Here is a 111,932-nt window from a genome sequence, read left to right as displayed (position 1 = left end):
CACGCATCAGTTCGTACGACGGCCGGGTGCCGAGCAGCCCGATCGCGCCGGTGACGTACGGCAGGTCGTCGTCGAGGGCGTCCTTGCCCAGCAGTGCCTTGGCGACCCCGGCGCCGAGCCGGTCGGCGACCTCCTGCACCTCCGCCCGGGCGCCGCGCGCTCCCTGACCGATCAGGATGGCCGTCTTGCCGCCGGAGTTGAGCACCTCGGCGGCCCGCCGCAGGTCATCGTCGTCCGGCACCGGGGCGTAGTGCGGCATGCCGAGGCTGGAGGGCACCATCTTGAAGGCGTGCCCGGGCGGCGAGTAGTCCAGGTCCTGGACGTCCGCCGGGACGATCACGGCGGTCACCGAGCGGCGTGCCATGGCGGTGCGCATCGCCCGGTCGAGGACGTTCGGAAGCTGCTCCGGGACGGTGACCATCTCGCAGAAGTCCGAGGCGACGTCCTTGTACAGGCTCAGCAGATCGACCTCCTGCTGATACGAGCCGCCCATGGCACTGCGGTTGGTCTGACCGACGATCGCCACCACCGGCACATGGTCCAGTTTGGCGTCGTACAGACCGTTGAGGAGGTGGATGGCACCCGGCCCTGAGGTGGCCGCGCAGACCCCGACCCGGCCGGAGAACTTGGCGTAGCCGACGGCCTCGAACGCGGACATCTCCTCATGGCGGGACTGGATGAACCTGGGCTTGTTGTCCGCTCGTCCCCAGGCCGCGAGCAGGCCGTTGATGCCGTCACCCGGGTAGGCGAAGACATGCTCCACGTCCCACTCGCGCAGCCGCTGGAGGATGAAGTCGGAGACCTTCGTCGACATGTTCAGAACCTTTCCCGATGGTGACGTGCGAGGTATGGGTGGTGCAGCCGCCGTACGGCCCCCAGCGCGGCCGTGGCCGCCAGCGTCCCGGCGACGGCGGTGGCCGCCCACCGGGCCGTGCCGGAGGGTTCGGCGGGCCGCCGGGCCGGCCGTTCGGGGCGGTCGCTCGGCAGGGGGCCGTCGAGTGCGAGGGCCAGCGCCTCCGCCACGTGCAGGGCCCGGCGCCCGGTGCCGCCCTGTTCGATCTGGGTGCGGCAGCTGAAGCCGTCGGCCAGCACCAGGCTGCCGGGGGCGGCCGCGCGGACCGCGGGCAGCACTCCCAGCTCGCCGACGGCCATGGAGACTTCGTGGTGGCCGCGTTCGAAGCCGAAGTTGCCGGCCAGACCGCAGCAGCCCTCGTCCAGGACGCCCGCGTCGAGCCGGGCCCGGCGCATGAGTTCACGGTCGGCGTCGAACTTCATGATCGCGTGCTGATGGCAGTGGGTCTGCACGATCGCCTGCCGGGCGAGGAAGGGCGGCCGCCAGCCGGCCGGCGCGTGGTGGACGAGCTGTTCGGCGAAGGTGCGCGTCTGCCGCGCCAGCCGCTGCACGTCCTCGTCGCCAGGGAGCAGTTCGGGCGCGTCGGACCGGAAGACGGCGGTGCAGGAGGGCTCCAACCCGATGATGGGGGTGCCCGCCTCCAGGTAGGGGCGCATCACCCGGAGGGTGCGCCGCAACACCCTCTTCGCCGTGGCCAGTTGGCCTGTGGAGATCCAGGTCAGGCCGCAGCACACGGGCGTGCCGGGCACGGCGACCCGGAAGCCGGCGTCCTCCAGGACCCGCACGGCCGACATCGCGACCGAGGGGTGGAAGTGGTTGCTGAAGGTGTCCGGCCACAGGACCACCGTCGCCGGATCCGCCGGGTCCGGCTGCCCGGTGCCGAGGGCCCGCCACCACCGCAGGAAGGACCGCTCCGCGAACACCGGGGGCCGCCGGGCCCCGTCAACCCCGGCGAGGCGCTTTCCGACCCGGCCGAGACCTGGCGCGTGCAGTGCGCTGTTGGCCAAACCCGGTGCGTGCTCGGCCAGTTGGGCCCAAACCGGCAGCCAGCCCATCGAGTAGTGGGCGGCCGGGCGCGGCCGGCCCGCATAGTGGTGGGCGAGGAACTCGGCTTTGTACGTGGCCATGTCCACACCCGTCGGGCAGTCCGACTTGCAGCCCTTGCAGGCCAGGCACAGGTCCAGAGCGTCCCGCACCTCGGTCGAGCGCCAGCCGTCCGTGACCGCCGAGTCGGGATGACCGTCGAGCATCTCGAACAGCAGCCGCGCCCGCCCCCGGGTCGAGTGCTCCTCCTCCTTGGTGGCGCGGTACGAGGGGCACATCACGTCACCGTGCAGGCCCCGGCAGTTGCCGATGCCGACGCAGCGCAGCACCGCCCGGGTGAACGAGTGGCCGTCCTCCGGATAACCGAAGTGGGTGTCACGAGTGGCCGGTTGCCAGGCGGCCCCGAGCCGCAACTGCCCGTCCACGGGCTGCGGGTCGACGACCTTGCCCGGGTTCATCCGGTGGCCCGGGTCGAACAGGGCCTTCAACTCGCCGAAGGCGCCGACCAGTCGCTCCCCGAACATCCGCGTCAGCAGCTCGCCCCGGGCCTGCCCGTCGCCGTGCTCGCCGGAGAGCGAACCGCCGTAGGAGGCGACGAGGTCGGCGGCCCGCTCCAGGAACCGCCGGAAGTCCGCCACCCCGTCCGCGGTCTTCATCCCGAACGGGATCCGGGTGTGCACACACCCCTGCCCGAAGTGCCCGTACAGCGAGGGGTGGTCGTAGCCGAACTCCTCGAACAGCCCTTTCAGACCACGCAGATACTCGCCCAGCCGCTCGGGCGGCACGGCCGAGTCCTCCCAGCCCTCCCAGGTCTCCCGGTCGTCCGGCGGCCGTGCGGTCACCCCGAGTCCGGCCTCCCGCGCCCTCAGCATCTTGTGCTCGCGCCGCGGATCGTCGGAGAAGGCGACGGAGGAGTCCCTCTCGGACCGGCCGATCGCCTGCAGCAGAGCGTGCGCCTGGCCGTCGACGTCGTCCTGGCTGTCCCCGGTGAACTGCACCAGCAGCCAGCTGTCCGCCTCCGGCAGCGCGCGCAGCGAGTCGAGATAGGCGTGTTCCTCACGCATCAGCTGCGCCATCCGCCCGTCCAGGGCCTCCAGTTGACCGGGGGAGCAGTGCTCCAGGAGGTGGGGCACGTCGTCGGCGGCCCGGCAGATGTCGTCGTACCCGAGCACCAGCAGTGACTCGTACAGCGGCACCGGGACCAGGTCGAGTTCGGCGTGCAGGACGGTCACCAGGGTGCCCTCGCTGCCGACCAGGGCCTTCGCCACGTCGAGGCCGTTCTCCGGGAGCAGCGAGTCGAGGTTGTAACCGGAGACCCGGCGCGGGATCTTCGGATAGCCGCGCCGGATGTCCGCCAGATACTCGGCGACGATGCGGTCGAGACCGTCGTACAGCTCGGCCCGGCGGCCGCCCTCGGCGGCGATCCGCGCCCGCTCGGCCCGCGAGGTGGGCCCCACCCACATCCGATGCCCGTCGTACGTCAGCACTTCGAGCCGGCGCACGTTGTCGACCGTCTTCCCGTACGCCTGCGCGGACGCCCCGCACGAGTTGTTGCCGATCATGCCGCCCAGCGCACAGTGACTGTGCGTCGACGGCTTCGGGCCGAACTGGAGGCGGTGGCCGGCGAGCAGCCGGTTGAGTTCGTCCAGGACGATGCCCGGCTCCACCACACAGGTGCGGGCGGCTGGGTCGACCGACACCAGCGCGTCGCAGTGCTTGCTCCAGTCGATCACCACGGCCGCGTTCGTCGTCTGCCCGGCGAGGCTCGTGCCGCCGCCGCGCGACAGTACCGGGACGTCGAAGCGGGCACACAGCTCCACCGCGCGGGCACCGGCCTCGACCGTGCGGGGGACGACCACGCCGAGCGGGACCTGCCGGTAGTTGGAACCGTCCGTGGAATAGGCGCCCCGGCTGCCGGCATCGAACCGGACCTCGGCGTCGGTCCCGGCGCGCAGGGCCGTGACCAGGCCGGCGAGGGGGTCTGCGGGGTCTGCGGGGACGCGTGTGTTCATGGCCGACCTCTGGACTGGTGCGCGGTCTCCTCCGGTACGGGCTGCCGGGTACCCCGGAAGTCGACTTCCTCCGCCAGGACAATTCGGGCACCCATGTTGCGCTCCATCATTTCCAGCGCGGCGGCCTCCAGATGCGGGTGGATGGAGGCGACGGCGTCCCTCGGCACGGTGACGTCCAGGTGGCGGATGTGGGCGTCCAAGGCGGAGTACAGCACGCACTGCTCGGTGACCTGCCCGGTCAACACCACTGTTCCGACGCCCAGTTGCCACAGCAGGTACGACATGGGGGTGTCGTAGAAGACCGAGTGCCGGGCCTTCACCACGAAGAGGGACTCGGCGTCGGGCCGGATCGGCTCGACCAGGTCGGCGTGCGGGCGGGACAGCGCCGAGTCGACCAGTTCACCGTGGTGGGAGCGCCAGAGGCCGAAGTTGTCGTTCGCGTAGATCACCGGCCCACCCGTGTCCCGCGCCCGGCCGATCAGCTCCGCCAGGACCGGCACGACCCGCTGGGCCGCGGGCAGCAGCAGCTCGGCGTCCTCGTGCTCGTAGGTGTTGATCATGTCGATGACGACGAGTGCGCTGCCGTCGGTCTCTCCGGGTCCGGACACGGTGTTCACCACCTCGTGCGATCAGTCCCGCAACTTCGGCAGGACCTTGGTGCGGTAGAAGTCGAAGAAGCCCTGCTGTTCCTTGCCGATCTGGTTGACGTACACGGTGTCGAACCCCGCGTCGACGAACGCCGACAGCGCCTCGACATGGGCCTCCGGATCGTCGCCGCAGGTCACGGCCTCGGCCACCTGCTCCTCGGTGACCAGCTGGGACGCCTGTGCGAAGTGGGCCGGGGTGGGCAGGACCTGCGGGAGTTCGCCGGGCAGCTGCTCGTTGGCCCACAGCCGGTGCGCGGTGCGGACCGCCTCCCGCTCGTCGGTGCCCCAGCACACCTTGAGCCCGCCGTACACCGGCTTGGTGCCGCCGCCACCGCGCCGGAAACGCTCGACCACGGACGCGTCGGGCATCATCGTGATCAGCCCGTCGCCGATGCGTGCGGCGACCTCGGTGGCCTGCGGGCCGAAGGCCGAGACGTCGATCGGCACCGGCTCGTCGGGCAGCGTGTACAGGCGGGCGTTCTCCACGGTGTAGTGCCTGCCCCGGTGGCTGACCTGCTCGCCGGTGAACAGCCGCCGGATGATCTGGAGCGCCTCCTCCAGCATCTCCAGGCGTACCGGCGCCTCGGGCCAGACGGTGCCGAGGATGTGCTCGTTGAGCGCCTCGCCCGTGCCCACGCCCAGGCGGAAACGCCCGCCCAACTGCACCGCGGCGGTCGCCGCCGCCTGGGCGATCACGGCGGGGTGGGTGCGCACCAGCGGGCAGGTCACCGCCGTCTCCACGGGCAGCGAGACCGCCTGGGACAGTGCGCCGATCACCGACCACACGAACGGGCTCTGGCCCTGGCCGTCGTGCCAGGGATGGTAGTGGTCCGATATCCACAGTGACTCGAAACCGGCCTGCTCGGCCATCCGCGCCTGGTCGACGAGTTCCGCCGGGGTGTGCTCCTCGCACGACAGGAAGTATCCGAAGGCCGCCATCGTCTCTCCTGAACCACTCGTGTGACTGGGGACCGCTGCCGAGTACCCCAATGGCCACCGGGTTGTGCATGGCGTGTCGTCCGGACGAGGAGGGGTACCGGGGAGGCGGGTCCTCGACAGACCGATCTCACGGAGGTTTCCCATGGCACTGCGTGTGCTGCCCCGGAAGGCCTGGCGGAACTGGCGGCGCTCCGACGACCTGCGGATCCCCCTCCACTCGACCGAGGTGGAGAACGCGAGTCGCCGGTTCCTGCTGTACGGCGTGCTGCCCCTGTGGGTGGTGCCCGGCCTGGCGGACTGGTGGATGCACCGGCGGACCCGGATCGAGCACACCAGTGGCACCAAGGAGTCCGTGGTCCACGCGTTGATGATGACCGAGGCCGGGATTCCGGTGCTCGTGGGGCTGCTCGCCCGGGTCAACCCGCTGGTGCTCAGCGTGATGGGCGGCGCCGCGCTCGCCCACGGCGCGACGGCCGTCTACGACGTGTCGCTGGCCGTCGGCGAACGGGAGGTCCGCCCGATCGAGCAGCACATCCACAGCTTCCTGGAGGTGCTGCCGCTCACCGCGCTGGCCTTCACCGCCTGCCTGCACGCCGACCAGGTCCGCCGCACCCTGCGAGGCGGCCGGGGGCCGCAGGACTGGCGCCTGCTCCCCAAGCAGCATCCGCTGCCGGCCAGGTACCTGGCCGGGCTCGCCGGGGCGGTCGCGGCCGGGGTCGTCGTGCCGTACGCCGAAGAGCTGCGGCGCTGCCTGCGGGCCGCGTCGCGCGAAGGGAGCCGTCGATGACAACATCGGTGGGAAACGGACAGGACGCGGCACCGGCAACCGACCTCCGTACGGCCGGCCGGGCTCCGGAGTCGCCCTCCCAGGAACAGCTCCCGCCCGATCGCAGCCAGGCCATCCTGGAGGCCGCCAAGCAGGTGGGCGCCATCCTCAAACGCGGCGGCCACAGGTTCGCACTGGCCGGGAGCGTGGCGGTGTACGCCCACGGCGGCAGCGGCACGCTGCAGCACGACGCCGACTTCTGCGTGCTGCCCGAGGACGCCGAGGCGGTGGCCGGATCACTTCGGTCGGCCGGTCTGACCGTGCGGGTGCCGCCGGAGGACTGGCTGGTGAAGACCGTCTGCTTCGACCAGGACGTCGACATCATCTTCGAACTCTCCGACCGGCCGGTCACCCCCGACCTGCTGGCCCGCGCCGAGGAACTCCCCGTGGACTCCGTGCGCATGCCGGTGCTGGCGGCGACCGATCTGCTGGTGAGCCTGAGCACCGCCTTCTCGGAGCACCACTGCGACTTCGGGGCCGTACTGCCGGTGGCCCGCTCCCTGCGCGAGAAGGTCGACTGGCGCGAGGTACGACGGCGCTGCGGTGACGAGCCGATGCCGGGCGCGTTTCTCTACCTTCTGGAACAACTGAAGGTGATCGACCCCGGACAGGAGCAGACATGAACCTCGAATACCGGGTGGCTCATGTCGCCGAGCGGCTGGCGGAGGGGCCGTGCGGCGAACTCGGGGTACGGGTCGAGATCCGGGGCGACACGGTTTTGCTGACGGGGACGGTCCCGTCCGCCGGGTGCCGCGAGGACATCCGCCGCATCGCCCACGAGGGACTGGCCGGTGTGCCGGTGCACTGCGACATCGTCATCGCGGAGACCACCCCTCCCGGCCACCCGGAGGAGCTGACATGACCCGCGTCGCGGCCGTCGGCGACATCCACATGGGCCCCGGCAGCCAGGGCACACTCCGCCCCGCCTTCGAGACACTGCCCGACTGCGCCGACGTACTCCTGCTGGCCGGGGACCTCACGCGGCACGGCACACCCGAGGAGGCGCGGGTGGTCGCCCGGGAGATCGCGGACCTCGGTGTTCCGGTCGTCGCCGTCCTCGGCAACCACGACCATCACGACAACCGTCCCGACGAGGTGGCGGCCGTCCTGCGGGAGGCCGGGGCGTACGTCCTGGAGGGCGACGCGACGGTCGTGACCAGCGGCGGGCTGCGCATCGGGGTGGCGGGCACCAAGGGGTTCGGCGGCGGGTTCGTCGGCCGGTGTGCCGGCGAGTTCGGTGAACCCGTCATGAAGGAGTTCGTGCGGTACTCACGCCGCCGCGCCGACGGACTGCGCACGGCCCTGGAAGAGCTGCATGAGCGGGAGTGCGACGTACGGATCGCCCTGACCCACTTCGCCCCCGTACCGGACACCCTGGCGGGCGAACCCCCGGAGATCTACCCGTTCCTCGGCAGCTACCTGCTCGCCGAAGCGATCGACACGGCCGGCGCCGACCTCGCCGTCCACGGACACGCGCACGCCGGCACCGAACACGGCATGACCGGCGGCGGAGTGAAGGTGCGCAACGTCGCCCAGCCCGTGATCGGAGCGGCCTTCCACGTCTATCGCCTGAATCCGCGACAGTCCGGGGAAGGACCGCGCGCCGGGGTACCCGGCTGCCGACAGCAACCTTCGAACAGTGAGAAATGAGAAAAGAGGCCAGTCATGGCCCAGCATGTGCGCGACATCATGACCAGTGACGTGGTGACCGTCGAACCGCAGGCGTCGGTGAGCGCCGTGGCCCGGGTGATGCGGGACGAGGACGTCGGCGCGGTCCTGGTGACCGAGGACGGCCATCTGCGGTGCCTGGTGAGCGACCGCGACCTGGTGGTACGGGCCTTCGCGGAAGGCGCCGACCCCGACCGGACCACCGTGATGCAGGCGGCCAGCGAGGACCTGGTCACCGTCACCCCGGACGACAGCCTGGACCGGGCGGTCCGGCTGATGCGGGAGCATGCCGTTCGCCGGCTCCCGGTCGTCGAGGGCGACCGGCCGGTGGGCATCCTCGCCCTGGGCGACCTGGCGATCGAACGCGACGAGACGTCCGCCCTGGGCGACATCAGCGCGGCCCGGCCCAACATCTGAGAGGGCCTGGCGAGGGCGAGGAGGGCAGGGCCCGGTCGGCGACCGCGCGGCGGGTGAAGAAGGGCACCCCACGGATCGCCCGGTCCGCATCACCTCCGTGTCCGGGGACAGATCGCGGGCCGCGGCCTCGGCGCGCGCCGGGCGGTCCGGCTGCTCATTCCGGGTTCTCGGCCGTCTCGCGCGCGGCGGCGACCTGAGTGACCGCCGCGGACAACTGCTCCTGCGTGGCCGCGGGCAGCGGGCCGCCCCTGATGGAGTCCACCAGTTGCCTGGCGGTCAGGTGGAGCTTGGTGTTGGTGTTCTGGGAAGTGGCCACCAGAACGCTCCACGCCTCCTCGGGGGTGAGGACGAACGCCGCCATCAGGATGCCGCGGGCCAGATCGATGGTGTCCCGCGTCTGTAGTGCTCGCCGCAGTTGTACGACCTCGGTGCGTATGTCGATTCCGTCACCGTCGACAGGAGGCGGGGTGTTCGCGGCGTCGTCGGGGTGCTCCTGCCCGTCCGGCACGGTGTCGGGGGCGAACAGCGGCAGGGCGCCCATGATCTCCAGTATCCGTTCCACGGCTGGGCTGACGTGGCTGATCGTGACTTCCTTGGAGTCCTTGAGGGCCTGCCGCCGTATGTTCAGCAGGGTGTTGAGCCCGGAGCAGTCGCAGAACCCGACACCGCCGAGGTCCAGCGCGATTCCGCGCGGCGAACGGAGGAGCGCCGAACGCAAGGCGCGCTGGAGCTGCTGGTCCGTCGTGAGGTCGAGGTCACCGCACACCGTGACGACGGTCCGGTCGCCCGCGTCGCGGCTGCGGATCGTGAGACCCGGCAGCTCGCGCGCACCGGCTCGGTCGGTCGCCCGTCCGGCACCGGACGGTTCTGGTTCCCGCATGGTCCCGCTCCCCGCGGCATTCCTGCGCTCTCCAGGTCCAGATTCACCCAGGACGCCGACATACGTCAAGAAAAACAGGAAATAAAATTCGCGTATTTTGGAGCGCGAAACTTCGGTCGTATGATCTACCCATGGGTGAAGCTCAGGAACCTCACACCGGGTGGACGTTCATCACCAATCACGCCCGCGTACTGGCCGCCATCGCGGGGGATCAGAACGTCCGCGTCCGTGACATCGCCGCACACTGCAGACTCACGGAGCGAGCCGTCCAGAAGATCATCTCTGATCTGGAGCAGAGCGGCTTCCTCTCCCATACCCGTGAGGGGCGCGGCAACATTTACCGGATCGAACCGGGCACGGCACTTCGGCACCCGGCTGAAGCCGGACTCACCGTAGCCTCCTTGCTGGCCCTGCTCGCTCAGGAAGAAGCCCACGCCACCGCTCCACCGTCCGCCACCGGCCACCAGCCGGACGACGAAGGCCCGGCGCCTTCCTGAGGCGCCGGGCCCGACAGGCCGACCACGCTTCCGCCGCAAGACCTCGGCGCGCCGAACCTCCGCTCCCGCACCATCGCGGTCAGTGCGACCTCCAGCGGCATCGCCGGTCCGGTACCCGTCCTCGCGTCGTGCGAGGTCCTTCCGGACTGTCTGGACGCCGCGGCGCAGGACGCGTGCGCAGGTGTGCGCGGCCGGCGGCGACGCGGGAGCGGGTTGGCCCCACTCGGCGGCGACAGCGGCCCCGTCGAGTTCTGCCCGTGCTGCGGCCCGGGCTGTGAGCGGGAGTGACCTCCCGGGTCGTTCGGCGGTCTGTCACGTCCCGGTGACCGAAGGTTCGCCGGGGTACGAGGTCAGCTGATGGTGAGGACGGAGTCGTCCTGGGGGCGGGCGCCGGGCAGTTGGTGCCGGGCGGCGACGAGGGCGACATCGACATCCCGCGTGCCGGTCGAGACGCACAGCGTGTAGGCGACGTCGTCCATCCGCCGCCGTGCGGCGGGGCTGCCGTTCTCGGCGTGCAGTGCGCGCAGGGTCTGGTACTGCTCGACCAGGTCCTTCAATACCGCGGGGTGAGCCATCAGCACCGGGAGCCTCCATTCACGTGAACCCGTCATCCGCGAGGCGGTTACCCCCGCCCCACGCCCTTATGCGGTCGGTTGGGGGGACAGCGGATCACGAGGCGGGCGTCCGCGCCGGAACGTGGCCAGTTCGGCACACGCCCCGCGACCTGGCACCGGGATGGCACCCCCGACGGACAACCGGGTGCTCCGACCGTCCTCCCACCTGCCACGGTGACCGTGCCCGGATCCTGCGGCGCTGCGCCTGTCCAGAACGCCGCTGAAGACCACGTTCGTCGTCGTCAACCAGTCGCTGGCCGTACTGAGCCGTGCCGGCACCTCGGACGCCGAGCTGCGCGCCGCGGCCCGGCTCGCATGCACAACGGTGGGGGACACCCTCGCCCCGACAGCTTCCGCGAACGGTGACGGCGATTCCTGAAAACGGCTGTGACCCGAGTTTTGTGAACAGCCGGATCAGCAGCGCCGGGATACCTGGGAGCCAGCCCCACTGCGGGGTTCGCTACCCAGCAGCCACGACCCGGCCGGCCGTGACCTGAGGAGGGTTGGGAAGCAGCGACGCGAGGCTGTCCCTTACGAAGTCCGCCGCCCTCTTGACCGACTCGTCGGCTCCGGCCTGGTTTTCATAGATGCTGGTAGAGACCATCACTCCATCCCCGGCGTCAATCCAGTAGTAGGCCACGAAGCCGGGTACTTGGCGGAGGATGGGGACGAATGCCTCGTCCACTCGGCGTCCTGCCTCGGCAGGATCAGTCACCCCTTCGTACCGCCGAACCACTGCGTACATGACTGATCTCCTCGCGTATCCCAAGGTCATCTTGCTCGAAACGGCATACCCCTCAGCGCGTATCTCCCGTTCGCGGCACGCCCGGAAGACGCTCGGATAGGCGCATGGGTCATCCGAACCGGGCATCTGCGGCCCTTTTGTCTGCTGTTTCGCGAGTCGGAAGAAGCCAGCACCGCGGCGACCGTCTTGGAGCCGGCCGAGCCGTGGATCGACGCGATGCGGCGGGAGGACGGGAGCGCGCCGCGCAAGCGGCAGCACATGGCCCGCCGGATCCATCTTCCGTGCACTGGAGCCGAAACAGGTGCTTACCGGCAGGGCGGAGACGTCGACGCGGAGGCGATCAGCGCCGGGGGCCGGACCCGCTGGGTCGGGTCACTGCGGACGGCCCTGTCGCCGATGCTGATCAGGCCGGTGAGCCGCGGCCCGTGCAGGGAAGTCGCCGGCCGGCGTAGAGCCCGCGGGTCAGGGCCGCCGCGCAACCGTCCCGCCCAACTCGCGGGCCCGGTGCACGAACGTCTCCAGCAGATCCCGCGCCGCCTGCGGCACCGCCTCGGCCCGGCGGCGCTGGAGCGTCAGCACCACCTCGGTGGCGTCCCCGGCCAGGGGTCGGCACACGATCGTCCCGGCGCGTTCCAACGGGTCCCCGACCACACTGAAGTCCGGCAGCACCGTCGCCCCGAGCCCCTCCGCGACCATCAGCTTCCCCATCTCGGCACCGTCGGTCGAGTACGAGAAGACGGGGGTGCGGTCCGCCAGCAGCCGGTGCACATAGCGGTGCATCACATAGCCCGTGCGCATGGCGATCAGCGGCACGCTGAGCAGGTCGTCGACCGACACCTCGGCCCGGCCCGCGAGCGGGCTGTCCGGCCGTACGCACACGACCGGACGTCCGCGCAGCAGTTCGGTGGCCTCGAAGCCGACGGGCACGTCGTCGCCGTCGAGGTGGTTCACCAGCCCCAGGTCGAAACCGCCCTCGGCGAGGCCCCGGTGGATCTCCGTCTGCTGCGCGCCCACCACCTCGACCTGGGTGACCGGATGCGTGGCCCGGAAGTCCCGCAGCACCGGGATGAGCAGCGGCACGGTCGCCGCGTTGACCGTGCCGACGCGCACCATACGGCTGATGCGGTGCTGCTCGCCCGCCGCCACCCGCAGCCGGTCCACCGCCTCCAGCACCTCGACGATGCGCGGCATCAGCTCCTGTCCGGCCGCGCTCATGGTCGCCCCGGTGCGCTTGCGCTCCAGCAGGTCGACGCCCAGTTCCCGCTCCAGGTTCCGGACGGTCTCGCTCAACGCGGGCTGCGACAGGCGCAGTTCGTCGGCCGCCCGGCGCAGTGAGCCGAGCCGGGTCACGGCGGCTATGTATTCCAGCTGTTCGGTCCGCACCCCGGCAGAATGCGTCGCCATTCGGCAGGTGTTCAAGGGTTTCCCTGTCACACGTTCGTGAAATTCAATGGTCCGCGATGCGAGACCGGTCGGGTTTTCCTTGACTGCTCTCGGCGGCGGCTGCCACCATCGACGGCATGAAGATGCGACTGGACCTCACGCGGCGACGCCACGTCGACCTCGCGCGCGTCTCCAGCGCCTCCTGTTGCGCCGCGGCCTGATCACCGGCCCACGATCCGCCGCGCCCGCCTTCTCTCTCTCCCCGCCTGAATTCACCGTTCCCGCGCATCGATCGAATTGATCGCATTGCGCGCCTCTTGAATTCCGGCGCGCCCGAAAAACTCGCAACAGGAGTTCCGCATGCCCGCCGCGCCCTTGAAATTCGCCTACTGGGTCCCCAATGTCAGCGGAGGACTCGTCACCAGCAAGATCGAGCAGCGCACCGACTGGGGGTACGACTACAACCGAGAACTCGCCGTGCTCGCCGAGAACAACGGTTTCGAGTACGCGCTCAGCCAGGTCCGCTACATGGCCAGTTACGGCGCCGAGTACCAGCACGAGTCGACCGGCTTCAGCCTCGCGCTGCTGCTCGCCACCGAACGCCTGAAGGTGATCGCCGCGGTCCACCCCGGCCTGTGGCATCCGGGCGTGCTCGCCAAGTTCGGTGCCACCGCCGATCACCTCTCGAACGGCCGGTTCGCCGTGAACGTCGTGTCGGGCTGGTTCAAGGGGGAATTCACCGCGCTCGGCGAGCCCTGGCTGGAGCACGACGAACGCTACCGCCGTGCCGAGGAGTTCATCCGCGCCCTGCGCCAGATCTGGACCGAGGACCACACCGAACTCGCCGGCGACTTCTACCGGCTGCGGGACTTCTCCCTCAAGCCCAAGCCGCTCAACACCGCCGAGCGCCCGCACCCCGAGATCTTCCAGGGCGGCAACTCCACCGCCGCACGCGCCATGGCCGGCCGGGTCTCCGACTGGTACTTCTCCAACGGCAAGGACTTCGACGGAGTGATCGAGCAGATCAATGACGTCCGCAAGTCCGCCGCCGAAGCCGGCCGTACGGCGCCGAAGTTCGGTCTCAACGGCTTCCTCATCGCCCGCGACACCGAGGCCGAGGCCCGCGACACCCTCCGCGAGATCATCGCCAAAGCCGACAGCGAGGCCGTCGAGGGCTTCGGCGCGGCCGTGAAACAGGCCGGCCAGTCCAGCGCCGACGGCAAGGGCATGTGGCAGGACTCCACCTTCGAGGACCTCGTCCAGTACAACGACGGTTTCCGCACCGGGCTGATCGGCACCCCCGAGCAGATCGCCGAGCGCATCGTCGCCTACAAGCAGCTCGGCGTCGACCTCCTTCTGCTCGGCTTCCTGCACTACCACGAGGAGGTCGAGTACTTCGGCAAGCGGGTGCTGCCCCTGGTCCGCGAACTGGAGGCGGGACTCCCGGACCGCGCGCCCGAGTCCGCCCCGGCCCACGCCTGACCGTCCCCCCGGCCCACGCCTGATCGTCCCCCCGGCCCACGCCTGATCGTCCCCCCGGCCCACGCCTGATCGTCCCCCCGGCCGGGCGCCCGTCCCGCACGGGTACCCGGGCTCCCAGAAAGAGGCACCCATGGCCACCGTCCTCTCTGTCTCCGGCAGCCCCTCCGCCTCCTCGCGCACTGCCCGGCTGCTGCGCCATCTGGACCAGCGGCTGATCGCCCACGGACACGAGGTGATCCCCCTCGACGTCCGTACCGTCCCCGCCGAGGCGCTGCTCGGGGCGGACTTCCGGCACCCGGCGATCGTCGAGGCGACCGAGCTGTTCGCACGCGCCGACGGGGTCGTCGTCGGCACCCCCGTCTACAAGGCGTCGTACTCCGGTGTGCTCAAGGCCCTCCTCGACCTGCTCCCGCAGTACGCGCTCACCGGCAAGACCGTGCTGCCCCTGGCCACCGGCGGGTCCACCGCGCACGTCCTCGCCATCGACTACGCGCTCCGCCCGGTGCTGAGCTCCATGGGCGCCGCCCACATAGTCCAGGGCTGGTTCACCCTCGACAAGGACATCACCGTACGCGAGGACGGCACGCTCGCCCTCGCACCGGCCACCGCCCAGGCGCTGACCCCGATCGTCGACCAGTTCTCCGCCGCACTCGGCAGCCGGCCCGTCCTCGCCGCGGCGGGCTGAACAGATGACCGCGCATGTCATCACCGACGAGGCGGAGGCCCTCGCCGTGGCGGCGGCCCTGGCCGAGGAGTTCCGGGCCGGGGCGGCCGAGCGGGACGCCGAACGCCGGCTGCCCCGCGCCGAGCTGGACCGGCTGTCCGCCTCCGGCCTGCTGGCCGTGACCGTCCCCGCCGAGTACGGGGGAGCGGACGTCAGTGCGCTGACCCTCGCCGAGATCTTCCGGCTGCTCGGCTCGGCCGACGCCAGCCTCGCCCAGATTCCGCAGAGCCACTTCGTGTACGTCAATGTGATACGCCGTCAGGGAACCGAGGAACAGCGGAAGTTCTTCTTCGCCGAGCTGCTCACGGGTGGCCGGCTCGGGAACGCGCAGTCCGAGGCGGGTACCAAGCACGTCCAGGACATCCGGACCCGGCTGGAACGCACGACGGACGGCTCTTATGTGCTGCGGGGCATCAAGCACTACTCGACCGGCGCCCTGTTCGCCGACTGGATCCCCGTCCTCGCCCGTGCCGAGGACGGCAACCTGCACGTCGCCTACGTCCCCCGGGACGCGCCGGGCCTGACCGTCGTCGACGACTGGGACGGCATGGGGCAGCGTACGACGGCCAGCGGGACGGTCCGGCTGGACGGCGTGCCCGTGCCCGCCGACCGGGTGCTGCCCCACCATCTGACCTTCCAGGGGCCGCAACTCCACGGAGCGGTGGCCCAGTTGCTGCATGCCGCCATCGACGTGGGGATCGCCGGGGCGGCGCTGGCGGAGGCGGCGGAGTTCGTGCGCACCAAGAGCCGGCCGTGGTTCGAGAGCGGGGCGGAGACCGCCACCGAGGACCCGTTGCTGATCCAGCGGTTCGGTGAACTCGCCCTCCAGGTAAGGACGTCCGAGGCGCTGCTGCGCGAGGGCGCCCGCGCGGTCGACGCGGCGGGCGCCCGGCTCACCGACGAGTCGGCCGCCGAGGCGTCCATCGCCGTGGCCGCCGCGAAGGTGCGGGCGGCCGAGGCGGCCGTGGCCGTCGCCGGAGCGCTCTTCGAGGTGTCCGGGACCCGCTCCGCGCTCAACTCCCTGAATCTCCACCGGTACTGGCGGGACGCCCGCACCCACACCCTGCACGATCCGCCGCGCTGGAAGATCCAGCACATCGGCCGGTACGTGCTCAGCGGCACCCTGCCGCCCCGCCACGGCCTGCTGTGATGCCCTCAGGTCCTTCTCGATCGGAGAACCCCTCGTGTCCCTGACCTTTCACTGGTTCCTGCCCACCAACGGGGACAGCCGCCATGTCGTCGGCGGCGGCCACGGCACCCCGGCGACCGCCTCCGGCCGGGACCGGCCGCCGACGGTCGCCTACCTGAGCCAGATCGCCAAGGCGGCGGAGGACCTCGGCTTCGTGGGGGCGCTCACCCCCACCGGCGCCTGGTGCGAGGACGCCTGGCTGACCACGGCCATGGTCAGCCAGCACACCGAACGGCTGAAGTTCCTGGTCGCCTTCCGGCCGGGCTTCGTCTCGCCCACGCTCGCCGCGCAGATGGCGTCCACGTTCCAGCGGCAGACCGGGGGACGGCTGCTGCTCAATGTGGTGACCGGGGGCGAGAGCCACGAGCAGCGGGCCTACGGCGACTTCCTCGACAAGGACGCGCGGTACCGCCGTACCGGCGAATTCCTCGACGTGGTACGGCAGTTGTGGGAGGGCAAGACCGTCGATCTGGCAGGCGAGCACCTTCGGGTCGAGGAGGCGAAGCTGGCCCGGGTGCCGGATCCGGTGCCCGAGGTGTACTTCGGAGGGTCCTCGCCGGTCGCCGGGGAGGTCGCGGCCCGGTATGTGGATGTGTATCTGACCTGGGGGGAGCCGCCGGCCCAGGTCGCCGAGAAGATCGCCTGGATCCGCGGGCTGGCGGCGGAGCAGGGGCGCACCCTGCGGTTCGGGATCCGGCTGCACGTCATCGCCCGGGACACCTCGGAGCAGGCCTGGGCCGAGGCGAACCGGCTGCTCGACGGGTTCGACCCGGAGACCGTGCGGTCGGTGCAGACCGGGCTCGCCCGCAGTGAGTCCGCGGGGCAGCAGCGGATGCTGGCGCTGCACGGCGGCCGACGGGACGCGCTGGAGATCCATCCCAACCTCTGGGCGGGCATCGGGCTGGTGCGCGGCGGCGCGGGCACCGCCCTGGTCGGCTCGCACGAGGAGGTCGCCGCGCGCATCAAGGAGTACGCGGCCCTCGGGATCGAGGAGTTCGTGCTGTCCGGATATCCGCATCTGGAGGAGGCGTACTGGTTCGGGGAAGGTGTGCTGCCCCGCCTGGCCGCGGAGGGGCTGTGGCGGCATCCCTTCGGCAGGAGCGACGCTCCGTCGGCGCAGGTGCCGTTCGCGTCCTGAGAGGCCCTAGGTGTGCAGCACGGCGCGGGCGATGCCCGTGAGGTTGCCCTGCGCGGCGAGGATCTCCTTGCGGTCCGAGCCGTCGAGACCGGCCGCGTAGACGCTCCCCGCCAGGTCGGTCACATACATGTGGTAGCCGTCCGGGTCGAGGGCGATGCCGATGCCTTCCATCAGGTGGGTGAGCAGGATCTCGGACGTCCAGAGACCGTCCGGCGGATCCAGCGGGGAGCGGTTGACGGTGTTGCCCTTCGGCGGGTCTCCCCGGTCCGTCCAGTACAACGTCCGCTCTCCGAGGTCGATTTCGAGGTCTATCGGTTCGGGCAGGCCGTTGAACAGCTCCTCGATGTCGGTGCGCCGGGTCGCCGTCTCCCCGGCGGGCACGGCGAGTCCGGCCCGCAGGATCCTGCCGAGTCCCGCGTCGCTGGGGCCCTTCTGGGACCAGTAGAGGTTTCCGCCGACGGGATCGACGGCGACGCCCACGCACCAGTTGGTCTCGTCGCGGCTGTCCTCGTCGCCCTGCCCGGTCTGCACGAGGGTCTCGATGCCCGAGCCGTCGAGGTCGCAGCGCATCACCCGCATGCCCTCGCGGTCACCCCAGTACAGCTTCCCCTCCGCGGCCTCCAGATGGAGCTGTTTCGGCGTGTGCGTGGCCCCCTCGGGGACGATCGTCGTCCGGTTGCCGCCGTCCAGGTCCACGCGCTCGATCGAGCCGTCGTTCTCCGAGGGCACACCCATGTTCGTCCAGTAGATGTGTCCGGCCGACATGTCTACGGCGACGCCGTCGGGGATCCGGCACCCGGTGACGAGAATCTTCTTGTCGGAGCCGTCGGGGTTCACGGAGAACAGCCGGCCGCCGCCGCTCGCCTCCAGCACGAACAGCTTTTCCGTGTCGCCCGTCACGTTCCCGCCCATCACGATCCCTCCTTCGCGTCCGGTGTGGCCGCCGTGCCGGTCGGGCCGGACGGGTCGTGCTGCGCGCGCACGGCCAGCAGGGCCGAGAGCATGGCGTCACGCCTGGTGGCCAGGTCGTCGACCGAGTGGCCGTCCGCCTCCTTGAGGACACCGCTCACGATGGTCTCCTGGAGTTCGGGAGTGAACTCGGGGGTGCCCAGCTTGTTCCAGGACTCGACCATGACCGGCATGAGGGTGTCCATGAAGTGCTGAATGCCCCCCTCTCCACCGCCGAGGTGCCACAGCAGATGGGGACCCATGACGCCCCAGCGCAGCCCCGGCCCCCAGGACACCGCGTCGTCGGAGTCCGCCACATCGAGCACGCCCTCCTGGACCAGGTACACGACCTCGCGGTACAGGGCGGCCTGGATGCGGTTGGCGACGTGCCCGGGCAGCTCCTTCTTCAGGTGGATCGGTTTCTTGCCGATCGAGGCGTAGAACTCCATGGCGCCCCGGACCGTCTCCGGAGCGGTCCTCGTGCCGCCGACGACCTCGACCAGCGGGACGACGTGCGGGGGGTTGAAGGGGTGGCCGATGACGGTCCGTTCCGGGTGCCGGCACTCGGCCTGCATGACGCTCATCGTGATGGTCGACGAACTCGACGCGATGACGGCGTCCAGGGGGGCGGCGGCGTCGATGTCGGCGAACAGCTTGACCTTGAGCTCCGGGCGCTCGGGGGCGTTCTCCTGCACGAAGTCGGCGTCCGCGACGGCCTGACGCATGTCGGTGGTGAAACCGAGGCGTTCGGGCGAGGCGCCGGGCGCGAGTCCGATCGAGGCGGCCGTGTCCCACGCGCCCGCCACGTACGACCGCAGGGCCGCCTCCGCGGTCGGGGCCGGGTCGGTCGCGATGACGTCGAAACCGCGGACGAGATAGTGCGTCGCCCAGCTCGCGCCGATCGTCCCGGTCCCGACGATCGCCACACGGTGGACGGGCCTGTGCGTTGCCATGAGTGATCACTGCTCCTGACGGTCCGAGAAGGGCGCGGTGTGCATGGGGCAACCCTCGGCCCCCGGAAGGGCCGGCGCATCGGGCCGCGCGCCCAGGATTCGGAGGCTTCCTTGGTACCCCGGCACAGGGCGTGTTCCGCGTTGGTACCCGGACACCAAATCGGCGGGCAACGTGGTGTCCCGCGCCCAGTGGCTGTGCCTGCGCTCCCTCCTAGCGTCGTTCGTACTGACTCCATCGGACCCCCGATCGGAAGGAACGGCAGATGAAGGCGACACACGGCGCCCCGGTCGGCCAGGGCCTGGCTCTCCCGAGTCCCAACGGAAACTCGTCCGGGGTCGAGCCGCCTGTGCTGGGCGGACCGGAGTACTCCGACTACTTCCTTCTCGACAACCTGCTCACGGACGAACAACGGGCTCTGAAGAAGAAGGTCCGCGAGTTCATGGACCAGGAGGTCATCCCGATCATCAACCCCTACTGGGAACGTGCCGAGTTCCCCTTCGAACTGGTCCCCAAGCTGGGGCGGCTGGACATCGCGGGCTTCCAGATCTCCGGCTACGACTGCCCGGGGATGAGCAATGTGACGGCCGGCCTGGTCATCCTCGAACTGGCCCGGGGCGATCTGAGCATCTCGACCATGATGGGCGTCCACTCGGCCCTGGCCATGATGTCGATCGCGCTGCTCGGCTCCGAGGAGCAGAAGCAGCGCTTCCTGCCGTCGATGGCCCGCATGGAGAAGCTCGGCGCCTTCGGCCTGACCGAACCCACGCACGGCTCGGACGTGGTCAAGCTGGAGACGACCGCACACCAGGACGGCGACTCCTATGTCATCAACGGCCACAAGAGGTGGATCGGCAACGCGACCTTCGCCGACTACTCGATCATCTGGGCCCGCGGCGACGACGGGCACGTGGGCGGCTATGTGGTCGAGAAGGGCACACCCGGGTTCGACGCCCAGGCCATCAAGGGCAAGACGGCGCTGCGCTGTGTGCAGAACGCGCAGATCTCCCTCACCGACGTCCGGGTGCCGGCCGCGAACCGGCTGGCGAACGTCCACACCTTCCGTGACACCGAGAAGGTCCTGCTGGCCTCGCGCTTCTGCGTCGCCTGGGAGTCGATCGGCGCCGCCGTCGCGGGCTACGAGACGGCCCTGGCCTACGCCAAGCAGCGCAAGCAGTTCGGGATGCCGCTGGCCGCGTTCCAGCTCGTCCAGTACCGGCTCTCCCGGATGCTCGCGGACATCACCGACATGCTGTGCATGCAGTTCCGGCTGAGCCAGCTCCTGGACGAGGGCGAGTACTCGATGCCCCGGGTCGCGCTGGCCAAGATGCACTACACCGAACGGGCCCGGGCCATCCTCGCCGACGCCCGCGACATGCTCGGCGGCAACGGCATCCTGCTCGACTACCACGTGGCCCGGCACCTCTGCGACATCGAGGCGATCGACACCTACGAGGGAACCGACACCGTGCAGGCACTGATCGTCGGCCGTGACATCACCGGCTACAGCGCCTTCGCGCCCGTGGCGCCCGGCCACCACTGACCCGGCGCGTGCCGCGGCGCCCCGCAGGGGCGGTCACCCCCTCGGGCGCCGCACACGACCCGTCGAGGACACATCGAGGACAAGGAGTCGTCATGAGCAACACGCCCCTGCTGCAGGGACTGCACGTCGTCGACCTCGCGAGCTTCATAGCCGGGCCCGCCGCGGCCACCATCCTCGGCGACTTCGGCGCCGACGTCGTCAAGGTGGAACCACCGGGCTCCGGCGACGCCTACCGGTCGCTCAGCCGTGTTCCACCGAACCCCCGTGTCGAGGGTGTCAACTACCCCTGGCAGCTGGACAACCGCAACAAGCGCAGCATCGCCCTCAACCTGAAGTCGCCCGACGCCCGGGCCGTCGTCGAACGGCTGGTGACCTGGGCGGACGTCCTGGTGACCAACTTCCCGCCGCGCACCCGCGCCAAGCTGGGGCTGGAGTACGACGACCTGGCCCCGCTCAACGCCCGGCTGATCTACGCCGATGTCACCGGCTTCGGCGAGGAGGGCCCGGAAGCCCACCTGCCCGGGTTCGACGTGACCGCGTTCTGGGCGCGCAGCGGCCTCATGGACGTGACACGCCAGCACGGCGCGCCGCCGGCCATCAACGCGTTCGGATCGGGCGACCATCCGACGGCGATCAGCCTCTTCGCCGGGATCATGACCGCGCTGTACCGGCGGGAGCGGACCGGCGAGGGCGCACGTGTCACCGCGTCACTGGTCGCCGAGGGCGCCTGGGCGGCGGGCATGTGGCTGCAGGCCGTACTGGTCGGTGGCAAGGCACCCCGGCCGGTCGACCGGACCGACCCGCCGAACGCGCTCGCCAACGCCTACCGCACCGCGGACGACCGCTGGCTGCTGCTGGCCTTCGCCAACGAGGACAAGCAGGTCCCTCTGTTCCTCCAGGCCATCGGTCACCCCGAGGCCATCCAGAACCCGCACTACGCCGACTCGCAGAGCCGCCGCGCCCACGCAGCCGAGATCGTCGGCGTGCTGGACAAGACGTTCGCGGCCCGTCCGCTGGCCGAGTGGCGTGAAGTGCTCGACACCGCGGGACTCACCTACGGAGTCGCCCAGACGATCGACGAGTTCGCCCACGACCCCCAGCTCCTCGCCAACCGGATCCTGGTGCCGATCGACGACGGCAACGCGGAACCGCACCTGACGATCGACAGCCCCGTACGGCTCGAACAGGAGCAGAAGGTCCCCGCGCGCCCGGCACCAGACCTGGGCGAACACACCGATTCCGTGCTCCACGACCTCGGCTTCGACGCCGCCGGGATCGAGATGCTGCACAAGGCCGAGGCCGTCGGCTGAGGCCGACGGCGCCACGGCGCGAGGGAACATCACGGCCAGCAGCGCGAGGGAGAGAAGGGAAACACCATGACCACGGACTCGAACACACCGACCGTACGGACCGAGGAGATCGACGGCATCTTCGTGATCACGATCGACCGGCCCAAGGCCCGTAACGCCATCGACGGGGCCACCGCACGGGCCCTCGCCGCAGCCGTCGACTACCTGGAGGCCCACGAGGACCTCAGGGTCGGCATACTCACCGGCGCCGGCGGTGTCTTCAGCGCGGGCATGGACCTCAAGGCCTTCGCGGCCGGAGACCTGCCCATCATTGAGGGCCGGGGCTTCGCGGGCATCACCCGCGCCAAGATCTCGACCCCGCTCATCGCCGCCGTCGAGGGCTACGCGCTGGGCGGTGGCACCGAGATGGCGCTCGCCTGCGACATGATCGTGGCCGCGCGGAACGCCACCTTCGGCCAGACCGAGGTCCGCTACGGCATCGTGCCGCCCGAAGGGGGCATGGTCCGGCTGCCCGAACGCATCCCGCACAACATCGCGCTCGAACTCCTGCTCACGGGCGAGTCGTTGCCCGCCGAGCGCGCCGAGCGGCTCGGCCTGGTCAACGAGCTCACCGAACCGGGCCAGGCCCTGCCGCGGGCCTTGGATCTGGCCAGCAGCATCGCGCTCAACGCGCCGTTGGCCATCGAGGCCGTCAAACGCGTCGTCAACGAACGGCGGGCGTTCAGCGACCAGGACGCCTTCGTCGACCAGGACCTGATCACCGCACCCGTGCTGGCCTCCCAGGATGCCCAGGAGGGCGCCCACGCCTTCGCGGAGCGACGCCAACCGCATTGGCAGCGCCGCTGACCCTCCACCCCGGAGGCCCCGGCCGCGTCACTCGGCGCTCGTGCGCAGGAGCGCCGAGCCGAGGTACTGGACGGCGCGCAGGGCGATCTCCAGATCGGTGTGCTCGCTCTGGACCGGATGGCCGATCATTTCCTCGGCCTTTCGGATGCGGTATTGCACCGTGTTCTTGTGCAGGATCTGCGCGGCGGCGGTGGCGGTGTAACTGCACCCGCTGTCAAGGAAGATCTGAGCGGTCTCCCGAAGCCGTGCGCTGTTCTCGTCGTCGACGGCCAGCGGACCGAGAACGCTCCACACCCACGCGCGGATGTCGTCGATGTTCGTGGCCATCAGGGCGATGGGGGCGACGGTGGAGAATTCGGTGAACCGGGGGACCGGGTCGGCCACCGCCGCGAGTTCCTGTGCGCGCAGTGCCTGCCGGTGCGTGGCGCGGAATCCCTCGATTCCGTATCCCACGCTCCCGGCACATATGTGCAGGGAGGGATCACCGCGCTCCAGCACGTCCGACACCTCGTGCCACGGGACGTCGCTGTTCGCGCCCAGCGGCAGCCAGATCCACGAGACCATCGCGTCCCGTGGGACGAACAGCGGCCTGGAGGTGCAGCCGAGCCGCTGGGCGATCTCGTCGGTGATCCGGTGCAGCCGGGCGAGTCCGGCACCCTCGTCGGTCAGGGCGGGCAGCCACGCCACCAGCCCGAGGTGATTCTGCCGAAGCCGGTAACCAAGCGACGGTTCCACTGAGTTGAGGTCGAAGTCACGCGTGGCGAGGATGTCGCGCACGCGGGCGGCGCGCGCCGCGGTCTGGCTGAGCAGCCAGTTGTCGCGTTCATGTTGGTAGATCGCGATGACCTGCTCGGTGACCCGGTCGATGTAACCGAAGCTCACGTGCAGCATGCGCCGGTTGGTCGTGACGGCCAACTCCTCGTCGGCGTTCTGCCGGTTGAGCTCGTCCAGACACCATTGCAGAAAACGCCAGTGCCCGATCCGGTAGGCCCTGATCAACGCACTGAGGGGAATTCCCCGCTGAGCCAGTCTCCTCGCGTACTCAAGCGCGGCCGCGGGCGCCTCGACCTTTTCCAGGGAAATCTCGTTCTCGAAAACATGCAACAGCGTGCCGACGTTTTCCGTGACGCTCGCCTGCATCATCTTGACAATGGTCGCGTCGCCCCTGAGTTCCGTTATCTCGGCAAGAACATACTGCCCGATGTCGTTGCCGACCTCCGGGAGATGTGACCCTACGTTCGCCGCGACCACGGACAGTTGTCTCGCGGCTTCTGGATGCTCCCGAGTCATTCCTCAAAGCTACTCGCGGAATGGTCCAGCGGCACCAATTCGGGCCCCGGGGTCGTATCGCGGGCCCAGTGATTTCCGCGCGCCGCACGCCTAGCGTCGGCTGACATGAACCTCGCACACCATGTGGTCGACAGTGCCCGGACGCATCCGGACCGCCCCGCCCTCCGTCTCGGCGACGCCACTGTCTCCTACCGCACGCTGGACCGGCGCAGTGCGCGGATGGCGGGGCTGCTGCGCGATCGTGGCGTGCGGCCCGGCGACCGAGTCGCGGTCATGCTGCCCGACGTGCCGGAGTTCGCCTTCGTGTACTACGGCGTACTCCGGGCCGGTGGCGTCGTCGTCCCGATGAATCCCCTGCTCAAGTCCCGGGAGGTCGCCTATCACCTCGGCGACTCGGGCGCCCGGCTGCTGTTCGCCTGGCACGACTTCGCCGACGAGGCACGGGCCGGTGCGCGACAGGCCGACGCGGAGTCGGTCGTCGTCGATCCCGGTTCCTTCGACGAACTGCCGGAGGCCACACCGCTGCCGTCGGATATGACGGATCGTCATGACGATGACACCGCGGTCGTTCTCTACACCTCGGGGACGACCGGTCAGCCGAAGGGCGCCGAACTGACCCATGCGAACCTCGACCGCAACTGCGACGTCGTGGCCACCGAACTGCTCCGTCTCACGCCCGACGACGTGATCTTCGGCGGGCTGCCGTTGTTCCATGCCTTCGGGCAGACCTGCACGCTCAACGCCGCCGTGGCCTCCGGCGCGTGCCTCACGCTGCTGCCGCGCTTCGACGCGGCGCGCGCCCTGGAGATGGTCGAGAAGCACGGGGTGACCGTCTTCGCCGGGGTGCCGACGGTGTACAGCAGGCTCGTGCGGGAGCCCGGCAAGGCGGAATACGACGTCTCCCGGCTGCGGGTGTGTCTCGCCGGAGGCGCCGAGATGCCCGTCCAGGTGCAGCTCGACTTCCGGGCCGCGTTCGGCTGCGCCGTACTCGAAGGCTACGGGCTGTCGGAGACCTCGCCGGTCGTCGCGGCCAACACTCTGCGGGCCGGGCCCAGGCCCGGTTCGGTCGGCGTCCCGATCTCGGGGGTCCAGGTACGGGTGGTCGACGTCGACAACGGCCGGGAGGTACCGCGGGGAGAGGCCGGCGAGATCGCGGTCCGCGGGCACAACGTGATGAAGGGGTACTGGCGGCGCCCCGCGGAGACGGCCGCCGCGATCAGGGACGGCTGGTTCCACACCGGCGACCTCGGCCGACTGGACCAGGACGGGTATCTCTGGATCGTCGGACGGAAGAAGGACGTGATCATCCGGGGTGGGTACAACGTGTACCCCCGTGAGATCGAAGGCGTGCTCTACGAGCACCCGGCGGTCGCCGACGCCGCGGTCGTCGGCGTCCCCAACCCCGATCTGGGCGAGGAGGTGGGCGCGGCTGTCGTGCTCCGGCCGGGGGCCCGGACGACCGCCGAGGAACTGCGTGCCTACGTCAAGGGCCGGGTCGCCGCCTACAAGTACCCGCGGAAGGTGTGGCTCGTGGACACCCTGCCCAAGGGGCCCACCGGCAAGATCCTCAAGAAGGAGATCGTGCCGCCGGCCGACGTGCCCGGCGTGCCGGACCGGCCCGGCCGGCCCCGATCCCGTCGGATCACATGAAGGAGCAAGTGATCCGACCGGACCGGGCGGTCCGGGCCCGAGTGATCCGACCGGATCGGGCGGCCCGTGCCCGACCCCGCGCGGCGCCGTGCCCGAGCCGGTGCCGCGGGCCCCCGAGCGGCGCGCGGAGGCTGGTACGCTCCCGAAATGACCCCCTCCTCCGACGCGTCGCCCGGGACCGGCGAGCCCGCTGATCCGTGGCTCACGCCGGCCGAACTGGCCGCATGGATGTCGGTGGTACGGCTCATCACCCGGCTGCCCTGGGCCCTGGACACCCAGTTGCAGCGGGACGCGGATCTGAGCATGGTCGAGTACATGGCCCTGGCCATGCTCTCCGAGGCCCCCGACCGGACCCTGCGCATGAGCACCCTGGCCGAGGTGGTCAACTCGTCCCTGTCCCGGCTGTCGCACCTGGTGAAACGGCTGGAGAAGCGCGGTTACGTCCGGCGTGAACCGGACCCCGACGACGGGCGTTTCACCAACGCGGTCCTGCTGCCCGACGGCATACGGAAACTGGAGTCGGCCGCACCCGGCCACGCGGCCCACGTCCGGCATCTCGTCGTGGACAACCTGTCTCCCGAGCGTCTTCGCCGGTTGGGCCAGGACGCCGAGCGCATCCTCCAGCGCGTCGATTCGCCCGTGCGCTGAGCACGGCACGATGACTTGAGGATTAACGCGAGGGGTGCTATCGCGTGCGGCCCGCGTCCCCGAGTTCCTTGAGCAGGAGGGTCAGGGTCGCGAGGCGGTCGGGGCCGAGGAGGTCCTCGATCCAGCGGCTCGTCTCCCGCACCTGCTCGCGGCCCAGTGCCGCCCGCTCGCGCCCGCCGCCGGTCAGCGCGATCAGCCGAGTTTCCTGTGTTATTCCCGCGTCGGGGCCGTAGCCGAGCAGGCTCAGCGCCACCGCGCGCATCGGCGCCTGATGGCGGGCCAACAACAGCCCGAGGGCCGCGGTCTCTCCGGACTGGGCCCTGCGGGTGAGTTCCTCATCCGTGGGGAGATCGGGAAACACCATGAAGCGAATGCCTCCGTGCGGACGTGTCACTGACGGTGGGGGGACTCTCGCACAGGCGGGTACGCCGGGCACAACTCCCGGCGTACCCCGCGTGACGGAGTTCCGGTCAGGCCTCCTCGGTGAGCTCCGGCAGCCAGCTCCCGTGGAAACCGGCCGGGACGGCGTACGGCAGCTCTACCACCGCCTGGACGGAGAGCCCCCGCGCGTCGAGGACGAGCAGTTCGCCGGCCTCGCCGTCGTCGTTCGAGACGAGCGACAGCAGCCAGCCCTCGTCCTCGCTCCCGCCGTCCGCCGCGGGGACGAACACCGCCTCGCCCGCGTAGCGGGCACCGGGCGTCGCGTGCAGCTCACTGCCCCCGCCCGTCAGGTCGTGCTTGGCGATGCCGTCGCCCGAGACGGTGTACAGATAGCGGTTCGCGCGGCCGGTGAGGGTCTCGTTGTGGGTGGGGAACTCGGCGTCCCGGTCGTCCAGCTGGGACTCGGTGACCCGTCCGGTCGCCGGGTCCAGCGCCCAGCGGTACAGCACGGCGGTCGCGCCGGTGTGACCCGGATCCGGTACGACCGCCGGACCGGTGGGACCGCCGATGTCGCCCCAGGCGTGGTCGAAGCCGAGGCGGTCGTAGCGCACCGCGTCGAGGACGATCCGACCCCGCTCATCCTCGTGGGCGTTGCCGACGTGGAAGACGTAGCAGGGGTCGATGTCGAACCAGCGAACCTCGGTGCTTCCGGGCGTGCGGGACATGATGCCGAGCCGCGCGCCGTAGCCGTCGTCCCACCGGTAGGGCATGCCGCCGCGTCCGGCGAGGGCAGGTTCGAAGACGACGGGCAGGTCCATCCAGACGATGTGGTGCTCGGTGATGGCGAAGTCGTGCATCATCGTCGGGCCCGGCACCGCTATCGGCCGGCTGTCGAGCAGCTCCCCTTCCGCGGTGACCCGATGGTAGGTGAGATAAGGCGGGGCAAACCCTGTACCGAACAGGTGCAGTTCACCGGTGATCGGATCCTCTTTCGGATGGGCGGTCATCGAGGTGGTCAGCCGGCCGCCGAAGTCGTAGGGACCGACGGTCTCCAGTGACGGGGAGACCCAGTAGGGCAGGCCGACCTCGCACAGGGCCAGCACCGTGTCCGCGTGCCGGATGACATGGGTGTTGCCGGGCGTCGCGGCCAGGTCGACGCTGCCGTCCTCGCGGACGAACGGATGTCCCGCCAGCTCCCGGGTGCGGACCCACCGGTTGCGGTACCACTCGGCGTGGCCGTCGCGCAGCCTGATGCCGTGCAGCATGCCGGGGCCCGTGAACCAGTGCCCCTTGTCCTCGCCGGGCAGCGGGTTGGGGCCGTTGCGCAGGTAGCGGCCGTCCAGTTCGGGCGGGAGGGTGCCGCGCACGGTGAGGTCGTGGGCGCTGTGCTCCTCGGGAACCGGGGCGAAGCGGCCCCGCAGGTACAGGGGGAGGGTGGTCTTTTCGGTCATGCTGCTTTCCTTGTCGGGCCCGGCAGGGCGCTGCCGAGCGCGTTCCGGATCAGGCCGGGCGGCCGCGGCGAGGGGTTCCGCGGCCGCCCGCGGCGGACGGTCAGACAGCGGTCGCGGCGGCGGCCCGCTTGACGAGCGCGGCGACCTCGGCGGGCTTGGAGACGTAGACGGCGTGGCTGCCGGAGGTCTCGGTCACCGTCGCGCCGGCCCGTTCGGCCATGGTGCGCTGGACCGGCGGCGGGATCATGCGGTCGTCGGCGGCGACCAGGTAGAAGCTCGGCCTGCTCCGCCAGGCGGGCCGGGTGACCGCCCCGCCGAGCGCGTCCAGTCCCCACGGCAACTGCGAGGCGGCCAGGAACCGCGCCTCCTCCTCCGGCAGGTCGCCGGCGAAGGACGCGGCGAACTTCTCCCGGTCCAGGAAGAGGAACCCGTCCTGCGGCGGCAGGATCGGCGGCACCGGAGCGCCCGGCGCCGGGTCGGCGAGGAGGGTGTTCACGGACTCGTCCTTGTCGGGCACGAACGCCGCGACGTACACGAGCGCGCTCACGTTCTGGTGGTTGCCGGCCTCGGAGATCACCGCGCCGCCGTAGGAGTGGCCGACCAGCACGGTCGGGCCGTCCTGGGCGTCGAGGGCCAACCGGGTGGTGGCGACGTCGCCCGCCAGCGAGAGCGTGCGGTTCTGTACGACGGTGACGCGGTAGCCGTCGGCGCTGAGCTCGTCGTACACCCGCTTCCAGCCGGATCCGTCGACGAACCCGCCGTGGACGAGGACGACGTTCTTTGCTTCGGGGGCGTTGGTCATGACGCGGTTGCTCCTTCGTGAGACGGGTCTACGGTCGGTCGTGGCCGGGTCCGCCGGGTGACGCGGACGCGACCGGTCACCGGGGTACGGACGACAGGCCCTGGGACTCCAGCAGGCGCCGTTGGGCCCGCTCGGGGTACACCTTCGTGAAGACGATCGGGCCGACCAGGCCGACGACATGGGCGGTGATGTTCACCCACGCCGGGGCGTCCACCGCGTTGCCGATGGCCAGGCTCACCGCGATGAAGGTGAAGCCGGCTCCCCAGGCACTGGTGATGTGGTTGTTGACCTGGAGGAACTCCGGCATGTCCCAGTACTCGCGGGGCGTCTGGCGCTTGGCGATGCCCAGCGTGAAGGGACGCCGGATCGCCAGGGAGCCCCAGGCGGTGGCGCCCAGCCAGACGAACGAGACGACGTCGGAGTGGTCCTGGAGCGACGAGTCCGGGTCCGCGACGGAGACGGCGCCGATGACGACGAAGTACACGATGGTGCTGGCCTCGAGGATCAGCGCGTCGAGGTCGACCCCCCGACGGAGGTCCTGGAGCAGGAGCAGCAGCCCTGAGAGGAGACCACCGAGCGCACCCCAGCGCCAGTCGACGACGCCCGAGACGACACCGGCGACGATCCAGGGGACGAAGCCGCGCAGATAAGCCACAAAACCCATTGAGTTGTTCCTTGCTGAATGGACGGGACGGCCCCGGGGGGGGGGTGCTCCGCAGCCGCTCTGTGAACCGACGCGGACTAGATGCAGGGCGAGAGCCAAAGTTCGATGCCGCGAGTGTGACCCTCGTCACGGCCCGGTTCCGGTGGTCGGGGAGCGGCCCGCAAGGTGCCGTCGGCGACCCGCCGGACGCGTTCGCCGCCATGCTGGTCGGCGTGATGCGTGCGGGGGCATGGCGGGCCAACCGGCGTCGGACGCAGCTCCGGCTCACACAACGGCCGTACGCCTGGGCCGTGTTGCTCGGGATCCACGCGGTCGCCGAGGCTCTCGCGGAGTTCGTCGCAGGGCACGGCACCGTCCCCCGGATGTTCGCGGACCGCGCATGGAGGAGCCGGTGGAGTGTCATTCGCCCCGGTCGTAGGGCTGTTCAGCCTGTAGACGGCTCTACGCCGGGCGTTTTTGCGCCCGTTGACGGCCGCTGTGCAGCCGGACCTCGGCCACCGCGTCGAACTTCTCGGCGAGGCCCTGCGGCCTCCGGCGGGCCGTACGCCTGGTCCTCGGCGGCTACCCCCGCGCCCTCGGCCCCGGCGTCGAACTCGCCGTCCACCGCGTCGTCCAGGAGTCCCTCACCCGCGCCCGGCCCTGGCGCTTCCCAGCCTGGCGGGCAGGGAGACCACGATCGGGGTCAGGGACGTGCGCAAGCGCTTCGGGAGCGGCCGGCTCGGTCCTCCGCCTGGCTCTGATCGGCCTGCTGAGCCTGGGCCTGGCGCTCGCCGTGCGGAACCCGGCCACCGCCAGGTGCCCGGCAGATCGCACCGATGACAAGGGGCCGGCTGTCCAGGCCACCGTCGGCGTCGGGACCCTGCCCATCGGCCCCTGCCCATCGGCCCCTGGCAGGGACTGGGCGTACTGGCTCACTGGGCGGTCGCCGCCCGCACGGCGGGCGGACGGCTGCTGCGCTCCCGTGACGCCTGGGCCGGCCGCCCTGCCCGCCGTGGGCGGGTCAGCCCTCGATCCAGCCGTGGTTCTTCGCGAACTGGGCCAGCGCGCCGCGAACCCGCACGATCTCCTCGGCGGTGAGCGTGGGCGCCGAGGCCAGCAGTGTCTCGGTGACCTCGCGGGTGAACTCGTCCGCGCTCAGCAGGTCGCAGAGCGAATCGTCGTCCGGACCGAGCGTCCGGACGTCGGCTCCCCGGGCGAGCCGGACACCGGACGCCTTCGGCCCGCGCTCGCCGCTCTCGATCTCGAACTCCACGGCCACGCCCGGGCGGACGTAGGACTCCGGCATCTGCATGTCGTTCACATGCAGGAAGACGTCCTCTCCGCCACCGTCCGGAGCGATGAAACCGTACCCGCGCGTGCTGTCGAACCGCACCACACGACCACTGACCATGAGAAACCCCCAACCAATCCGGGCCACCTGCCCGGGCACCTGGGCCAGATGGTAGCCAGATCGGTCCCGGTCGGGCGACTCCGCCACCGGCGGCCTGGGGTGGGCGGCGCCGTCAGGGCAGACCGTCACGTGGCGAGAGGGGCGATCGGGGATCGGCCGGCTAGCGGAACTCGGTGCACGGGCACCGAAGTTGATATGGAAAGCTGTCGCCAGCCGTCGGTGTGCCAAGGGGGGCCGGGCGGTCATCGAGAGGAGCACACGTGACGCAGGACGGTACCCGCCTCGTGGAGATCGACACCAGCAAGCCGCATCCCGCGCGCATCTACGACTACCTGCTGGGCGGCAAGGACAACTACGACGTGGACCGCAAGGCCGGTGACCAGCTCGCCGCCGTCGCGCCCGAGGTGTGGATCTCAGTACGGGCCAACCGCGGCTTCCTGCAGCGCGCCGTCCGGCACGTCGTCGACAGCGGGGTCCGCCAGATCCTGGACGTCGGCACCGGGCTGCCCACCTCGCCGAACGTGCACGAGATCGCCCAGGAGGCCGCCCCGGACGTCCGTGTCGCCTACGTCGACAACGACCCGATCGTGAAGGCGCACGCCGACGCGCTGCTCAACCGGGCCGGCACCACCAGCATCGTCCTCGCCGACCTGCGCGACCCGCAGTCCGTCCTGGAACACCCCGAGGTCCGCCGGATCATCGACTTCGACCAGCCCGTCGCCCTGTTGCTCGTCGCCATCCTGCACTTCATCCGCGACGCGGAGGAGCCCGAGCGGATCGTGGCCACCCTGCGCGACGCGCTCCCGGCCGGCAGCTTCCTGGTGCTCTCGCACGCCACGGACGACTTCGCCGACGACCGCAGCGAGGCCCAGGCCGTCTACAACAACGCGACCGCCACCATGAACCTGCGCCCCCGCGCCCGGATCGAGCGGTTCTTCGACGGCTTCGACCTGGTCGAACCAGGCCTGATCCAGGTCCCGTTCTGGCGCCCGGACGGCACTCCGCCGCAGGGCTCCCAGGACATCGGCTTCTACGGCGGGGTGGCCGTCAAGAAGGGCTGAGCCGTCGGCAGGGGGTGTCCGGCGGCGCCTGGCACCCTTTAGGGCACGCCCAGTTCGAATAGCGCGTACCCGGCGTACGAGCCGGAGGCCAGTGCCGCGATGCCCAGCAGCAGGAACTGGCAGGGCAGGCCGACCCGGCGCAGTGCGACCGCGAGCGGGACGAACAGCGGGAAGGCGGGCAGCAGATAGCGCGAGACGTTCGCGAAGTACTGCTGGCTGCCGAGCACCAGGGCCAGGGTGAGCACCGTGTGGACGACCAGCACCGCCGGCGGCCGCAGCCGGAACAGCAGCGGCAGCAGCGCGAGGTCCAGCAGCACGACACCGACCCCTATGACGTCGGCGAACGGAAGCGCGTACAGGTAGCCGAAGTGGCCCACGGCGACGGACGTCAGGACGTCCAGGGTCTGCCTGCCGTAGTCGAACTCGTGCCCCCACGCGCCCGACTGGAGCCTGAAGTAGCCGCCGTAGTCGCCCATCCGGTGGCCCACCCAGCCGAGGTAACCGAGCAGGCCCAGCGGGGCCACGAGCATCGCGGTCAGCGGACGGGCGACGCCGTCCTCGCGGCGGCGCAGCGCGAGCAGACCGGCCAGGGTGAGCGCGGCGACCAGGGCGGCGGCGGTGGGCCGGTTGAGGCCGGCCGCGAACGTCAGCACCCCCGCCGTCAGCCAGCGGCGGGTCAGTACCGCGTACAGGGCCCAGGCCGCGAGCGCCACATACAGCGAGTCCGAGTAGACCGCCCACTCCACGCCGGACCCCGGCCACACGGCCCAGAGCCCGGCCGCCGCCAGCCCCGCCCGACGGCCGCCGAACCACGCGGCGACGGCGTGGATGCCCAGCGCCGCCGTGAACGACGCCACCACCGACACCAGCAGCCCGGCACCGAACGGGCCGAGACCGGTGACCTCCATGGCCAGCCGCATGAGCGCCGGGTAGAGCGGGAAGAACGCGGCCGAGTTGCCCTGGAGGGTGATCAGGCCGGTGGCGCCGGGGACCGGGACCAGCTCGGGGTGGTAGCCGTGCAGGGCGATCTGCTGGTACCACCAGCCGTCCCAGGTGCCCAGCACGTCCCAGGGGTGCGCGCCGCCCCCGAACCGCGGATGCTTCCTGCGGAAGTCCCCGGCCGAGTCCAGCAGATACATGAACGAGCCGAACCCGATGAGCTTCAGGATCCCGTACATCGCGAGGACCGGGCCGTAGTGGCGCAGCCACCGCCGGAGAACCGGGGTCTCCGGAGCACCGGGAGCGGAGGCCTCGGGCAGGGCCGGGGGCGTGATCGTCGCAGGTGTCGTCACGAGGCCTCGTACTCCGTCCGGTTCCGCCCGAGCGGCCACAGCGCGGGCACGAGGGCCAGATGGGCGGCGGCCAGTACGGCGAGTTCGGCGCGGTGCCCGGCGGCGGGCACGGTGTGCCGCAGAGCGGCGAGCGAACCGGCGCCGAGGGCTAGCCGGACGGCCAGCGCGGGCAGCGGAAGCGCGCCCAGGGCCGCCTGGGCGGCGGTCCAACAGACCAGCAGGGAGAGGGAGTTGGCCACCTGCGCCCCGGTGGCCGGGCGCACGGCCGCGTACAGCAGGAGATGCGTGAGAGCCATGACGGCCATCGGTGTCAGGGACCGCCGTTCACGCCGGCCCGTCGGCAGCCCGCCCCGGGCCAGCGCCCAGCCGACCCTGGCGATGCCGCGCAGATCGGCGAGCGCGGTGGACAGCAGCGCGACCCGGCTGTCCGGGTCGTCCACCCAGTCGACCGGCACCTCGTGGATCCGCAGCCCGGCCCGCTCGGCGGCGACCAGCAACTCGGTGTCGAAGAACCACCCGGAGTCCCGCACCAGCGGCAGCAGCCGTTCGGCGGCGTCCCGTCGCACCGCCTTGAAACCGCACTGGGCGTCCGAGAACCGGACCGAAAGGGTGCAGCGCAGCAGGATGTTGTAGCAGCGGGAGACGACCTCCCGCCTGGGGCCGCGCACCACCCGGGCGCCGGGCGCCAGCCGGGTGCCGATGGCCAGGTCGGAATGGCCCGAGAGCAGCGGGGCGACGAGCGGCAGGAGCGCGGCGAGTCCGGTCGAGAGGTCCACGTCGAGATAGGCGAGGACGGTCGCCCGCGATCTCGTCCAGGCGGCCCGCAGGGCGCGGCCGCGCCCCTTCTCGGCCAGCTGTATCCACTCCACCTCGGGGAACTCGCCGGCGAGCCGGGCGGCGATCAGCGGGGTGGCGTCCGTGCTGGCGTTGTCGGCGACGGTGATCCTGAAGGGGTACGGGAACGTCTCGCGCAGATGGGCGTGGAGCCGCCGCACACTCGGTTCCAGGTCCGTCTCCTCGTTGAACACCGGCACGGCCAGGTCCAGGACCGGCTCGTCGTGGTGGGTCGGGGGCGGGGGAGCCGGGGCCGGCAAGCTGGCTTGGGGAGGCATCAACTGAGACCGTTTCATGGTGTTTTTTCGCATTCGTAATGATTTTCGGGGCGTGCGAAGGCACACCCGGTGGGGTGAGGGACGGAGGGCCGCTCGCTATCCGGCCGATCCGGCCGAGGTCGACGGGTCGGCTCCCTCGGTCGTGGGAGCCGACGGAGGGGCCGAGGTGGCCGTGGAGTCCCCGGAGGTGTGCGTGGGCGTTCCCTTTGACGAGGTCGCGCCCGAGTCCGGGGTGGCCGTGCCGGACAGGGTCGACGGGGTCGAGTGTCCGTTCGTGGCCGAGACGGTGGCCGAGGGCGAGGAGGTGCCCACGGGCGGCGGCGCCGAGGTCGTGGCGCCGGTGGGCGATGCGGTGGGGGAGGGGCTCGGCCCCGGTGTCGTACTCGTGGTCGGGCCGGGGCTGGTCGCGGGCCACGGGTGGGGAGCGCCGGGCTCGTCGTGGACGCCGGAGTGGGGCCACAGGAAGAGACCGAGGCAGAGCCCCGCGGCCGCGAGGACACCGCCGGCCGCCCGCCGGGCCGCGCGCATGCGCCGCCGCGCCCGCACACCGGCCCGCAGCCGGTCCCGGTGCCGGGGCTCGAACGCCGTCGGTTCCCGCTCGCCGTGCATCAACTGCGTCAACTGCCGCTCGAAGTGATCCATGGCTTCTCCCTCACCCCACCGGCTCGATGACGTCGGCCAGCAGCTGACGCAGCCGGGCCACACCGCGTGCCGCGTGCGACCGGACCGTGCCCACCGGGCACGCCAGCACCTCGGCTACCTGCCGGTCGGGCAGGTCCTGGTAGTAGCGCAGGACGACCGCGGCCCGCTGGCGAGGGGGCAGCAGAGCGAGCGCGGCCTCCAGACGGGAACGCTCGGCGACGGCCGCCGACAGATCGCCGGCCGCCGCGACCTCGGGCAGCTCCTCGACGGGGCGCTCGCCCCACCAGCGCCGCCGGGCCGACCGCGCGGCCGAGCGGGCCAGTACCTTGCGGACGTACGCCTCCGGTGCCTCGTCGGCGATCTTCGGCCAGACGAACCACAGCCTGACCAAGGACTCCTGCAACAGATCCTCGGCCCGATGCCGATCGCCACCGGTGAGCAGACGGGCCAGATGGAACAACCCCGACCAGCGGGCCGCCACGAACTCGTCGTACTCACCGGCCCGAGCCTGCCCCGTTCCCTCGGTTCCCACGGTCCCCGCTCTCCCCGGCTGCCTACACCTGGGAAAAGGCCCTGGGAGCGACGGAACGCTGCACTCGGCCGAGGTGATCCGCGTCACGTGCGGGGTGCCGCGTAATTGCCTGGCCGACCGGGGCGGACCCGCCGTATGCTCCCCGCGATGACGACTCACTCTGTTCACAGAATGGGGGTCCCGTCCGCGCAAGGTGAGTGCTGATGGCCACTCACCCCGCGTACGGGGACACCCGGCTCGCCCTCTGGCGGCGGGTACGCGAGTTCGCCGTACCGCCCGCCATGATCGACACCGCGACCGCCCGGCGTGACGCCGGGGACTGGGCGGGGGCGTGTGCCGCCGCCGGTTTCGATGTCGACCTCGACCTGCGTGCCCTGGCCCGTACCCGGGGCCGGGACGTCCGGGAAAGGGTCCGTGCCGATCTGCGCCGGCTCGCTCCCGACCTGCTGCGCTGGCATCTGCCGAGAATCGCGCCCGTCGGGCTGCTGCGGCCCGGGCTGACCATGCCGCTCGCCCGATATGCCGTCGGGTCGGGATCCGTGCAGCTCGTGGCCCGGACCCCGCCGGCCTGGGCGGACGCCGGGCAGCGGGTCAGCCTCGCGCTCTGGGACGGAGACCTGGGCGAGCCCGCCGCGCGGGGACATCCGCATCCGCGCCCCAGCCGCCGGTTCCGCTTTGACCTGCACCGCCACCTGTGGGACGCGAGCGCCGCCGGCGACCTGCGGACCCGGTCCGGCGCCGGCCGGCACACCGGCGGCGAAGGGTCGGGCACGGGCCTTGCCGCCGAACCGCACACCCACTCCGGCCCCGGCCCCGCACCGTCGTCGTGTGCCACGGACCGATGGGCGGACGAGGCCCGGATCGTGCTGCGCGCCGAGGCGCGGGACAGTGGAACCGTCGCCGTGCACCTGCGCGGCCGGCGGCGGCTCGCCCTGCACCTCGCGGCCGACGGGACGGCGACCACGAGCCCCGGCGGTGACACCGGGGCGCTGCCCGTCCTGCCCGACGCGGCGACCTGGACCCTCCCCGACCTGGAGTTGCTGCGCGCCGGGCTGATCGACGCCGACCGGCTGCATCCACTGGTCGCCGGCGCACTCGTGCCCGGATACTCGGCGGACGCCCGGACCCGGAGCCCGGACCCGGCCGGCCCGTCACGCCTCGTGGAGTGCCGGGGCGCCCTCCACCGGATCGGCCTGGTCGACGGGGTGCTGTCCCCACTGGACCACGCCCCGGACGAACTCCGGCGCGAGGAACTGCTGGTGGCCCTCGGCGGCCCGCCGCTGCCATGCCTGCGGATCATCGACGAGGCACACCGCCGCCCGGACTGCCTCACCGGCGTCCGCGAGCGCCTCGACCACGGCGACATCGCCGGCGCGCTCGCCGTCGTCGAGGCACTGCTGGGACCCGAAGCCGTGCTGCGCGACGGCCCGTTGAAGGACGAACTGGAGTCGGCCGCGCGCCGGCGGATCGCGTACGGCCTCTACCGGGCGGGCCTCGCCGGACCCGGCACCGGCCCCGTCCGCACCCGGCAACGGCGGCGACCGCGGTCCCGCGACCCGCGCCTGGGCCCACGCCCCGCCACCTGGCGCTGATCCGCACCCACTTGCTCACTCACATCCAAGGTGATCAGACATGCCCACTCGCAATGCCGCCCAACTCGACGTCGCCGAAGACCTGTTGAAGCTGCTCGACGACTCCGTCACCGAACCCCGGCCCGACACCCAGCTGGAGGCGCTCACCCTGGCCGTCGCCGCCGACCTGCCCGTCCTGCTGTGGGGCGAGCCCGGCATCGGCAAGACCGCCGCCCTGACCCGGCTGGCCGAGTCCCTCGACCTGCCGCTCACCACGGTGATCGCCAGCGTGCACGAGCCGTCCGACTTCTCCGGGCTGCCCGTCGTAGGCGACGACCCCGCCGTCCAGGGCGTCCCGATGGCTCCGCCGGACTGGGCGGTACGGCTGGTGAAGGCCGGCCGGGGCCTGCTCTTCCTCGACGAGTTGTCCACCGCGCCGCCGGCCGTGCAGGCCGCCCTGCTCCGGCTCGTCCTGGAACGACGGGTCGGCGCCCTTCGACTCCCGCCCGGGGTACGGATCGTCGCGGCGGCCAACCCGCGGTCCTCGGCGGCCGACGGCTGGGAGCTGAGCCCGCCGCTGGCCAACCGGTTCGTGCATCTGCAGTGGGCCCATGACCACGAGGTCGTGGTACGCGGCCTCGGCGGCACCTGGCCGCGGGCGACGCTGCCCCGGCTCGACCCGGACAAGCTGTCCGCCGCCGTGGACTTCGCGCGCCGCGCGGTGTGCGGCCTGCTCGCCACCCGGCCCACGCTCGTCCACCGGCTGCCCAGCGGCGAGACGCGCAGGGGCGGCGCCTGGCCGTCACCGCGCAGCTGGGACATGACCCTGCGCCTGGTCGCCTTCGCACACGCCGCGGGATCCTCCCGGGACGTGCTTTCCCTGCTGGTGCGGGGCACGGTCGGGGACGGCCCGGGCCTCGAACTGCTCGCGAGCGTGGACCGGATGGAACTCCCGGACCCCGAGACCCTGCTCGCGGAGCCGGGCGCGGCCGAGCTGCCCGAGCGCGGTGACCTGCGCCAGGCCGTGCTCGACGGCGTGGTCGCCGCCGTGCGCGAGCGGCCCGACCGGGCTCGCTGGGACGCGGCCTGGGCGCTGCTGGTCCGGGCGCTGGACACCGGCGCCCCCGATCTGGTGGTCGTGCCCGCCACCACCCTCGCCTCGCTCCGTCAGGAGGACTGGGACGTGCCCGAGGCCGTGGAACGCCTCGCCGGAGCCGTGTCCGTCTCCCGCCGGGCCGACCGGGCCGCCCAGCGCGTCGCCGCGAAGGCCGGACGATGAACGCCCGACCGGCCGGCCCACTGGACCTGGAGAAGCTGTATGCCGCCCGGTTGCAGGCCGCCCGGGCCCGGCCCTACCTCGCCACCGCGCTGTTCGCCCTGCACGTGGTGGAGTCCCGGCAGGTGCCCACCATGGCCGTCGACACCCACTGGCGGTGCTATGTCTCGCCCGCCTTCGTGGACCGGATGCCGGTGCAGGACCTGGCGGGCGTCTGGGTGCACGAGGTGTCGCATCTGCTGCGCGACCACCACGGGCGCAGCGACCGGGTCGCCAGGGAGCGCGGGCTGACCGGGGCCGGCGAGCGGCTGCGGATGAACATCGCGGCGGACCTGGAGATCAACGACGACGCCTACGGCGAGGGACTCGCCCGGCCCCAAGGCGCTGTGCGGCCGGACCACTTGCGGCTGCACGAGGGCCTGCTGATGGAGGACTATCTGCGCCAGTTCCGGCTCGGACCGCTGACGCAGGACCTCACCTGGCTGGACTGCGGCAGCGGCGCCGACGGCCGTGAGCGGGAGTGGGACCTGGGGCCGGACGGCGCGCACGGCCTCAGCGAGCAGGAACGGGACGGTGTGCGGTTCCGGGTGGCCCAGGCCATCACCGGGCGCCCGGGCAGCACCCCCGACGGCTGGCGGCGCTGGGCGGAGGAGGCCTTTCATCCGCCGCAACCGTGGCGGGAGCTGCTGGGCGCGGCCGTCCGCTCGGCGACCTCCGCCGCGGGCGCCGGTGACGACTACGACTACGGCCGCCCCTCGCGCCGTTCGGCGAGCCTGCCCGGGGTGGTGCTCCCCAGCCTGCGGCGCAGACCGCCCCGGGTCTCCGTCGTCATCGACACCTCCGGCTCGGTCAGCGACGCCGAACTGGGCAGCGCCCTGCTGGAGGTGGCCGCCATCGCCCGCGCCGTCGGCGGCCGCCGGGACCTGGTCAGCGTGGTCTCCTGCGACGCGGCCGCCAGGACCGTGCACCCGCTGTGCCGCGCGGAGGGCATCGCGCTGGTGGGCGGCGGCGGTACGGATCTGCGCGCGGGCTTCGCCAGCGCGCTGCGGGCCCGCCCCGCCCCGGACGTCGTGGTGGCCCTGACCGACGGACAGACACCCTGGCCGGGGACCCGGCCGCCCTGCCGGACGGTGGTCGGGCTGTTCCCCCGCCGGTACACCGGCACGTCGTACAACGAGAGCAACCCCGACTACGTACCGGACGAACCGCCCCCCTGGGCCCGGGTCGTGCACATCGGATGACGCCGCCGTCCGGCTAGTCCGCGCGGGTCGCCGCCAGGTAGTTGTACGCGGAGGCGCGGGAGATGCCGAGCCGGGCGGCGATCTGCCGGACCGCGCCGCGCACCGCGAAGACGCCCTGGCGGTCGAGGTCGCGGAACAACTCCAGGCGTTCCTCGCGGGTGAGTTGGGGCCACGGCCCGGTCCCGCGCAGCTGGCGGGCGTCGACGATCGAGTCCAGTACGGCGGTGATGTCGTCGCCGAACGTCGTGGTCGGCGGTGCCTCGGGCCCGGCCGCGACCCCGGCCAGGTCGCCCACGAGGGCGTGTACCTGGGTCACGGCCGTGACGTCGAGGTTCACGCACAGCGCGCCGAACGCCGTGCCGGCCGCGTCGCGCAGCACCATCGTGGACGACTTGACCAGCTTCCCGTCCCGGGTGCGGGTGAGGTAGTTCAGCTCGTCGGCCGCCGCGTCGCCGGCCGCCAGCAGCTTCATGCCGATCTCGCTCATCGACCCGCCGACCCGGCGGCCGGTGACGGACCCGGCGATGGCCACCACGGAGTGCTCGGGGCGCCGGAAGTCATGGATGACGACCTCGCAGAAGGCGCCGAAGGTCGCCGCGAGCCCGTCGACGACCGGGGCGAGAGCGGCGATGATCGCGTCCTGTTCGGCACGGGCCGCCTCGCCCGCCGCACCCGTCGGTTCCTGTGCCATCGGCTCGCCTCCGTGTCCCCGCCCGGACTGGGTCTGGACTTCCCGTCCAGATGATAGACAATAATTCCATGCGGTCGGCGTCGAACGGCTCTGTCCGACGCCCATCCGGCGCCCGGCGGCGCCCAGAACGGAGGACGAATGCCCGACACCCCGCCCGTGACCCTCCAGGACGTGCAGGACGCGGCCGCGCGGATCAAGGGAGTGGCCCACCGCACCCCCGTGCTGCGCTCGCGCACCCTGGACGAACTGGTCGGCGCGGAGGTCTTCCTGAAGTGCGAGAACCTCCAGCGCATCGGCGCCTTCAAGTTCCGGGGCGCCTACAACGCCGCGTCCCGGCTCTCCGCCGAGCAGCTGGCCAAGGGCATCGCCGCCTACTCCTCCGGCAACCACGCCCAGGCCGTCGCCCTCGCCGCCCGCGAACTCGGCACCACCGCCGTGATCGTGATGCCCGAGGACACCCCGCGCGCCAAACTGGAGGCGACCGCCGGATACGGCGCGGAGATCGTGACGTACGACCGCTACACCGGCGACCGCGTCGCCATCGGCGAGGCCCTCGCCGCCGAACGCGGACTCGCGCTGGTCCCGCCGTACGAGCACCCGCACGTGATCGCCGGACAGGGCACCGCCGCCCTCGAACTCATCGAGGAGGTGGGTGAGTTGGACGCCCTGGTGGTACCGGTCGGGGGCGGTGGACTGATCGCCGGCAGCGCGACCGCCGCGAAGGGGCTGCTGCCCGGGATCCGCGTGGTCGGGGTCGAGCCCGAAGCCGGGGACGACACCAAGCGGTCCCTGGCGGCCGGGCACCGGGTGTCCATTCCCGTGCCGAGGACCATCGCCGACGGCCAGGCGGCCGACATCCCCGGCGAGCTGACCTTCTCCGTCAACCGGCGCCTGGTGGACGACATCTCACTGGTGAGCGACGACCAGATCCGGGACGCGATGCGGTTCGCCTTCGAGCGGATGAAGACCGTCGTCGAACCGAGCGGCGCCAGCGGCCTGGCCGCGCTGCTCGCCCACCGGGTGGCGCCGCGGCCGCGCCGGATCGGGGTCATCCTCTCCGGCGGCAATGTGGGCGCCGAGCGGTTCGCCGAGATCGTCGCCGGCTGAGCGGCCATGCCGGCCCGGGCGGCCGGGGCAAGGCAGCGGGCTCCTGGGGGACGGTGCGGGGCCAGGAGTCTGCGAGCTACCGCGGCGGTTGAGGGCGCCCCGCCGCTGACCGTCCTCCCGGAGCGCGCGCTGACGGCGGTGCGGCGCGTGGTCCAGGAGGACGAGTCGGGCCATCGGCCCACTCCCTGACGGCGGAGTTCGCGCGGCGGTCGAGGCGTCGCTTCCTGACCGCCCAGTTTCAGCAGTCGCGGAACTCCGGTGACTGGTTGAGGATCTGCGAACGCGCCGAGGTGAAGCGGGTGTGGGTCTCGCCGCCCCGCGCCTCGGGCGGGAACACCGCCACCCGGTGGCAGTTCTGGAAGGCGAGGGCGACCCCGAAGTGCCGCTCCAGGCCGGCCCGGATCGCGTCGGAGGACAGCGCCCGCAGCAGCTGCCCGCGCTCCTTCTCCGACGGCGGCGGGTTCTGGTTGTCGGCGAACTCGCGGGTTCCGTCGTGCAGTTCGGCGGTCAGCCGGGCGATGAGCTGGTACGCGTACGGCAGCGACGTACGGACGGTTTCCACGAAGTCCTCCTCCCGCACCACACCGTTCTCGGCTTCGGCGAGCAACCGCGGGGAGACGTCGAGCGACATAGGGCTGTGTCCTGTTCTGTTGGAGGTGGGTGGATCGAGAGGGGAGCGGGCTTCAGGCGAAGGCGGGCAGGGCCGCCGGTCCGTGCCGGAAGTCCGGGTCGACCTGGGCGGCCAGATCCTGGCCGGTGGCCGCGTTCGCCCAGGCGGTGGCGTTGCGCAGATGGAACTCCACGGCGTGCCGCTGGAAGGCGTCCCAGTCCTTGGCCCGTGCGTCCACGGCGGTGCGCAGCCGGTCCATGGCCCGGGAGTTGTGCGGCTCCAGCGCACCGCCGCCCCGGCCCTGCTCCTGGGCGCGGACATACGACGACAGCTCGCAGTGGGCCAGCAGGTCCTCGCCCACCCGCTCCCGCAGGAAGGCGAGGTCGTCCGCGCCGGTCACCTTGTTGCCGACCACGGCGACCGGGATGCCGAACTCGGCCGCGTGGTCCCGGTACTGGCGGTACACGGAGAGGCTCTTGCGCGTCGGCTCGACCACCAGGAAGGTCATGTCGAAGCGGGTGAACAGACCGGAGGCGAAGGCGTCGGCGCCCGCCGTCATGTCGACGACGACGTACTCGCCGGGTCCGTCCACCAGGTGGTTGAGATAGAGCTCCACCGCGCCGAGCTTGGAGTGGTAGCAGGCCACCCCGAGGTCGCTCTCGGCGAACGCCCCGGTGACCATCAGCGGCACCCCGCCGACCTCCTGGACGTGGTGGGAGTGCACCTCGTCGTCGCCGAGCAGGCGCAGCAGCCGTGAGCCGCGCCCGGGCGGGGTCGTCTTGACCATGGCCTCCCGGGACGGGATCCGGGGGTTCGTGCCGCGCAGATAGTCCTTGATCGCACCGGTCCGCGCGCTCAGCGGCGGCGCCGTGAACAGCTCGTCCTCGTCGAGGCCGAGGGCGTGGGCCAGGTGCTGGTTGATGTCGCCGTCGATCGCGACGACCGGCGCGCCGGACCGCGCCAGCCGACGGGTGAAGAGGGCCGACAGGGTGGTCTTGCCGCTGCCGCCCTTGCCGACGAAAGCCACACGCATCGCTAGCCGCCCGTCCTGTTGAAAATGGATGTCATGATCATAGATTGGAGAGGGTGCCGGGCGGTGTCAAATCGGGGTGACCCAATCGGGTTGCGGTCCGGGGGAGTTGGGGGAGCCCGAGATCCGGTGGGCGGTGGCCGCCGCTGCCGTTCCGGGCCCGCTGAGCGCCGCCCGCCCTGAGCGCCCTGCCATGCCCCCCCGTCGGCGGCAGACCTAGCCTCCAGCCAACACACCTGGACGGATGGGCCGACGATGGCGGACGCACGGGAACCCGGCCGGCAGCTCCAGCTGGAGACCCACGGCCTCGACGTGATCGGCGACGCCGACCGCAAGGACACCCCGCGCACGCTGATCTGGCCCTGGTTCGGTGCGCACTAGGCTTCGCCGCGGGACCCTGGCGCTGAGCCGCGGCCGGATCCGCGCGCAGGAGACCCGGGCCGCGACCACTGCGCCGCCGGCATGACCACCCGGCCCGGCCTGCGGTCCGCACGACCACCCCGCCCGCCCTGCGCGCGGCCCGCACCACCACCCCGCCCGGACCGTCAGCCGCGATCGCCACACGGCGCGTCCTACAAGAAGCCGCCCCCGCACCCCCCGTGTCCCCAGCCCCGCACGGCCCGGGCCCCCCACATCGCCCGCACCTCGCACCGCGCCCACCTCGCCCCCGTCCCGCCGTCATCCGGGCGCGGAGCTGCCGTTCGGTCGCCCGGGGGAAAGAGTCCGGACGCATGCCCCGGCCCCGTTCGGGTACGCGTGCCGTGGCCGCCCGGTACCCGCCGGTCCCTGCGGCCCGTACCACCACTACCTGGGGATCTGTCATGGAGACACCCGCACACGACGACTTTCCGACGCCGGCCCAGCGGGCACTCGACACGCTGGCCGTGAACGCCGAGGACCGTGACGCACTGGACACGCTCGCGCACAGCGACGTGCTGGTCCCGGTGCCGGACGACGCGGCGGAGGCCGCCGACCCCGCCATGATCGCGCTGCCCGTCCTGGAACGCCCTGACGGCGACCCCGTCGTCCCCGTGTTCACCTCGGAGGGAGAGCTGACCGGCCTGCTGCCGACGGTCTCCCGCTACCGCCTGGTGCCACTGGGCGCACTCGCCCAGCAGTGGCCCGAGGACAACCTGTCGCTCGCCATCGACGGCAGCTCGACACACGCGCTGACGCTCACCTCCGAGGGCGTACGCACCCTGCTGGCCCGGCCGATGGGCTGACGGCCTGACGGGCCGATAGAGGGTCCCGGTCACCGGGAGATCGCCGTGCGGGCCAGAATGGCCCCATGGAATGGATCTCCGGGGTGGCCGGGGGACTGGTACTGATCCTGGTCCTGCGCAGCATCCTGCGTACCCTCGTGGTCCCCCGGGGCCTGTACTCCGTGCTGGTGTACCGGCTGTGGTGGACCCTGCGCAAGCTGCTCTGCCTCACCGCGCGCGGCCGCGATTACCGGGCCATCGACCGGGCGGAGACCTGGCTCGCCCCGCTGATGCTGATCGGCATGCTCGCCGCCTGGCTCGGCGGGGCGTTCCTCGGCTTCGGCCTGCTGCTGTACGCGTTCTCCCCGCTGTCCTGGAGCATCGCGTTCCGGGAGGCCGGCTCCAGCCTGTTCACCCTCGGGTTCGCCAGCGGCGCCCGGCTGCGGCTGTCCGCGCTCGACTTCGTCGCCGCCGCCACCGGCCCCGTCGTCATCGCCTTGCAGATCGCCTACCTCCCCACCCTGTACGCGGCCTACAACCGCCGCGAACTGGAGGTCACCCTCCTGCAGTCCCGGGCCGGCGAGCCCGCGTGGGGCCCGGAGATCCTGGCCCGGCAGTGGCTGGTCGACACCGAGGTCGCGCTGCCCCAGCTGTACCGGGCCTGGGAGCGGCTGGCGGCTGACATGGGGGAGAGCCACGCCACCTACCCGGTGCTGCTGGCGTTCCGCTCGCCCCGCCCCTACCGCAGCTGGCTGGTCGGCCTGATCGCCGTCATGGACGCGGCCGCCCTGCAGCTCGCGCTCACCCCGCGCGCCGCCCCGCCGGAGGCCCGCCTGGTGCTGCGCGCCGGGTTCACCGCCCTGCGCGACATCGCCGCCTCGGTACGCGCGACCTTCGACGCCGACCCGCCCCCGGACGCCCCGATCGACCTGTCGTACGGCGAGTTCGAGGCGGCCGTGACCATGCTGGAGAAGAGCGGCTTCCGCGCGGAACGCGGCACGCGGGAGGCCTGGCCGCACTTCCACGGCTGGCGGGTCAACTACGAGGCCGTGGCCTACGAACTGTGCCGCCGGTGCGATGCCGTACCGGCGCTGTGGACCGGCGGGCGCGACTTCCCGTCGGAGCCGATCCCGCCCATGCGCCCGGTGGACCGGCAGCCCCCCGAAGGACGGCCGGAAGGTCCTCCCAGCCACGGGTAGGGCGGCCCATCCTGAGGGAAGATCCCAGCAGGGGCCGGGGAGACGGAGAGGGGCGGATCGTCGTGAGGGTCGTCCTGCTGGGCACCGCCGCGGGTGGCGGATTCCCGCAGTGGAACTGCGCCTGCGTGCTGTGCGCCGCCGCCCGGGACGGCAAGCTGCCGTCCCGTACCCAGGAGTGCGTGGCCCTGACCGGCAACGGCCGGGACTGGTGGCTGCTCAACGCCTCCCCGGACATCCGCGCCCAGCTCACCGCCACCGCGGTGCTCTGGCCGGGTCCGGGCCCCCGGGAGACGCCGGTGCGGGGAGTGCTGCTCACCGATGCCGAGGCCGACCACGTCACCGGTCTGACCGTGCTGCGCGGGGCACCGGACCTGAAGGTGTACGCGGCCCTTCCCGTGCGGACGCTGCTGGAGCCGGCCCGCGGCGCCCTCGACCGCTATGCCCCCTGGGAGTGGGCCGACAGCCTGGCCGACGGCGGTTTCGTGCTGTCCGGCGGCCTGGTCGTGACCGCCCACCCGGTGAGTGCCAAGGCCCCGAAGTACGTGCCGGCCGCGCTCGCGGCGGCCGACGGCCGCTGGGTCACGGCGTACCGCATCGAGGATCTGGCCACCGGAGGAGTCCTGCTCTACGCGCCCTGTGTCGGCGCCTGGAGCGACACGCTCGACGAGCTGTGCGCGGAGGCCGACTGCGTGCTGCTGGACGGCACCTTCTTCACCGCCGACGAGATGGGTACCACGGTCCGCTCCGGACCCGGGCAGGCCGCCATGGGCCATCTCCCGGTCTCCGGTCCGCACGGCAGCCTCGCCGCCCTCGCCCGGCATCCCCGTACCCGCCGGATCTACACCCACCTCAACAACACGAACCCCCTGGTCGACCCGGCCTCGCGGGCCCGCGCCCAGCTGGCCGAGGAGGGCATCGAAGTCCTCCCGGACGGCATCGAGTTCGCGCTCTAGCCGACGGCCGGACCTGCGAGCATCCGCTCCAGGGCGGCCCGCTGCAGCGGTCGTACCTCTGCGTGCCGGGCACGGCCCTCGGCGGTGAGCGCGACCCACACGCCCCGCCGGTCCTCGACGCAGACCGACCGCTCCACCAGACCGTCCTTCTCGAGCCGCCCGATCAGCCGGGACAGTGCGCTCTGGCTCAGATGCACCCGTCCCACCAGGTTCTGCACCCGGCAGTGGTCACCTTCGGCGGGCGACTCGGTGGCCAGCAGGTCGAGTACCTCGAAGTCGCTCGCGCCCAGCCCGTGCGGGTGCAGCACCCGGTCGATCTCGCACATCGTGCGCGCGTGCACCGACAGGATGTCCCGCCAGCGTTCCTCCAGCCGGGCCTCGGCCGTCTTGACTGCCATACCCGCACCGTAGCACCGATCCGGCCAATCGTTGAGTGTGCAACTAGTGCGGGTGCAAGCAGGATTTCACAGGCCGTACGAGAGGGGGCGGTACGGCGGTCAGGCCACCGGGTCCTGAAGGAGCCCCACCATGTTCCCGTCGGCGTCCTTCACGGAGGCGACCAGCCGGCCGTTGCCGACGTCCCGGGCGTCCTGGACCAGCTCCGCACCCGCCGCCAGCAGCGCCGCGAGCCGCTCCCGCAGATCGGTGACGTGCCAGAACGGCGTCGGCCCGGTCAGCCCCTGGGCATGCCCGTTCGGGTCCAGGCCGACGTCCTGTCCGGCCGCCTTGTACCCGATGTAGTACGGCTCGTCGGCGAACGGCTCGACGCCCAGCAGGGCGGTGAACAGGGCCTTGGCCCGCGCCGCGTCCTTCACGGGGTAGATGATCGTCTGCACGCCTGCGGTCATGGCGTTCTCACTCCTCGGGGTCAGGGAACCGGCGCGTTTCGGCCGGTGAGCCCACGCTAGGACGGGGGAGGCCGCCGCGGCTTCTTCGATCCTGACCGGTTGCGGACTTCGGCGAAGGCGCCCACAGGGGCGCGGGGCTCTGCCTGATACGCGGCTGCCGCCGCGTGGGCGCGCCAAGCCCACGCGGCGGCAGCGCAGACGCCCGACGGCGGGCCCCGGCACCTCCGGACCGCGCCCGGCTCACGTCGACTCGCGCCGCACCAGTTCCGTCGGCAGGATCACCGCCGCCGGGTCCTCGCCGCCTATCTGGGCGAGCAGCAGCCGCACCATCTCGGCGCTGATGCGGTCATAGGGCTGGTGGATCGTGGTGAGAGCGGGGGTGGCCTCCATCGCGGCGACCGAGTCGTCGAAGCCACCGACCGAGACGTCCTCGGGCACCCGGCGGCCCGCACGGTGCAGCGCCGCCAGGGCTCCCTGTGCCATCAGGTCGGAGGCCACGAAAAGCGCGTCGAGGTCCGGGGCCTGCGCCAGCAACCGCTCGGCGCCCACCTCGCCGCTGGCCCGGCTGTAGTCGCCGGAGACGATGAGCCGTTCGTCGACCTCGATACCCGCTTCCGTGAGCACCTCCTGGTAGCCGGCGAGGCGATCGACGCCACCCGGGGTGTCCAGAGGGCCGCTCACCATGCCGATCCGGCGGCGGCCCCGCGACAGCAGGTGCTGCACCATGTCGCGGGCGCCGTCCCGGTCGTCCGCCGCCACGTAACTCACCTTGGAGCCGGGCCCCATGGGCTTGCCGCACTGGACGAGGGGCACACCCGCGTCGCGCAGTTCCTCGGCGACCCGGTCACCGGAGTGACTGGACACCAGCAGCACCCCGTCGACGTGCCCGGCGGTGATGTACCGCGTGATGCGCCGCCGTTCGTCCTTCGTGCCCGCCAGCATCAGCAGCAGCGGGATGTCGTGCCCGGCCAGCGCCTGGGTGCAACCGCTCAGCAGCACGTTGAAGTTGGGGTCCTCGAAGAACCTCTCCTGAGGCTCCGTCAGCAGGAAGCCGACCGAGTCCGAACGTCCGGTGATCAGCGAACGGGCGTGCCGGTTCACGACGTACCCGGTGCGGCGGATGGCGTCGTTCACCGCCTGCTCGGCGGCGGGGCTGACGTAGTGCCCCCCGTTGAGCACACGCGAGACGGTCCCCCGTGAGACGCCCGCCTCGCGTGCCACGTCGTGAATCGTCGGCGGTCTGCGCCGGCCCCCCGCATTACTGCCCATGGTCATGACTTTACGGCCCCGGACAGCAGGTCAAGGCTCCAGAACCGCTGAATGACCAGGAACAGCGCGATCAGCGGCAGCACGGCCAGGAACGCCCCGGTGATCACCAGGGTGTACAGCGCCGGAGTGTTGGCGCCCTGCTCCAGGAGTGTGTAAAGGCCGAGGGTGAGCGGGAACTTCTCGTCGTCGCTGAGCATGATGTACGGCAGCAGGAAGTTGTTCCAGACGGCCACGAACTGGAACAGGAACACCGTGACCATGCCGGGGATCATCATCGGCATCGCGATCCGCGTGAAGATCCGCCACTCGCTGGCCCCGTCCATCCGCCCGGCCTCGACCACGTCCGTGGGCACGGCCGCGGCCGCGTAGATACGGGAGAGGTAGACGCCGTACGGGGAGAGGATCTGCGGCAGCAGCACGGACAGGTAGGAGTCCGTGAGGTTCGCCTTGGCGAGCAGCAGGTACTGCGGGATGGCGAGGATGACCGGGGGCATCAGCACGCCGGCCAGCAGCACGTTGAAGATCGACTCGCGGCCCGGGAAGCGGTAGGTGGCGAGGGCGTAGCCGCTGAAGGCGGACACGCAGGTCGACAGCAGGGCGCCCGCACCGGCGTACAGGGCGGAGTTGCCCATCCAGCTCCAGTAGATGCCCTCGCGGTAGGCGTCGAGGTCCTTGAGGTTGTCCAGGAACCCGGTGCCCGGCAGGAAGGTGAAGGTGGAGAACAACTCGCTGCCTGACTTGGTGGAGGCGATCACCACCCAGGCCACCGGGAGGAGCGTGTAGATCGCGCCGAGGAGCAGCGTGAGCGTCGGGATCAGGGCGATCCGGCGGCGCAGCGGCGGCCCCTGGGCGGTACCGGGCGTCGTACCCGCGGCCGGGGCGGTCTTGCGGACGGCAAGAGAACTCATCCTGCTGCCTCCTGCTTGTTGCGGCGGTTCGCGGCCCGCAGGAACCCGAAGGACAGCACCAGTGTGGCGAGGGCGATGAGGGTCGCCTCGGCCGCCGCCGAGTAGATGTCCCCCTTGCGGAAGGCGTCCTCGTACACCTTCATCAGCGGACTCCAGGTCGTGTTCACCGAGTTGGTGAGGGGCTTGAGGGTGGTCGGCTCGTTGAAGACCTGGAGCGTCGCGATGATCGAGAAGAAGAAGGTCAGCACCAGCGAGGGCGCCACCATCGGAATCTTGATCCGCAGGGCGGTCTGCAACGGGTTGGCGCCGTCCAGCTTGGCCGCCTCGTACACCTCGGCCGGGATGGACCGGAGCGAGGTGTAGATGACGATCATGTTGAAGCCGGTGCCGCCCCAGACCGCGATGTTGGACAGCGCCAGGTACAGCGGCCCCCCGTCCAGCAGGTTCGGCTGTGGCAGGTGCAGCTTGGCGAGCACGTAGTAGAAGGGGCTGACGTCCGGCAGGTACAGGAAGCCCCACAGCAGCGCGGCCACCACGCCCGGGATGGCGTACGGCAGGAAGATCGCGAGCCGGGTGAAGGGGGCGAGGCGGACCCGCTCGGAGTCGAGCATCAGGGCGAACAGCAGGGCGAGGCCCAGCATCACCGGGACGACGATGCAGCCGTAGCCGAGGACGCGCAGCGCACCGTCGAAGAACTCGTTGTCGGTGAGGGCGTCCTTGTAGTTCTCCAGGCCGGCCCAGACCTCGCTGCGGGCGCCGGCGCCCAGGCCGAGCCCGGAGACGTGCACCTTGCGGAAGCTGAGCCAGACCGCGTACCCGATGGGCAGCGCGAAGAACAGGGCGAAGAGGATCGCGGCGGGGATGAGGAAGGCGTACGGGGCCCCCTTGACCCCGTACGACCTCCGGCTGGTGGGGCTGGTCACTGAGAGACCTCGAAGCCCTGCTTCTTCATGTCGGCGACCGTGGCGTCCTGCATCTTCTGCAGGGCGGCGGCGAAGTCCGACTTGTTCTTCGCGGCGGCACCGAACGCGTCGTTGAACGACGTGTAGGCGACGTTCACGTTCGGGCCCCACGCGGAGGGCGCGGTCGTCTTCGCGATCTCGGCGGCCTTGGTGTAGAAGTCCGCCTGGTTCGAGAAGTACTCCGGCGGGCTGGAGAAGGCGCCGCTGAGCTGGGCCGAGGTGGACGCCGGGTAGATGCCGCCCTCCTTGGCCAGCGCGTTGAGCGCGTCGCCGTCGGTGTTCAGCCAGGCGGCGAACTTGGCGGCGGCCTCCTGGTGCTTGGAGTCGGTGGTGACGGCGGTGGAGGAGCCGCCCCAGCTGCCGGTGACGTCCTCGGACGCGGACCACTGGGGGAGCGGAGCCATCGCCCACTTGCCCTTGGTGTCCGGCGCGGCCGTGGTCAGCGTGCCCGGCGCCCACACCGCGGAGACCCAGGCGATCTGCTTGCCGGTGTTCAGCGCCTTGTTCCAGGCCGGGGTGTACATCGGCTGGTTGTCGATGGCGCCCTCCTTGACCAGCCCGCCCCAGAACTTGGCCACCTTCTGGGTGGCCGCGTCGTCGATGGCGACCTTCCACTTGTCGCCGGAGGTGGTCCACCACTTGGCGCCGGCCTGCTGGGCGAGGCCCGCGAACAGGCCGGAGTCGTTGGCGGAGAACGTGGTCAGGTCGGTGTCGGGCGCCTTCTTCTTCAGCGCGCGGGCGGTCTTCGCGAACTGGTCCCAGGTGGTGGGGACGGTCAGGCCGTACTTCTTGAAGAGGTCCGCGCGGTAGTAGAACATCATCGGGCCGATGTCCTGCGGCACCGCGTACACCGCGTCCGTACCCAGCGTGACCTGCTGCCAGACACCGTCCGCGAACTTGCCCTTGGCGTCACCGACGTTCTTCGATATGTCGGCGACGGCGTCGTTGCTGACCAGCGTCGGCAGCGCCTGGTACTCGGCCTGCACCAGGTCGGGGCCGTTCTTCGCCTTGTGCGCGGTGAGGATCTTGGTGACCAGCGTGTCGCCGGACGCCTGCTTCTTCACCGTGACGGTGATCTGCTCCTTCTTGCCCTCGCCCTTGTTCCACAGGTCGACGACCTTGTCCATACCGGGCGCCCAGGCCCAGTACGTCAGCGAGACCGGACCGGAGTCGGCCTTGCTGTCGTCGTCGGACGAGCCGCAGGCGGCGAGGGCGGTGGCGCCGAGCGAGACGGCGACGGCGGTTGTCACGAGGCGGCGGCGCTTCGTGTGCGGCATGGATCTCTCCCCTGACCTGGGTCCCCGCCCGTCGCGGGAACCTGCCGTGCAGATGTTGTGTGAGCGTTCTCAGACCCGGATCATCGCCCGTCGCGAGTCCGTGTCATGCTCTGTGAGCGTTCACAGTAGAGAAACATCCCGGACACTTGTCAATGGTTGTTGCTGTGCGGTTATGTTGGGCTCACGCCACGATCGTTGTGTGTGAACGTTCCCAAATGATCGATTAAACGGGAGAGATCCATGCCGGACACCACCCCCAGGGGCCTGACCAGGCTCGCCTTCGGTGGGGACTACAACCCCGAGCAGTGGCCGGAAACCGTCTGGGACGAGGACGTCCGGCTGATGCGCGAGGCCGGGGTCACGATGGTGAGCGTCGGGATCTTCTCCTGGGCCCTGCTGGAACCCGCGCCGGGGGAGTACGACTTCGGCTGGCTCGACCGGGTCGTCAACCTGCTGCACGAGAACGGCATCCGCGTCGACCTGGGCACGCCCACGGTGGCGCCGCCCGCCTGGTTCTACCGGGCCCATCCCGAGGCCCTGCCGGTGACCGCGCAGGGCGTGCGCTACGAGTTCGGCTCACGCGGCGCCATCTGCCACAGCAACGCCGACTACCGCGCGGCGGCGGCCGACATCACCACCCGCCTCGCCGAGCGCTACGGCGACCACCCGGCGCTGGCGATGTGGCACGTCCACAACGAGTACGGCGTCCCCGTCTCGGCCTGCTACTGCGACTCCTGCGCCGCCCACTTCCGCCGCTGGCTCGCCGACACCCACGGCTCGGTCGGCGCGGTCAACGAGGCCTGGGGCACCGCCTTCTGGGGCCAGCACTACACGGACCTGGCGCAGATCAACCCGCCGCGCGTCACCCCGACCGTGGGCAACCCGGGCCAGGCCCTCGACTACAAGCGGTTCACCGACGCCACCATCCGCGAGAACTTCCGTGCGGAGCGGGACATCCTGCACCGCCTCTCGCCCGGCGTCCCGGTGACCACCAACTTCATGACCGCCCTCAGCCAGTGCGACTCGATCGACTACTGGGCCTGGGGCCGCGAGGTCGACCTGGTCACCAACGACCACTACCTGATCACCGACGGCCGCCGCACCCACGTCAACCTCGCGATGGCCGCCGACCTCACCCGCTCCGTGGCCGGCGGCGCGCCCTGGCTGCTGCTGGAGCACTCCACCTCGGGTGTGAACTGGCAGCCCCGCAACCCGGCCAAGGCCCCCGGCCAGATGGCCCGCAACTCCCTGGCCCATGTGGCCCGCGGATCCGACGGCGCGATGTTCTTCCAGTGGCGGCAGTCCCGGCGCGGCGCCGAGAAGTTCCACTCCGCGATGCTTCCGCACGGCGGCACCGGGACCCGGGTGTGGCGCGAGGTCGTCGAACTGGGCGCATCCCTCGACTCGCTGGCCCAGGTCAAGGGCGCCCGCACCCAGGCCGACGCGGCCGTCCTGTGGGACTGGCAGTCCTGGTGGGCGCAGAACCTCCAGTGGCGCCCCAGCGAGGACCATGACCCGCGCGAGCGCGCCGACGCCTTCTACGAGGCCCTCTACGACCGCCACCTCACGGTCGACTTCGCCCACCCGGAAAGCGACTTGTCGGCCTATCCCCTTGTCGTCGTACCGGCCCTCTACCTGATGACGGAGGCGGCCGGGAACAACCTCAGGGAGTACGTCGAGAACGGCGGCACCCTGGTCGTCTCGTACTTCTCCGGGATCGTCGACGAGCACGACGCCGTGCACGAGGGCGCCTACCCGGGCCCGCTGCGCGACGCCCTCGGCCTCACCGTCGAGGAGTTCTCGCCCCTTCTCCGGGACCAGCGGGTGCGCCTCACCGGCCCCGACGGCTCCGAACTCACCGGCGACGTGTGGACCGAGTTCGTCGTCCCGGGCGCCGCCGAGACCGTCTGGACCTACACCGACGGCCTCACCGCCGGCCACCCGGCCGTCACCCGGCACCGGCTGGGGGAGGGCACCGCCTGGTACGTGTCGACCCGCCTGGACGCGCACGGCCTCGACGCCCTGCTCGGCCGGGCCGCCGAGGACGCCCGGATCGCGCCCCGCGCCGACCTGCCCCGCGATGTCGAGGTGGTCCGCCGCTCCGGCGAGTCCGGCACCTTCCTCTTCGCCATCAACCACACCGCCACCGACGCCAAGGTGCCGCTGGAGGCACACGGCACCGAACTGCTGACGGGCGAACGCGCCGCGGGCCGCCTCGCGGTCCCCGCGGGCGCCGTCCGGGTCGTACGACTCGACGGCTGAGCCCCGGCCGCGGACCGGGCCGCCGCACCCGGGTCCGCCGAGACTCCCCTCCGCCCGCGAGTGCCACGAGAGCCGTGGGCGGAGGGGCCTCCTCCGGCCCCGCCGGAGGACACCCCTCCCCAGTCACGTCGAAGGGACGACGGACGATGATGTTCCATCCCAGACGCACCATCAGAGCCCTGCTGCTGCCGCTGCTGGCAGGACTCGCCCTCACCGCCCTCCCGGCGCAGACCGCCCAGGCGGCGAGCACCCTCACCAACGCCGGCTTCGAGTCGGACGGTGCGGGCGTGGCCACGCCCACCGGCTGGTCGGAGTACGGCGACACGGGCGCCTCGTACACCGAGTCCGGCGGCCACAGCGGCAGTTACCGCCTGAGCCACTACTCGGCCTCCGCCTACAAGGTGGAGACGTACCAGTACCTGTCGGGTCTGACCAACGGCAACTACACCCTCACCGCCTGGGTCCGCTCCAGCGGCGGGCAGAACTCCGCCTACATATCCCTGAAGAACTGCGGCAGTTCGGAGCAGCGGACCGACCTGCCGGTCTCCACCGGCAGCTGGGTGCGGATCGTCACCTCGATCGCGGTCACCGGCAACCAGTGCACGATCAGCATCAACTCCGATGCCAACGCGGGCAACTGGATCAACGTGGACGACCTGACCTTCGCGTCCGGCTCGACCGGCCTGGCCATCAAGGGCGCCGACATCTCGTCACTCGCCAAGAGCGAGGCCAAGGGCGGCGTCTACAAGACCAGCTCCGGCACCACCGGGGACGCGGTCACCATCCTCAGGAGCGCCGGCATGAACTACGCGCGCCTGAAGGTCTGGGTCAACCCGGCCGACGGCTACAACGACAAGGCGCACGTCCTGGCCGTGGCCAAGCGCGTCAAGGCGGCCGGCATGAAGCTGCTGGTCGACTTCCACTACTCGGACAGCTGGGCCGACCCGGGCAAGCAGACCAAGCCCGCCGCCTGGTCCGGCCACTCCTACAGCCAGCTCAAGACCGACGTCTACAACCACACGTACGACGTCCTCAACGCACTGAAGGCGCAGGGCACCACCGCCGACATGGTGCAGATCGGCAACGAGATCAACGGCGGCATGCTCTGGTCCGAGGGCTCCACCGACAACTGGTCCCAGCTCGCCGGCCTGATCAACTCCGGCTACAGCGCGGCCAAGGCGGTCTCCTCCTCCACCCAGGTCGCCCTGCACCTGGCCAACGCGGGCGACGACGCCACGGTCCGCTGGTGGTTCGACAACGCCAAGACCTACGGCATCAACTACGACGTGATCGGGCTGTCGTACTACGGCTACTGGCACGGCTCGCTGGCCGCCGCCCAGACCACCCTGGACGACGTGGCCTCCCGCTACGCCAAGCCGGTCTTCATCGCCGAGACCGCCTACCCGTTCACCCTCGCCCAGGACGACTCGCTGGAGAACCAGATCGACACCAGCGGCGAACTGGTCACCGGCTACCCGGCCACCGCGGCCGGTCAGCTGGCGTGGATGAACGCCGTCGCGAACATCGTCGAGGCCGTCCCGAACGGCCGTGGCCTCGGTGTCTTCTACTGGGAGGCGACCTGGACCGCCGTCACCGGCAATGGCTGGGACCCGACCGACGCCACCTCCGGCAACGGCTGGGAGAACCAGGCCCTGTTCGGCTACGACGACAAGGCGCTCTCCTCCATGGCGTGGTTCAGCCACCGCTGAACCACCACAGACGAGGGGCCCGGCCGTTAGGGGACGGTCGGGCCCCTCCCCTGTCCGGGGCGGGGCGCGACGGCAAGGCCCTCCTCGGCCGATCGCGTACGGCCGTTCGGTCTCGGACAACGCTCATCGAGTCCCTGACGTGGGGGCTTCGGCTGCGGAACAGTGGGAAAAACGCACTACGAGGAGGCAGGGGACGGACGGAGGCCGGTCGGATGCTGAGGAACTCCAAGAGCGTGAGCCGCCTGGACATTCTGGACTGGCTCAAGGATCCGGCGGCCCACTTCCCGCCCCAGCGTCACGTGGACCTCAACGAGAACGGCGTCACCGTCCGGGCCGTCGCGGTCAAGCTCGGCGTCTCCCGCAAGGTGGCCGGCGCCCATCTGGGCATGCTGACCCGGCTGGGGCTGCTGCGCACCCGGCGCATCCGGCACCGCACCTACTACCGGCGTGACGAGATCCGGATCGCCGAGGTGGCCCGGATGTTCGAGAAGGGCTGGTGAGACCGGTTAGGCCTGTCAGTATGGGAGTCATGGACCGACCTGCGCGCCTCGTCCCCCTCCACTACGTCGCCATCGGCGGCCGCGGCCCGGAGGACGTGGTGACGGATCCGGACGGCGGAGTCCTGACCGGCGTCGAGGACGGCCGCATCCTGCGTCTGGACGGGCTCGGCGACCCGGACACCGCCCGGGTCCGCGAGCTGGCCCGGACCGGCGGCCGCCCCCTGGGCCTCGAACTCCTCCCGGACGGCGACCTGCTCGTCTGCGACGCGGAGCGCGGCCTGCTGCGCGTCGGCCTCGCCGACGGTGCCGTCCGCGTCCTCGCCGACTCGGTCGAGGGGGAGCCGCTGCGGTTCGCGAGCAACGTGGTCGCCCTGCCCGACGGCACCGTGTACTTCACCGCCTCCAGCCGCCGCTTCCCGCTGGACCGGTGGATCGGTGACATCGTCGAGCACAGCGGCACCGGCCGCCTGCTGCGCCTCGCGCCCGGCGCCCACACCGCCGAAGTGGCCTGCGACGGCCTCCAGTTCGCCAACGGGCTGGCCGTGAGCGGCGACGGCACCTTCCTGATCGTCGCCGAGACCGGCGCGTACCGTCTCACCCGCTACTGGCTCACCGGCCCGCGGGCCGGCCGCGCCGAGTTCTTCGCCGAACTCCCCGGTATGCCCGACAACATGTGGCGTGACGGGGAGCTGATCTGGGTGGCCCTGGCCGGTCCGCGCAACCCGCCGCTCGACCTCTTCCACCGCACCCCGCCCGCCGTCCGCCGGGCCGCCGCGCGCGCCGCCGTACACGCGCCCTACCGCCCGGCCGGCACCATCGCCGTGGTGGCCCTCGACGACCACGGCAGGGTCGTCCACCACCTCGCCCGCCACCACGCCGGCTTCCGCATGGCCACCAGCGTCTGCGTGACCGGCCGCCACCTGGTCCTCGGCAGCGTCTGGGAGCCGGGTGTCGCGGTCTGTGCGGCCCCCACCGCGAAGTGAGGGCCGGTAGATCCGGCGGTACCCTGGTGCACCCGTCGGGGCGGTGCCGAACAGGAGACCTACGACCCATGACAGCCCCGGAAGCCGAGAGCCCCCAGGTCCAGCCGAGTCACAGGCGGCGGCTGGAATGGCGTGCCGAGGCACCGGTCGTCGCGGTGGTCGCCGCCGGCGGCGCGATCGGAGCGGTGGCCCGCTATGCACTCGCCCTGGCGCTGCCCACGGCAGCGGGCGGATTCCCCTGGGCGACCTTCTGGACGAACGTCATCGGCTGTGCGGTGATCGGCGCGTTCCTGGTTCTGATCACCGAGGGGCTCCCCGCGTACCGCCTCGTCCGCCCCTTCTTCGGCACCGGCGTCCTCGGCGGCTTCACCACCTTCTCCACCTATGCCGTCGACATCCAGAAACTGGTCGACCACGGCCGGCCCGCCACGGGCCTGGCCTACCTCGCCGCGACCCTGTGCGCGGCCCTCGCCGCGGTGTGGTGCGCGGCCACCGTGACCCGCCGTGCCCTCTTCCGGAGGCAGCGATGACGAGACTGACCGGCCGAGCCCTGCGCCTGACGGTCCGCATCGGCGAGGACGGCACCTGGCACCACAAGCCCCTCCTGAGCGAGGACCTGCCGGTGACGGTCGGCGTCGTGGACACGGAGGAACGGATCCGGGCGTTCCTGCCCCAGCTCGACGAACTGGTGACCGAGGGCCTCGTCACCCTGGACGGCTGCGAGGTCATCAGATACGTCGGACGGGACACGAAACCCAGCAAAACGGACCTGAAGGGTAAGAAGTCGTTGTGAACTGGCTGTTGGTCGTCGCCGGTGCCGTCGTCGGTGCTCCGCTGCGCTACCTCACCGACCTCGCCGTGCGGGCCAGGCACGACTCCCTCTTCCCCTGGGGTACCTTCGTGGTCAACGTCATCGGCTGCCTGATCCTGGGCCTGCTGACCGGCGCGGCCTCGGCGGGCGCGGCGGGCCCCCACCTCCAGTTGCTGCTGGGCACCGGGCTGTGCGGGGCGCTGACGACGTACTCGACGTTCTCCTACGAGACCCTGCGGCTGACCGAGACCGGTGCTGGGCTCTACGCTGCGGCCAACGTCGTCGCGAGCGTGGCGACGGGGCTCGGGGCGGCCTTCGCCGGAGTGGCGATCGCCCAGGCGGTGTGGGCCTAGGACTTGCCTCACACCCGCGCGTTGTAAGACTGTCTACAGCACTGTCGACCAAACTCTGCAGAACTGGATCCCATGAGCGCCATCTCCGTCGGTCAGGCCGCCATCCTCGGGGTAGTCGAGGGGGTGACCGAGTTCCTCCCGGTGTCCTCCACCGGCCACCTCAAGATCACCGAGGGACTCATGAACATCCCCGTCGACGACCAGTCCGTCGTCGGGTTCTCGGCTGTCATCCAGGTCGGTGCCATCGCCGCCGTGCTGGTGTACTTCTTCAAGGACATCCGGCGGATCGTCTCCGCCTGGGGCCGGGGGCTGGTCAACAAGGAGGAGCGCTACCACCACGACTACAAGTTCGCCTGGTGGGTGATCGCCGCGACCATCCCGATCGTCCTGGTGGGCCTGGCCGCCAAGCCGCTGATCGACGGCCCGCTCGCCTCGCTCTGGGTGGTGGCCGGCTCGCTGATCCTCGGCTCCGGTGTGATGTGGGCGGCCGACCAGATGGGCCGCCACAAGCGTGGTGAGGACGACACCTCCTTCGCGGACGCGATGTGGGTCGGCTCCTCCCAGATCCTCGCCCTGCTCTTCCCCGGCTTCTCCCGCTCCGGCGCCACCATGTCGACCGCCCTCATCCGGGACCTGGACCGGGTCGCCGCGACCCGTCTCTCCTTCTTCCTCGGCATCCCGGCCCTGACCGGCGCGGGTCTCTACGAGCTCAAGGACGCCCTGGGCGCGGGAGTCGGCGCCGCTCCGCTGGTCGTCGGCACGGTCGTCTCCTTCGTGGTCGCCTACGCCTCCATCGCCTGGCTGCTGAAGTTCGTCGCCAAGCACTCCTTCAACGCCTTCGTGATCTACCGGATCGTCATCGGCCTGACCCTCTTCGGGCTGCTCGCCACCAACACGATCAGCGCCTGACCTCGTCATCGCTCCGCCACGGGGTGTGACGCCTGGGCATTCAGGTGTCGCACCCCGTGAATGTTTCCTTTCCGGAAACCTTGACAGTCTCGTCCCGCAACCCGGAACATCTCACTCGTGAACCTGTCAGACAGCCGGACAGCCGGACAGCCTCCACGGCGCGTGAGTGCCATGGAGGCGGTACTGGCGCATCTGCGCGGCGCCATCGAGCGTGGCGAGTACGCCGTAGGCGACAAGCTCCCCTCCGAGGCGGAGCTGTGCCGCACCCTGGAGGTCAGCAGGCCCGTCCTGCGCGAGGCCCTGCGGGCCCTGCAGACGATGGGCCTGACCGTCTCCAAGACCGGCAAGGGCACCTTCGTCGTCGCCAGCGCCGTCGAGGACCCCACCTTCGGCGACTACGCGGCCAGCGACCTGCTCGAAGTGCGCCGGCACATCGAGATCCCGGTCGCCGGGTACGCGGCGCTGCGCCGCACCCCGGAGAACCTGGACCACCTGGCCCATCTGCTCGACCGCATGGAGCGGGAGACGGACACCACCGCGTGGGTCGCGATGGACACCCTCTTCCACCTCGCCGTGGCCGAGGCCGCCCAGAACCCGGTCTTCCGCCGGGTCATCGAGGAGATCCGGGACGCACTGGCGCGTCAGTCGGCCTTCCTCAACGAACTCGGCGGCCGCCGCGAGCAGTCCAACCGGGAGCACCGGGCCATCGTCGAGGCGCTGATCGACGGTTCCGAACCCGACGCCGTGGACGCCATGAGCCACCACCTGGACCGCGTCGAGACGACCCTCACCCACATCGTGCGCCCCGCGCGCACGGACGAGCACACGGAAGGCGGAACCGAGGCGTGAGCGAACAGCACCTCAAAGACGAGACGCGCCCCTCGTCCCGTCACGTCGACGCCGGAGACCACGGCTACAGCAAGTCGCTGAAGCACCGGCACGTCAACATGATCGCCATCGGCGGTGCCATAGGCACCGGCCTCTTCCTCGGCGCCGGCGGCCGCCTCGCCGACGCCGGCCCCTCCCTCTTCGTCGCCTACGCGGTCTGCGGGGTCTTCGCCTTCCTCGTCGTACGCGCCCTCGGCGAACTCGTCCTGTACCGCCCCTCCTCCGGCGCCTTCGTGTCGTACGCCCGGGAGTTCCTGGGCGAGAAGGGCGCGTACACCGCGGGCTGGATGTACTTCCTGAACTGGGCGACCACCGGCATCGCCGACATCACCGCGGTCGCCACCTACACGCACTACTGGGGAATGTTCTCCGACATCCCGCAATGGTTGATCGCATTGATCGCCCTTGCCGTCGTGTTGACCGTCAATCTGATCTCGGTCAAGATCTTCGGCGAACTGGAGTTCTGGTTCGCGATCGTCAAGGTCAGCGCGCTGGTGATCTTCATGTGCATCGGCATCTTCCTGCTGGTGACCCAGCATCCCGTGGACGGCGCCGCCCCCGGCCCCTCCCTGATCACCGGCAACGGCGGCGTCTTCCCCAACGGTCTGCTGCCCATGCTGCTGATCATCCAGGGCGTGGTCTTCGCCTACGCGTCGGTCGAACTGGTCGGCGTCGCCGCGGGGGAGACCGAGAGCCCGGAGAAGATCATGCCCAAGGCGATCAACTCGATCATGTGGCGGGTCGGCCTGTTCTACGTCGGCTCGGTCGTCCTGCTGTCGATGCTGCTGCCCTGGAACAAGTACACGGCGGGGGAGAGCCCCTTCGTGACCGTCCTCTCCCACGTCGGCATCCCGGCGGCCGGCGGCGTGATGAACCTCGTCGTCCTCACCGCCGCCATGTCCTCCCTCAACTCCGGCCTCTACTCCACCGGCCGCATCCTGCGCTCCATGGCCGTCAACGGCTCCGCCCCCGGGTTCACCGCGAGGATGAGCCGCAGCCAGGTGCCGTACGGCGGCATCCTGCTGACCAGCGGAATCTGTGTGCTCGGCGTGGGCCTCAACTTCGTCGTCCCCGCCGACGCGTTCGAGATCGTGCTGAACTTCGCGGCGATCGGCATCCTCGCCACCTGGGGCATGATCATGCTCTGTCACCTGCTCTTCTGGCAGAAGACCCAGAAGGGTGAACTCACCCGTCCCGGCTACCGACTGCCGGGCTCCCCCTGGACCGAGATCGTGACGCTGGCGTTCCTCGCCTCCGTCCTGGTCCTGATGTGCGCCGACGGCGGCGCCGGACGCACCACCGTGCTGTGCCTGCCGCTGATCGTCGCCGCGCTGGTCGCCGGCTGGTACGCCATCCGCGGCCGACTCGCGCGCCCGTCCGCCGGAACCGACGCGTGAACCGCGAACCGGTCCGTCCCGACTCACCCGAGACCAGGCAGTGATGTACAGCAGTTCCCCCGCGGCCGCACCCGTCGTCCGTGAGCCCCTCCACGCCCCCGTCGCCCACCTCATACGCGGCGGGGTCGTCGAGGGCATCCACTACGGTTCCGTCGTCGTCCTCGGCCCCGACGGCCGGGTCGAGTTCCAGCTCGGCGACATCGAGGCCGCGTTCTACCCGCGCTCGGCCCTCAAGCCCGTCCAGGCCGTGGCCATGCTGCGGGCCGGGCTGCCGCTCGACGGCGAGCTGCTCTCCCTGGCCGCCGCCAGCCACTCCGGCGAGGAACGCCACCTCGCCGGCACCCGGCGGATCCTCGACCTCGCCGACCTCACCGAGGACGACCTGCGCAACATCCCCGACCTGCCGTACGACCCCGCCGTGCGGGACGCCTGGGTGCGGGCGGGGCGGGAGCCGTCGCGGCTCGCGCAGAACTGCTCCGGGAAGCACGCGGCGATGCTGTGGACCGCGCAGCTGAACGACTGGTCGCTCGACGACTACCTGGAGCCGGAGCACCCGCTCCAGCAGGCGATCGCCGAGATCGTCGAGGACCTGTCCGGGCAGCGCATCGCGCGGACCACCGTGGACGGGTGCGGGGCGCCGCTGTTCGCCATCTCCCTGCACGGGCTGGCCCGGGCCCTGTCGCGGATCGTGACCGCCGCGCCGGGGACGCCGGAGGCGCGGGTCGCCGACGCGATGCGGGACCATGCCGAGATGGCGTCCGGGGCGGGCCGTGACGTGGCCGCGCTGATGGCGGCCGTGCCGGGGCTGCTGGCCAAGGACGGCTTCGAGGGCGTGCAGGTCGCCGCGCTGGCTGACGGCCGGGCTGTGGCCGTGAAGATCGCCGATGGCGCGAACCGGGCGCGGATTTCGGTGGCGGCGGCCGCGTTGGCGCGGGCCGGGGTCGATCCGGAGCTGCTGACCGAGTTCGCCGGTGAGGCGTTGCTCGGCGGCGGGCGGGAGGTCGGGCGTGTGCGGCCCGTTCGGTCCCTGGAGCCGGTTGCGGTTTCGGCCTGCGCCTAGTGGGTCGGGCCGACTTGTCGGTCGGCGGCTGGGGTCCGTGGTGAATGGTCGCGCAGTTCCCCGCGCCCCTGTCGGGGCGCCTCAGTCACGGTCCTGAAAAATCACTCCCTCCGAAAGAGGAATTCCTACCCTCATGACCACCACCGTCGTCACCCGTAGCGAACACGATCTGCTCGGTGACCGTGATGTTCCCGTTGACGCCTACTGGGGTGTGCACACCCTCCGTGCCACGGAGAACTTCCCCATCACCGGGACGCCGATCTCCGCCTACCCGCATCTGATCGACGCCCTGGCCGCCGTCAAGGAGGCCGCCGCGCTCGCCAATGAGGAGCTGGGGCTGCTGGCGCCGGAGAAGGCCGCCGCGATCGTGGCCGCCTGCCGGGAGATACGGGCCGGCAAACTGCACGACCAGTTCGTCGTCGACGTCATCCAGGGCGGTGCCGGGACGTCGACCAACATGAACGCCAACGAGGTCGTCGCCAACCGGGCGCTGGAGTTGATGGGGCACCGGAAGGGGCAGTACCAGTACCTGCACCCCAATGAGGACGTCAACCTCGGTCAGTCGACCAACGACGTCTACCCGACGGCCCTCAAGATAGCGACGGTCTTCGCGGTGCGTGGACTGCTCAAGGCGATGTCCGTACTCCAGGACGCCTTCGGCCGTAAGGCCGTCGAGTTCCGTGACGTGCTCAAGATGGGCCGTACACAGTTGCAGGACGCGGTTCCCATGACGCTCGGTCAGGAGTTCTCCACCTTTGCCGTCATGATTGACGAGGATCGCTCCCGTCTTGACGAGGCCGTCGAGTTGATCCATGAGATCAACCTGGGCGCCACCGCCATCGGCACCGGCCTCAACGCGCCCGGCGGATACGCCGAGTCGGCCCGTCGGCACCTCGCCGGGATCACCGGACTGCCCCTGGTCACCGCCGCCAATCTGGTGGAGGCGACCCAGGACTGCGGTGCGTTCGTGCAGATGTCCGGCGTGCTGAAGCGGATCGCGGTCAAGCTCTCCAAGAGCTGCAACGACCTGCGGCTGCTGTCCTCCGGGCCGCGCGCGGGACTCGGCGAGATCAATCTGCCGCCCGTGCAGGCCGGCTCGTCGATCATGCCCGGCAAGGTCAACCCGGTCATCCCCGAGGTCGTCAACCAGGTCGCGTTCGAGGTCATCGGCAACGACGTCGCCATCACCATGGCCGCCGAGGCCGGACAGCTCCAGCTCAACGCGTTCGAGCCGATCATCCTGCACTCCCTGTCGGAGAGCATCACGCATCTGCGGAACGCCTGCCTGACCCTGGCCGAACGGTGCGTCGACGGCATCACCGCCAACACCGACGTGCTGCGGGCGACGGTCGAGAACTCCATCGGCCTGGTCACCGCCCTCAACCCGTACATCGGATACACGGCGGCCACCGACATCGCCAAGGAGGCCCTCGTCACCGGCCGGGGCGTGGCCGAACTCGTGCTGGAGAAGGGTCTGTTGCCCGCCGAGCGGCTCGCCGACCTGCTGCGTCCCGAGGTCGTCGCCGGCAGCGCGTCGCCCCTCGTCTGACCTGCGAGTACGCGCCAGGACCGGCTCGGAGGCACAATGGTGATCATGACAATGACGTCGTTCCCTGCCTTTCTGCCGGTCCTGGAGCGGATCGCGGAGGAGATCGAGCGGACGCCCGGCCGCGGGCGGCCTGCCGACTACATACCGGCGCTCGCCGCCTGCGACCCCCGCAGCTTCGGCATGGCCGTGGCCGAGTTGGACGGCACGGTCTACGGCGTGGGCGACTGGCGGCAGCCGTTCTCCACGCAGTCCATCACCAAGGTCTTCACCCTCGCCCTCGACCTGGGCCGCGAGGGCGACGAACTCTGGGAACACGTCGGCCGCGAACCCTCCGGCAACCCTTTCAACTCCCTGGTCCAGCTGGAGTACGAGAACGGCATCCCGCGCAACCCCTTCATCAACGCGGGCGCCCTCGTCGTCACCGACCGCCTCCAGACCCGTACCGGAGACGCGGCCGGCGAACTCCTCGCCTTTCTGCGCGCCGAGAGCGGGAACGCCGCCCTGGACTTCGACAAGGGGGTGGCCGCCTCCGAGTCCCAGCACGGCGACCGCAACGCCGCCCTGGCCCACTTCATGGCCTCCTACGGCAACATCGACAACGAGGTGCCGGTCCTCCTCGACCAGTACTTCCGCCAGTGCTCCGTCGCCGCGTCCTGCGCCGACCTCGCCCTGGCGACCACGTTCCTGGCCCGCCACGGCATCCGGGCCGATGGCAGCCGTCTGCTCACCCGCAGCCAGGCGAAGCAGGTCAACGCGGTGATGCTGACCTGCGGCACGTACGACGCGGCGGGCGACTTCGCGTATCGGGTGGGGCTGCCCGGGAAGAGCGGGGTGGGCGGTGGCATCATCGCCGTGGTACCGGGGCGTTGCGCGCTCTGCGTGTGGAGCCCGGGCCTGGACGAGCGGGGCAACTCGGTGGCGGGAGTGGCGGCGCTGGACAGATTCACGACACTCACGGGTTTGTCAGTGTTCTAGAGGCTGATCTCTGTTCTAGAGGCTGATCCATACAGCTCCGGAACTGGAGTGCCCTGTCAGGGGCGTGGGGCTGTATCGACATGCGGCTCCGTCGCGCGGGCGCTACCAGCCCCCACCGGCCCGCACCCGACATCGAATCACTGGCCAGTCACAGCCAGGCCGCTCCCAGGAAAACGCCCCGTCGCCTTCTGGCCACCCACCCTTGACACGCTGAGCCAGTGTTGGCCATGGCTTTTCCCGTCGATCTTCGCCGCTCCCAGGTGCTAGGCCTGGCCGGTACCGCGTTCCTCGCCCTGGGAGGTGAGACCGCCGGCGCCCTCCCCGTGGAGGACCTGCTCGCGCCCAGCTCGGTGCAGGCGGCGTTCGGCCTGGTGGGGGTCTACTTCGGCGTCGTGCTGCTCATCGCGGCGTGGCTGCTGCTGGGCCGCCTCGTGCGTGGTGGCGAACCGCCCACCCCCCGCCAGCTGTTGCTGGTCCTCGCCGTCTGGGCGGCCCCGCTGCTGCTCGCGCCCCCGCTGTTCAGCCGGGACGTGTACAGCTACCTCGCGCAGGGCGCGATGGTCGACGCGCACATGGACGTCTACGCGGCGGGGCCCGCACAGCTCGGCGGCCCGCTGGCCGACGAGGTCGCCCCGGTCTGGCAGAACACCGCCGCACCGTACGGCCCCGCGTTCATGGGCGTGGCGTCGCTGCTGTCCGGCCTGACCCGGGGCGAACTCCCGGCCGGGCTCTTCGGGATGCGCCTGGTCGCCCTGCTCGGCGTCGGCCTGATGGCGGCCGCGCTGCCCCGGCTCGCCCGGCACAGCGGCGCCGACCCGGCGGCCGCGCTCTGGCTCGGCGCCCTCAATCCCCTGGTGCTGCTGCACCTGGTCGCGGGCGCCCACAACGACGCGATCATGCTCGGTCTGCTCGGCCTCGGCCTGGTCGCGGCGCTCGGCCGCTGGCCGTTCCTCGGAGCCGTGCTCGTCACGCTCGCCGCACTGGTGAAGGCACCGGCCGCACTGGGGCTGCTCGCGATCGTCGTCGTACAGGCGCGCAAGGGCCGCGGTCCGGTGGGCGCCACTGTGCTGACGGCGGCCGCGTCCGGCGCCACGACGGTGGTCGCGACCGCCGTCGCCGGGACCGGATACGGGTGGATAAGGGCGCTCGACACCCCCGTCTCCGCGCACAACTGGGCGCTCAGCAGCCTGCTCGGCCGGGCCACCGGCGCGCTCCTGGAACGCCTCGGCAGCGATCTGGCGCCGCTGGCCGTGCCGGCCTGGCATCTGCTCGGACTCGCGCTCACCGCGGTGACCGTGCTGCTGATATGGGTCCGGCTGCGGCCCCGCCCGATCTACGCCCTCGGCCTGAGCCTGGCCGCGGTCGCCGCCTTCGGACCGGCGATCCGGCCCTGGTACGCGATCTGGGGCCTGTTCCTGATAGCGGCAGCGGCGCCCAGCACCTCGGTACGGCACCGGGTGGCCGCCGTCACCGGAGTGCTCGCGCTCGCCGTGCTGCCCAGCGGCGGCTCCGCCGACATCGGCCAGCTGGTCCTCGCCGTCTCCGGCGGCGTGCTGGGTGTGGTCGTGCTGTGGCAGGCCCACCAGGCCGCGCAGGCCCCGGCCGTGGGACGTACGGCATGAGAGGACCGCGTACCGACCGGGGGAGACTGCTGCTCGTCCTGGTCCTCGTCGCCGGCGTGACGGTGTTCACGGCCACCGTGCCGCTGCTGCGCGACTGGTTCGACCTGCGCGTCTACTACGGCACCGTGCACACCTGGGTGCACCACGGCGGCCGGATCTACGACTACCGGGTGCCCGGGACGACGTACGGCTTCACCTATCCGCCGTTCGCCGCCCTCGGCATGCTGCCCATGGCGCTGGTGGGGCTGCACCTGGCCATCGCGGCCTCACTGCTGGTCAACCTGGCCGCGCTGGCCTTCGTGCTGCGCATCCTGGCCGGGCCGGGCTGGCGGCGCTGGGGCTGGTACCGGTGGGCGCTGGCCCTGTGCGCGCTGGCGCTCTTCGAGCCGCTGCGGGACACCTTCAGCTTCGGCCAGGTGAACCTGATACTGCTCGCCCTGGTGCTTGTGGACTGCTGTCTGCTGCGCAGTGGGCGGGGCCGCTGGGCCGGGGTCGGCATCGGGCTCGCCGCCGCGATCAAACTCACCCCCGCGCTGTTCATCGGCATGCTCCTGATCGGCCGCAGGTGGCGTGCGGCCGGTGTCGCCACAGCGGTGGCGCTCGCCGCCACCGGGCTCGCCGCCTGGGCCGACCCGAAGGCGTCCCGTTTCTACTGGACGCAGGCGCTCTGGGACACCAGCCGGGTCGGCCGGCTCGACTACGTGTCGAACCAGTCGCTGCAGGGCGTACTGGCCCGGCTCGGCCATCCGGACAAGCCGCTGTGGGCGACGGTCGTGCTGCTCACACTGGCCGTGTGGGCGTGGCGGACCCGCAGGGCGGTGGCGGCCGGGGACTGGACGGCCGCCTTCGCGCTCACCGGTCTCGCCGCCTGTCTGGTCAGCCCGATCACCTGGGTGCACCACCTGGTGTGGGCGCTGCCCTCGTTCGCCCTGCTGGCCCGCGCGGGGTACCCGCGGATCGCGGGCGCCCTCTACGCGGTGATGTGCACCAGCGTGGTGTGGCTGTGGTTCGACGACGCGTCGGGCATCGACGGGTTCCTCGGCAGCAACATCTACACCTGGATCGCCCTGGGGCTGCTGCTGGGCCTGCCGACCGGTCAGTCCCGTCCGGAGCGGTCGCCCCTGAGCCGCATCGCGAGGGTCACGGCGCCCACGCCGAGTACGGCGAAGCCCGCGGCCATGGCGGTGTCGGACCACCCGGAGTCGTCCTCCGGCGCGGTGGCCGCCGCCATCGGCACGGTGCTCGGCCCCGAGGGGGGACGCGGCCTGGCCCGCAGGGCGTCCAGCGAGCCCACCGGGTCGACCCGTCCGGCCGCCTCGAAACCCCAGTCGAGCAGCTGACGGGCCTCGTCGTACACGCCACCGTCCTGGGGGTTCATCACCGTCACGACGAGGGTGCGCCCGCCCCGCCGGGCGGCGGCGACCAGAGTGTTGCCGGCGTTGGTGGTGTAGCCGTTCTTGATCCCGATCAGGCCGGGATAGCGCGGCACACCGTCCTCACCGGTCAGCAGCCGGTTGGTGTTCTCGATGCCGAACGACCAGCCGTCGCCGGCCGGGAAGCGGGCCGAGGCGGTGGAGCAGTAGCGGGCGAAGTCGCGGTTGCGCAGCCCGGCCCGGCCGAACACCGCGAGGTCGAACGCCGAGGAGACCTGCCCCGGTGCGTCGTAGCCGTCGGGGGACTCGACATGCGTGTCGAGGGCGCCCAGGGCACGTGCCTTGGCCTGCATCCGGGTGACGGTGTGGCCCCAGCCCCCGTTGAGCGCGGCCAGGACGTGCACGGCGTCGTTGCCGGAGCTGAGGAAGACCCCGCGCCACAGGTCGGCCACCCGGTAGGTGTGGCCCTCCTCCACGCCGACCAGGCTGCTGCCCTCGCCGACGTCCGCCAGTTCCTGGGGTGTCACGCGGTGCTCCAGACCGGCCGGCAGGACCGGCAGCACGGTGAGCGCGAACAGGGTCTTCAGCGTGCTGGCCGGCGGCAGCTCGCGATGTGCCTCGTTCGCCGCCAGCACCTGGCCGCTGCCCGCGTCGGCGACCAGCCAGGAGAGCGCGGAGACGTCCGGGACCTCCGGCACCCCGGAGTGCGGCCGTACCTGGGTGCCGGAGTGGTAGAGCAGGGACGGCCCGGGCACCACCGCCCTCGGGCGTGGGGCAGGGTCCAGCGCCCCGGTGCCGGCGGTGGCCGTACCGGACGTCAGCGCCAGCAGGCCCGCCACGCAGAGGGCGCAGGTCGACACCGCCGCCCGGCGAGGGAATCGGTCAGAGAATCCGATCGTCATACGATCAACGTAGGAAGGGAGTCGGTGTCCGGCGCGATGCCTGGGCCGGATGGGCGCCCCGAGCAACCCGGATGCCGCACGTCCGGCTCCGGTGTCAGCTCGCCGGCAGGGTCGGCTGGACACGGCGCAGGAAGGTGGCGTTGTCCGGCGCCTCGCGCATCCGCTCAAGGAGCGTCTCCAGGCCGGAGGGGGTCCCCTCGCGGCTCTGCAGGGCCCGGCGCAGGCCGCGTACGGCGGTCAACTCGGCCGGGGCGAGCAGGAGTTCCTCGCGGCGGGTGCCGGAGGGGGCGATGTCCACGGCCGGGAAGACCCGCCGGGAGGCCAGCTCGCGGTCCAGACGCAGCTCCATGTTGCCGGTGCCCTTCAGCTCCTCGAAGAAGTAGCCGTCGGCGCGGGAGCCGGTGTCCACCAGGACGGTGGCGAGGATGGTGAGCGAGCCGCCCTCCTCGGCCTTGCGGGCGGCGCCGAAGAACCGCTTGGGGCCGAGCAGCGCGCCGGCGTCGACGCCGCCGCTGAGGGTACGGCCGTTGGAGGCGGCCGCGTTGTTGTGGGCCCGGCACAGCCGGGTCAGGGAGTCCAGGAGGATGACGACGTCCCGGCCGTCCTCGACGAGCCGCTTGGCCCGCTCGATGACGAGTTCGGCGAGGGCGATGTGCTCCTTGGCGGGCCGGTCGAAGGTGGAGGCGTACACCTCGCCGTGGACCGAGCGCCGCATGTCGGTGACTTCCTCGGGGCGCTCGTCGAGCAGCAGCACCATGAGGTGGCACTCCGGGTGGTTGCCGGCGACGGCGGCCGCGTACTGCTGGAGCAGCACGGTCTTGCCGGTCTTCGGCGGGGCCACGATCAGCCCGCGCTGCCCCTTGCCCACGGGGGCGAGCAGGTCGGTGACCCGTCCGGCGAGCCCCGAGGCGGGGTGTTCGAGGCGGATCCGCTGGTGCGGGTGGAGCGGGGTCAGATCGCGGAAGTGACGTCGGCCGCGCAGCTCTTCGGGGGTACGGCCATTGACGCGCGTGACCTCGGTCAGGGTGCGCTGGTTGCCCCGGACGCCCTCGACGAGGTCGCCCTTGCGCAGGCCGTGACGGCGGATCAGCGCGGCGGAGACCTGGGGGTCGGCCGGGGAGGACAGGCAGCTCGGGGCCCGCAGCTGCCCCTTCCCGCCCGCGTCGATGTCGAGGACACCGGTGACGGGCCGGACGGCGTTGCGGTCCTGCTGCTGTACGGGAGGTTCGAGTGTGGTGGTCATGAGAGGTGGTCCTTTCGAGGACGGAAGACAGGAGAGAAGGGGGAGAGGGCCGCGAGCGGGAGGCGTGCACACAGGCCTCCGGGCGGCGGGAACGACACCTCGGGAAGGCACGGAAAGCCCTGGTCACGAGGTGGTGCGAAGAAGCCGACGGGCCGATCGGAAAGCGACGGCCGAAGCGGCTGGAGGAGAGGGAACGCACCGGCGCCCGGCTAGGGGGGCGACCACAGGTGCTCAACGCACTATACCCGGCGTTGCATGCTCGTCAACATGGCACGGGGCACCGATATTCCCGCACGGTTCCCGGACCTGAGTGGCCGGGAACCCCCGCATCCCGACGGCTCGGGCGCGCCTACGATCGGCCGTGCCCGAGGCCGGCCTCGCCCGGGAGGCCGGCCTCGTCGGCGACAGCGTCCGTGCCCTCCCGGTTCGCCTGGGCGCCTGGGCCGCATACCAGCCATACGAACCCCCGATGGACCTTCCCTGACGCATTTCTTGTTCTGGCCATAGGCCCTACCTACGCTGCCACCACCGCACTTCGGCGGCATGGGACAAGGGACTTGGCAATCATGGGTCGACTGGCCGGGAAAATCGCTTTCATCAGTGGAACGGGGGCTGGAATCGGCCGGGCCGCGGCACAGGTTTTCGCGGCGGAGGGCGCCACCGTATTCGGCTGTGACATCGACGAGAAGAGCGCCGCCGAAACCGTGGAACTCGTCGAGAAGTCCGGCGGCGTGATGCGTTCGCTGGCACCGGTCGACCTTTCCACCGAGACCGGAGCACGGGAGTGGATCGAGGCCGGTATCGAGGAGTTCGGCGGGATCGACATCCTCTACAACAACGCCTCCGCGCTGCGGAACGGCCCCTTCGAGACGATGCCGGCCGAGGACTGGTACTTCACCATCAGGAACGAGCTGGACATCCCCTACTTCTGCACCCGGGCCGCCTGGCCGCACCTGATCGCGCGCGGCGGCGGGGCCGTCCTGAACGTCGCCTCGGTAGCCGCCGTGCGCGGCGCGCCCTTCATGCCGATGGTGCCGCACGGCGCCGCCAAGGGCGGGGTGCTGGCCATGAGCAAGCACCTGTGCGCCGCCGGCGCCCCGCACCGCATCCGCGTCAACACCATCGCCCCCGGCATGACCCATACCTCGGCCACCGCCCCCTTCCTCGACGACCCGGACGGCCCGAAGGCCCAGTTGGAGGCGCGGATCCCGGCCGGCCGGATCGGGCAGCCCGAGGACATCGCCCGCGCCGCGGCCTTCCTCTGCTCCGACGAGGCGGCCTTCGTCAACGGCGCCAACCTCATGGTCGACGGTGGCGACAGCGCGATGGCGGGCTGAGCGCCCATGCACGCACGGCTGGACCACGTGGGTGTCAACGTACGCGACCTGCCCGCCCAACTCGCCTGGTACCGGACGGCCTTCGGTCTGAGGACCGTCTTCGAGTTCCGTCTTGACGGTCCCGGCCTGACCGGCGTCGTCCTGGAACACCCGCACGGCTGGCGGATCGAACTCCTCGCCAGGCCCGGGTCCTCGCCCGGCCTCCGGGCACCGGACCCGATGACCGCCGCCCTCACCGAGGGGTACGGGCACTTCGCGGTCGCCACCCCAGAACTCGACCCCGTGTACACCGCCCTGGTGGCCCACGGAGCGGGCGAGGTGCTGAAACCCGGCCCGTCCCCCGAATCGGGGGTGCGGATGGCCTGGGTCCGGGACCCCGAGGGAAATCTCATCGAACTCATAGAACGCGGCACCACTGTTGACCCGTGAGATGGAGTACGGAATGACCAACACTGTGAGAAAACTGGACGTGGGCACGCTCGTGGCCTGTTGTCTGGCAGTTGCCGCCGCGCAGCTGTGCATTACCGTTCCCTCGCCCATCAACGGGGAAATACAGGCCGCGTTCGGCGCCTCGGGATCGCAAGTAGCCTGGGTCACTTCCGCATTCATTCTGCCCACCGCGATTCTGGAACTGAATTTCGGCGTGGTAGGCGACCTGTTCGGCCGTAAGCGGCTGCTGGTTCTCGGCGGATTCGTGCTTGCGGTCGGTGAACTCCTCAACGCCACCTCGCAGAACATCACCATGCTCTGGATCGGGCAGGCCCTCGCCGGTGTCGGCGCCGCCGCGCTGTTCCCCAGCTCCCTCGCCGTGATCGCGGCCGCGACCCCCGGGGAGAAGGACCGCGCCAAGGCGGTCTCGATCTGGGCGCTGAGCATCTCCCTCGCCTCCGCGGTGGGACCGTTGTCCAGCGGCGTCCTCGCCACGGTCGCCGACTTCCGCTGGGCGTTCGTGCCGCCGGTCGTGCTCGGGATCGCGGTCGGCATCTCCTGCTGGGTGCTGGTCACCGACTCCAAGGCACCCGAGGGCCGCGCTCTGGACTGGCCGGGGCAGATCACCGTCGCCGTCGGCCTCACCGCCCTGCTGTGGGGCATCATCGAGGGCGGCGACCGTGGCTGGAGCAGCCCCTCGATCGTCTTCGCCCTGGTGCTCGCCGCCGTCGCGCTGGTCGGCTTCGTGGTCGCGGAGAACCGCGCCGAGTCGCCGATGTTCAACCTGGAGCTGCTGAAGATCCCGTCGTTCGCCGCCGCCGCGGTGGTCGCGCTGACCGGCATGTTCGGCTTCATCGGCACCGCCTACTGCGTCTCCATCCGGCTCGGCGCGGTGATGCACCTCAGCGCGCTGCGCGCCGGTATGCCGTTCGTGATCCTCCAGCTCATCCCGCTGCTCCTGGCACCCGTGCTCAGCAGGATGCTCACCCGGGTCGAGCCGCGCTGGCTGCTGATGGGCGGTCTGCTGCCGATGGCCGCCGGCCAGTTCTGGATCGCCGCGCTGCCCATCACCACCACCGACCTGGCCGCTTTCATCGGCCCGGTGCTGCTGCTCGGCATCGGCTTCATCTGCGTGGTCTCCTCGCTGACGTCGGCCGCCGTGAACGCCGTACCGATCGAGATGACCGGCATGGCGAGCGGTGCGACCAGCCTGGTCCGCGAGTTCGGCCAGGGCCTCGGGCCCGCCGTGATCAGCACGATCGCGATGAGCGCGGCCTCCTCCGCGCTGGTCGGCAAGCTGAGCGGCGCCGACGCGGGCATGGAGGCCGCCGCCGGTCCGCTCGCGGTGGTCAACGCGGGCAGCGACAGCGCCAGGGCCGCCGCGCGGGACGCCCTCGCGCACGGCATGGCCCTGGGCGTCGTGATCTGCGGCTGCGCCTCGCTGCTCGGCGCGCTGGTCACCCTGCTGCTGGTCCGGAGGAACACCGCACGAGCGGCGGCCCAGCTGCCGGTGCAGCCCGCGTCCGCCTGACCGCGGACACGACGAGAAGGCCGGGGCTCCCGCCCCGGCCTTCTGACGTGCGGTCAACTTCCGTGTCGTCAGGGGGTCGTGGTACGGCAACGGATGTCCGCAATCGATAACGGTCCTGGCCGGGAGAGGACTTGATGTCAGGTAATGCCTTATCTTCACGACATGTCCACGCCACCGCAGCAGCCGTCGTCCTCGCCGCAGCAACCGCCGTCGACTCCCCAGCAGCCCTCGCCCCCGCACCAGCAGCCTTCGCCGCAGCAGCAGCCTTCGCCGCCGCAACAGCCGGACCAGTCGCCGGCGGTACCACCCCAACAGCCTCAGCCGACCGCGTACCCGTATCCGAACCCGCAGTCGCCGCCGCAGAACCCCTACGCCCAGCCGACCCTCGTCAACCAGCCGGCGGCACCTGCGCAACAGGGCCCGCAGCAGGGCAACCCCTATGCCGTACAACCCGGTTACGGCTACCCGCCCCCGGCCGCGCCACCGCCGTCGGCGGGCGGGAACGCGGCCGGGAGAGCCGTGCTGTGGGCCGTCGTGGGCGCGGTGGTCGCCTCCGCCGCCTGGGCGGGCGGCATCTTCCTGACCGGCGGCTTCGGCACCGGTGCCGATCTGCGCGGCTACCAGGCGCCCGCGAACCTCTGCTCCGGCGCGGACTACTCGTCGTTCAAGGACGAGTACCCCGTCGACGACTCGTCCCCGACGAAGAACGTGCTGAAGGACCCCGCGCTGGACGAGAGTTACTGCAGTCTCAGTCTCAAGAAGACCAGCTCCAGCTACGGGGACGCCTATCTCACCATGACGGTCGACCTGCACAAGAAGACCGACCCGGGGCCCGAGTTCACGGCCACCTGGAAGAAGTACGGCGACAGCCACACGGACTACGACGTGAGCCCGGTGAGCGGCATCGGCGACGAGGCCTACCTGGTCACCCAGGACACCAGCAACGGCTCCACCACCAGCGGCTCTCGGTACGCCACGCTCGCGGTGCGGGACGGCTGGATGACGTACACCATGTACTACAGCGCGTACTTCTCCTCGTACGACAGCGACACCGACCCGCCGTCGCTCGACGACGTGACGGACTGGCTGAAGACGGACACCCGGTCCACGCTGGAGCAGCTCAAAAGCTGACGTTCAGCCCCGGTCCAGGGCGTCGGTGATCGCTTTCACCGGGCCGTGCGCCGAGTAGCCGCCGTCGACGGTGATCTCCGCGCCGTTGACGTACGACGCCTCGTCGGAGAGGAGATAGACGACGAGCGGCGCCACCTCGTCGACCGTGCCCGGGCGGCCCTGGGGTGTCATGGCGAGGTGGGCGGCGACGAACACCGGGTTGGCGGTGGCCATCAGCGGGGTCTCGATGTAGCCGGGGTGGATCACGTTCGTACGGATGCCGCGTGGGGCCAGCTCGAGGGCCGCCACCTTGGACAGGCCCCGCAGCGCCCACTTGCTGGTCGTGTACGCGACCGCGTGATGGGCGGTGAGCCCGGCGACCGAACCGACGTTCACGATCGAGGAGCCCGCCGGCATCAGCGGCGCCAGGGTCTGGATGCCGAGCAGGGCGCCGGTGGTGTTCACGGCGAACGCCCGGTTCCAGTCGGCGAGTTCGACCTGGCCGAGCCGGGCCCGCAGCGGGATGCCCGCGTTGTTCACCAGACCGTGCACGACGTCGAGGGAGGTGGCCAGCGCGGCCCAGTCCTCCGGCGAGGTCACGTCCAGACGGACGTACCGGACGTCGAGGCCGTCGGAGCGCAGGGCGGCGGCGTGCTTCTCACCGGCCTCGTCCAGTACGTCGGTCGCGATCACTGTGGCGCCCTCCAGGGCGGCCGCGGCCGTCTCCGCGGCTCCCTGGCCCTGTGCGGCTCCGGTGACGACGACGGTACGGCCCGCCAGGCGCGTGCGACTCACGGCTTCCACGATGTCCTCCGAGGGGGCGTGCGGGATGTCCTCCCGTCCACGCTAGGAAGCCGCGGACAGCTGCGGAAACGCGCTCTCGGGATGGCTGGCATCCACGTCGGCGATCTCGTACGGGGCCTCCCCCAGCGCGGTCCCGACCCTGCGCACCGTGTCCCGCAGCCAGCGGTGGGCCGGGTCGGCGTGCCGGTTGTGGTGCCAGTACATGGCCTCCACCAGCGGCACGTCCGGGAACGGCGCCGGCACGACCGCACAGCGCGCGAAACCCTCGTACCGCCTCGCCAGGCGTTCCGGGACCATCGCCACCAGGTCCGTGCCGCTCACCAGGAACGGCAGCACGCTGAAGCCGGGCGTGCTGACCTGGACCTTCGGGGTGATCCCGAGGGTCTCCAGCTGGCGCTCGGCGGGGGTGTGGCTCTTGCCGATGGCGCAGGCCGCGTGCGGCATCTCCGCGAGGTCGCGCAGGGTGAGCCGGCCGTCCACCAGGCGCGGGTTGTCCGGGTCGACGAGGCACACGAACCGGTCGTGCATCACGGCCTCGCTGACCCCGGGGAGCTGGTAGCCGAGCGGCACGATCATCAGGTCGTGGCAGCGCAGATGCGTCTCGGTCTCCAGCTGGCCGTCGACGATCGGGTGGAAGTCGATCCGGACGCCCGGCGCCTCGGCCGCGATGACCCGCAGCAGCGGCTCCACGAACACCGTCATCACGTAGTCCGACATGACCACGGAGAAGCGCTGGCGGCTGCGTCCGGGGTCGAAGTGCCGGGTCAGCGACAGCGCCTCCTCGGCCTTCTGCAGCGAGCCCTGGACGACCGGCAGCAGCCGCTCCGCGAGGGGTGTCAGCTCGTACTCGCGGCCCACCCGGATCAGCAGCTCGTCGTTGAAGTGCCGGCGCAGCCGGGCCAGCGAGCCGCTCATCGCGGACTGGCTGGTGGACAGCCGTACCCCCGCGTGGGTGACGTTCTTCTCCTCCAGGAGCGCTTCCAGTGCCACCAGAAGATTGAGATCGATCGCTCCGAGACCCACGGGTGTCCCCTTCCGGCCGGCCACGTCATTGAAGCTTCGGTGAAACGGGAGGTTAACCAGCGGACGGCCGTCGAGGAAGGGGGTCGGGGCGACTGACAGGAAGATGCGATGCCAGGCATCCGGGCACCGCATACCCCCAGGTGGGGGGCCCGCGCGCACCACAGGCCCCCCACAGTTTCGGGTGCTACGGGCGGGGCGTACGACCCCTCTTGCGGGCCCGCGGAAGGTATGCGTCCGCCCGCCCGGGCACGATCCGGTTGGACACCGTGCCGAGCCCCTCGACGCTCAGCGTCACCTCGTCGCCGGGTTTCAGCGGGGGCGGGGTGCGTTCCCCGAGCCGGCCCCAGAACTCCGCCAGCGCGCCCCAGCCGCAGGTGCCGGAGCCGAGGATGTCACCGGGCCGTACCCAGGCGTCCCGGCTGGCGTAGGCGATCATCTCCTCGAAGGTCCAGGAGACGTTGGCGAGGGTGTCCCGGCCGATCAGCTCCCCGTTCAGGGTGACCGTCATCTCCAGGTCCAGGAAGCCGTCCGGATCCCGCCGCTCCTGTACCTCGTCGGCGGTGACCAGGTAGGGGCCGAGCGTGTTGGCGAAGTCCTTGCCCTTGGAGAAGCCCAGGCCGAGGTTCTTCTCCGGCTTCTGCAGGTCACGGGCCGACCAGTCGTTGAAGACCAGATAGCCGATGATGTGGTCCCCGGCCTGCTCGGGGGTGAGGTCGCGGCCGCTGCGGCCGATGACCGCGCCGACCTCCAGCTCGAAGTCGAGCACCGAGCAGCCCGCCGGCACCGGCACGTCGTCGTGCGCTCCGTAGGCGGCGTGCGGGTTGGTGAAATAGAAGTTGGGCGCCCGGTACCACTCCTCGGGCACCCGCTCCAGACCGTCCAGAGACTTCGACACGCCCTCGATGTGCGCCTCGAACCCGACGAAGTCCCGGATCGAGGGCGGTTTCAGCGGGGGCAGCAGCCGTACCCGGTCCACCGTCAACCCGCTGGGGCAGTCGAGGGCTTCGACGCCGGCCGCGTACAGCACGCCGGCCTCGACGAGCGTGAGGACGCTCACCCCCTCGGGCAGCGGATGGATCACCCCGTCCCGCACCACACCGGCGCGCTCCTCGCCCTCGTGCTCGTATGTCGCGAAACGCATGGCTCACTGCTCCCCGTGGTTGGTGTTGGTGACGGTCCCGGCGCTCAGATAGCCGGCGAACACGCCCTTGGGATCACGGGCGGCCCGGATCTCCTTCAGCCGTCGCCACTGTTCGTCGCCCATGAACCTCAACTGCCGTACCGTGAAGTCGGAATCGCCCAGGTACTGGCCGGCGGTCACCGGCCGCATCGCCGCCATCGCCCCGTCCAGCCAGCAGCGCAGCTCCGCGTCCCGCCCCGGCTCGTCGTGCACGACATAGCTCGCGCAGTAGATCTCCGACTGCAACGAGAAGGCCATGTCGGGCAGTCGGCGCAGCGGGGCCATGGAGAACCAGATGGTGAAGGTCCCCCGGGTGGGGTGCTCGGTGAACGCCCTGCGGATCGCCGGGACGACCTCCTCGGCGGTACCGGTCAGCCACGCGTTGTCGACGAAGTAGCGGTGGCCCTCCGGGTTGGCGGTGCGCTGCCCCGCCAACTGCTCGGCGAGCGTGGTGGGTTCGGCCTCGATCCGGAACAGGGCCCGGTCGGCGTACGGGTTGGCGTGCAGGGGCGCGAGCGCCTCGGCCGCCTCCTGAGGTGTGTCCGTCATCGCCACCCCCGTCACCAGCAGGACCGGTCCGTCGAGATCGGGCGGGGTCTGGGTGAGAGCGACGATCTCCACCAGGTCGGGGACCGTGTGGTGCATGCCGTGCAGCCAGGTCATGACCTCGTCGAAGAGGTCCAGCGGGTAGGCGTGCACGGTGTGCGCGAGATGCCGGGGGAGCGGGCGGGTGCGCAGGTGGAAGCGGGTGACGACGCCGAAGAAGCCGGGGCCCGCGCCCCGCGCCGCCCAGTACAGGTCACTGTTCTCCATCTCGTCGGCCCGGACCAGTTCGCCGTCCGCCGTGACGACGTCGATCGCCACGATGTTCTCGGCCGCCCAGCCCCAGCCGCGCGTGTTCCAGCCCTGCCCACCCTGGAGCAGAAAACCGCCGATGCCCACCGACGGACAGTGCCCGCCGTTGAAGAACCGCCCGAACTCACCCAGATACGAGTTGAGTTCGTCGCCGCCTTTGACGCTGGGAGTGGCCGTGACGATCCCGGTCCGAGGGTCGTAGGCCATCTCGCGGAAGCCGCCGAGGTCGATCAGCAGCGCGTCCCGGCGCACCGACCAGGCGGCCCAGCTGTGCCCGCCGGAGCGTACGGCGACCTGCCAGCCGCGCTCCAGGGCGAGCCGGACGCCCTCGACGACGTCCTGTTCGGTGGCCGCCTCGAGCACGGCCGCGGGGGTGCGGTCGGCCGGGCGGCGGGCGTTGAAGACCCGCCGGTACACGGCCTCCTCGAAGTCCTCGTCACCGGGGAGATGGAGGGTGCCGGAGAAGCGGTTCCCGTTCGGGGGTTCGGGGGTCGTCCCCCGATGGATCGCGGTCACCGGGCGCCTCACTTGACCGCGATGGGATTGACGGGGGCACCGACCGCGCCGGTCACCGGCAGCGGTGCCGCCACCAGCAGGAACTCGTAGACACCGTCGGCCGCACAGTCCTCCGCGAGGGCCTCCAGATCCCACATCTCGCCCAGCGGCAGGCCCATGTTGGGGATGGCGATCTGGTGCAGCGGCGACATCGCCGGCTCGGCGAACTCGTACGGCCGTACCTCAAGCCCCCAGGTGTCGGAGGCGATGGCCGCGATCTCCGTGCGGTGCAGCCAGCCCAGGGTGGTGAAGGACAGGCCGGGCGCGTCCCCCGCCGCGTACCCGCCCCACTCGCCGAGCCGCCGCACCCGACCCAGTTGCCCGGTGCGGACGAGCACGATGTCACCCCGGCGCACACCCGACGTGGCGCCCTGCGCCTCGATGGTGGTGCGCAGGTGCTCCTCCAGGATCGGGAAGCCGTCCGGGAGTTCACCGTGCGTGTCGCCGGCCGCCCGGCCGACGTCGAGCAGTACCCCGCGGCCGGTGAAGGCGTCCCGCATGTGCTCGATACCGGTGACCGAGTCGCCGTCGCCGTTGACGATCGTGCACGGACGGCCGTTCCAGGCCTGCTTGTTGTCGTAGATGTGGCCCAGCCCGTCCCACTGCGTGGAGGCCTGGAGCGGCATCAGCACATGGTCGTCGGCGCCGCCGAAACCGTGTGGGAAGCCCTGGGTGCCGGCCGCCGCGTCGGAGCCGGTGTCCCGCATGTAGTGCACCGGGTTGATCCGGCCCCGGAAGCCGCGCTGCGGGCCCGACTCGTTGAACTCCTGCGCCAGCGAGAAGGAACGTCCGCGCCGGACCAGACCGGCGGCGTGCGCGCGGATCGCGTCGTCGACGAAGTTCAGTGTGCCAAGGACGTCGTCCTCGCCCCATCGGCCCCAGTTGCGGTACAGGGCGCGGGCCTTGGCGAGCTCTTCCTCGATGGGACCGACGGTCATCGGACGGGTCCTTTCAGCAGCAGTTCCAGGGCGTTGCCCCCGGCGATCGCGTCGCGCGCGACCGGGTCGAGACCGGCCGCGTCGAGCCGGGCCACCGGGTCCGTCACCCCCATGTCGAAGGGGTGGTCGGTGCCGAGCACCACCCGGTCCGCGCCCACCTCCTCGACCAGGTGGCGCAGCGCGCGGGGGGTGTAGACCAGGGCGTCGAACCACATCCGGCGCAGGTAGGCGCTGGGCGGTTCGGCGCAGCCGCGCGCGTCCGGCCGTACCCGCCAGGCGTGGTCGGAGCGGCCGATGTACGTCGGCAGATAGCCGCCGCCGTGCGCGGCCACCAGCTTCAGCCGCGGGAAGCGGTCCAGGACCCCGGTGAAGATCAGCCGGGAGAGCGCGACCGTGGTCTCGGTGGGCTGGCCGACCGTGTTGCCGAGGTAGTGCGTGGCGAGCCGCTCGCCGAGCGAGCAGCCCCAGGGGTGCACGAAGACCACCGCACCCAACTCCTCCGCCTTCAACCAGACTTCATCATGCGCGGGGTCGGCCAGCTCGCGGCCCGCCACGGTGGTGGAGACGCTGATGCCGTGCAGGCCCAGCTCGGTGACCGCCTTGTCCAGCAGGGCGACCGCGAGGTCCGGGTGCTGGAGCGGTACCGTGCCCAGACCGCGGAGCCGCTCGGGCGCGGTGGCACAGTGGGCGGCCACCGACTCGTTGACGGTACGGGCCAGTCGTACCGCCAGATCGGGGGCGGTCCAGTAGTGGTGCATGGGCATCGGGCCGACCACCTGGACGTCGACGCCCATCGCGTCCAGGTCGGCGAGACGGGTGCCGACATCCGTCAACTTCAGTGTCAGTCGCTGGAGTTGGGTCCGGTTGGAGGCCAGTGACGCGGGGGAGTGGGCGCGCTGCTCGGCGGCCAGCTCGGCCGCGAAGCCCTCGGTTCCGGCCACCAGGGCGTCGGCCCCGGGGACCGCGAGATGGCCGTGGAAGTCGACGACGGGCGCGCTCATGCGGCTACCGTCAGCGAGGAGAGTGTCTCCGACATGATCCGCGCCGGGTCGGCGCCGGGGGTCTCCGGGTGGATCTCCCACTCGGCGAGCCGCAGGGAGTTGTCCAGCACCATCCGCACCCGCGGCAGCCGCCGGGCCATGAACCGGGCCAGCGCCCGGTCCAGGGGCTCGTCGGCGGTGACCAGTTCGGCAAGCAGCACCGCGTCCTCCATGCACATCGCGGCACCCTGCGCGATCAGCGGCGGACAGGCGTGCGCCGCGTCCCCGATCACCATGGCCCGACCCCGGTGCCAGTCCTCGTCGACCAGCACCGCCTCGATCCAGCGGTAGTCGACCGCCGTGTCGTCCGGCAGCGAGGCGATGATCTTCCCCCAGGTGCCGCCGTACCCGGCGCCGCGCTCGCGCAGCAGGTCCAGCGAGGCACGCGGGCCGATCAGGGAGGTGTCGAGGTTCTCGTCGAGGAGGTAGGCGTAGCACTGGTGGCCGGATATCGGGCTGTAGCCGGCCTTGTAGCGCGGGCCGCCGTAGTACACCTCGGCGCAGTCCATCTCGGCAGGCCGCTGAGCCACCACCCGGAAGATCGACATACCGACCGGGCGGGGTTTCGCGGTGATGCCGATGAGTGCGCGCAGCGCCGAGTTGATGCCGTCCGCGCCGACCAGCAGGTCGTAGCGGCCGGCCGAGCCGTCGGTGAAGGTGACGTCGATGTGATCAAGGGAGTGGTCGAGGTGCTCGACGCTCAGGCCCAGGCGGACTGTGACGCCGTGCGCGTACACCGCGTCGCACAGCGCGTTCTGCAGGTCCGAGCGGAGGGCGCCCGCCGTCGACGGCAGGTCCGCACCACCGGTGTGCGGGGTCTCCAGCTCGGTGATCAGACCGCCGTCCGCCCGGCGCAGCCGCATGAGGTCGAACGGCACCGCCCGGGCCAGCACCCGGTCCAGTACGCCGACCGAACGCAGCGCCTTCAGCGCGTTGCCCTGGATGGTGATGCCATGGCCCACCCCGAACCACCGGGGCGAGATCTCGACCAGCTCCACCTCGACACCGCGCTGGGCGAGCGCGAGACACAGCACGCTTCCGGTGATGCCGCCGCCGACGACGAGCACCTTGTGAACGGGCATGGGCGATCCTTGCTCGCAGTAGAAAGACCTCGAAAGAGAAAGCGGGGGAGCAGCGGCCTGCGGCTGTCAGCCGGTGAAGCGCGGGCCCAGCTCGTGGTAGTGCTCGACGGCCGGCGCCGCCGCGAAGAACGGGCCGACCAGGGCCCGCCAGCGCGCGAACCGCTCCGACTCCCGGAAGCCGGTCGTGTGCGCCTCGACCGACTCCCAGCCGACCAGCAGCAGGAAGGTCCGCGGCCGTTCGTCGCAGCGCAGCAGCTCCGCCCAGCGGAAACCGCCGGCCTCGGCGAGCACCTCGCGGGCCTTTCCGAAGGCCTCCGCGAATTCGGTCTCCCGGCCTTCCTCGACGGTCAGCTCCGCATGCTCGACCACCACGGTGTTCTCCTCGGGTTCGGGGTGGCATCGAGCCTGGTCGGCGGTCCGTGCAGGGTCAACGGATCGAGGCATCGGCATGGGGGACGGCATCCATCCCGTACGGCGATGGCGGCGCCCCACGTCAGTGCGGGCACGGGGCGGAACCGCGGGCGATGGCAGCCATCGCCAACGGCCATTTCCGCCGACCGCGTGCGGTGCCTAGCGTCGAAGGCGAGCCCGCACCCGTACGAGGAGAGCCGCCCGTGCCCGAACCTTTTCCCTCCCCTGCCGGCCCCTTCGCGCTCGGCACCTTCAGCGACGGCGCGGCCGCCTTCCCCGGGCTGGTCGCCGGCGGGCGAGTCCGTGACCTCTCCGGCCTGGTGGCGTCGGTACGCGCGCTGGTCGAGGACTGGGCCACCTGGCTGCCCCGGCTCCACGAACTGGCCGCCGACGCCGACGTCGACGCCGACGGCACCTGGCACGACCTGGCCACCCTGCGGGTCCTGACACCGATCGAGCCGGGCCAGATCCTGCAGAGCGGCGCCAACTACCGCAAACACGTCGTCGATCTGGTCGCCGCCGAGAAGGAGAGCGTGCACGGCGCCACCCCGCGGGAGGCCCGCGCCGACGCCGAGAAGATGATGGACGAACGGATCCGAGACGGAGTCCCGTACCTCTTCCTCGGATCACCGCGCGCGCTGTGCGGCCCCTACGACGACATCGTGCTCCCCGCGCTCGGCGACCAGCACGACTGGGAGCTCGAACTCGCCCTGGTCATCGGGAAGCCGGGGAAGGACATCCCGGCCGAAGAGGCGATGTCGTACGTCGCCGGATACACGATCAGCAACGACCTGACGACCCGCGACCGGCTCTACCGGCCCGACCTGAAGGCCATCGGCACCGACTGGTTCACCGCCAAGAACGCCGACACCTTCCTGCCGACCGGCCCCTTCCTGGTCCCCGCGGACTTCGTCGGCGACCCGGGCGACCTGCGGATCACCCTGCGGCACAACGGGGTGGTCCGGCAGGACGAGTCCTCCAAGGACATGATCTTCGACATTCCGCGGCTGATCGCCTACGCCTCCACGACCACCACCCTGCGCCCCGGCGACCTGCTGCTCACCGGCTCCCCGGCCGGCAACGGCGCGCACTGGGGGGTCTTCCTCAAGCCCGGAGACGTGATCGAGGCGGAGATCACCGGCCTCGGCTGCCAGCGCAACACCGTCAGGAGCCACATATGAGCTTCCAGCCCGTCAGCCATCTGCGCCATGTCGACCTGGCCGTACCGGACTTCGCCACCCAGCGCGTCTTCTACGGCACCATCTGGGGCCTGACCGAGGTGGCGAACGACAACGGGATCGCGTTCTTCGCCGCCGAGGGCAGCCCCGAGCAGTACGTCGTCCGCATCCGCGAGGACGAGCGGAAGCGGATGGACCTCGTCGCCTTCGGCGCGGTGTCCCCGGCGGCGGTGGACGAACTGGCCGTACGGCTCGGCCGCGCCGGGGTGCGGATCATCCACGAGCCCCGGCCGCTGGACACCCCCGGCGGCGGCTACGGGCTGCGTTTCTTCGACCCCGACGGGCGGGTCGTCGAGGTCTCGGCCGACGTGGCCACCCGCGGCCACCGCAGGATCGAGGAGCGCGAGGCGGTCCCGGTGCGGCTGTCGCACTGTGTGGTCAACTCCCAGAACCCGGAAGGACTACGGGACTTCTACGTCCGGCACCTCGGCTTCCGGCTCACCGACACCCTGTACTCCACGCACATGGGTGACCTCATGTACTTCCTGCGGTGCAGCCCGCTGCACCACTCCTTCGCCATCGCGCGCGGGCCCCATGTGTCGCTGCACCACGCCTCGTTCGAGATGCGGGGGGTGGAGGAGTACATGCGCGGCACCGGGCGTGCGCTGCGCGCCGGAACCCGGCTCACCTGGGGGCCGGGACGGCACCTGGCGGGCGACAACACCTTCTCGTACTTCCACGACCCGCACGGCAACACCGTCGAGTACACCACCGAACTCGCCGTCCTCGAAGAGGACCTCTGGCACCCCGGCCGGCACGACGTGGACGACCCGGTCACCCAGGACCAGTGGGGCACCGCCGACCCGATGAGCGAGTCGGTCGCCAAGGAGCAGTTCAACGACCCCGACGTGCTCTTCGAAGCGCCCCCGGTGTAACCCCGATCCTTCTGAGAAAGGCCGTAGTCGTGGCAGAGATCCTGAAGCACGCCGTGCCCGGGGCCGAGGTGGCCGCCTCCCTCGACCAGGTGCGCACCACCGTGGCCGGCGTCATCGCGGACATCCGCGAACGCGGTGACGCGGCCGTCCGCGCGTACTCCGAGAAGTTCGACCAGTGGAGCCCCGAATCCTTCCGGCTGAGCGCCGAGGAGGTCGAGAAGATCGTCGCCTCGGTGCCCCGGCAGGTCATCGACGACATCAGGTTCGTGCAGGAACAGGTCCGTGGCTTCGCCCGCCACCAGCGGGACTCCCTGCGCGCGTTCGAGGTGGAGACGCTCCCGGGCGTACGGCTCGGGCAGCAGCACATCCCCGTCCGGGCGGCCGGCGCATACATCCCCGGCGGCCGGTACCCGCTCACCGCCTCCGCCCACATGACCGTCGTCACCGCCAAGGTGGCCGGCGTGCCGCGGGTGGTCGCCTGCACCCCGCCGATCCACGGGGAGATCCCCGCCGCCACCGTCGCCGCCATGCATCTCGCGGGCGCCGACGAGATCTGGCTGCTCGGCGGGGTCCAGGCGGTGGCCGCGATGGCCGTGGGCACCGACGCCATGGAGCCGGTCAACCTGATCGCCGGACCCGGCAACGCCTATGTGGCCGAGGCCAAGCGCCAACTGTTCGGCGAGATCGGCATCGATCTGTTCGCCGGGCCCACCGAGATCCTGGTCCTCGCCGACAAGCAGGCGGACCCGTTCGTCTGCGCGGTCGACCTGCTCTCCCAGGCCGAGCACGGCCCGGACTCCCCGGCCGTGCTCATCACCACCTCCCGTGAGGTCGCCGAGAAGACCATCGCCGAGGTCGAGCGCCTCCTGCCCTCCATGCCCACCCGCGACTACGCCGGACCCGCCTGGCGCGACCACGGCCAGGTCCATGTCGTCGACACCCTCGACGAGCTGTACGCCCTCGCCGACGCGTTCGCCTTCGAGCACGTGGAGGTACTGACCGCCGAGCCGCGCCTGGCCCTGGAGAAGATGACCCAGTACGGTGCGCTGTTCCTCGGCGAGGGCACCTGTGTGTCGTTCGGCGACAAGGTGATCGGCACGAACCATGTGCTGCCCACACGTGGTGCCGCCCGCTACACCGGTGGCCTGTGGGTGGGGAAGTACCTGAAGACGGTCACCTACCAGGAGGTCACCGACACCGCCTCGCAGGCCCTGCTCGGGCGGCTGTGCGGACGCGCCTCCCGGGTCGAGCTGTTCGAGGGCCACGCCCGCTCCGGCGACGTACGGGCCGCGAAGGCCGCGGGCGACGAGCTGCCCTGGAACCAAGGGTGAGCCTGGACGGCCGTACGGCCCTGATCACCGGCGGCGGAGGCCCGCTGGGCCGCGCGTTCGCGCTGGCACTCGCCGACGCCGGTGCCCGGGTGGTCCTCGTCGGCCGGAACGAGCAGGCCCTGGCCGAGGGGGCGGCCAAGGTGGGGGAGGCGGCCCGCACGGCGGTGTGCGACGTCTCCGACCCGGCGTCCGTGCGCGCCCTGGCCCGCCGACTCGCCGACGAGGACGTGTCGTTGCTCGTCAACAACGCCGGGGTGGCGGGACCGGTGCGGCCGCTCGTCGACATCGAGCCCGACGAATGGGACGACGTGTTCGCGGCCAACGTCCGCGGCGTCTACCTCATGTGCCGGGCCTTCCTGCCGCCCATGCTGGCCGCGGGACGCGGTGACATCGTCAACGTCGCCTCGGTCAGCGGCAAACGCCCGCTGCTCCACCGCACGCCGTACACCGCATCCAAGATGGCCCTGATCGGCCTCACCCGGACCCTCGCGGGCGAGGTCGGCCCCCAGGGGGTCGCGGTCAACTCCCTCTCCCCGGGCCCGGTACGGGGGCCGCGGATGGACCGCAACTTCCGGCTCACCGCCGAACTCGCCGGCTCCACGGTCGAGGAGGCGGAACGCGACTTCGTCTCCCGGGCCGCGCTCGGTCGGCTGGTCGAGGAGGACGAGGTCGCACAGGCCCTGGTGGCGATGCTCGCGATGCCCGGACTGTGCGGGGCGGACATCGACCTGTCGGCGGGGATGGTCGCACCGGCGTAGTCACCCACAGGAGTACGGCGGGGCGAACGGCGCACAGGCCGTCCGCCCCGCCGTCGCGCATGCCCACCGGCGCGGACTGTGACCACTCTGTGTGATCGCCATGAAGTGGGCGGCACGATCGAAGGCATCGGGTTCCGGGATGCGTGTGTGCCAGGCCTGTCCCAGGTTTCCCCAGACTGCTTCACTCCCACCTTGCACACCCCAAGCGCCTTCGTCGCCTCGGTCTCGACGGGCGACTCGTGACTCTGTGCGACGGCGCACTCCACCCGTGGAAAGGCCCGCAATGACGTTGACATCCCGACGCTCCTTCCTGATCGCCGGTTCCGCCACAGCGGCGGCCGTGCTCGTTCCGGTCGCCTCCGGCACCGCCACCGCCGCGCCGAAGGCGTCGGGCAGCACGCTCTCCGTCGGTGCGGGGGAGACCCGCGAACTCGCCGCGACCACCAGGGTCAGCCTGCTGACCATCGGCGACGGCGGCAGGATCGTCGCCCCGGACGGGTACGACATCAGCCTCACCGTCGACGGCGTGGAGACCGGCCAGCTGCTCACCGCGACCGGTGGTACCGCGACCCTCATCCAGGCCGGCACCTACCGCGGCGACGTCGTCCTCACGGTCGCCGGGTCCCACGACGTCACCTACGAGACGCTCACCTTCCCCTTCCGGCAGGCCCTCTACGTCGGCTCCGACGGGGTCGACTCCGCGAAGTCGGTGCTGTCCGCGGTACGCGGCGGCAAGGTCACCGACGCCGCCGCCCGGAACGTGTCGATCGCCTCTACGGGCGAGTGCTTCAACGGCGTCTACGTCGAGAGTGGCAGCTACACCCTGCGGAGCCCCACCATCTCCCTGTCCGGCAACGGCCGTTCGGACTTCGCCGGGTACGGGGCGGCCGTGGTCGGCGACGGCTCCGCGACCAACCTGGTCGTGGACGGCGCCCGGATCAGCAACAAGGGCGTGGTCCGTACCACCGTCATCGCCGACAACGGCGCCAACGTCCTCGTCAAGGACTCCTTCCTGCGCGTCCGCAACGGCGTCCTGCCCGCCGGCTACCAGGCCACCGTCGAGACCCCGTACATGGAGTCCGTGCCCTGGATGCTCGGCCTCGACGGTAACGTCCGCGCCACCAACCTCATCGGCAGGAACAGCATCGCGACCTACCTCAACTCGACCGTCTTCTCCGAGACGTGGGGTGCGCTGTCGGTGGAAGGCGGCAGCGGGCTGAAACTGACCGCGATCAACAGCCATGTCGGCAACACCGGCGCCTACGGCTACGGCACCTACGCCATCGGCGACGCCACCGTCCGCGTGCTCGGCTCCCGCTTCGACGTCGGCTCCTACGCGACGATCATCGCCGGCCCGGCGGCCGTCGTGCACTACGGCGACAGCACCCGCGAGGCGGTCGACGCGCTCAACACCGAACTGGAACTGGGGCTGTCGAAGGACGAGTTGGCGAGCGTGCCGGTGCGCAGCACGGTCGTGAACTCCGGTCACTTCGGCTACATGTTCTTCGGCGCCGGGCAACTCACCCTGGACGGCGGCACCGTCGTCAACTCCGAGCGGGCCACCTTCCTCAACAAGGGCCAGCAGACGGCGATCGCGGTCGACGGCTCGCAGGGCGCCCGGCTCAACCCACGCGACGGCGTCATCCTCCAGATGATCGAGCTGGACGATCCGGGTCCGGTCAACGTCAACGGCAAGATGATGAACGTCGGCGTCTACACCGAGCCCACCACCGACCCGACCAAGGACTCCTCCTTCGACGTCACCGCCGTCCACTCCACCGACGGCGCCGCCACCTTCAGCTCCATCAGGCTGAAGGGCGACTTCTACAACGGCATGCGGGGCGGCAAGAACATGGTCCTCGCCTTCGAGGACTCCAGTGTCGAGGGCGTCATCTCGGCGACCAGGGCCAGGCACCGGGTGGCCTCGATCGACTCCTCCACCTTCTACGAGCTGGGCATCGTCACCAACACCGTGCAGGCCGCCGTCAACAACGGCGTCGTCGTCCGGCTGAACGGCGGTTCGACGTGGACGGTCACCGGCACCTCGTACCTGACCAGCCTCACCCTCGCCGCCGACGCGGCCGTACGGGCGCCGCGCGGCAGGACGGTGAAGCTGACGGTGGACGGCGCCGAGACCGCCCTCACCGCCGGCTCCACCTACACGGGCGCCCTGACGCTCACCGTGGCGTGACACCTCGCGCCGTGGCATGACATCCGGCGCCGTGGCGTGCCAGCACCCGGCCGCGGGCGCGGTCCGTCGTACGGGCCGCGCCCGCGCCGTGTCCGGTGCCGGTCGCTCCCGTAGGCTGGCCGGATGTTCAGCCCCGATGGCCCGAGTCTCCGCGAGCTCACCGTCCAGGCCCTGTCCTCGGTCGAGCGCGGCTACGACCTGCTGGCCCCCAAGTTCGACCACACCCCCTTCCGGACCCCGGACCCGGTCCTGGAGGCGGTCGCCAAGGCGCTCACCCCGCTCGGCCCGTTCACGGACGGCCTCGACCTGTGCTGCGGCACCGGCGCCGGTCTGGACGTGCTGGCCCAGGCGTGCCGGAACAGCGTCACCGGCGTCGACTTCAGCGCCGGCACGCTCGACGTCGCCCGACGGCCGCCCGCGCCCGACGGGCCGGACGTCCGCTGGGTGCGCGCCGACGCCCGGGCCCTGCCGTTCGGGCCCGCCTTCGACCTGGTGGTCAGCTTCGGGGCGTTCGGGCACTTCCTGCCCCGGGAGCTGCCCGGTCTCTTCGGCCAGGTGCACTCGGTACTGCGACCGGACGGCACCTTCGCCTTCCCGGTGCTGGCGCCGCCCCGCCCCACCGGCCTGGGGTTCTGGACCCTGCTGGGCTTCGACGCCGTGATGCGGGTGCGCAACGCCCTGTGGCGGCCGCCGTTCGTCATGTACTACCGGGCCTTCCGATTCGGGGCCGTTCTGGAGGAGTTGGAGCGGGCGGGATTCTCGGTGGAGCTGTGCGCGCTGCCCGAGTTCGGCCGGCGCGACGACGGCAGTCCGCGCGCCCGGCTCGTCGTGGCCAGGAAGGCAGGCACCGGTCAGCCCGCGGCCGGGACCGTGAACTCGTAGACCAGCGTGTCCTGCTGGGCGTCCACCACGAGGTCGGTGATCTCCAGCGGGCGGGCGTACTGGTCGTGCACCCGGCGGGTCACCAGGACCGAGGTCGCGTCCGCGATCTGGCTGATCGAGTCCCGGTGGTACAGGGTGAGGCCGGCCTTGCGCATCCAGTCGTAGGCCCGGCGCAGTTGGGCGGCGGCCGTGCCGTCGGCCCGGTCCCGGTAGCGGCCCAGTTCCTCCACCTCGGTCAGGGCGACGGTCGAGAAGGAGGTCACGGCGGTGCGCAGGGCGCGGCCGTCGGGGAACGCGGATTCGTAGCGGTGGACCAGGGTCGGCCGGTGCGGGGCGAGGCCCAGGGCCGCCGCGTGCTCCGGCGGTGGCTCCTCCCAGGTCACGGTGGCCCGGTCGACCGCGCCGTGCTCCGTGGTCCCGGCTCCCACCGGGAACGCCAGGGAGACCGGGCTCTCCACCGGCCGGCCGCGCAGCGTGGCGTGACTGCCGCGCCGGTCAGTGGCGACCAGACCGCGGTGGCGCAGCACCTCCAGCGCCTGCCGGACGGTCTCCCGGCTGACGCCGAAGTGCTGTGCCAACTGCCGTTCCCCGGGCAGCCGTTCGCCCGGCGGGATGGTGCCGTCGCGCAGCTCGCCGAGGAGCTGTGCCGCGATCCGCCCGTACAGGGGCTGCTCTTCGCTCTCGGAGTGGTCGTGCGGGGTGGTGCGGGCCATGCCGCGCCTCCTGTTGGTGACAAGACGTAGCCGTGCGGGCTCATTGCGCGACCAGATCTAGCATTGGTCTAAACCATCAGGGAAGGGCGGCTCACAGGTTCGGCCGAAACCGAACCGGCCTCACAGGCTCGCGTAGAGGGCGTCCACCAGGGCCGTCTTCCGTGGATCATCCGCGATCCGCGGCCCCATCCGGTTCATCACGTACCCCAGCGAGACTCCCGCCTCCGGGTCGGCCAGCCCGCACGAACCGCCGAACCCGTCGTGCCCGAAAGCCCGTGGGTTCGGTCCGTAGGAGCCGTTCGCCCCGCTCAGCCACAGGCCGAGCGCCACCTCGGTCTCGTGCTCGAAACCCGCCCCGAGCACCAGGTCACGGCAGCTGCCCTGCCCCTCGCGCACCCGCTCGGCCGCCTCCGGCGACAGCAGGCGCAGGCCGCCGTACTCGCCCCGGCCCGCGAACACGCCGTACAGCGCGGCGACCGCCCGGGCCGTGCCGTGGCCGTTGGCCGCCGGGATCTCGGCCGCCCGCCACTCCGGCGTGTTCGCCGCGCTCGCGCCCACCCCCGGGTTGGCCAGGGCCGCCACCGCCGCCGGCGCCAACTGGCTGAAGATCGCGGCCTGTTCACTGTCCGACATGACCCGTGGATGGTCCAGTACCGCCGCCCGCCCGGCCTCCTTCTCCGGCAGCCCGACGGAGAAGTCGATGGACAGCGGCCCGGTCACCTCCCGCTCCAGGAACGCCCCCGGCAGCAGCCCGGAGACCCGCCGCACCACCTCGCCGACCAGGAATCCGTAGGTCATCGCGTGATACCCGGACCGCGTTCCCGGCTCCCACCAGGGCTCCGTCGCCGCCAGCCGGGTGGTCGTCAGCTCCCAGTCGTACAGCTGCTCGAGCGAGTGCGGCTCGCGCAGTCCGGAGAGGCCGGCGCGGTGCGAGAGCAGATGCCGGACGAGGACCCGCTCCTTGCCCGCCGCCGCGAACTCGGGCCAGTAGTCGGCCACCGGCGCGTCGAGGTCGAGCAGCCCCCGGTCCGCCAGGATGTGTGCGCACAGGGCGACCGGGCCCTTGGTCGTCGACCAGACGTTCACCAGGGTGTCCCGCTCCCACGGCCGGCCGCGCCCCGGATCCGCCCAGCCGCCCCACAGATCCACGACCGTCTCGCCGTCGACCGTCACCGCCACGGCGGCGCCCAGCTCCCCCCGGACCCTGAAGTTCTCCTCGAAAGCCTGCCGTACCGCCGTGAAACGCGGCTCGCAGTGACCGTGGACCGGTGGCTCGTGCTCGGACATGCGTCCTCCGTCGTACGCCGGAAAACCCGGACCGCGACGCTGCGGCCCGGGCAACCCGAACGTACCGACTGGTCGGACTGGAGGGAAGGTCAGCGGAGGAAGAGACCCCCGTACGGCTCCTGGTGGCCCTCCGCGGTGTGCCAGTAGTCGCGGCTCTCCACCGCCAGACCCCGCCCGTCGAAACGCACGAACACACACCCGGCCAGCGTGGCCGCCGTACCGCTCTCCTCGGAGAGCACTCGGAACTCGGCCACCGCGACCCCGTCGGCCCCGACCAGGGGCGCCGAGAACCGCACGTCCGTCACCCGCTCCTCCTCGAACGACCAGCGCAGATACGCGGCGAGCGCGTCCCGGCCCCGGTGCGGCTCGCGGAACGGCATCGAGCGGTGCACGCACTCCTCGGTGTACAGGGCGAGCAGCGCGTCCACGTCGTGCGCGGCCCAGCCCCGCTCCCAGACCCGCACGAACCGCTCGGCGGCATCGAGCGTGTCCATCTCCGGCGCTCCTCCGTTGTCAGGCGTAGGTGCGCAGCCAGCTCAGCTGCGCCGCCTCGTGGTACGGACCGCCGCCCTCGTGGTCGTTGAAGTCGTACACCTCGATCGTCTTGTCCTCGTGGGCCCAGGCGTTGAAGGCCGAGAACACCGTGGACGGCGGGCAGGTCTGGTCCTCCAGGGCCGCCGAGAACAGCGCCGGGGCCCGGCCGCGCGCCGCGAAGTGCACACCGTCGAAGTAGGACAGGGTGCGCTGGACGTCCGCCGAGCGGCCGCGGTGCGTCTTGAGGAACAGGGCGATCTCGCGGTACGGGTGACGGTCCGTCAGGGAGACGGCGCGCGGGAAGTCGCACAGGAACGGCACGTCCGGCGCCACCGCGACCAGGTCCGGGACCAGGCCGCCGACCGCGATGGTGATCCCGCCGCCCTGGCTGGCACCGAGCGCCACCGTCCGCCCCGCGTCGGTGAGCGGGTGCGAGCGGGCCGCCTCGATCGCCCGGACCGCGTCCGTGTACACCCGGCGGTAGTAGTAGTTCTCGGGCGCGTCGATGCCCCGCGTCATGAACCCGGGGAACGCCGGCGCGCCGCCCACCGGGTCGGCGGTGCCGCCCCCGCCGCCCCAGGCGCTGCCCTGGCCGCGGGTGTCCATCACGAAGTGCGCCCGTCCGGTCGACGGCCACAGCAGGTTCTCGTGCGCCAGGCCGCGCCCGCCGCCGTAGCCGATGAACTCGACGATCAGCGGCAGCGGTCCGGTGGCCCCGGCCGGCAGCCGCAGCCAGCCCTTGACCGGGTGGCCGCCGAACCCGGCGAATGTCACGTCGTACACGTCGACCGTGGACAGCCCGGTGTCGACCGGTTCGAAGCGGGCGTCGAGATCGTGCTCGCGGGCTTCCTGGAGGGTCTTGGACCAGAAGGCGTCGAAGTCCTCGGGTGCCACCGACGCGCTGCGGTGCTCGCGGAGTTCGTCGAAGGGAAGGTCGAACAGAGCCATCAACAACCGCCTTTGGCGAAGAGATCGTGCGGATGATCACACCGTACGTGGGTGGTCGGAGGAGTCGCCAGGCCTCCGCGCAGCCAGGCGCCCGCCGGGCCCCTGTCCTCGGCCGTCGATCCGCTGGTCAGGGGCGCCGGACCGGTCGTCGCCGACGGCGGTCGTGTGATCCCAGGCGGCCGGGCCCCCGTCACGGGTGGTCGGCCGCCGTCACGGGTGGTCGCCCGCCGTCACGGCTGGTCGCACCGCCGTCACGGGTGGTCGGGTCACCGCGCTGGCGGGCGGCGGAGCAGGGGATCTCTCCGGGGCCTCAGGCGCGCCCGCGGGTCCAGTCCGGGCCGGTGCGGGCCCACTCCTGTTCCCACTCGGCGAGCCGGTGCCGCAGCGCGACCCGGCGGACGACACCGTGGCCGAGCAGCACCACGGCCGCGGCGCCGCCCGCACCGCACAGGCCCACGGTGACCGTGTGCTGCCAGACGGCGACCTCGTCGGGCGGCGGGGCGACACCGTGCCCCCGATGGTCGAACCACACGTCCACCGTGTCACCGGTCCGGGTCCCCGCCGGCACCCGGGCCAGGGCGGTCCTCGTGCCCTTGCCGGGCTCGGTCCAGCGGACGTCCGCCTGATAGGCGTGCTCCCGGTCACCGCCCTCCACCGACGGCAGCTGCTCCGGCGTGTTCCCGACGACCACCGCCCGGACCATGTGCCGCTCGGCCCGCTCCACCGTTGCCACCGACCGCGCCCGCTCATGGGCCCACAGCCCCGCCACCGCCCCGACCAGGGGCGCGCCCACGCACAACAGGACCGCGACGGCCAGCGCGATCCATGCCTCCACCAGGTCGGACTTGCGCCGCAGCGGGTTGTGCCGCCAGCGCCAGCCACGCACTCGGGTACGCATGTCGACCTCCTCGCCGCCACGGGAGCCGTAGGGCCGGACAGCCGGTCCGCAGCTCCCAGCGTGCCCCCCTTGCACGCGAGCGTCCACATCGGTCTGTTACCCCGAACGGAGTATCCGGCCCACCTGCCGGAGTCACGAAGGCGACACCGGCTGAAGCACAGGTTCCGTCGCGCGCCACACCCCCGGGCCCCGGCGCCCCGAGGCACCCGGCACGCACGCCCCCGCGAGGCCGACCGGCAGGCCTGCCTTCAGCCGATCAGCCCGATCCGGACCAGGTCAGGCCCCCGATCATTGCGGCCGTATGAACGATCCGAGGGTGCGGGAATAGCGGCCGGGCGATCGTCCTTGGCGCAGAGTGCCGGTACCGGGACACCGGTGACAGCACCAGAGAGCGAGGGAGAACGATGCCCAAGGCGTACGTCTACACCAGGCACGGCGGGCCGGAGAGCGAGGCCTTCGCCGATGTGGACCGGCCCGTTCCCGGCCCCGGTGAGCTGCTGGTCGCGGTGCGGGCGGCGGGGGTCAACCCCGTCGACTGGAAGCTGCGCAACGGTTTCCGCCGCCCGGGCGAGGGCGAGGCGCGCTTCCCGGTCGTCCTCGGCAGCGAGGCCGCCGGAGTGGTCGAGGAGATCGGCGAGGGCGTCACCGGGTTCGCGGTCGGCGACGAGGTCTTCGGCAACACGCCCGCCGGCGCGTTCGCCGAGTACGCCCTGCTGACGGCGTCCGTGACGGCGCACAAGCCCGCCGCACTGTCCTTCACCGACGCCGCCACCCTGCCGGTCGCCGCCGCCACCGCCTACGACGGGGTGCGCCAGCTCGACCTGGCCGAGGGCGCGACCCTGCTGGTCACCGGTGCGGGCGGCGGAGTAGGCGCGGCGGCCCTGCAGATCGCCCGTGCCTGGGGGCTGCGGGTCGTGGGCGTGGCGAGCGAGGGCAAGAAGGACTTCGTGGAGTCGCTCGGCGCCGTGCACGTGTCCTCGGGACCCGGCCTCGCCGAGCGGGTGCGGGCAGCCGCGCCCCAGGGCGTGGACGGCGTCTACGACCTGGTCGGGGGTGAGGTGCTCGCCGAGGCGGCCGGCCTGCTCGCCGACCGCACCAAGCTCATCACCGCGGGCGCCGCCCCGGACACCGTGGCCGCGCTGGGCGGCAGCCGGGTCGAACGCGCCCGTACCGCCGCCGTCCTCGACGAGGTGGCCGAGCTCGTCGTGGGCGGTGAACTCGACCCGTACGTCACGCGGACCTTCCCGCTCGACGAGGCCGGCGAGGCACTGCGCACCGTCGAGGACGGGCACGCCCGCGGCAAGATCGTGATCGAGGTCGCCGCATGAGCGTCCCGAGCCCCGGCGTGGGCGCGCCGCACATCCTGGACAACCCCGCTCTCGCCTCGCTCACCGGCCCGCACGCCCTCTTCGCCGAGCGACGTGGACGGGTGCTGCGCTACCCGGTGGACGTCTCCCCGTGGCTGGCCCTGCCCGACGATCCCGGCCCGGAGGACTGGGCCGATCTCGCCGCCCTGGCCGGACCGGGTGCGGAGGTCGGGCTGGCCGGCTTCCGGGGTGAGCTCCCGGACGGCTGGGAGCTCACCATGAACATCGCGGGCGTGCAGCTGGTGGACGAGGGCATGGACGCCGTCCCGGAGCCGCAGGCGGTCCGCCTCGGCCCCGCTGACGTGCCCGAGATGCTCGACCTGGTCGAGCGCACCAGGCCCGGTCCGTTCCTGCCCCGAACCGTCGAGCTCGGCACCTACCTGGGCATCCGCCGGGAGGGCAGGCTGATCGCGATGGCGGGGGAGCGGCTGCACCCGCCGGGCTGGACCGAGATCAGCGCGGTCTGCACCGACCCGGCGTACCGCGGCGAGGGCCTGGCGACCCGGCTGATCCGCGCGGTCGCGTACGGCATCCGGGCCCGCGGCGAGACACCGTTCCTGCACACCAGCGCGGGGAACACCACCGCGATCCGGCTGTACGAGTCCCTGGGCTTCCGGCTGCGCCGCCGTACCGCCTTCCTCGCGGCCCGGGTGCCGCAGACGCTCGGTCAGTCCTCGCCGGTGCCCGCCGACGTCCCGGCGTTGTAGCGCTCCAGGTATGCGGCGAACCTGACCAGGTCCTCCTCCGGCCAGTCGGTCAGCCGCTCCCGGAACGCGGCCCGCCGACTGCGCGTGACCTGGGCCAGGATCCCCTGCCCGGCGTCCGTGAGATGCAGCACCTGGACCCGGTGGTCCTCCGGGTCCAGGCGCCGCTCGATCAGCCCCGCCCGCTCCAGCGCCCCCACCTGCCGGCTGACCGTCGACTTGTCCAGCGCGTAGTGCGCGGCCAGGTCGGTCGCCCGGCAGCCGCCGCGCTCCTCCAGATGCCCGAGGAGCGTGTACGACACAAGCGACAGCTCCGGGTGCATTCGCCCGGCGGACGCCCGGGCCCGGCGCGCGAAGACCGTCATCTCGCGCTGGATGGTCTCGACGGCCGTCTCCGCCGCTGTCAAGGGAGGACCTTCGGCAGTGGCACCGGCACCAGCAAGTCCCTCATGGGAATACCTCCTCCGGCGTTCTAGTTGTATAGTACAACTTGAGTGTGAGTTGTATAAGCCAACCAGTTTGGCCGGAAGGTATGGAGGTCGTACGCGATGAGGTCACCGGCACTGCGCCATGTGCTCACGCACCTGATCACCCCGCTGCTGATGTGCCTGGGTATGGGGCTGGCGTACCTGGGTGCGTTCGTCCACCCGGAGCCGAACCACCTGCCCGTCGCCGTGGTCGGCGCCGGACCGGAGGCGAAGGTGTTCGCGCAGACCGTCAAGGACACCGCCGGTGACCGGCTCGACGTCCGCACCGTCCCGACCCGTACCGAAGCCGTCCACCTGCTGACGTCCCGTACCGTGACCGGCGCCTATGTGCCGAGCGCCAAGGCGCCGGAACTGCTGGTCGCGACCGCCGCCTCCGACATGGGCGCCACCGCCGTCGAGAAGGTCTTCACCCCGGTCGCCGCCGAGGAGGGCGTCCCGCTCAAGGTCACCGACGTGGCTCGGCCGGTCGCCGACGACCCCACAGGACAGGGCCTGTTCTTCCTGCTCATCGCGGTGAGCATCGGCTCGTACGCCTCGGTCGCCACGCTCGGCGCGGCCGGCGGCACGCTCCCCATGCGGATACGCGCCCTGCTCGCGCTCGGCGTCTCCGCCGTCGTCAGCGGCATCGGCGCCCTGCTCGCCGGGCCGGTGTTCCACCTCGCCCACCACGACCTGGCCGGCGTCTGGGGCATGGCCTGGCTCTACTCGGCGGGCATCCTGCTCATCGGCGTCGGCCTGCACACCTTCCTGAAGCGGTGGACCACGCTGGCCATGATGGTGCTGTTCGTGATGCTCAACTTCACCAGCTCCGGCGGGTTGTTCCGCCCCGAGCTGCAGAACGGCTTCTTCGGCACCCTGCACGCCTTCTGGAACGGCGCCGGCTTCGTCGAGGGCATCCGCAGCCTGCTCTACTTCGGCGACGACGGCCTGGGCCGCAACGTGTGGACCCTCGTCGTCTGGCTGCTGGTCGGCCTCGCGGTCACCGCGGTCGCGGCGGCGTACGAGCGGGCCAAGGCCCCGGCCGCACGCACGGCCGTACCGGACTCGCCCGCCGGGCTCACGGCGGAGGTGGCCGGGGCCGAGACGGAAGCGGAAGAAGAAGAAACGGTCGGCGTGTGACCGGCGGCCGGATAGGCTCTCGGCGATGCTCTCACTCTCCGACACCACCGCCGTCGTCTCCGCGCTGCGCGCCGCGGGCTGCGTCTTCGCCGAGGACGAGGCGGAGCTGATGCTCGCCACCGCCGGCACCCCGGACGAGCTGACCACGATGGTGGACCGGCGCGCCGCCGGGCAGCCCCTCGAACACGTCCTCGGCTGGGCCGGCTTCCGCGGGCTGCGGGTGCTCGTGGAACCGGGCGTGTTCGTGCCCCGCCGCCGTACCGAGTTCCTGGTCGGCGAGGCCCTGGCACAGGCCCCGGAGGCGTCCGTCGTCGTGGACCTGTGCTGCGGCTCCGGCGCGGTGGGCGCGGCCCTCGCCGCCGCCCTCGGGGACACCGAACTGCATGCCGCCGACATCGACCCGGCCGCGGTCGACTGCGCCCGGCGCAACATCGCCCCCTACGGCGGTCACGCACACCTCGGAGACCTGTTCGACGCGCTGCCCGCCGCCCTGCGCGGCCGGATCGGCATCCTCGCGGCCAACGTGCCCTACGTCCCCAGCGGCGAGGTGGGCCTGCTGCCGGCCGAGGCCCGCGACCACGAGCCGCTGGTCGCCCTCGACGGCGGCGGCGACGGCCTCGACGTGCTGCGCAGGGTCGCCGCCGGGGCGCCCGAGTGGCTCGCGCCCGGTGGCTGCGTCCTCGTCGAGACCAGCGAACGCCAGGCAGGGGCGGCCGTCGGGGCCTTCGCCGCCGCCGGTCTGACCGCCCGGCTCGCGGTCTCGGAGGAGCTGTACGCCAACGTCGTGATCGGCGTACGGGACCAGGACTAGGTCGCCGTCCCGCTGCCTGAGTGGCTCGTCGACGGGCGGCACGGCGATGCATGCCTCTTCTGTGAACTGTGGGAGTTCGCCGACACGCACTCGGCGTGCGGCGGACCTGGGGCTGTCGGGCGTCTCGGCTACGGCAGCTCCTGGGCCCGCGCGATGAGCAGCGCGACGTCGTCGTGGTTGTCGGGGTGGTGCAGCTCCCGCAACAGCAGGTCGCAGACCTCCTCCAGCGGGCGGGCGGGGGCGTCGAGGAGGGCCAGCAGCGCGTCCAGCCGCTCGTCGAGCGAGTGGCGGCGGGTCTCGACCAGACCGTCGGTGTAGAACACCAGCTCGTCGCCGGGCTCGAAGTCCACGGTCGTCGTGGCGAAGGGAATGCCGCCGACGCCCAGCGGGACCCCGGTGGGCAGGTCGAGCAGTTCCGGCGGCCGGCCGGGGCGGACCCGGGCCGGGGGCAGATGGCCCGCGTTGGCGATCCGGCACTGGCGCAGCCGGGGGTCGTGCACGGCGTACACGCAGGTCGCGATGGAGTGGTCGAGACCCGAGGTGGTCTTGTCCAGGTGCTCCAGCAGGACGGCCGGATCGAGGCCCAGCGCGGCCAGGGTGGTCGTCGCGGTGCGCAGCCGGCCCATCGTCGCGGCCGCGTTGATGCCGCTGCCCATCACGTCCCCCACCACGAGGGCCGTTCTGCCGCCGTCCAGCGGGATCACGTCGAACCAGTCGCCGCCCACCTCGACGGTCTCGCCCGCCGGCTGGTAGCGGGAGGCGACCTCCAGGCCGTTGGTGACCCGGGGATGCGTGGGCAGCAGACTGCGCTGGAGGGTGAGGGCGGTCGTACGGGCGTTCTGGTACCAGCGGGCGTTGTCGATCTGCACGGCCGCACGGCCGGCCAGTTCCCGGGCCAGCAGCAGATCGTCCTCGTCGAAGGGCGCCGGATTGCGGGTGCGTTTGAGATCGAGGGCGCCCAGCACCTCGCCGCGTGCGATCAGTGGCACGGCCAGATAAGAGTGCAGCCCGGCCCGGGCCAGCAGCTCGACCGCCTCGGGGGAGCGGGCGATCCTCGGCAGGTCCTCGTCCTTGACCTGCGGCACCAGGACCGCTTCACCGGTCCGCACACACTCGGTGACCAGCCGGTCCGGTGCGTACGGGGAGACCGTGCCCGGTGGGTCGGCCGCCTGGACCACGTCCGGCGCCTGCTCGGCGCGCACGGCGAGAGCGCGGATCACGGCCGGCTCGGCCGGTCCCAGCGTGCTGCGCCGGCCCTCGACCACCGTGTCCAGCAGGTCCACGGCCGCCACGTCGGCCAGCTCCGGCACGGCGACGTCGGCCAGCTCGGCGGCGGTGCGCTCCAGGTCCAGGGTGGTGCCGATCCGGGTCGAGGCGTCGGCGATCACGGCCAGGCGCCGGCGCGCGTTCTCCGCCTCGACACCGGCCCGGTACGGCTCGGTGATGTCCACCACCGAGGTCGCCACGCCCAGGACGTTGTTCAGCGCGTCCTCCAGCCGGTAGACCGACAGCGACCAGATGTGCTCCTCGTCCGGGTCGGCAGGCGTGCTGCCCACCGCGGACCGGTCGATCACCGGCTCGCCGGTCCGCAGCACCTGCAGGTACGCCGACTCCAGGGCGTCGGCATCCAGATGCGGCAGCACCTCGCGGAGCGTCCGCCCCACGTGCTCCTCCGCCGGGACCCCGTTGATCCGCTCCAGCGCCGGGTTGACCGAGACGAACCGCAGCTCCGTGTCGAGAACGGCCAGCCCGATCGGCGACTGCTTCACGATCCGCTCGGACAGCGCCACGTCCTGCTCCAGCCGGCGCACGGTCGACTGGTCGGCGGCGAGCCCCAGCGCGAACACGTCGCCGTTGGCGTCCATGAGCCGCATGTTGCGGAACTCCACCACATGGGTGGAGCCGTCCTTGTGCCGGATCGGGAAGCCGCCCGCCCAGCTCTGCCCGGTGCTCATCACGTCCGCGAACAGCTTGCCGACCAGATCGATGTGGCGTTCGTGGACCATCAGCCGGGCCGCGTACTGCCCCAGCGCCTCGCGGGCCGAATACCCGAACAGCTCCTCGGCCTGGGGGCTCCACAGCACGATGCGCCCCTTGGCGTCCAGCACGACGGAGGCCATGCCGAGGACGTCGAGCAGTCCGCCCGGTCGCACGGGTCCGCGCCCCGGCTCTTCGCCCTCGGCCGCTGAAGCCTCGGCTGGACTCATCCCACGCACCGCCTTCGCACCTCCGCACGGCACGCCGTCCCCCGTGCCGACTCCCCTTGTTCTATCGCGCTCACACCCGACTCTCCGACGCCGCCGCCGACTTTTCCACCATCTCTCACCACGGCGGCTTCCGTGCGGCGAAACAACCACAGGGGCGGCAGGGGCGTGAGTTCACTTTCCCGTTCCGTCATTGGTCTGTACATGCCTGTCAGGCGCACGCCAGACTGAGCGCCGCACGCGCGTCCCACCCCCCGAACCGAGGAGTACGCTTCCATGCCCGCGTCCACCCGGCAACGTTGTCGCGCAGGCCTGACCGCCCTGGTCGCCCTCGCCGCGGCCTTCGCCCTCTCGACCGGCCCGGCGTCCGCCGCCGGCACCTGGACCGAGACCGGCTCCGACCGCGCCGACCCGCTCACCGAGAGCCAGGGGCTGACCTCGGTCGAGGTCCCCGCCAACAGCGCCAACCGCTACACCGGCGTCGGCACCATCCCGATCGGCGTCTCCAGCCGCGGCTGGAACCACGTCGGCGACCCCGACGAGTCGTACGACGGCTACTACGTCGAGCCCTACCAGGCGGATTCCGGCACCGCCAAGATGTACCGGGTGCAGGACCCCGGCGGCACCTGGTCCGAGTACGTGCACACGCTCGCCTCGGGAGAGGCCCTCAACAACTCCTGGGACGCCATCTCGCCCGACGGCCAGTACATGCTCTCCGGCGAGTACGGCACGATGACCCGCTTCCTGGTCTTCCCGACCCCGGGCGTCAACAAGAGCACCTCACCGTCCGCGAACCTCCCGCTGGCGTCCGTCGTCAACCTGGACCACGCGGTGCGTGACGTCCAGGGCTGCGACTTCTCCGGCGCGACCACGCTGCTGTGCTCCTCGGACGACCCGGACGGCAGCCTCTTCGGCTACACCAAGCCGCTCCTGCAGATCGACCTGTCCGCCCAGCCCGGCTCCGGCAACGTCACCGGTCATGTCACCGCGCTGCGCCAGCTCCCGCTGCGCAGTTCCTGCTCGGGCACCTTCGAGGCCGAGGGCATCGACTACGACCGGCGCACCGGCACCCTTCGCGTCATCGTGATGTCGCCGGGGTTCTGCATCCTCACGGACAGCAAGACGTACAAGTTCACGCGGGGCTGAGCTCCCTGCCCGGGTGGTGCACCACCCGGGAATAGGTGCTTTTCTGTTGGCATGGCGCGGTTCGCGGGGGAATCCGTGAGACCGCGCCATCGCCATGAGAGGAGCGATCACCATGGGTCCTGAGCGACTGCACGAGGAACCCGTCTCGCTTGAGATCAGCGGATGCAGCAAGGAAGACGCCCGGATCGTGTTCGACGCGCTGTGCCAGTGCTTCGAGTCCGACCGGGAGGCCGAGGACGTGCCCCAGCAGCTCCACGAGTCCCGCCCGATGGTGTGGCTCGGCACGTTCGAGGTCACCGATGCCCACGAGTGCACCCCGCCGCCCCGGCTCGCGGCCTCCGTCGAGGCCGACGCGCAGGGCGGCTACTGGGCGATCGACCGGCTCCGCACGACCCTCGACTCCCTGTTCACGGTGCGCAACCTGTCCTCCGCCTCCGGCGACCAGGAGAGGGAACTGCACGTCCTGCTCGAAGGCCGGTGACCGGTGATCTGAGACACGTCACCCCGGAGCCTTTGTGCAACTAGTTGCATAATCCGTGCGCGGTCCTTTAGAACTGATGCGAAGACACCGCGCACGGAGGTCCCGATGAGCCGTTACCCGCATCTGCTGAAACCCCTCGACCTGGGCTTCACCACCCTGCCCAACCGCGTGCTCATGGGCTCCATGCACGTGGGCCTGGAGGAGGCCGAGCGCGGTTTCGAGCGGATGGCGGAGTTCTACGCGGCCCGGGCCCGCGGGGGAGTGGGCCTCATCGTCACCGGCGGTATCGCGCCCAACGAGGAGGGCCGGCCGTACGAGGGCGGCGCCAAGCTCACCACCGGGGAGGAGGCCGAGCGGCACCGGGCCGTCACCGAGGCCGTGCACCGCGAGGGCGGCCGGATCGCGATGCAGATCCTGCACTTCGGCCGGTACGCCTACCACCGCGACCTCGTCGCGCCCAGCCCGCTCCAGGCACCGATCAGCCCCTTCCCGCCCCGTGAACTCACCGACGAGGACATCGAGCGGACCATCGACGACTACGTCCGCGCCGCCCGCCTCGCCCGGCAGGCCGGCTACGACGGCGTCGAGATCATGGGCTCCGAGGGCTATCTCGTCAACGAGTTCATCGCCGCCCGGACCAACCACCGCACCGACCGCTGGGGCGGGTCGTACGAGAACCGGATGCGGTTCCCCGTCGAGATCGTCCGCCGGGTACGCGAGGCCGTCGGCGCGGACTTCATCATCGTCTACCGGCTGTCCATGCTGGACCTGGTGCCCGGCGGCTCCTCCCTCGACGAGGTGATCACCCTCGCCAAGGCCGTCGAGGCCGCCGGGGCGACCATCATCAACACCGGCATCGGCTGGCACGAGGCCCGGATCCCCACCATCGCCACCTCGGTGCCGCGCGGCGCCTACACCTGGGTCACCAAGCGGCTGATGGGCGAGGTCTCCGTCCCGCTGGTCACCACCAACCGCATCAACACCCCGGAACTCGCCGAGGAGTTGCTCGCCGAGGGCGGCGCGGACATGGTCTCGGTGGCCCGCCCGATGCTCGCCGACCCGGACTTCGTCGCCAAGGCCGCGGCCGGCACGCCCGAGGCCATCAACACCTGCATCGGCTGCAACCAGGCCTGCCTCGACCACACCTTCAGCGGCAAGATCACCTCCTGCCTGGTCAACCCGCGCGCCTGCCACGAGACCGAACTGGTCCTCGCCCCGACCCGGCTGAAGAAGCGCGTCGCGGTGGTCGGCGCGGGACCGGCCGGCCTCGCCTGCGCGGTCTCCGCGGCCGAACGCGGCCACCAGGTGACCCTGTTCGACGCGGCGGCCGAGATCGGCGGCCAGCTGAACGTGGCCCGCAAGGTCCCCGGCAAGCAGGAGTTCGACGAGACCCTGCGCTACTTCCGCCACCAGCTCGACGCCCATGGCGTGGACGTACGCCTGAACACGACCGTCGAGCCCGCGGACGTCACCGGCTACGACGAGGTCGTGGTCGCCACCGGCGTCACCCCGCGCACCCCCGACATCCCCGGCGTCGACCACCCCCGCGTCCTCGGCTACCTCGACGTGCTGCGCGACGGCGCCCCCGTCGGCGACCGGGTCGCGATCCTCGGCGCCGGCGGCATCGGCTTCGACGTCGCCGAGTACCTCACCGACGGCGGCGACAAGGCGAGCGAGGACCCGGCGACCTACTTCAGGCACTGGGGCGTCGACATGGACTACCGGGCACCCGGCGGCCTCGCCGCCCCCGATCGCCCCGCGCCCCCGCGCACCGTCCACCTGCTCCAGCGCCGGACCGGCAAGGTCGGCGCCGGCCTCGGCAAGACCACCGGCTGGATCCACCGCGCCGAACTCAAGCACCGGGGCGTCACCATGGTCCCGGGCGTGCGGTACGACCTGATCGACGACGCCGGGCTGCATGTCACCGTCGACGGGGAGAGCACCGTCCTGGAGGTCGACACCGTCGTGCTGTGCACCGGGCAGGAACCGCGCCGGGACCTGTACGAGGAGCTGGTCGCCGCCGGCTGCAGCGCCCACGTCATCGGCGGTGCCGACGTCGCCGCCGAGCTGGACGCCAAGCGCGCCATCAAGCAGGGCACCGAGCTGGCGGCCGCCCTGTAGGGGCCGTCCCTAGGATGAGCCCATGTCACTCCCGCACGCGATCCTCACCGCCCTGCTAGAGAAGCCGTCGTCGGGGCTGGAGCTGACCCGCAGGTTCGACAGGTCGATCGGCTACTTCTGGTCGGCCACGCACCAGCAGATCTACCGCGAGCTGGGAAAGCTGGAGGCCGAGGGCTACATCCGCACGCTGCCGGCCGAACAGCCGGTCCGCGGGCAGAAGAAGAGCTACGAGGTCCTGCCCGCGGGCCGCGCCGAACTCGCCCGCTGGACCGCCACCGCCCAGGACCCCAAGCCGCAGCGGGACGTGCTGCTGCTGCGGCTGCGCGCGGCGGCGGTCGTCGGCACCGACGGACTCGAAGCCGACCTGCGCCGCCATCTGGAGCTGCACCAAAGGCAGTTGGCCGAGTACGAGGAGATCCAGCGGCGCGACTTCCCGCCGGGCAAGGACACCCCCGAGGACCGGCTGCGGCACCTGGTGCTGCGGGCCGGCATCGACCTGGAGTCCTTCTGGACACAGTGGCTCAGCCAGGCCCTGCGGGAGTTCGGCGAACTCCCGGAGACCTGAGCGGGGTCAGAGCCGGTACGGCTTCGAGCGCTTGCGCAGGTACCAGCCGGTGGCGATGATGCCCGAGCCGACCAGCGCCGCGCCGATGCCCAGCGTGAGCGGACCGTAGTCGCGGGCGGCACCGCCCAGCCCGCCCATCACGCCCCGGGACGGCGCGGCCGACCTGGTGGTGGAGGAGGTCGTCGGCGCCGCGGCGGTTCCGGACACGATCACCGACTGGGTGCCCGCCGTCCCGCCGTTGGAGCAGACGACGACCACCGTGTAGGTGCCCGGCGACACCCCCGACCAGGCGGCCGACTGGCTCACCGTGGTGCCTGCCAGGGCCGCCTGCCGCCCCTGGGCGAAGGCGGTCTGGCCGCTGTTGAGCAGCGAGGCGTTGCCCCAGCTGCCGCCGCTCTGCGTGCAGGCGCTGGTGACCACCGAGACCGTGGTGCCGATGGTGCTCACCGAGATGCCCGAGAGCGCGGCGGACGGCCCGGCCAGCCAGGTCGGGAGCGCGGCGGCGGCCGCCAGGGTCAGGCCGGAGCGGAGGAGAAGTCGTGAGTTTCGCATGTGGCTGCCCTCCGGCGGCACGGTAGGCGGAACGTCCCTTGCGCCGCCGAGGATCGGGAGACTCCCGTGCTGCCTCAGGGTCAGCCAAAGCGGCGGCGGCCCGCGCCGCACCCGGGGGCGGCCGTCCAGGTGATCTATTCCTCCGTCCGGCCCAGGCCGGGATGCGGATCACGCCCCCGTCGTGACGGCGCGCTGCGCCGACCACCCGCCCCAGGTCCCGTCCGGCAGCCGCGCCCGCAGCCGCACATGGTGCACCACCCCATGGTCCCGCCCCACATAGAAGCTATAGGTCGAGTGGCCCTTGGGCGGGGTGCCGCCCCAGACCAGCGAGGTCGTCGTACCGCTGTCGAGCCGGATCTGGTACTCCGTGATCACCCCGTCCAGGCGTGGCGGATCCCAGGCCAGATCGAGGTAGTACGCCCCGCTCTCCTCGTGGCTCTTCGCTGTGAACCCGGTCGGCGCGGTGTTCCGGCCGTCGTCGCTGCCCGGTGTGGCCAGGCGCACCGCCGCGCCGGCCGGCGAGAGGTTGTCGGCCGCGTCCCGGGCCCGGACGCTGAACACATAACGCGTACCCGGCCGCAGCCCCGTGACCACGGTCGCGGTCTGGTTCCCGCCCACACTGTGGATCTTCGCACCGCCCTGGTAGATGTCGTACGACACCACCGCCCGGTCGTCCTTGGCGGCGCCCCAGGACAGCTGTACCGCACGGCTGCCCACGGCCCGGCCGCTCGGGTGCACCGGACGTGTCGGCGCCGCGCGGTCCGCCGCGATCACCGCCGGCGTCGTCGCCCGCACCGCACGGCTGCGCGGGCCGAGGCTGCCGTCGTCGCCCCGCGCCCGGACGGTGAAGGCATACATGGTGGACGGCCTGAGCCTGGTGACGTCCACCATGTGCTGCGACCCCGGCACTTCGACGACCTTCGTGGTGCCGCGGTACACCTCATAGACGCGGACGCCCGAACCGGCCGGCAACGCGTTCCACATCACATGCACGCTCGTCGCGCTCCCGGCCGCCGCGGTGACCCCCGTGGGGGCGCCGGGCAGCCGGGCGCTGTCGCCGTCGGCGGCCCCGCCCCAGCCGCAGGAGGCCGTGAACAGCAGGGCGCAGACCAGGACGACAACTCGGCGCACGGTTGCGCCTCCCCGGGGACGGCAGCACGGCAAAGGTACGGACCAATATGACCTGCCCGGGATGCGGACATCAAGAGGGCCGTATTGGAGACAGCGGGGGAGAGTTACGTATGCTGAGGGCTCTACGGCCGAACTTCCCGAGAGGGAAGGGGAGTTCGCGCCCGTGGCGCGGAACGCTGTCGTCGCTGATCCCGCGCCGACGCGGGCGGCCGGGGCGACCGGGCTGACACCGGCTCGACGCCCCGGCCCCTGACGGATTCTCACGGAGTGTCACTTCGTTGCTCCGAACGGCCCTCTACGGCCTCCGCTTCCTGGCCCGGCCGCCTCGCCCCCACCACATTGGACCGGTTGACTCCATGTCCCCCACGGAGAGGGTCCCCCATCGTGCGTCTCCAGACGCTGACGCTGGCCACCGCCGGCGCCGCCCTGCTCGCCCCGACCACACTGCCCGCCCCCGCTGCCTCGCTCACCGCCCCCGGAGCACGGCACCGCATCACCGCCACCGACCTGCGAGCCCGGATGCGCGACTGCACCGAGGTCTCCAAGAGCCGCTATCGCACCGACGCCGGAACCGCCGCCACCGTCCCCGTGTGCGGCACCGAGCAGGCCGTCTTCTGGGAGGCCGACCTCGACATCGACTGCGACGGCCAGGTCACCGCCCACTGCAACCGCACCGCCGACCCGGCGTTCTCCGCCGCCACCGCCTTCCAGCAGTCCGACGGCAGCCACCTCAACGCGGAGACGCTGCCCTATGTCGTCGTACCCGGCCCCAGCAGTCGCTGGGACTACCGGGCGCACGGCATCCGGGGCGGTGCGATCGCCGCCGTCATCTACAAGGACCAGGTGCAGTACGCCGTCGTCGGCGACACGGGACCCACCGACATCATCGGCGAGGCGTCGTACGCCACCGCGAAGGGCCTGGGCATGGACCCCGACCCACGCGTCGGCGGGGTGCCGTCCGGTGTCACCTACATCGTCTTCAAGGACTCCGAGGCCAAGCCCATCGAGGACCAGGACGCGGCGCAGGCGGAAGGAGAGCGTCTGGCGGCGCTGTTCACCGAGGGCGGCTGACCGGCCGCCCCTGGCAGAGGAGGGGTCAGACGACCGCCCAGCCGTTGTCCACCGGCAGGATCGCGCCGTTGATGTTGCAGGCCGCGTCCGAGGCCAGGAAGACGATCGCGGCCGCCTGCTCCTCGGGCTCGGAGACCTGGCCGACGTTGCCGAAGTACGGGCCGAGCGCGGCCGGCCCGTGGGCGCTGTCCGCCAGGTCGATCTGGATCCCGGTCCTGGTGCCGCCGGGCGCGATGGCGTTGGCCCGGATGCCCTGGTTGCGGTACATCACCGCCAGGCTCTTGGGTCAGACCGACGACACCGTGCTTCGAGGCGGTGTAGGCCGCGCCGGCCGCGCTGCCGCGCAGACCGGCCTCGGAGGCGGTGTTGACGATCGTGCCCCGGCCCGCCGCCAGCATGTGCGGCAGCACCGCACGGGTGAGCAGGAACGGCGCGGGAAGGTTTGCCGGGAAGCTCGCGGCTCGCGTCGCGAGCCGGTGAACCTTTCCGGTCGCAGCACCTAGGGGGACCCGGCGCGGGGTGGAAGCCGTTGCCCCGGCGCGCGGTGGGCGTGCCGGGGCAACGGCTCCGGGTGCGCCGACTGGGCTCAGGGCGTGAGCCGCCACTGCTCGATGTAGCCGACGTCGATCGCGGCTCGGTCCTGGACCCGGAGCTTCCAGGTGCCGTTCAGGGGCTGTGCGGAGGCGTTGACGGTGAAGGTCTGGTCGACGTTGTCGGCGGAGCCGCCGCTGCGGTTCAGCAGGGAGTAGACGGTTCCGTCGGGGCCGACGAGGTCGACGGTCAGGTCGCCCCGGTAGGTGTGGATGATCTTGACGTAGACCTGGGTGGTGGCGGAGGCGTTCCCGGTGCGGCCGGTGACGGTGACCGGGGACTCCACCGCGGCGCCGTTGTCGGGGATGTCGACCCGGGTGGTGCTGGCGTAGACGTAGGCCACCTGCCAGGAGAAGCGCTCGGTGGCGGTGGCCCCCGTGTCGTCGGTGACCGTGACCGTGACGTCACTGGTCCCGAGCGTGGTGGGGGTGCCGGAGATCAGACCCGTGTCGCTGATGGTCAGTCCGTCCGGCAGGCCGGTCGCCGTGTACGTCAGGCCCGCGCCGGAGTTCGTGGTGTACGCGTCCGTCTGGAGCGACACCGCCTGCCCGATGCCGCTGATCTGGTCCGCGATCGGTGCCACGTTGACGCCTAGCGCGATCCGGTTGCCCACGTTGATCGCCGCCCACGCGTCGGCGACGGCGAGGTAGGAGGGGCTGTAGGCGCCGAAGAGGTCGGCCGCGGCCTGGAGGGTGGCCGTACGGGCGCCCGCGTAGGTGGTGCTCGACGTCATGTAGGTGGTGAGTGCCCGGTACCAGACCTGCTGGGCGTTCTCGATGCCGATGCCGGTCACCGGCTGGCCGTCGTAGGTGGGGCTGTCGTAGGCGACCCCGTTCACGGTCTTCGCTCCGCTGCCCTCGGAGAGCAGGTAGAAGAAGTGGTTGGCCGGGCCCGAGGAGTAGTGGACGTCGAGTCCGCCGAGGGACGGGCTCCAGTTGTCGCTGGACGCGCCGTCCTTGGACGGCTTGTCCATGTAACGCAGCGGGGTGCCGTCACCGTTGATGTCGATCTTCTCGCCGACCTCGTAGTCCGGGACGTCGGCGGGCAGGTTCTCGTAGAACTCGACCGCGGCGGCGAAGATGTCGGAGGTCGCCTCGTTCAGGCCGCCCGACTCGCCGGAGTAGGTGAGGCCCGCGGTGGCGGCGGTGACGCCGTGGCTCATCTCGTGGGCGGCGACGTCGAGCGCGGTGAGCGGGTGGGTGTTGCCGGAGCCGTCGCCGTACGTCATGCAGAAGCAGGCGTCCTGCCAGAAGGCGTTGACGTAGTTGTTGCCGTAGTGGGCGCGGCTGTAGGCGGCGACACCGTCGTTGCGTATGCCGTTGCGGCCGAAGACGTTCTTGTAGAAGTCCCAGGTGGCCGCCGCGCCGAAGGCGACGTCCACGCCCGCGGTCTGCCGGTTGGCCGGGGTGCCGTCGCCCCAGACATCGTTGTCGTCGGTGAAGAGGGTGCCGGTGCCGGAGGTGCCCTGGTTCAGGTCGTAGGTGCGGTGTCCGGCACGGTCGCCGTCGACGAGTTGGTAGGTCGAGCCGGAGAGCGTGGTGCTGAGGGGCACGCTCCCGTTGAACTGCCCGGTGCCGGTGCCGGTTTCGACGCCCTGGTACCGGAACAGCTGCTTGCCCGACGCCGCGTCGGTGATCACGTGGAGTTCGTTGGGCGTGCCGTCGTCCTGGAAGCCGCCGATCACCGACTCCCAGGCCAGGGCGGGCTTGCCCGAGGCGGCCCAGACGACGAGCCGGGGGGCACGGTCGGCCTTGGGCTGCTCGGCGCCGGCCTTCGCGGCGGTGCTGAGTGCCCGGGCCTTCGCCGCGGCGGCGGGGATCTTCGCCTTGGTGGACGGGAGCGCGAGAGCCGCCTTCGTGGCCTTCGACACGGTGAGGCGGCCGCCGTTCTCGTGCACGACCAGGTCACCGCCGAGTACGGGCAGGCCGGCGTAGGTGCGTTCATATCGGGTGTGCGTAGTGCCGTCGGCGTCCTGGGTCACGTCCTTGACGACGAGCTTCTCGCGGGCGCCGAGGCCGAGGGTCTTCGCGGTGTCGGGGGCACCTGCCGCGGCGCTCTTGAGCAACGCGGTGCGCTTCGCCGGGGAGAGCGCGGCGGGGGCCGCTCCGGCCCTGGGGGTGGCCTGGATCCTGACGGGGCCGCGCTGGTCGCCGGCCGCGGCCAGCGCGGTGCCGTTCTGGATACCGGCCGCGAGCAGGGTGGTTGCGGCGGTCAGCGCCAGGGTGACGCTGTATCTGACGCGACGATGGTGACCGTCCTGCCGGGACATGGCGTTCTCCTTCTGTGGGGTGGTCGGGCTCGGCGGAGCCCGGGAGAGCGGGTCGGCTGGGTCGAGCCGTCCGGCGGCGCGCGGGTGGGAGGGGGTGGGGGCGGAAGGGCACGACGTGACGGGATGACGTCTGCTGGCCGTGCCGGAGAAGGGGTGGCGCGATGTGGGTTTTACGTGAGCCGGCTGTGAGGGGGCGGTGAACTTTCGGAGAGCAGAGTGGCACCCCGTGATCGCGGCTGTCATGACCGCATCAGAACAACGGCTGGAACTGGTGGTTGCGAGCTAGGGTTTCGAGGACCGCGGCAACGGTTTCAGGCCGCCCGGAGCGGACGGCCGCTCCCGGGACGCGCCGCCAACTCCTCGCCCGGCGCCGGGAGTCCACTGGCCGGCTGACCACACGACGGAAGGGCCCGGCACCGGATTCCCGTACCGGGCTCCTCAAGGGGACTTCAGCTCCTCAGGAGGACGGCCCCCAGTCGAGGGGGCTGGTCGTGAGCGAGTCGGAGGAGGCCGGCGGCAGGTTCACGAACGACGCCGCCGACGGAGAGCGCTCGACCGTGTGGGTCCCGGCCGTCGGCTCGGCCTGCTCCTGAGGGGGCATGAGTGAGGCGTGGAACTCTGCCGGCGGTCGCCGAAGGCACGCACCGACTGAATGTTCGGTAGCTTTGACCAAGCGGAGTCGGTGTCAAGGGATCGTGCACGGCGGCGAGTTACGGTTCCGTGACAGCCGTACCGCGGTGGTGCGGAGCACGGGGACGGCCGCGCGGCACGGGCCCCGCGCCGACGGGACCGCTCGGGTGGCGGCGCGACGCGGCAACCCCTCGGACGCCGCCGGACCGGCAGCGTCCGAGGGCTTGCCTACGGCCTGCTCCGGCGGGCCGGGAACGCCGCCGTGCCAGCGCCCGGCACTTCCGAGGGGTGGCCTACGGCCCAATCCGGCGGGCCGGGAACGCCGCCGTGCCAGCGCCCGGCACTTCCGAGGGGTGGCCTACGGCCCAATCCGGCGGGCCGGGAATGCCGCCGTGCCAGCGCCCGGCACTTCCGAGGGGTGGCCTACGGCCCAATCCGGCGGGCCGGGAACGCCGCCGTGCCAGCGCCCGGCACTTCCGAG

General features: G+C 71.5%; 106 protein-coding genes and 3 pseudogenes (1 of these 109 running past the window's edge). 59 read left to right on the top strand and 50 right to left on the bottom strand.

From position 1 onward, the window contains the following. The 4 genes in view from AB0N16_RS33750 to AB0N16_RS33735 are tightly spaced (at most 21 nt apart) and all read right to left on the bottom strand, a layout consistent with a single transcriptional unit that may run on beyond the window. On the bottom strand, nt 1-814 hold the start of the coding sequence (locus tag AB0N16_RS33750; RefSeq protein ID WP_365803428.1) for a thiamine pyrophosphate-requiring protein. The gene continues 989 nt to the left of window position 1, outside the view; 814 of the gene's 1,803 nt are visible here — the first part of the coding sequence; the start codon lies at nt 812-814; the stop codon falls past the left edge of the window. Between the two features lie 2 nt (nt 815-816). Beyond that, nucleotides 817-3,909: an FAD-linked oxidase C-terminal domain-containing protein gene (locus tag AB0N16_RS33745; RefSeq protein WP_365803426.1), complete on the bottom strand. Its 3,093-nt coding sequence runs from the start codon at nt 3,907-3,909 to the stop codon at nt 817-819. Further along, nucleotides 3,906-4,517, bottom strand: a complete 612-nt coding sequence (locus AB0N16_RS33740) for an isochorismatase family cysteine hydrolase (RefSeq protein WP_365803424.1) — start codon at nt 4,515-4,517, stop codon at nt 3,906-3,908. Before AB0N16_RS33740 ends, AB0N16_RS33745 begins: the two co-directional genes overlap by 4 nt. A gap of 21 nt (nt 4,518-4,538) precedes the next feature. Further along, entirely contained in the window at nt 4,539-5,495 is a 957-nt protein-coding gene (locus AB0N16_RS33735) for a TIGR03557 family F420-dependent LLM class oxidoreductase (RefSeq protein WP_365803422.1), read from the bottom strand. Between the two features lie 142 nt (nt 5,496-5,637). On the opposite strand from AB0N16_RS33735, the gene AB0N16_RS33730 reads away from it, so the two are divergent. Genes AB0N16_RS33730 through AB0N16_RS33710 form a run of 5 tightly spaced genes read left to right on the top strand, consistent with a single transcriptional unit; the run spans nt 5,638 to nt 8,406 of the window. Beyond that, on the top strand, nt 5,638-6,282 hold the full coding sequence (locus AB0N16_RS33730; protein ID WP_365803420.1) for a diguanylate cyclase: 645 nt from the start codon (nt 5,638-5,640) through the stop codon (nt 6,280-6,282). Next, on the top strand, nt 6,279-6,944 hold the full coding sequence (locus AB0N16_RS33725) for a hypothetical protein (RefSeq protein WP_365803418.1): 666 nt from the start codon (nt 6,279-6,281) through the stop codon (nt 6,942-6,944). Before AB0N16_RS33730 ends, AB0N16_RS33725 begins: the two co-directional genes overlap by 4 nt. Next, nucleotides 6,941-7,183 (top strand): BON domain-containing protein, encoded by a 243-nt coding sequence (locus AB0N16_RS33720; protein WP_365803416.1) that lies wholly within the window; start codon nt 6,941-6,943, stop codon nt 7,181-7,183. Before AB0N16_RS33725 ends, AB0N16_RS33720 begins: the two co-directional genes overlap by 4 nt. After that, nucleotides 7,180-7,971: a metallophosphoesterase gene (locus AB0N16_RS33715; protein ID WP_365803414.1), complete on the top strand. Its 792-nt coding sequence runs from the start codon at nt 7,180-7,182 to the stop codon at nt 7,969-7,971. Before AB0N16_RS33720 ends, AB0N16_RS33715 begins: the two co-directional genes overlap by 4 nt. A gap of 15 nt (nt 7,972-7,986) precedes the next feature. After that, on the top strand, nt 7,987-8,406 hold the full coding sequence (locus tag AB0N16_RS33710) for a CBS domain-containing protein (protein WP_365803412.1): 420 nt from the start codon (nt 7,987-7,989) through the stop codon (nt 8,404-8,406). 154 nt (nt 8,407-8,560) lie between these two features. On the opposite strand, the gene AB0N16_RS33705 is transcribed toward AB0N16_RS33710, so the two are convergent. Next, nucleotides 8,561-9,286 carry an anti-sigma factor antagonist gene (locus AB0N16_RS33705; RefSeq protein WP_365803410.1) on the bottom strand — a complete coding sequence of 242 codons (726 nt, stop codon included), beginning with the start codon at nt 9,284-9,286 and terminating at the stop codon, nt 8,561-8,563. 131 nt (nt 9,287-9,417) lie between these two features. Here AB0N16_RS33705 and AB0N16_RS33700 point away from each other — a divergent pair, with 131 nt between their 5' ends. Next, a complete protein-coding gene (locus tag AB0N16_RS33700; protein ID WP_365803408.1) occupies nt 9,418-9,783 on the top strand; it encodes a helix-turn-helix domain-containing protein in 366 nt (121 codons plus the stop codon). A 350-nt stretch (nt 9,784-10,133) separates the two neighbouring features. Here AB0N16_RS33700 and AB0N16_RS33695 read toward each other — a convergent pair whose 3' ends face one another. From AB0N16_RS33695 to AB0N16_RS33685, 3 genes are all read right to left on the bottom strand, one after another. Continuing rightward, the gene (locus AB0N16_RS33695; protein ID WP_365803406.1) at nt 10,134-10,364 is read right to left on the bottom strand and encodes a DUF5133 domain-containing protein; all 231 of its coding nucleotides are present in this window, start codon (nt 10,362-10,364) and stop codon (nt 10,134-10,136) included. 493 nt (nt 10,365-10,857) lie between these two features. Next, the gene (locus tag AB0N16_RS33690; protein WP_365803404.1) at nt 10,858-11,142 is read right to left on the bottom strand and encodes a hypothetical protein; all 285 of its coding nucleotides are present in this window, start codon (nt 11,140-11,142) and stop codon (nt 10,858-10,860) included. Between the two features lie 462 nt (nt 11,143-11,604). Then, the gene (locus AB0N16_RS33685) at nt 11,605-12,525 is read right to left on the bottom strand and encodes a LysR family transcriptional regulator (protein WP_365803597.1); all 921 of its coding nucleotides are present in this window, start codon (nt 12,523-12,525) and stop codon (nt 11,605-11,607) included. A 137-nt stretch (nt 12,526-12,662) separates the two neighbouring features. Between AB0N16_RS33685 and AB0N16_RS33680 the strand changes: the two genes are divergently transcribed. The 5 genes from AB0N16_RS33680 to AB0N16_RS33660 all read left to right on the top strand — a co-directional run bounded on the left by AB0N16_RS33680 (nt 12,663) and on the right by AB0N16_RS33660 (nt 17,058). Continuing rightward, nucleotides 12,663-12,746, top strand: a complete 84-nt coding sequence (locus tag AB0N16_RS33680) for a putative leader peptide (RefSeq protein WP_350760414.1) — start codon at nt 12,663-12,665, stop codon at nt 12,744-12,746. A 139-nt stretch (nt 12,747-12,885) separates the two neighbouring features. After that, entirely contained in the window at nt 12,886-14,007 is a 1,122-nt protein-coding gene (sfnG, locus tag AB0N16_RS33675) for a dimethylsulfone monooxygenase SfnG (protein ID WP_365803402.1), read from the top strand. A 130-nt stretch (nt 14,008-14,137) separates the two neighbouring features. Next, nucleotides 14,138-14,692, top strand: a complete 555-nt coding sequence (gene ssuE, locus AB0N16_RS33670; protein ID WP_365803400.1) for an NADPH-dependent FMN reductase — start codon at nt 14,138-14,140, stop codon at nt 14,690-14,692. 4 nt (nt 14,693-14,696) lie between these two features. Next, a complete protein-coding gene (locus AB0N16_RS33665) occupies nt 14,697-15,881 on the top strand; it encodes an SfnB family sulfur acquisition oxidoreductase (RefSeq protein ID WP_365803398.1) in 1,185 nt (394 codons plus the stop codon). A gap of 34 nt (nt 15,882-15,915) precedes the next feature. After that, complete coding sequence (locus AB0N16_RS33660) at nt 15,916-17,058, top strand: LLM class flavin-dependent oxidoreductase (RefSeq protein ID WP_365803396.1); 1,143 nt, start codon at nt 15,916-15,918, stop codon at nt 17,056-17,058. 6 nt (nt 17,059-17,064) lie between these two features. On the opposite strand, the gene AB0N16_RS33655 is transcribed toward AB0N16_RS33660, so the two are convergent. Both AB0N16_RS33655 and AB0N16_RS33650 read right to left on the bottom strand, forming a co-directional pair. Continuing rightward, nucleotides 17,065-17,970: a 3-hydroxyacyl-CoA dehydrogenase gene (locus tag AB0N16_RS33655; RefSeq protein WP_365803394.1), complete on the bottom strand. Its 906-nt coding sequence runs from the start codon at nt 17,968-17,970 to the stop codon at nt 17,065-17,067. Continuing rightward, a complete protein-coding gene (locus AB0N16_RS33650; protein ID WP_365803392.1) occupies nt 17,970-18,959 on the bottom strand; it encodes a 3-hydroxyacyl-CoA dehydrogenase NAD-binding domain-containing protein in 990 nt (329 codons plus the stop codon). Before AB0N16_RS33650 ends, AB0N16_RS33655 begins: the two co-directional genes overlap by 1 nt. A gap of 263 nt (nt 18,960-19,222) precedes the next feature. On the opposite strand from AB0N16_RS33650, the gene AB0N16_RS33645 reads away from it, so the two are divergent. From AB0N16_RS33645 to AB0N16_RS33635, 3 genes are all read left to right on the top strand, one after another. Then, complete coding sequence (locus AB0N16_RS33645; RefSeq protein WP_365803390.1) at nt 19,223-20,500, top strand: acyl-CoA dehydrogenase family protein; 1,278 nt, start codon at nt 19,223-19,225, stop codon at nt 20,498-20,500. A gap of 92 nt (nt 20,501-20,592) precedes the next feature. Beyond that, on the top strand, nt 20,593-21,810 hold the full coding sequence (locus AB0N16_RS33640; protein WP_365803388.1) for a CoA transferase: 1,218 nt from the start codon (nt 20,593-20,595) through the stop codon (nt 21,808-21,810). Nucleotides 21,811-21,876: 66 nt separating this feature from the next. Beyond that, on the top strand, nt 21,877-22,656 hold the full coding sequence (locus AB0N16_RS33635) for a crotonase/enoyl-CoA hydratase family protein (RefSeq protein WP_365803386.1): 780 nt from the start codon (nt 21,877-21,879) through the stop codon (nt 22,654-22,656). A 27-nt stretch (nt 22,657-22,683) separates the two neighbouring features. On the opposite strand, the gene AB0N16_RS33630 is transcribed toward AB0N16_RS33635, so the two are convergent. Further along, nucleotides 22,684-23,946 carry a helix-turn-helix domain-containing protein gene (locus AB0N16_RS33630; RefSeq protein ID WP_365803384.1) on the bottom strand — a complete coding sequence of 421 codons (1,263 nt, stop codon included), beginning with the start codon at nt 23,944-23,946 and terminating at the stop codon, nt 22,684-22,686. A gap of 105 nt (nt 23,947-24,051) precedes the next feature. Here AB0N16_RS33630 and AB0N16_RS33625 point away from each other — a divergent pair, with 105 nt between their 5' ends. Beyond that, the gene (locus tag AB0N16_RS33625; protein ID WP_365803382.1) at nt 24,052-25,596 is read left to right on the top strand and encodes a long-chain fatty acid--CoA ligase; all 1,545 of its coding nucleotides are present in this window, start codon (nt 24,052-24,054) and stop codon (nt 25,594-25,596) included. Nucleotides 25,597-25,743: 147 nt separating this feature from the next. Beyond that, the gene (locus AB0N16_RS33620; protein WP_365803380.1) at nt 25,744-26,244 is read left to right on the top strand and encodes a MarR family transcriptional regulator; all 501 of its coding nucleotides are present in this window, start codon (nt 25,744-25,746) and stop codon (nt 26,242-26,244) included. A 217-nt stretch (nt 26,245-26,461) separates the two neighbouring features. Here AB0N16_RS33620 and AB0N16_RS33615 read toward each other — a convergent pair. From AB0N16_RS33615 to AB0N16_RS33595, 5 genes and pseudogenes are all read right to left on the bottom strand, one after another. Further along, nucleotides 26,462-26,608: pseudogene (locus AB0N16_RS33615) on the bottom strand (sigma-70 family RNA polymerase sigma factor); the annotation flags it as partial. Nucleotides 26,609-26,714: 106 nt separating this feature from the next. Continuing rightward, the gene (locus AB0N16_RS33610) at nt 26,715-28,076 is read right to left on the bottom strand and encodes a carotenoid oxygenase family protein (RefSeq protein WP_365803378.1); all 1,362 of its coding nucleotides are present in this window, start codon (nt 28,074-28,076) and stop codon (nt 26,715-26,717) included. Nucleotides 28,077-28,176: 100 nt separating this feature from the next. Then, the gene (locus tag AB0N16_RS33605) at nt 28,177-28,878 is read right to left on the bottom strand and encodes an alpha/beta hydrolase (protein WP_365803376.1); all 702 of its coding nucleotides are present in this window, start codon (nt 28,876-28,878) and stop codon (nt 28,177-28,179) included. Nucleotides 28,879-28,954: 76 nt separating this feature from the next. Continuing rightward, the gene (locus tag AB0N16_RS33600) at nt 28,955-29,542 is read right to left on the bottom strand and encodes a hypothetical protein (protein ID WP_365803374.1); all 588 of its coding nucleotides are present in this window, start codon (nt 29,540-29,542) and stop codon (nt 28,955-28,957) included. 1,000 nt (nt 29,543-30,542) lie between these two features. After that, the gene (locus AB0N16_RS33595; protein ID WP_351736365.1) at nt 30,543-30,932 is read right to left on the bottom strand and encodes a cold shock domain-containing protein; all 390 of its coding nucleotides are present in this window, start codon (nt 30,930-30,932) and stop codon (nt 30,543-30,545) included. Nucleotides 30,933-31,192: 260 nt separating this feature from the next. Between AB0N16_RS33595 and AB0N16_RS33590 the strand changes: the two genes are divergently transcribed. Next, nucleotides 31,193-31,993: an SAM-dependent methyltransferase gene (locus tag AB0N16_RS33590; protein ID WP_365803372.1), complete on the top strand. Its 801-nt coding sequence runs from the start codon at nt 31,193-31,195 to the stop codon at nt 31,991-31,993. 38 nt (nt 31,994-32,031) lie between these two features. Here AB0N16_RS33590 and AB0N16_RS33585 read toward each other — a convergent pair whose 3' ends face one another. The 4 genes from AB0N16_RS33585 to AB0N16_RS33570 form a co-directional block, all read right to left on the bottom strand. After that, a complete protein-coding gene (locus AB0N16_RS33585; RefSeq protein ID WP_365803595.1) occupies nt 32,032-33,171 on the bottom strand; it encodes a hypothetical protein in 1,140 nt (379 codons plus the stop codon). A gap of 110 nt (nt 33,172-33,281) precedes the next feature. Next, nucleotides 33,282-34,397 (bottom strand): glycosyltransferase, encoded by a 1,116-nt coding sequence (locus tag AB0N16_RS33580; protein ID WP_365803370.1) that lies wholly within the window; start codon nt 34,395-34,397, stop codon nt 33,282-33,284. Between the two features lie 96 nt (nt 34,398-34,493). Then, the gene (locus tag AB0N16_RS33575; protein WP_365803368.1) at nt 34,494-35,039 is read right to left on the bottom strand and encodes a hypothetical protein; all 546 of its coding nucleotides are present in this window, start codon (nt 35,037-35,039) and stop codon (nt 34,494-34,496) included. Nucleotides 35,040-35,049: 10 nt separating this feature from the next. Further along, the gene (locus tag AB0N16_RS33570) at nt 35,050-35,571 is read right to left on the bottom strand and encodes a SigE family RNA polymerase sigma factor (protein WP_365803366.1); all 522 of its coding nucleotides are present in this window, start codon (nt 35,569-35,571) and stop codon (nt 35,050-35,052) included. 203 nt (nt 35,572-35,774) lie between these two features. Between AB0N16_RS33570 and AB0N16_RS33565 the strand changes: the two genes are divergently transcribed. The 3 genes from AB0N16_RS33565 to AB0N16_RS33555 are packed head-to-tail and all read left to right on the top strand — an operon-like array spanning nt 35,775 to nt 39,659. Next, nucleotides 35,775-37,163 carry a hypothetical protein gene (locus AB0N16_RS33565; protein ID WP_365803364.1) on the top strand — a complete coding sequence of 463 codons (1,389 nt, stop codon included), beginning with the start codon at nt 35,775-35,777 and terminating at the stop codon, nt 37,161-37,163. A 40-nt stretch (nt 37,164-37,203) separates the two neighbouring features. Further along, a complete protein-coding gene (locus AB0N16_RS33560; RefSeq protein ID WP_365803362.1) occupies nt 37,204-38,421 on the top strand; it encodes a MoxR family ATPase in 1,218 nt (405 codons plus the stop codon). Further along, nucleotides 38,418-39,659 carry a VWA-like domain-containing protein gene (locus AB0N16_RS33555; RefSeq protein WP_365803360.1) on the top strand — a complete coding sequence of 414 codons (1,242 nt, stop codon included), beginning with the start codon at nt 38,418-38,420 and terminating at the stop codon, nt 39,657-39,659. The genes AB0N16_RS33560 and AB0N16_RS33555 overlap by 4 nt, the downstream gene beginning before the upstream one ends. Before the next feature lie 13 nt (nt 39,660-39,672). Here AB0N16_RS33555 and AB0N16_RS33550 read toward each other — a convergent pair whose 3' ends face one another. Next, nucleotides 39,673-40,350: a PAS domain-containing protein gene (locus AB0N16_RS33550; RefSeq protein ID WP_365803358.1), complete on the bottom strand. Its 678-nt coding sequence runs from the start codon at nt 40,348-40,350 to the stop codon at nt 39,673-39,675. A 138-nt stretch (nt 40,351-40,488) separates the two neighbouring features. Here AB0N16_RS33550 and AB0N16_RS33545 point away from each other — a divergent pair, with 138 nt between their 5' ends. Next, nucleotides 40,489-41,457 (top strand): threo-3-hydroxy-L-aspartate ammonia-lyase, encoded by a 969-nt coding sequence (locus AB0N16_RS33545; RefSeq protein ID WP_365803356.1) that lies wholly within the window; start codon nt 40,489-40,491, stop codon nt 41,455-41,457. A 238-nt stretch (nt 41,458-41,695) separates the two neighbouring features. Here the strand turns inward: AB0N16_RS33545 and AB0N16_RS33540 are convergent, their stop codons facing one another. Both AB0N16_RS33540 and AB0N16_RS33535 read right to left on the bottom strand, forming a co-directional pair. Next, a complete protein-coding gene (locus AB0N16_RS33540; RefSeq protein ID WP_365803354.1) occupies nt 41,696-42,088 on the bottom strand; it encodes an SCO5389 family protein in 393 nt (130 codons plus the stop codon). Nucleotides 42,089-42,140: 52 nt separating this feature from the next. Then, entirely contained in the window at nt 42,141-43,100 is a 960-nt protein-coding gene (locus tag AB0N16_RS33535) for an ATP-binding protein (protein ID WP_365803352.1), read from the bottom strand. A gap of 252 nt (nt 43,101-43,352) precedes the next feature. On the opposite strand from AB0N16_RS33535, the gene AB0N16_RS33530 reads away from it, so the two are divergent. The 4 genes from AB0N16_RS33530 (at nt 43,353) to pqqB (ending at nt 46,451) form a co-directional block, all read left to right on the top strand. Then, complete coding sequence (locus AB0N16_RS33530; RefSeq protein WP_365803612.1) at nt 43,353-43,478, top strand: hypothetical protein; 126 nt, start codon at nt 43,353-43,355, stop codon at nt 43,476-43,478. 440 nt (nt 43,479-43,918) lie between these two features. After that, on the top strand, nt 43,919-44,320 hold the full coding sequence (locus AB0N16_RS33525; protein ID WP_362564950.1) for an SseB family protein: 402 nt from the start codon (nt 43,919-43,921) through the stop codon (nt 44,318-44,320). A gap of 65 nt (nt 44,321-44,385) precedes the next feature. Next, entirely contained in the window at nt 44,386-45,498 is a 1,113-nt protein-coding gene (locus tag AB0N16_RS33520) for a hypothetical protein (protein ID WP_365803350.1), read from the top strand. A gap of 62 nt (nt 45,499-45,560) precedes the next feature. Then, on the top strand, nt 45,561-46,451 hold the full coding sequence (gene pqqB, locus AB0N16_RS33515) for a pyrroloquinoline quinone biosynthesis protein PqqB (RefSeq protein WP_365803348.1): 891 nt from the start codon (nt 45,561-45,563) through the stop codon (nt 46,449-46,451). Here pqqB and AB0N16_RS33510 read toward each other — a convergent pair. From AB0N16_RS33510 to AB0N16_RS33485, 6 genes are all read right to left on the bottom strand, one after another. Then, entirely contained in the window at nt 46,448-46,849 is a 402-nt protein-coding gene (locus AB0N16_RS33510) for a MarR family transcriptional regulator (protein WP_365803346.1), read from the bottom strand. The genes pqqB and AB0N16_RS33510 overlap by 4 nt on opposite strands. A gap of 99 nt (nt 46,850-46,948) precedes the next feature. After that, the gene (locus tag AB0N16_RS33505; RefSeq protein WP_365803344.1) at nt 46,949-47,299 is read right to left on the bottom strand and encodes a VOC family protein; all 351 of its coding nucleotides are present in this window, start codon (nt 47,297-47,299) and stop codon (nt 46,949-46,951) included. Nucleotides 47,300-47,539: 240 nt separating this feature from the next. After that, nucleotides 47,540-48,574: a LacI family DNA-binding transcriptional regulator gene (locus tag AB0N16_RS33500; RefSeq protein ID WP_365803342.1), complete on the bottom strand. Its 1,035-nt coding sequence runs from the start codon at nt 48,572-48,574 to the stop codon at nt 47,540-47,542. Continuing rightward, entirely contained in the window at nt 48,571-49,476 is a 906-nt protein-coding gene (locus AB0N16_RS33495) for a carbohydrate ABC transporter permease (RefSeq protein ID WP_365803340.1), read from the bottom strand. The genes AB0N16_RS33500 and AB0N16_RS33495 overlap by 4 nt, the downstream gene beginning before the upstream one ends. Further along, complete coding sequence (locus AB0N16_RS33490) at nt 49,473-50,399, bottom strand: sugar ABC transporter permease (RefSeq protein ID WP_365803338.1); 927 nt, start codon at nt 50,397-50,399, stop codon at nt 49,473-49,475. The genes AB0N16_RS33495 and AB0N16_RS33490 overlap by 4 nt, the downstream gene beginning before the upstream one ends. Next, nucleotides 50,396-51,715, bottom strand: a complete 1,320-nt coding sequence (locus tag AB0N16_RS33485; protein WP_365803336.1) for an extracellular solute-binding protein — start codon at nt 51,713-51,715, stop codon at nt 50,396-50,398. Before AB0N16_RS33485 ends, AB0N16_RS33490 begins: the two co-directional genes overlap by 4 nt. Nucleotides 51,716-51,955: 240 nt before the next feature. On the opposite strand from AB0N16_RS33485, the gene AB0N16_RS33480 reads away from it, so the two are divergent. The 15 genes from AB0N16_RS33480 (at nt 51,956) to AB0N16_RS33410 (ending at nt 68,073) form a co-directional block, all read left to right on the top strand. Continuing rightward, nucleotides 51,956-53,977, top strand: coding sequence for a beta-galactosidase (locus tag AB0N16_RS33480; protein WP_365803333.1), 2,022 nt, complete (start codon nt 51,956-51,958; stop codon nt 53,975-53,977). Nucleotides 53,978-54,126: 149 nt separating this feature from the next. Continuing rightward, a complete protein-coding gene (locus AB0N16_RS33475) occupies nt 54,127-55,686 on the top strand; it encodes a glycosyl hydrolase 53 family protein (protein ID WP_365803593.1) in 1,560 nt (519 codons plus the stop codon). Between the two features lie 212 nt (nt 55,687-55,898). Next, entirely contained in the window at nt 55,899-56,186 is a 288-nt protein-coding gene (locus AB0N16_RS33470; RefSeq protein WP_365803331.1) for a helix-turn-helix domain-containing protein, read from the top strand. 29 nt (nt 56,187-56,215) lie between these two features. After that, nucleotides 56,216-57,169, top strand: coding sequence for an SMP-30/gluconolactonase/LRE family protein (locus AB0N16_RS33465; protein WP_365803329.1), 954 nt, complete (start codon nt 56,216-56,218; stop codon nt 57,167-57,169). A gap of 68 nt (nt 57,170-57,237) precedes the next feature. Continuing rightward, a complete protein-coding gene (gene crcB, locus AB0N16_RS33460) occupies nt 57,238-57,699 on the top strand; it encodes a fluoride efflux transporter CrcB (protein WP_365803327.1) in 462 nt (153 codons plus the stop codon). Then, nucleotides 57,696-57,962, top strand: coding sequence for a DUF190 domain-containing protein (locus AB0N16_RS33455; protein WP_365803325.1), 267 nt, complete (start codon nt 57,696-57,698; stop codon nt 57,960-57,962). The genes crcB (AB0N16_RS33460) and AB0N16_RS33455 overlap by 4 nt, the downstream gene beginning before the upstream one ends. Then, nucleotides 57,959-58,333: a fluoride efflux transporter CrcB gene (crcB, locus tag AB0N16_RS33450; protein ID WP_365803323.1), complete on the top strand. Its 375-nt coding sequence runs from the start codon at nt 57,959-57,961 to the stop codon at nt 58,331-58,333. Before AB0N16_RS33455 ends, crcB (AB0N16_RS33450) begins: the two co-directional genes overlap by 4 nt. 72 nt (nt 58,334-58,405) lie before the next feature. Further along, nucleotides 58,406-59,242 carry an undecaprenyl-diphosphate phosphatase gene (locus tag AB0N16_RS33445; protein WP_365803321.1) on the top strand — a complete coding sequence of 279 codons (837 nt, stop codon included), beginning with the start codon at nt 58,406-58,408 and terminating at the stop codon, nt 59,240-59,242. A 171-nt stretch (nt 59,243-59,413) separates the two neighbouring features. After that, nucleotides 59,414-60,091, top strand: coding sequence for a FadR/GntR family transcriptional regulator (locus AB0N16_RS33440; protein ID WP_351736505.1), 678 nt, complete (start codon nt 59,414-59,416; stop codon nt 60,089-60,091). Next, the gene (locus tag AB0N16_RS33435; RefSeq protein WP_365803319.1) at nt 60,088-61,527 is read left to right on the top strand and encodes an amino acid permease; all 1,440 of its coding nucleotides are present in this window, start codon (nt 60,088-60,090) and stop codon (nt 61,525-61,527) included. The genes AB0N16_RS33440 and AB0N16_RS33435 overlap by 4 nt, the downstream gene beginning before the upstream one ends. A gap of 43 nt (nt 61,528-61,570) precedes the next feature. Beyond that, nucleotides 61,571-62,587 (top strand): asparaginase, encoded by a 1,017-nt coding sequence (locus tag AB0N16_RS33430; RefSeq protein ID WP_365803317.1) that lies wholly within the window; start codon nt 61,571-61,573, stop codon nt 62,585-62,587. A 133-nt stretch (nt 62,588-62,720) separates the two neighbouring features. Beyond that, a complete protein-coding gene (aspA, locus tag AB0N16_RS33425) occupies nt 62,721-64,136 on the top strand; it encodes an aspartate ammonia-lyase (RefSeq protein ID WP_365803315.1) in 1,416 nt (471 codons plus the stop codon). 36 nt (nt 64,137-64,172) lie between these two features. Further along, entirely contained in the window at nt 64,173-65,111 is a 939-nt protein-coding gene (locus AB0N16_RS33420; protein ID WP_365803313.1) for a glutaminase, read from the top strand. A gap of 227 nt (nt 65,112-65,338) precedes the next feature. Then, on the top strand, nt 65,339-66,733 hold the full coding sequence (gene mptB / locus AB0N16_RS33415; RefSeq protein ID WP_365803311.1) for a polyprenol phosphomannose-dependent alpha 1,6 mannosyltransferase MptB: 1,395 nt from the start codon (nt 65,339-65,341) through the stop codon (nt 66,731-66,733). Continuing rightward, entirely contained in the window at nt 66,730-68,073 is a 1,344-nt protein-coding gene (locus AB0N16_RS33410; protein WP_365803309.1) for a glycosyltransferase family 87 protein, read from the top strand. The genes mptB and AB0N16_RS33410 overlap by 4 nt, the downstream gene beginning before the upstream one ends. Here the strand turns inward: AB0N16_RS33410 and AB0N16_RS33405 are convergent. Continuing rightward, a pseudogene (locus AB0N16_RS33405) lies at nt 68,016-69,008 on the bottom strand (serine hydrolase); the annotation flags it as partial. The gene AB0N16_RS33410 and the pseudogene AB0N16_RS33405 overlap by 58 nt on opposite strands. 94 nt (nt 69,009-69,102) lie before the next feature. Further along, nucleotides 69,103-70,251, bottom strand: coding sequence for a transcription termination factor Rho (rho, locus tag AB0N16_RS33400; RefSeq protein WP_365803307.1), 1,149 nt, complete (start codon nt 70,249-70,251; stop codon nt 69,103-69,105). Nucleotides 70,252-70,817: 566 nt separating this feature from the next. On the opposite strand from rho, the gene AB0N16_RS33395 reads away from it, so the two are divergent. From AB0N16_RS33395 to AB0N16_RS33380, 4 genes are all read left to right on the top strand, one after another. Then, on the top strand, nt 70,818-71,588 hold the full coding sequence (locus AB0N16_RS33395) for an SDR family oxidoreductase (protein WP_365803304.1): 771 nt from the start codon (nt 70,818-70,820) through the stop codon (nt 71,586-71,588). A 6-nt stretch (nt 71,589-71,594) separates the two neighbouring features. Beyond that, nucleotides 71,595-72,017, top strand: a complete 423-nt coding sequence (locus AB0N16_RS33390) for a VOC family protein (protein WP_365803302.1) — start codon at nt 71,595-71,597, stop codon at nt 72,015-72,017. A gap of 1 nt (nt 72,018) precedes the next feature. After that, nucleotides 72,019-73,548, top strand: a complete 1,530-nt coding sequence (locus AB0N16_RS33385; protein ID WP_365803300.1) for an MFS transporter — start codon at nt 72,019-72,021, stop codon at nt 73,546-73,548. 162 nt (nt 73,549-73,710) lie between these two features. Further along, entirely contained in the window at nt 73,711-74,679 is a 969-nt protein-coding gene (locus AB0N16_RS33380; protein ID WP_365803298.1) for a hypothetical protein, read from the top strand. A 3-nt stretch (nt 74,680-74,682) separates the two neighbouring features. On the opposite strand, the gene AB0N16_RS33375 is transcribed toward AB0N16_RS33380, so the two are convergent. The 8 genes from AB0N16_RS33375 to AB0N16_RS33340 form a co-directional block, all read right to left on the bottom strand. Then, the gene (locus AB0N16_RS33375) at nt 74,683-75,453 is read right to left on the bottom strand and encodes an SDR family oxidoreductase (RefSeq protein WP_365803296.1); all 771 of its coding nucleotides are present in this window, start codon (nt 75,451-75,453) and stop codon (nt 74,683-74,685) included. 51 nt (nt 75,454-75,504) lie between these two features. Then, nucleotides 75,505-76,485 carry a LysR family transcriptional regulator gene (locus AB0N16_RS33370; RefSeq protein ID WP_365803294.1) on the bottom strand — a complete coding sequence of 327 codons (981 nt, stop codon included), beginning with the start codon at nt 76,483-76,485 and terminating at the stop codon, nt 75,505-75,507. Nucleotides 76,486-76,669: 184 nt separating this feature from the next. Next, a complete protein-coding gene (locus tag AB0N16_RS33365) occupies nt 76,670-77,626 on the bottom strand; it encodes a fumarylacetoacetate hydrolase family protein (RefSeq protein ID WP_365803292.1) in 957 nt (318 codons plus the stop codon). Nucleotides 77,627-77,629: 3 nt separating this feature from the next. Further along, nucleotides 77,630-79,036 carry an FAD-binding oxidoreductase gene (locus tag AB0N16_RS33360; RefSeq protein ID WP_365803290.1) on the bottom strand — a complete coding sequence of 469 codons (1,407 nt, stop codon included), beginning with the start codon at nt 79,034-79,036 and terminating at the stop codon, nt 77,630-77,632. 8 nt (nt 79,037-79,044) lie between these two features. Then, a complete protein-coding gene (locus tag AB0N16_RS33355) occupies nt 79,045-80,013 on the bottom strand; it encodes a cyclase family protein (RefSeq protein WP_365803287.1) in 969 nt (322 codons plus the stop codon). After that, nucleotides 80,010-81,014, bottom strand: a complete 1,005-nt coding sequence (locus AB0N16_RS33350) for an amidohydrolase family protein (RefSeq protein WP_365803285.1) — start codon at nt 81,012-81,014, stop codon at nt 80,010-80,012. Before AB0N16_RS33350 ends, AB0N16_RS33355 begins: the two co-directional genes overlap by 4 nt. Continuing rightward, nucleotides 81,011-82,135 carry an FAD-dependent monooxygenase gene (locus AB0N16_RS33345; protein ID WP_365803283.1) on the bottom strand — a complete coding sequence of 375 codons (1,125 nt, stop codon included), beginning with the start codon at nt 82,133-82,135 and terminating at the stop codon, nt 81,011-81,013. Before AB0N16_RS33345 ends, AB0N16_RS33350 begins: the two co-directional genes overlap by 4 nt. A gap of 66 nt (nt 82,136-82,201) precedes the next feature. Continuing rightward, nucleotides 82,202-82,507 carry an antibiotic biosynthesis monooxygenase family protein gene (locus tag AB0N16_RS33340; protein WP_365803281.1) on the bottom strand — a complete coding sequence of 102 codons (306 nt, stop codon included), beginning with the start codon at nt 82,505-82,507 and terminating at the stop codon, nt 82,202-82,204. Nucleotides 82,508-82,749: 242 nt separating this feature from the next. On the opposite strand from AB0N16_RS33340, the gene AB0N16_RS33335 reads away from it, so the two are divergent. The 6 genes from AB0N16_RS33335 (at nt 82,750) to AB0N16_RS33310 (ending at nt 89,821) form a co-directional block, all read left to right on the top strand. Beyond that, a complete protein-coding gene (locus AB0N16_RS33335) occupies nt 82,750-83,727 on the top strand; it encodes a fumarylacetoacetate hydrolase family protein (protein ID WP_365803279.1) in 978 nt (325 codons plus the stop codon). Continuing rightward, nucleotides 83,724-84,659, top strand: coding sequence for a VOC family protein (locus tag AB0N16_RS33330; RefSeq protein ID WP_365803277.1), 936 nt, complete (start codon nt 83,724-83,726; stop codon nt 84,657-84,659). Before AB0N16_RS33335 ends, AB0N16_RS33330 begins: the two co-directional genes overlap by 4 nt. A gap of 29 nt (nt 84,660-84,688) precedes the next feature. Next, entirely contained in the window at nt 84,689-85,990 is a 1,302-nt protein-coding gene (gene hisD / locus AB0N16_RS33325) for a histidinol dehydrogenase (protein WP_365803275.1), read from the top strand. Then, entirely contained in the window at nt 85,987-86,748 is a 762-nt protein-coding gene (locus AB0N16_RS33320) for an SDR family oxidoreductase (protein WP_365803273.1), read from the top strand. Before hisD ends, AB0N16_RS33320 begins: the two co-directional genes overlap by 4 nt. A gap of 283 nt (nt 86,749-87,031) precedes the next feature. After that, nucleotides 87,032-88,939 (top strand): hypothetical protein, encoded by a 1,908-nt coding sequence (locus AB0N16_RS33315; RefSeq protein WP_365803271.1) that lies wholly within the window; start codon nt 87,032-87,034, stop codon nt 88,937-88,939. A gap of 123 nt (nt 88,940-89,062) precedes the next feature. Next, a complete protein-coding gene (locus AB0N16_RS33310; protein ID WP_365803269.1) occupies nt 89,063-89,821 on the top strand; it encodes a class I SAM-dependent methyltransferase in 759 nt (252 codons plus the stop codon). Here the strand turns inward: AB0N16_RS33310 and AB0N16_RS33305 are convergent. From AB0N16_RS33305 to AB0N16_RS33285, 5 genes are all read right to left on the bottom strand, one after another. Then, nucleotides 89,791-90,534: a GntR family transcriptional regulator gene (locus AB0N16_RS33305; RefSeq protein WP_365803267.1), complete on the bottom strand. Its 744-nt coding sequence runs from the start codon at nt 90,532-90,534 to the stop codon at nt 89,791-89,793. The genes AB0N16_RS33310 and AB0N16_RS33305 overlap by 31 nt on opposite strands. A 120-nt stretch (nt 90,535-90,654) precedes the next feature. Further along, nucleotides 90,655-91,821, bottom strand: a complete 1,167-nt coding sequence (locus AB0N16_RS33300; protein WP_365803265.1) for a serine hydrolase domain-containing protein — start codon at nt 91,819-91,821, stop codon at nt 90,655-90,657. Between the two features lie 89 nt (nt 91,822-91,910). Next, the gene (locus AB0N16_RS33295) at nt 91,911-92,315 is read right to left on the bottom strand and encodes a nuclear transport factor 2 family protein (RefSeq protein ID WP_365803263.1); all 405 of its coding nucleotides are present in this window, start codon (nt 92,313-92,315) and stop codon (nt 91,911-91,913) included. Nucleotides 92,316-92,334: 19 nt separating this feature from the next. Next, nucleotides 92,335-93,303 carry an acetylxylan esterase gene (locus AB0N16_RS33290; protein ID WP_365803261.1) on the bottom strand — a complete coding sequence of 323 codons (969 nt, stop codon included), beginning with the start codon at nt 93,301-93,303 and terminating at the stop codon, nt 92,335-92,337. 310 nt (nt 93,304-93,613) lie between these two features. Continuing rightward, complete coding sequence (locus AB0N16_RS33285) at nt 93,614-94,201, bottom strand: DUF3592 domain-containing protein (protein WP_365803258.1); 588 nt, start codon at nt 94,199-94,201, stop codon at nt 93,614-93,616. Between the two features lie 404 nt (nt 94,202-94,605). Here AB0N16_RS33285 and AB0N16_RS33280 point away from each other — a divergent pair, with 404 nt between their 5' ends. Both AB0N16_RS33280 and AB0N16_RS33275 read left to right on the top strand, forming a co-directional pair. Beyond that, nucleotides 94,606-95,529 (top strand): NADP-dependent oxidoreductase, encoded by a 924-nt coding sequence (locus AB0N16_RS33280; protein ID WP_365803256.1) that lies wholly within the window; start codon nt 94,606-94,608, stop codon nt 95,527-95,529. Beyond that, nucleotides 95,526-96,275 (top strand): GNAT family N-acetyltransferase, encoded by a 750-nt coding sequence (locus tag AB0N16_RS33275; protein WP_365803254.1) that lies wholly within the window; start codon nt 95,526-95,528, stop codon nt 96,273-96,275. Before AB0N16_RS33280 ends, AB0N16_RS33275 begins: the two co-directional genes overlap by 4 nt. On the opposite strand, the gene AB0N16_RS33270 is transcribed toward AB0N16_RS33275, so the two are convergent. After that, nucleotides 96,236-96,679, bottom strand: coding sequence for a MarR family winged helix-turn-helix transcriptional regulator (locus tag AB0N16_RS33270; protein ID WP_365803252.1), 444 nt, complete (start codon nt 96,677-96,679; stop codon nt 96,236-96,238). The two genes, AB0N16_RS33275 and AB0N16_RS33270, sit on opposite strands and share 40 nt — an antisense overlap. A 141-nt stretch (nt 96,680-96,820) precedes the next feature. On the opposite strand from AB0N16_RS33270, the gene AB0N16_RS33265 reads away from it, so the two are divergent. Both AB0N16_RS33265 and AB0N16_RS33260 read left to right on the top strand, forming a co-directional pair. Further along, the gene (locus AB0N16_RS33265; RefSeq protein ID WP_365803251.1) at nt 96,821-97,879 is read left to right on the top strand and encodes a hypothetical protein; all 1,059 of its coding nucleotides are present in this window, start codon (nt 96,821-96,823) and stop codon (nt 97,877-97,879) included. A gap of 25 nt (nt 97,880-97,904) precedes the next feature. After that, nucleotides 97,905-98,690 (top strand): putative protein N(5)-glutamine methyltransferase, encoded by a 786-nt coding sequence (locus AB0N16_RS33260; RefSeq protein WP_365803249.1) that lies wholly within the window; start codon nt 97,905-97,907, stop codon nt 98,688-98,690. Nucleotides 98,691-98,818: 128 nt separating this feature from the next. Here AB0N16_RS33260 and AB0N16_RS33255 read toward each other — a convergent pair whose 3' ends face one another. Then, nucleotides 98,819-100,897, bottom strand: coding sequence for a SpoIIE family protein phosphatase (locus tag AB0N16_RS33255; RefSeq protein ID WP_365803247.1), 2,079 nt, complete (start codon nt 100,895-100,897; stop codon nt 98,819-98,821). 273 nt (nt 100,898-101,170) lie between these two features. Here AB0N16_RS33255 and AB0N16_RS33250 point away from each other — a divergent pair, with 273 nt between their 5' ends. The 4 genes from AB0N16_RS33250 to AB0N16_RS33235 all read left to right on the top strand — a co-directional run bounded on the left by AB0N16_RS33250 (nt 101,171) and on the right by AB0N16_RS33235 (nt 105,207). After that, nucleotides 101,171-102,040: a hypothetical protein gene (locus AB0N16_RS33250; protein WP_365803245.1), complete on the top strand. Its 870-nt coding sequence runs from the start codon at nt 101,171-101,173 to the stop codon at nt 102,038-102,040. Between the two features lie 112 nt (nt 102,041-102,152). Beyond that, a complete protein-coding gene (locus AB0N16_RS33245) occupies nt 102,153-102,521 on the top strand; it encodes a hypothetical protein (RefSeq protein ID WP_365803243.1) in 369 nt (122 codons plus the stop codon). A 105-nt stretch (nt 102,522-102,626) separates the two neighbouring features. Beyond that, the gene (locus AB0N16_RS33240) at nt 102,627-104,642 is read left to right on the top strand and encodes an NADPH-dependent 2,4-dienoyl-CoA reductase (RefSeq protein WP_365803241.1); all 2,016 of its coding nucleotides are present in this window, start codon (nt 102,627-102,629) and stop codon (nt 104,640-104,642) included. Between the two features lie 22 nt (nt 104,643-104,664). After that, nucleotides 104,665-105,207, top strand: coding sequence for a PadR family transcriptional regulator (locus AB0N16_RS33235; RefSeq protein ID WP_365803239.1), 543 nt, complete (start codon nt 104,665-104,667; stop codon nt 105,205-105,207). A 6-nt stretch (nt 105,208-105,213) separates the two neighbouring features. Here the strand turns inward: AB0N16_RS33235 and AB0N16_RS33230 are convergent, their stop codons facing one another. Both AB0N16_RS33230 and AB0N16_RS33225 read right to left on the bottom strand, forming a co-directional pair. Beyond that, complete coding sequence (locus AB0N16_RS33230) at nt 105,214-105,759, bottom strand: hypothetical protein (RefSeq protein ID WP_365803237.1); 546 nt, start codon at nt 105,757-105,759, stop codon at nt 105,214-105,216. 168 nt (nt 105,760-105,927) lie between these two features. After that, entirely contained in the window at nt 105,928-106,890 is a 963-nt protein-coding gene (locus AB0N16_RS33225) for a fibronectin type III domain-containing protein (RefSeq protein WP_365803234.1), read from the bottom strand. Nucleotides 106,891-107,274: 384 nt separating this feature from the next. Between AB0N16_RS33225 and AB0N16_RS33220 the strand changes: the two genes are divergently transcribed. Continuing rightward, the gene (locus AB0N16_RS33220; protein WP_365803232.1) at nt 107,275-107,961 is read left to right on the top strand and encodes a glycoside hydrolase family 75 protein; all 687 of its coding nucleotides are present in this window, start codon (nt 107,275-107,277) and stop codon (nt 107,959-107,961) included. A 25-nt stretch (nt 107,962-107,986) separates the two neighbouring features. Here the strand turns inward: AB0N16_RS33220 and AB0N16_RS33215 are convergent. Then, nucleotides 107,987-108,404, bottom strand: a pseudogene (locus AB0N16_RS33215) (SDR family oxidoreductase); the annotation flags it as partial. A gap of 143 nt (nt 108,405-108,547) precedes the next feature. Further along, on the bottom strand, nt 108,548-110,821 hold the full coding sequence (locus tag AB0N16_RS33210; RefSeq protein WP_365803230.1) for a M4 family metallopeptidase: 2,274 nt from the start codon (nt 110,819-110,821) through the stop codon (nt 108,548-108,550). Between the last annotated feature and the right edge of the window lie 1,111 nt (nt 110,822-111,932).

The sequence above is a fragment of the Streptomyces sp. NPDC051105 genome (assembly GCF_040682795.1).
GTDB lineage: Bacteria > Actinomycetota > Actinomycetes > Streptomycetales > Streptomycetaceae > Streptomyces.
The sequence above is the reverse complement of the archived record's forward strand: the minus strand, read 5'-3'. Positions and strand labels throughout refer to the sequence as shown.

Excerpts from the sequence above, each read along its gene's own strand:
- AB0N16_RS33745 (WP_365803426.1), bottom strand. The coding sequence starts at position 3,909 with ATGAACACACGCGTCCCCGCAGACCCCGCAGACCCCCTCGCCGGCCTG.
- AB0N16_RS33735 (WP_365803422.1), bottom strand. The coding sequence starts at position 5,495 with ATGGCGGCCTTCGGATACTTCCTGTCGTGCGAGGAGCACACCCCGGCG.
- AB0N16_RS33730 (WP_365803420.1), top strand. The coding sequence starts at position 5,638 with ATGGCACTGCGTGTGCTGCCCCGGAAGGCCTGGCGGAACTGGCGGCGC.
- AB0N16_RS33725 (WP_365803418.1), top strand. The coding sequence starts at position 6,279 with ATGACAACATCGGTGGGAAACGGACAGGACGCGGCACCGGCAACCGAC.
- AB0N16_RS33720 (WP_365803416.1), top strand. The coding sequence starts at position 6,941 with ATGAACCTCGAATACCGGGTGGCTCATGTCGCCGAGCGGCTGGCGGAG.
- AB0N16_RS33715 (WP_365803414.1), top strand. The coding sequence starts at position 7,180 with ATGACCCGCGTCGCGGCCGTCGGCGACATCCACATGGGCCCCGGCAGC.
- AB0N16_RS33710 (WP_365803412.1), top strand. The coding sequence starts at position 7,987 with ATGGCCCAGCATGTGCGCGACATCATGACCAGTGACGTGGTGACCGTC.
- AB0N16_RS33705 (WP_365803410.1), bottom strand. The coding sequence starts at position 9,286 with ATGCGGGAACCAGAACCGTCCGGTGCCGGACGGGCGACCGACCGAGCC.
- AB0N16_RS33700 (WP_365803408.1), top strand. The coding sequence starts at position 9,418 with ATGGGTGAAGCTCAGGAACCTCACACCGGGTGGACGTTCATCACCAAT.
- AB0N16_RS33690 (WP_365803404.1), bottom strand. The coding sequence starts at position 11,142 with ATGTACGCAGTGGTTCGGCGGTACGAAGGGGTGACTGATCCTGCCGAG.
- AB0N16_RS33680 (WP_350760414.1), top strand. The coding sequence starts at position 12,663 with ATGAAGATGCGACTGGACCTCACGCGGCGACGCCACGTCGACCTCGCG.
- sfnG (WP_365803402.1), top strand. The coding sequence starts at position 12,886 with ATGCCCGCCGCGCCCTTGAAATTCGCCTACTGGGTCCCCAATGTCAGC.
- ssuE (WP_365803400.1), top strand. The coding sequence starts at position 14,138 with ATGGCCACCGTCCTCTCTGTCTCCGGCAGCCCCTCCGCCTCCTCGCGC.
- AB0N16_RS33665 (WP_365803398.1), top strand. The coding sequence starts at position 14,697 with ATGACCGCGCATGTCATCACCGACGAGGCGGAGGCCCTCGCCGTGGCG.
- AB0N16_RS33655 (WP_365803394.1), bottom strand. The coding sequence starts at position 17,970 with ATGGGCGGGAACGTGACGGGCGACACGGAAAAGCTGTTCGTGCTGGAG.
- AB0N16_RS33650 (WP_365803392.1), bottom strand. The coding sequence starts at position 18,959 with ATGGCAACGCACAGGCCCGTCCACCGTGTGGCGATCGTCGGGACCGGG.
- AB0N16_RS33645 (WP_365803390.1), top strand. The coding sequence starts at position 19,223 with ATGAAGGCGACACACGGCGCCCCGGTCGGCCAGGGCCTGGCTCTCCCG.
- AB0N16_RS33640 (WP_365803388.1), top strand. The coding sequence starts at position 20,593 with ATGAGCAACACGCCCCTGCTGCAGGGACTGCACGTCGTCGACCTCGCG.
- AB0N16_RS33635 (WP_365803386.1), top strand. The coding sequence starts at position 21,877 with ATGACCACGGACTCGAACACACCGACCGTACGGACCGAGGAGATCGAC.
- AB0N16_RS33630 (WP_365803384.1), bottom strand. The coding sequence starts at position 23,946 with ATGACTCGGGAGCATCCAGAAGCCGCGAGACAACTGTCCGTGGTCGCG.
- AB0N16_RS33625 (WP_365803382.1), top strand. The coding sequence starts at position 24,052 with ATGAACCTCGCACACCATGTGGTCGACAGTGCCCGGACGCATCCGGAC.
- AB0N16_RS33620 (WP_365803380.1), top strand. The coding sequence starts at position 25,744 with ATGACCCCCTCCTCCGACGCGTCGCCCGGGACCGGCGAGCCCGCTGAT.
- AB0N16_RS33610 (WP_365803378.1), bottom strand. The coding sequence starts at position 28,076 with ATGACCGAAAAGACCACCCTCCCCCTGTACCTGCGGGGCCGCTTCGCC.
- AB0N16_RS33605 (WP_365803376.1), bottom strand. The coding sequence starts at position 28,878 with ATGACCAACGCCCCCGAAGCAAAGAACGTCGTCCTCGTCCACGGCGGG.
- AB0N16_RS33600 (WP_365803374.1), bottom strand. The coding sequence starts at position 29,542 with ATGGGTTTTGTGGCTTATCTGCGCGGCTTCGTCCCCTGGATCGTCGCC.
- AB0N16_RS33595 (WP_351736365.1), bottom strand. The coding sequence starts at position 30,932 with ATGGTCAGTGGTCGTGTGGTGCGGTTCGACAGCACGCGCGGGTACGGT.
- AB0N16_RS33585 (WP_365803595.1), bottom strand. The coding sequence starts at position 33,171 with ATGTACGGGATCCTGAAGCTCATCGGGTTCGGCTCGTTCATGTATCTG.
- AB0N16_RS33580 (WP_365803370.1), bottom strand. The coding sequence starts at position 34,397 with ATGCCTCCCCAAGCCAGCTTGCCGGCCCCGGCTCCCCCGCCCCCGACC.
- AB0N16_RS33575 (WP_365803368.1), bottom strand. The coding sequence starts at position 35,039 with ATGGATCACTTCGAGCGGCAGTTGACGCAGTTGATGCACGGCGAGCGG.
- AB0N16_RS33565 (WP_365803364.1), top strand. The coding sequence starts at position 35,775 with ATGGCCACTCACCCCGCGTACGGGGACACCCGGCTCGCCCTCTGGCGG.
- AB0N16_RS33560 (WP_365803362.1), top strand. The coding sequence starts at position 37,204 with ATGCCCACTCGCAATGCCGCCCAACTCGACGTCGCCGAAGACCTGTTG.
- AB0N16_RS33555 (WP_365803360.1), top strand. The coding sequence starts at position 38,418 with ATGAACGCCCGACCGGCCGGCCCACTGGACCTGGAGAAGCTGTATGCC.
- AB0N16_RS33550 (WP_365803358.1), bottom strand. The coding sequence starts at position 40,350 with ATGGCACAGGAACCGACGGGTGCGGCGGGCGAGGCGGCCCGTGCCGAA.
- AB0N16_RS33545 (WP_365803356.1), top strand. The coding sequence starts at position 40,489 with ATGCCCGACACCCCGCCCGTGACCCTCCAGGACGTGCAGGACGCGGCC.
- AB0N16_RS33540 (WP_365803354.1), bottom strand. The coding sequence starts at position 42,088 with ATGTCGCTCGACGTCTCCCCGCGGTTGCTCGCCGAAGCCGAGAACGGT.
- AB0N16_RS33535 (WP_365803352.1), bottom strand. The coding sequence starts at position 43,100 with ATGCGTGTGGCTTTCGTCGGCAAGGGCGGCAGCGGCAAGACCACCCTG.
- AB0N16_RS33530 (WP_365803612.1), top strand. The coding sequence starts at position 43,353 with ATGGCGGACGCACGGGAACCCGGCCGGCAGCTCCAGCTGGAGACCCAC.
- AB0N16_RS33525 (WP_362564950.1), top strand. The coding sequence starts at position 43,919 with ATGGAGACACCCGCACACGACGACTTTCCGACGCCGGCCCAGCGGGCA.
- AB0N16_RS33520 (WP_365803350.1), top strand. The coding sequence starts at position 44,386 with ATGGAATGGATCTCCGGGGTGGCCGGGGGACTGGTACTGATCCTGGTC.
- AB0N16_RS33510 (WP_365803346.1), bottom strand. The coding sequence starts at position 46,849 with ATGGCAGTCAAGACGGCCGAGGCCCGGCTGGAGGAACGCTGGCGGGAC.
- AB0N16_RS33505 (WP_365803344.1), bottom strand. The coding sequence starts at position 47,299 with ATGACCGCAGGCGTGCAGACGATCATCTACCCCGTGAAGGACGCGGCG.
- AB0N16_RS33500 (WP_365803342.1), bottom strand. The coding sequence starts at position 48,574 with ATGACCATGGGCAGTAATGCGGGGGGCCGGCGCAGACCGCCGACGATT.
- AB0N16_RS33495 (WP_365803340.1), bottom strand. The coding sequence starts at position 49,476 with ATGAGTTCTCTTGCCGTCCGCAAGACCGCCCCGGCCGCGGGTACGACG.
- AB0N16_RS33485 (WP_365803336.1), bottom strand. The coding sequence starts at position 51,715 with ATGCCGCACACGAAGCGCCGCCGCCTCGTGACAACCGCCGTCGCCGTC.
- AB0N16_RS33480 (WP_365803333.1), top strand. The coding sequence starts at position 51,956 with ATGCCGGACACCACCCCCAGGGGCCTGACCAGGCTCGCCTTCGGTGGG.
- AB0N16_RS33475 (WP_365803593.1), top strand. The coding sequence starts at position 54,127 with ATGTTCCATCCCAGACGCACCATCAGAGCCCTGCTGCTGCCGCTGCTG.
- AB0N16_RS33470 (WP_365803331.1), top strand. The coding sequence starts at position 55,899 with ATGCTGAGGAACTCCAAGAGCGTGAGCCGCCTGGACATTCTGGACTGG.
- AB0N16_RS33465 (WP_365803329.1), top strand. The coding sequence starts at position 56,216 with ATGGACCGACCTGCGCGCCTCGTCCCCCTCCACTACGTCGCCATCGGC.
- crcB (WP_365803327.1), top strand. The coding sequence starts at position 57,238 with ATGACAGCCCCGGAAGCCGAGAGCCCCCAGGTCCAGCCGAGTCACAGG.
- AB0N16_RS33455 (WP_365803325.1), top strand. The coding sequence starts at position 57,696 with ATGACGAGACTGACCGGCCGAGCCCTGCGCCTGACGGTCCGCATCGGC.
- AB0N16_RS33445 (WP_365803321.1), top strand. The coding sequence starts at position 58,406 with ATGAGCGCCATCTCCGTCGGTCAGGCCGCCATCCTCGGGGTAGTCGAG.
- AB0N16_RS33440 (WP_351736505.1), top strand. The coding sequence starts at position 59,414 with ATGGAGGCGGTACTGGCGCATCTGCGCGGCGCCATCGAGCGTGGCGAG.
- AB0N16_RS33430 (WP_365803317.1), top strand. The coding sequence starts at position 61,571 with ATGTACAGCAGTTCCCCCGCGGCCGCACCCGTCGTCCGTGAGCCCCTC.
- aspA (WP_365803315.1), top strand. The coding sequence starts at position 62,721 with ATGACCACCACCGTCGTCACCCGTAGCGAACACGATCTGCTCGGTGAC.
- AB0N16_RS33420 (WP_365803313.1), top strand. The coding sequence starts at position 64,173 with ATGGTGATCATGACAATGACGTCGTTCCCTGCCTTTCTGCCGGTCCTG.
- mptB (WP_365803311.1), top strand. The coding sequence starts at position 65,339 with ATGGCTTTTCCCGTCGATCTTCGCCGCTCCCAGGTGCTAGGCCTGGCC.
- AB0N16_RS33410 (WP_365803309.1), top strand. The coding sequence starts at position 66,730 with ATGAGAGGACCGCGTACCGACCGGGGGAGACTGCTGCTCGTCCTGGTC.
- rho (WP_365803307.1), bottom strand. The coding sequence starts at position 70,251 with ATGACCACCACACTCGAACCTCCCGTACAGCAGCAGGACCGCAACGCC.
- AB0N16_RS33395 (WP_365803304.1), top strand. The coding sequence starts at position 70,818 with ATGGGTCGACTGGCCGGGAAAATCGCTTTCATCAGTGGAACGGGGGCT.
- AB0N16_RS33390 (WP_365803302.1), top strand. The coding sequence starts at position 71,595 with ATGCACGCACGGCTGGACCACGTGGGTGTCAACGTACGCGACCTGCCC.
- AB0N16_RS33385 (WP_365803300.1), top strand. The coding sequence starts at position 72,019 with ATGGAGTACGGAATGACCAACACTGTGAGAAAACTGGACGTGGGCACG.
- AB0N16_RS33380 (WP_365803298.1), top strand. The coding sequence starts at position 73,711 with ATGTCCACGCCACCGCAGCAGCCGTCGTCCTCGCCGCAGCAACCGCCG.
- AB0N16_RS33365 (WP_365803292.1), bottom strand. The coding sequence starts at position 77,626 with ATGCGTTTCGCGACATACGAGCACGAGGGCGAGGAGCGCGCCGGTGTG.
- AB0N16_RS33355 (WP_365803287.1), bottom strand. The coding sequence starts at position 80,013 with ATGACCGTCGGTCCCATCGAGGAAGAGCTCGCCAAGGCCCGCGCCCTG.
- AB0N16_RS33350 (WP_365803285.1), bottom strand. The coding sequence starts at position 81,014 with ATGAGCGCGCCCGTCGTCGACTTCCACGGCCATCTCGCGGTCCCCGGG.
- AB0N16_RS33345 (WP_365803283.1), bottom strand. The coding sequence starts at position 82,135 with ATGCCCGTTCACAAGGTGCTCGTCGTCGGCGGCGGCATCACCGGAAGC.
- AB0N16_RS33330 (WP_365803277.1), top strand. The coding sequence starts at position 83,724 with ATGAGCTTCCAGCCCGTCAGCCATCTGCGCCATGTCGACCTGGCCGTA.
- AB0N16_RS33315 (WP_365803271.1), top strand. The coding sequence starts at position 87,032 with ATGACGTTGACATCCCGACGCTCCTTCCTGATCGCCGGTTCCGCCACA.
- AB0N16_RS33310 (WP_365803269.1), top strand. The coding sequence starts at position 89,063 with ATGTTCAGCCCCGATGGCCCGAGTCTCCGCGAGCTCACCGTCCAGGCC.
- AB0N16_RS33305 (WP_365803267.1), bottom strand. The coding sequence starts at position 90,534 with ATGGCCCGCACCACCCCGCACGACCACTCCGAGAGCGAAGAGCAGCCC.
- AB0N16_RS33300 (WP_365803265.1), bottom strand. The coding sequence starts at position 91,821 with ATGTCCGAGCACGAGCCACCGGTCCACGGTCACTGCGAGCCGCGTTTC.
- AB0N16_RS33295 (WP_365803263.1), bottom strand. The coding sequence starts at position 92,315 with ATGGACACGCTCGATGCCGCCGAGCGGTTCGTGCGGGTCTGGGAGCGG.
- AB0N16_RS33290 (WP_365803261.1), bottom strand. The coding sequence starts at position 93,303 with ATGGCTCTGTTCGACCTTCCCTTCGACGAACTCCGCGAGCACCGCAGC.
- AB0N16_RS33285 (WP_365803258.1), bottom strand. The coding sequence starts at position 94,201 with ATGCGTACCCGAGTGCGTGGCTGGCGCTGGCGGCACAACCCGCTGCGG.
- AB0N16_RS33280 (WP_365803256.1), top strand. The coding sequence starts at position 94,606 with ATGCCCAAGGCGTACGTCTACACCAGGCACGGCGGGCCGGAGAGCGAG.
- AB0N16_RS33275 (WP_365803254.1), top strand. The coding sequence starts at position 95,526 with ATGAGCGTCCCGAGCCCCGGCGTGGGCGCGCCGCACATCCTGGACAAC.
- AB0N16_RS33265 (WP_365803251.1), top strand. The coding sequence starts at position 96,821 with ATGAGGTCACCGGCACTGCGCCATGTGCTCACGCACCTGATCACCCCG.
- AB0N16_RS33260 (WP_365803249.1), top strand. The coding sequence starts at position 97,905 with ATGCTCTCACTCTCCGACACCACCGCCGTCGTCTCCGCGCTGCGCGCC.
- AB0N16_RS33255 (WP_365803247.1), bottom strand. The coding sequence starts at position 100,897 with ATGAGTCCAGCCGAGGCTTCAGCGGCCGAGGGCGAAGAGCCGGGGCGC.
- AB0N16_RS33250 (WP_365803245.1), top strand. The coding sequence starts at position 101,171 with ATGCCCGCGTCCACCCGGCAACGTTGTCGCGCAGGCCTGACCGCCCTG.
- AB0N16_RS33245 (WP_365803243.1), top strand. The coding sequence starts at position 102,153 with ATGGGTCCTGAGCGACTGCACGAGGAACCCGTCTCGCTTGAGATCAGC.
- AB0N16_RS33240 (WP_365803241.1), top strand. The coding sequence starts at position 102,627 with ATGAGCCGTTACCCGCATCTGCTGAAACCCCTCGACCTGGGCTTCACC.
- AB0N16_RS33235 (WP_365803239.1), top strand. The coding sequence starts at position 104,665 with ATGTCACTCCCGCACGCGATCCTCACCGCCCTGCTAGAGAAGCCGTCG.
- AB0N16_RS33230 (WP_365803237.1), bottom strand. The coding sequence starts at position 105,759 with ATGCGAAACTCACGACTTCTCCTCCGCTCCGGCCTGACCCTGGCGGCC.
- AB0N16_RS33210 (WP_365803230.1), bottom strand. The coding sequence starts at position 110,821 with ATGTCCCGGCAGGACGGTCACCATCGTCGCGTCAGATACAGCGTCACC.